The following is a 115,343-nucleotide window of genomic DNA, read 5'->3' on the forward strand; positions in this document are numbered from 1 at the left end:
GGTGTCACGATCACCGCGCCCTCCGGCGACTAGCTCCCCTCCACCGCCGCCGCCCACCGACGACCTCGGTGGGCGGCGGGTGGTGGCGCCCAAGGGTGAGAGTGATGACGTCCGATTCAATTGACGGCCGGTCCCGGATTGCCGTCGCGGGTGATCGGCGTGGGTCGGCCACCGTTGCGAGGTGACGTCATGATCCACCCCGTCCTGCCCGATTCCATGCAGTTCACCCTGGAGGCCGTGGCCGACGGCGACAGCACCATCCAGATCGCCCGTCGCGCGCACGTCTCTCCGAACACCGTCAAGGACCGCCTGCGGATCCTGTACTCCCAGCTCGGCGCCCGGGACCGGGCCAGCGCCGTGTCGATCGGTTACCAGCTCGGCGTCCTGGCCGGTGCGCTGCCGGCGCTGCCGTGCGTGCTGGCCGACGGCGTGCCGCTGGACACCCTGGTACAGGCCCGCGAGGACCTGGGCCTGTCCCAGCCGCAGATCTCCCAGCGGCTCGGCGTGTCACCCTTCTGGCTGGACCAGCGCGAACACGGCAACCGCCGGTTCCCGATCCTGGTGGTGCGCCGGTACGCCGAGATAGTCGGCGTCGACCTGGACAAGCAGGACTGACGGTATGCGGGCGGGGGTCGCGGCGGCGGCGCCCGCCCGTCTCGTCATGCGCACATCGTCGGATTCTCGACGCGTGGGACAATGCCACCGCACGAAATGCCGACCGGCGGAAGAGGTACCTACGGATGGTGGAACTGCCGGCGGAGCTGCGGGCCGGCCTGGTGACCGCGGTCGAGGGGGTGCCCGGGCAGCGGCTCGCACAGTCCGTGGGACGGCTCATCGAGGCGTACCGCTCCGGCCGTCCACCCACCGCGCCGATCATGGCGTCCGGACTGGACGTGGCGGCGTATGCCGCCTACCGGATGCCGGCCACCTTCGCCGCGGTCCGCTCCGCGCTCGGCCAGGTCGTCGAGTCGTTCCCCGGCTTCGACCCGCGGACCCACCTGGACGTCGGCGGCGGCACCGGCGCCGCCACCTGGGCGGCCGCCGAGACCTACCCGGGCCTGACCGGGGTCACCGTGCTCGACCAGGTGGCCGGTGCCCTGGACGTCGGTAGGAAGCTGGCTGGTCTGGCGCCATGGCCGGCGCTGCGGGCCGCCGCGTGGCAGCACTGGTCGGCCGATACGGAGGACGACCTGCCGGCCGCCGACCTGGTGACGGTGTCCTACGTGCTCGGCGAACTGGCCCCGGAGGCCCGCGACCGCCTGCTGGAGCGGGCCGCCCGCGCGGCCCGGCTGCTGGTGGTGGTCGAGCCCGGCACCCCGGCCGGACACGAGCGCGTCCTCGAGGCCCGGTCGGCGCTGATCAAGTACGACTTCACCGTCGTGGCGCCGTGCCCGCACCAGCACGACTGCCCGCTGGCCGGCACCCGCGACTGGTGCCACTTCGCCGCCCGGGTCAACCGGAGCGCGATCCACCGCCGGCTCAAGCAGGGCGAGCTGGGCCACGAGGACGAGAAGTTCTCGTTCGTGGCCGCCGCCACCGAGGCGACCGGCGACCGGCCCGGCGGGCGCGTGCTGCGGCATCCGGCGTTCCGCAAGGGCATGGTCACCCTCCAGCTCTGCCGGCCGGAGGAGGTGGCGCCGCGGATCGTGTCGAAGCGCGAGGGCCCGCTCTACCGGGCCGCCCGCGACGCCGCGTGGGGCGACGCCTGGCCGCCGGCCGGCACCTCAGCGTGAGGACGCCGGCGGCGCGGTGCTCGCCCGCACGGTGAGCGTGGTCGCCAGTTCGAGGCGCGGCTGGGTCGCCTTCTCGCCGCGGCCCAGCGCCAGCGCCAGTTCGGTGGCGGCCGACGCCATCTCGAGCAGCGGCTGGCGCACGGTGGTGAGCGGCGGGTCGACCAGGTCGGTGATCGGCAGGTCGTCGAAGCCCACCACGCTCAGGTCGTCGGGGATGCGCAGGCCGAGCGTGCGGGCGGCCTGATACACGCCGAACGCCTGCAGGTCGTTGCAGGCGAAGATCGCGGAGGGCCGGTGCGGGCGGCGCAGCAGGTCGAGCGCCGCCGCGTGCCCGCCCGCGCGGTGCAGGTCGGCGAGCACCACCAGGCCGGGGTCGACCGGCAGCCCGGCCGCCTCGATCGCCGAGCGGTAGCCGTCGCGCCGGGCCCGGCAGCACAGCACGCCGTCCGGGCCGCCGACCATCGCGATCCGGCGGTGCCCCAGCTCGATCAGGTGGCGGGTGGCCGACCGGCCGCCGGCCCAGTTGGTGGCGCCCACGAACGGCACGTCTTCGGGCAGCTCCCCGGTCGGGTCGAACACCACGAACGGGATGCCCCGGGCGCGCAGCCGGCCGCGCTGCTCGTCGGAGAGCTGGGCCACGGTCACCACGCAGGCCGGGCGGCGGTCGAGCGTGTCGTCGATCCAGTAGCGCAGGCCGCCGTGCTGCGGGCCGAACTCGGTGAGCAGCAGGCCCACCCGCTGCCGGCGGGCGACCCGCTCGACACCTCGGATGATCTCCAGACCCCACTGGTGCTCGAGGTCGTCGAAGACCAGCTCCATGGTGTTGCTGCGGCTCGGCGAGGTCTGCTTGCGGTAGCCGTACTGGCTGATCAGCGCCTCGACCCGGGACCGGGTGTCGGCGGCCACCCCGGACCGGCCGTTGATCACCTTGGACACGGTGGGTACCGACACGCCCGCGGACTCGGCGATGAAGGAGATCGTCACCGGCGTGTCCGGCGCGACGGTTTCGGCCACTGGCTCGGTCACGGCGACAGCTTAGCGGCGACCGGCTCGTAGTCGAGCCAGTCGAAGCGGACCGTGCCGAACGCCGCGTACATCCCGATGACCCGGCCGGTGAAACCGCCGGCCACCTCGGTGGACAGGTAGCGGCCGTCGAGCTCGGCGAGCACCTCGTAGACGCCGTCGGCATGCTCGACGCCGAGCCGTACGATGTCCGGCTCCTGGCACGGGTGCCAGTACTCGGCCGGCGCGGCCAGCACGTCGATGCCGAGCCGCACGCGGGTGGCGGACACCGGCCGGGTCGCCACCGCCCACCGCATCGAGCCGATCCGGGCGATCACCCGCACCTCGCCGCCGCCCGCTTCGATCTCGTAGTGGTGCCGTTCGTCGAGGCGGATCGCCAGCCCGCCGCGGCCGTCCCCGGTGTCGATCAGCGTGCGCACCCCGCAGGACGGGTCCTGCTGGCGGCGGCCGACGAAGGTGACCTCGGGCCGGTCCAGCGACTCGTCCCGGGCGTGCAGCGTGAGCCAGCCCGGCCGCTCGGTCAGCGACCAGTACTTGCGCGGCCGGGACCGCACCGAGACCCAGCGCGGGTGCAGCCGGTCGGCGTCGAAGTCGTCGCGGGGCGGCGGCGCGGCGACCGGCCGGGCCGGCCACGGCGGCGCCGTCATGACCGGGGCCAGTTCGCCCACCACCGGCCACCCGTCCACCCAGCTGACCGGGGCCAGGAACGTCTCCCGGCCGAGGACGTGCCAGCCCGGGGTGCCGCCGCCCGGCCGTACCCCGAGCAGCACCATCCACCACGAGCCGTCCGGTGCCTCGACCAGGTCGGCGTGCCCGGTGTTCTGGATCGGCTTGTGGGTGCCGCGGTGGGTCAGGACCGGGTTGGCCGGCGACGGCTCGAACGGCCCGTACGGCTCCGGGCCGCGGGCGATCGACACGGCGTGCCCGCGTTCGGTGCCGCCCTCGGCGATCAGCAGGTACCACCAGCCGCCGACCCGGTACAGGTGCGGCGCCTCCGGGGCCTGCGCACCGGGCGCGCCCGACCACAACCGCTGCGGCGGCCCGAACACCTGCCCGGTCCACGGGTCGATCCGCACCTGTTCGATGCCGGCGTACGTGCACCAGCACCGGCCGTCGGTGTCCCAGGCCAGGTCCGGGTCGATGCCGGTGACGCCGGGCACCGGCACCGGGTCGGACCACGGCCCGGCCGGGTTGGTGGCGGTGCAGATGATGGTGCCGCCGCCGGGGCCGACGTTCGTGACGATCAGCCAGAACCGCCCGTCGTGGTGCCGCAGCGTGGGCGCGTAGATGCCGCCGGACGACGCCGTGGCGGCCGGCATGCGCAGCTGGCTGGGCCGGTCGAGGGCGTTGCCGATCTGCTCCCAGTGCACCAGGTCGCGGCTGTGCAGGATCGGCACGCCGGGCCAGTATTCGAAGCTGGAGCAGGCCAGGTAGTAGTCCTCGCCCACCCGGCAGATGCTGGGGTCCGGATACATGCCGGCGACCACCGGGTTGGTGAAGGTCCCGTTCGGCCAGCCCGGGAGGGATCGGGTCATATCTGGAAACTTTCTGGTACAGATCGAGGACGTTTCCTCCGCAGGCTAGTGAAGGTCATCAATTTGGTCAACGGCCCGTGCTGATCATCTCGCCCTCGGTATGCGTCTCTATCAGCCTTGATTTATGAGCATCGATGGGATGAGGGCTTGCTGTTCGGTCCGGAAAGTTTCGCTGTTCAATAGAAAGTTTCTGATGTGCGGCTGCGGTCGGCGTTTCTACTGCCGATTGAGTAGTCCGTCGTGGAGCCCGGTCGAGACCATGGTGAGCCATTACGTGCACGCCCGGCACGGCTGGCTGATCCCGGTCGCGCTGCTGAGTCTCGCGGCCGGATCGGCGTTGCTGGTCCGGCCGCTGGCCAGCCGGCTGCTCGGCGTGTGGACGGCGGCGGTGCTGGTCTTCGCCGTTGGTGATGTGCAGGACGGTCCGTCGCTGATCGCCGGAAGCCTGATCGGGCTGATCGAGCGGCTGGCCCTGTGGAGCTACGTGGCGTGGCTGGCTCTCGCGGCCGTCACCCTGTCGACGCCGGCCGGCAGGACCTCCGAGATGGCCGGCCAGTCCGGGTCGGGCCGGTAGTCGCACCAGGTGCCGTCGAACGGGAACGCCCCCGCCTCGACCAGCTCGATGACTTCCCGGCCGGCCCGGCGCACCCGATCCTCGTCGTCCACCCAGTACGCGTCCGGGAACCGCAGGCGCGCGGTGAACAGCTCCTCGTCCTTCCACTCCCAGCTGCGGTCCGGCTGGACCACCACGTCCAGATCCCAGTCGGCGGTGTCGATGCCGGTGAACCCGGCGTCGCGCCAGACCACGGACGGGGCTTCGAGGTTGGCGTACCACCGGTAGAACGTGCCGTCGGCCCGGAAGAACCACCGGATCGAGTAGTCGGCGCCGCACGGGTGCCAGCTGAGCAGCCCGTGGTCGATCCGGTGGGTGGCCGGAACCCGTCGCGGCGTCCCGGACCATTCGGGCAGCGGGGTCGCGCTCATGTTCCGCCCGTCCGGCATGTCGAAGTGCCACCCCTGGGTGCCGGCCGGCGCCCACAGCAGAAACCCGTCGTTCCGGTTCTCGGCGACCTGCAGCGGAAACACCATGCCGAGCTGGTCGCGCTGAAGGTGGCGCAGGTAGACGGTTTCCCCGGGAATCATGCCGCGAGGTTAACCAGCCCACCCCGAAATCCCGGTGAACCCTCCCGCCCGAGGCGGGTAACGTGCGCCGGATGGGTGACGAACCGTATCTCCTGACCGTCCGCCCCTGCCGCGAATCGGACCTGCGGCTGCTGGAGCAGACGGTGCCGACCGGCTATCACGAGGCCCGGTTCGCCCGGCCGGGCAGCGCATATCTGGTCGCCGTCCGGGGCGGCGCACCGGTGGGTGCCGGCGAGCTGTGGTGGCACCCGAAGGAGCCGGCGGTCCGGGAACGCTTCCCGGACTGCCCCGAGATCAACGGGCTGACGGTCGGGGTCGCCCATCAGTCCCGTGGGGCCGGTACGGCCCTCGTTCAGGCTGCCGAACGCCTGGCCGCCGAACGGGGCCGGGTCCGGATCGGGCTGGGTGTGGACGATCAGAACGTGCGGGCGGCGGCTCTCTATGGCCGGCTCGGCTATGTGGACGTGGGCTGCGAGTATCTGGACCGTTACCACTACCTCGATGATTCGGGCGCTCGGCATGAGGTGGCGGACGCTTGTCGTTTCCTGGTCAAGGCTCTCGCCGGATAGGCCGTGGTCGTGCGGCCGCCCTCGCCGGTCGATTTGGCCGGATTCGGCTGAGGTCCGAGCCCACGTCCCGGGGGCGCCGAAATCGTGACCCGGACTCGTGTGGTTGGCCGTTCCACGATTCGGCATCGCGCGCTGCACAAATGCCGCCTTCCACCTTTTTGGGGCGTGCTTGTGGCTTGCGCAGCCGGACAATGTGGAGTTCGTGTTCGAGGGGGACGTTCGAGGGGGGCAGCAGTTCCACAAGATCGGCCGCGGGGCGAGGGCGGGGCGGGCGCCGATGGTGGAGACACGGGGCGGGGTGCGGAGGCACGGGGGTGTCAGACCGCGGCCACCGACTCCGGCGACCAAAAAACACCAGGCCGGGAACGGGTCCCGGCCTGGTGCATGCTGACACTGATCAGCTGACACTGATCATTTGTTGCTGGCTACCTCAGAGCGAGACCTTGCCGGCACCCGCGCCCGAGGACACGACCGACTTGATGCTGGACGCCGCCTCCAGGCTGTAGGAGTACGGGATGCTGGCGACGCTGCCACCCTGCTGGCCCGAGCCCGAGCCGGTGAAGTGGTTGTTGCGCGCGACCAGGGTGCCCGGGCCGGAGTCGCCCTCGCCCAGGTGGAACGGGTCGTCCACGTTCTCGAAGTAGTTGCCCTCGACCAGCACGCCGGCGCCCTCGGTCGACGCCACGCCGTATCCACCGTTGCTGCGGTAGAAGTTGTTGAAGACGTGGACCGGGTTGCCGAACCGAACCCGCGGGTGACGCTGGTTCGAGCCGTCGAAGTAGTTGTGGTGGTAGCTCACGCGCAGGTGACCACGGTCCTGGCTGGCGTTGTCATCGCTGTGGCCGAGCAGCATCGACTTGTCGTGGCCGAACACGTGGTTCCACGACACGGTGATGAAGTCCGAGCCCCGCTTGATGTCAACGGCACCGTCGTACCCGTTGGTGAAGCTGTTGTGGTCGATCCAGATGTTCGTCGCCGACTCCTGGACGTTGATCGCGTCGTCGCCCCAGCCACGGAAGGTCAGGTTGCGGATGATGACGTTGCGGTCACCGTTGATGTTGAAGCCGCAGCCCGAGATCGTGGCGCCGGAGTTGCCGATGATGGTCTTGTTCGACCGCACCCGCAGCATGCCGGAGCAGGAGATGGTGCCGGACACCCGGATGTTGGCCGCCGCGGTCGAGCTGAGCGCGGAGGTCAGCGCCGAGGCGCTGGTGACCGTGGTGGTGGCGGCGCTGCCGCCACCGGAGGTGCCGCCGTTCTGCGTACCCCAGCCCACGTGCACGGTGGATTGCAGGATGCTGGGTGCAGCGGCGGTGGCCTCGGCCTCGGCGCTCGCCAGGTTGGCGACGGTGAGGCCGGCGCCGACGACGGCAAGCGCGATGGTGCTTGCTCCGGCGCCGAGGACGAGACGGCGCACGTTCTTGCGCATGGTTTCTCCTTGGTCCTGTGGGGGGTGTAGACCGCGGCGCTCCGGGGAACGGATGGAGGGCGTCGCGGCACTTCCGGCACGCGACCGTGCACGGTCACGGACGACTTGCGTCACCGCGGACCGATGTGGCCCCTATGCCGGTGTTACCTAGGCAAGCGCTTTCCCGTTAACAGGGGAACACAGATAACCATCGATGTTAAGACTTTGGCGTTTGCAGGTTATTTGCAGTGGTTTCCGCAACCCCGGCGACGGTGGCGGGCAACCCGCGGCGACGGTGGCGGGCAACCCACCGCGGCGGCGGTAGGCAAGGTCGCGATCAACCCGCCGCCGCGGCCGGGTGAGTAACCACCAGAACCGGCCGGGCGGACTGCTTGATCAAATCCAGCGGAACGCTGCCGAGCAGGCGTTCCGTCATCTTGGCGTGGTGGCTCGACCCGACCACGATCAGGTCGGCCCGCTCCCGCTCGGCGAAGCCCAGAATCGCCGGCACCGCCCGCCCGGGCAGCAGCGTGGTGACCACCTCGATCCCGGCCTCGGCGATGCGCCGGGCGAGCGCCTCGGCGGACTCGCGGGCCTTGTCGGCGAACACCTCGCGCGGCGCGCCGGCGAAGCGTTCCAGCTCCACCTCGTCCGCGGCGACCACCGCGACAGTGGCTCCGGTCTGCTTGGCAAGGCCGATCACCGCGTCGGCGATCCACGGCTGATCGGCTCCGGGCTTGGCGGCAACGACGATGCGCATGTCTCGCAGTGTGTCTCGACTCGACAGATCAGGCAATCTGTACCACGCTCCGGATATGGCGGACGAGACGGCGGGCGCCGTGACGAGGGAAGAGACTGAGGGCGAGCCGGCCCTCAAGCGGGTCATGGGGCCCGGGCTGCTGCTGCTGTTCGTGGTCGGCGACATTCTCGGCACGGGCGTCTACGCGCTCACCGGCCGGGTGGCGAACGAGGTGGGCGGCGCCGTCTGGCTGCCGTTCCTCATCGCGTTCCTGGTCGCGCTGCTCACCGCGTTCAGCTACCTGGAACTGGTCACCAAATACCCGAGGGCTGCCGGCGCCGCGCTCTACACGCACAAGGCGTTCGGCATCCACTTCCTCACGTTCATCGTCACCTTCGCGGTGATGTGCTCCGGCCTGACCTCGGCGTCCAGCGCGTCCAAGGCGTTCGCCGAGAACTTCGGCGAGGCGTTCGACCTGACGCTCGGCGAGGGCATCGGGCTGACCGCGGTGGCGCTCGGGTTCATCACCCTGATCGGCCTGATCAACTTCCGCGGCGTCGGCGAGAGCGTGAAGCTGAACGTGCTGCTGACCGTCGTCGAGCTGTCCGGCCTGCTGATCGTCATCTGCATCGGCGCGTGGGCGCTCAGCGGCGGCGACGGCGACCTGTCCCGGCTCACCGACTTCAAGTCGGCCGAGGGGGAGAGCCCGTTCTTCTCGGTCACCGCGGCCACCGCCCTCGCGTTCTTCGCCATGGTGGGCTTCGAGGACTCGGTCAACATGGCCGAGGAGACCAAGGATCCGGTACGCATCTTCCCCAAGGTGATGCTGGCCGGGCTCTGCATCACCGGCCTGATCTACGTGCTGGTGTCGATCTCGTCGGTGGCGCTGGTCACACCTGAGGAGCTGGGTGAGGGCGATGCCCCGCTGCTCAAGGTCGTCGAAGCGGGCGCCGCCGCGTTCCCCCTCTGGATTTTTGCCTTCATCACGATGTTCGCGGTGGCCAACTCGGCGCTGATCAACATGCTGATGGCCAGCCGGTTGCTGTACGGCATGGCAAATGAGCGGGTGCTGCCCAAGGCGCTCGGCAAGGTGCACCGCACCCGGCGGACCCCGTGGGTGGGCATCGTGTTCACCACCGTGATCGCGTTCGGGCTGATCTGGTTCGCCGACCTGACCGCGCTCGGCGGCACCACCTCGTTGCTGCTGCTCTGCGTGTTCACCGTGGTCAACGTGGCGGTGCTGGTGCTGCGCCGCGATCCGGTGGAGCACAAGCACTTCAAGGCGCCCACGGCGATCCCGGTGATCGGCGCGATCGTCTGCGCGTACCTGGCCAGCCCGCTGTCCGGCCGGTCCGGCGACGACTACCGGGTGGCCGGCATCCTGCTGGTGATCGGCGTCGTGCTCTGGCTGGTCACCTGGCTCGCTAACCGGCAGCTGCAGCGCCAGACCTGACCCTCACGCGAGCCCGGACTCCTTGGCGAGGATGGCGGCCTGCACCCGGGAGGTGCAGCCGAGCTTGGCCAGCACCCGGGACACGTGCGTCTTGGCGGTCGCCTCGCTGATCGCGAAGGACGTGGCAAGTTCGGCGTTGGACAGACCTCGGCCGAGCGCAGCGAGCACGTCCCGCTCCCGGGCGGTCAGGCTTTCCAAAGCAGGGGTGGTACGCGCGGCGGCCGGCGCCGGACCGGCGGTGGCGAACGCCGCGAGCAGCCGCCGGGTCACCTCGGGCGCCACCACGCCGTCGCCACCCGCGACCCGGCGTACCGCAGCGACCAGGTCGCCCGGCTCCACCGACTTGAGCAGGAAGCCGGCCGCGCCCGCGCGCAGCGCGCCGAACAGGTATTCGTCCACGTCGAACGTGGTGAGCACCAGCACGTCGGCCAGCCCCGCCGAGGTGATCACCCGGGTGGCGCTGATGCCGTCGGTGCCGGGCATCCGGATGTCCATCAGCACCACGTCCGGGCGCAGCGCGGTGGCCTGCCGGATCGCCACCGCGCCGTCGGCAGCCTCGGCCACCACCTCGATGTCGCCGGCCTGCTCCAGCATCAGCCGCAGGCCGGCCCGGATCGCGGCGTGGTCGTCGGCCAGCAGGACCCGGATCATGACAGCTCCTCGGGATGCAACGGCAGGGTCGCGTGCACCCGCCACCGGTCGCCCTCGCGCCCCGCGGTCAGCTCGCCGCCGAGCAGCGCCGCCCGCTCGCGCATCGAGGTGAGGCCGGTTCCGGCGCTGAGCGCCTGGTGACCGAGGCCACCGGCGCGGGTCAGGGTGTTCGTCACGGTCACGCTCACCGTCGCCCCGGCCTCTTTCACATCCAGCCGTACGTGTGAAGCCGGCGCATGCTTGCGCGCGTTGGTCAGCGCCTCCCGCACGATCCGATATGTGGCCTGTCCGACCAGCACCGGCAGCTCCGGCACGTCTCTCGTGTGCACCTCGACCCGCAACCCGTCGGCGGTGGCCGCGTCCACCAGTTCGGGCAGCCGGTCCAGGCCGCCGGGCAGGGCCGGATCGGCCGCCGGCGCCGCGTCGGCGCGCAGCAGCATGATCATCGAGCGCATGTCCTCGAGGGCGGCCAGGCTGCTGGTGCGGACCGCCCGGAGCGCGGCACGGTCGCGTTCGGTGTCGGGCGGAGCCGCCAGGGCCGCGCCCGAATGGATGGCCGTGGTCGACAGGTGGGCCGCGATCACGTCGTGCAGGTCGCGGGCCATCGCGGCGCGCTCGGCGACCACGGCCTCGCGCGCGGTCCGCTCGGCGGCCAGCTGGCCGAGCCGGCGCTGCTGGCGGATGTTGGCCGCCCACCACAGCGGCACGAACAGCAGCGTCGTCAGCTGGAGCGCGATGAAGACCGCGATCCGGAACTCGCCGGCCGCCAGCCCGCCCACCACGCTCGCGGTGCCGATCAGCACGAACACCACGGTGGTGACCGCGTGCCGGGCCCGGGCCGTGGCGAACACCCCGACCGAGAAGATCAGGTCGAAGACGACCAGGACCATCGCGATGCTGCCGCCGACGGCCAGGTCGGCCGCAGCCACCACAGCGCCGGCCCCGAGGGCGCGCATCGGGTGCCGGCGCTTGCCGAGCATGGCGAGGCAGCCGGCGGCCAGCAGGACGGTGTGCGCCCAGCCGGGCCCGTCGAACCGGGGCGCGCCCCAGATGCCGGTGAGGCCGACCAGGTTGAACACGGCGCCGGCCGCGAACGTGCCGGCCGCGGCCGTGCGGTCCTGGAGCCGCTCGCTGCCGCGCCACCGCTCGACGAGCCCGGCGATTGTCACGGACCCATCCCATCACGCGCCGGACCAGGGCGGCGTCCGTCAAAGGTTGTACGCGACCGAGCCTCGGACATCCTTCGGCCGACGCGCCGGGCGGCCCGCGTACCGGATGGTTTGAATCATGGATCTTGCTCTCCTCGGCTCGCTCGTCGTGCTCGCGTTGATCGACTCGACCAGCTTCGGCACCCTGCTCATCCCGGCCTGGCTGCTGATCCACCCCGGCCGGGTGCGGGTCAGCCGGATGCTGGTCTTCCTCGGTACGGTGGCCGCGTTCTACTTCGTGGTCGGGGTCGCCGTCGCGCTCGGTGCCGACGCCTTCCTGCCGCAGATCACCCGGGTGCTGGAGACCGAGCCGGCCCGCTGGACGCAGCTCGTCCTCGGCGTGGGTCTGTTTTTCCTGAGCTTCCGGCTGGACCGGAAGAACAAGAAGACCCAGCCCGGCGGTGGCCGGGTGGCCCGCTGGCGGGAACGCACGATGGCCGAGGGCAGCGGGGTCACGGCGCTGGCCGGGCTGGCGCTGACCGCGGCGGCGCTCGAGGTGACGACGATGCTGCCCTACCTGGCCGCGATCGGGCTGATGACCACGTCGTCGCTGGCCCCGGCCGAGATCGCGCTGGTGATGGCCGGGTACTGCGTGGTGATGATCCTCCCGGCGCTGGTGCTGATGCTGGCCCGGATGGCGGCGGGGGACCGGGTGATCCCGGTGCTCACCCGGTTCAGCGACTGGATGGCGCGCAGCAACGCGGTGTCGTGGATCGTCGGGATCGTCGGCTTCCTGCTGGCGAGGGACGCGGCGGTGGCGCTGGGCTTCGTCGGCACCTAGTGGCCGCGGAAGGCCTCCGCCAACCACCAGGACGGGTGGCCGGCGGCCACTTTCAGGTCCAGCACCATCGGCACGCCGCGCGGGCCGTCCACCCACTCCTTGACCGGGCCGAGGTCGGCGGGTTTGCGGACGGTGAGCGCGGCGCAGCCGTGACCACGGGCGATCGCCGCCAGGTCGGTCTCCGGGAAGCGCACGGTGTCCAGCGGGTGCCCGCCCGGCCCGAAGTGGTGCACCTCGGCGCCGTACGCCTCATCGTTGTAGACCGCGATCAGCATGCCGAGGCCGAGCCGGCGCACGGTGTCCAGCTCGGCGATGCTCATCAGGAAACCGCCGTCGCCGCACGCCGCCACCGGCAGCCGGTCCGGCGCGGCCAGTGCGGCGCCGATCGCGCTGGCCAGGCCCAGCCCGATCGACTGGAACGCCTGGGTGAAGCAGAAACCGCGGTGGTCCGGCACCGACAGGAACATCGACGGGTAGCCCATGAAGTTGCCGGAGTCGACCGCGATCACCCGCTCGGCCGGCAGCAGGTCGTCGAGCGCGATGCTGGCCGTGCGCGGGTCGACGAGCCGGTCGTCGCCGTCGTCCCGGTAGGGCACGTCGCGCCACCGGGTCGCCCGCAGCGGCCCGGTGCGATAGCCGGCCGACTCCTGGGGGAGGGCGGCGCGGACCGCCACCGCGCTGGACCGGACGTCACCGGCAATCGCCAGGTCAACCCGGTGGTGCACGCCGAGCGCGGCCGGATCGAGGTCGACCTGCACGACCGTGGCGCCGCCGCCGAGCAGTGCGCCGTGCCGGGTGGTCCACATGTTCAGCGACGCGCCCCAGGCCACCACCACGTCGGCCTGCCCGATCAGCTCGGCGGCCAGCGGGGTGGCGAACCCGCCGGAGACGTCCAGGTCCCACGGGCTGCCGGCGAACAGGCCCTTGGCCGCGGCCGAGGTGGCCAGCAGGGCGCCGCACCCGTCGGCGAGCGCCTCGATCTCGGCGCGGGCGTCCCGGGCGCCGCGGCCCGCGATGAACACCGGCCGCCGGGCGTTCGTCAGCAGCCCGGCCAGGGTGGCGACCGCATTGTCGGAGGCGCGCGGCGGCTGCACCGCGAGCGCGACCGGCGGCGGCGCCAACTCGGCCGGCTGGGCCTGCACGTCGAGCGGCAGATTGAGCAGCACGGTCCGGCGGTCACCGGTGGCCAGGTGCCAGGCCCGCGCGGCGTCGGTCACCGCGGTCGAGGCGCCGCGTACCCGCAAACTCTCCGCACCGACCGCGCGGGCCAGCGCCTCCTGGTCGACCCGGAAGTTCGAGGCCGGCGCGGTCGCCTCGGCGGCCAGCACCACCATCGGGGTCCGGCTCTTGGCCGCCTCGGCGATGCCGGTCATCGCATTGGTCAGCCCGCAGCCCTGGTGCACGCTGACCAGGGCGGCCCGGCCGCTGACCCGGGCGTACGCGTCGGCCGCGGTGGCCGCACCGCTCTCGTGCCGGGTGGCGATGAAGCGCGCCCCGGCCGCCACGAGGGCGTTGGTGACGTGGAAGTTGCCGCTGCCGACCACGCCGAACACGTGGTCGGCGCCGAGCCCGGCCAGGGTCGCGCCGACCACCTCGGCGACGGTGCCGCTCATCGTTCCACGAGCGCCAGCACGCGGGTGGGGCTGCCCGAGCCGCCGACGATCGGCAGCGGCGCGGCGACCACGACCGCGCCGGTGGGCGGCAGGTGGCGCAGGTTCTGCAGCTGGGTGAGGCCGTACTTGCCGGCCCCGAGCAGGAACGAGTGGCACGGGAACGGCGGATCGAACGAGTGCGCCGCGCCCGCGTCGGTGCCCACCGTCTCCACCCCGATGCCGATCACCGGGGACTCCTCGGCCAGCCACTTCGCGGCCTCGACCGAGACGCCCGGGGTGTGCGGGCCGGTCTCGTTGGCGTTCAGGAACTCCTGCTGGTCGCCGGACCGGGCGTCCCAGCCGGTGCGCAGCAGCAGCCAGCCGCCGTCGGGCAGCGGGCCGTGCTGCGCCTCCCACTGCCGGATGTCGTCGACCTCGAGCAGGAAGTCGGGATCGGCGGCGACCCGCTCGGCCACGTCGATGACCGCGGCCGGCGCGATCAGCCGCTGCGGGCTGACCTGCGAGACGTCGTCCTGCTCCCGGCCGGTGACCCAGTGGATCGGCGCGTCGAAGTGGGTGCCGGTGTGCTCGCCGGTGTGGATGTTGTTCCAGTACCAGGCCGGCCCCCGGTCGTCGTACCTGCTGATCTCCTCGAGCCGGAACGGGATGGTGTTGGCGAACGGCTCGGGCAGCAGAAGGATCGGCGTGTCGCCGGAGAGTGGCGCGGTGAGGTCGAGGACCTCGACGCTGCCGCCACGGATTGCGGAAACCAGTGCCTGGAGGATGCTCACGGTGCCGATTCTGCCCTGCCCAGGACCGAAGTCCCAGTTCAGATCGCGTTTCCGGCCGGCGTGCCGCCTCACCCACGGTCATCGGTGGATCGTGGCTCGGTGGCCAGCCGGCAGAGAAGGCGCACGGTCGACCGGTGGTGGACCTTGTCATCGACCAGATTGATGCCCCGCAGCGCGGCGGTGTTCTTCGTGGCCACCCGGAACATCTCGGCCCGGATCAGCAGCTGCAGCCAGTCGTCGGCCGTCCCGAGGGCCAAGGCGTCGCCCGCGCTGACCCGGCCGGTGTCCAGTCCGTCGACGGCGACGACCGCCGGGGCCCAGGTCTCCGGGCGCCAGTACGGCGGCCAGTCGATGACGGCCGGTGGCAGGCCGGCGGCGAACAGCACGTTGCCGGCCAGGTCGGGGTGAATCAGCTGGCAGGGAGCGGTCAGGGGGGTACGGACCGCGGCCAGCCGGTGCAGCAGATCGGCGTACGGACCGTCGGTCGCAGGCGCCTCCTCACCCCAGGCGATGCGGTCGGCGTACCGCCACGGATCCTCGCAGCGGTCCAGCAGATCCGGCCGTGGCACCGCACGGAGCGCCTCGTGGAACGCCGCCCCGGCCGCCGCGATCTCATGGATGCGCCAGTCGGCGGCGGCACCCTCGACCCATCGCCATGCGGTCCACCCGTCGGCCACCCACCCGTCGGACTGGGCGACGGGACGGCTCACCCGGAAGCGGCCGTCCTCGACGAGCGCCGTGAGGGTCTCCGCGCACCATGCGGCCAGCGCGGGATCGTCCGTCGGCTTGAGAATCAGCTCGCCGGCCCGCCATGTCACGCCCTGTCCACCGGGGACGGCCACCGCCGGCGTTCTGGCGCCGAATGCGGCAAGCACCCGCCGGGACGGTCCCCGCCGGCCGGTGATCATGCAGGTCGGTCCTCGGCGCCGATACCCAGCGCTTCGTCGATGCGGGCGAGTTCCGCACCGCTCAGCGTGGAAGCGGCCGCGCTCGCGCTGTCGATGATGGACCCCGGGCGACTCGCGCCCGGGATCGGAATGGTGACCGGCGCGAGGGCCAGGTGCCACGCCAGGCAGACGCGCTGGGCTGACCAGCCACGCTCCGCGCCGATTGCGGCGAACACCGAGGTGCCGGCCGGCTCCGTGCCCCGCACGCGCAGACCACCGAGCGGAGCCCACGGCAGGAAGGCGATGCCCGCCGCGGCACAGTGCCGCAGCTCGGCGAGGCCGGCCAGCGATCCGGGCGACAGGCGGTTCTGCACGCTGACGACCGCAACGACCGTGCCGGCTTCGATGATCTGCGGGACGGTCACGTTGGAGAGGCCGACCATGCGCACTTTGCCTTCGCGCTGCAGCCCGGCCAGGGCGCCGACCGCGTCGAGGAACGGGACGGCCGGATCGACCGCGTGCAACTGGTAGAGGTCGATGTGGTCCCGGCCGGTCGCCCGCAACGACGCTTCGCACGCCAGCCGGAGATGCTCCGGACGGCCGTTCGCGTGGTAACCGCCGTCGGGTGTCCGATACTGGCCGCCCTTGGTGGCGACGACGACGCCGGACGCTTCGGCTCCGCGGGCCGCCAGCACCTCGCCGATCAGGCGCTCGTTGTGACCTACCTCGCCGGGACCGATGCCGTAACAGTCGGCCGTGTCGATGAGGGTCACGCCGCAGTCCAGGGCGGCGTGGATGGTGGCGACGGACTGCGCCCGGTCGGGGCGGCCCTCGACCGACATGGGTAGCGCGCCCAACCCGATCGCGCCGACGCCGACGTCACCAAGTTTCCTTTGTAGCACCCATTCCCCCCAGCCAGAATCCGGACGGCGCCTCACCATCTTCGCCAGAAACTTCAGACGCCGACGATCATCTCCGCGGATTACCCGGGCTGCGGGCGGATACCGAACGGAATTGCGTTTTCCGGCGTCCGGTCAGGATAGCCAAAACACGTTCACCTGGCCACCGCAGACCTATTTCCAGGTCAGGTCGACGACCGCAGGAGGGCCCGTCAAGTGGTGGTTCTGTGGTGCGGACCGGCCGCCGAGGAGCCCGCTTCCCATTTATCGGGAATTTGATCAGTCGAAACGCCGATGTCCCCGCACCGTTGGCGGGCGCTGGTGGCCGGCTGCTCGTCATGCGCATCCCCGCACGTGCGCCGACCCCACCGCGCCGGGCCGCGACCGGTTGCCGGACAACCCCGCCCACCTGCGTCTGCGACCGGAAGCCGGGCCTCGCGGCTCGGCGTGCGCCGGTCGGTGAGGCTTGACAATCAGACGGCTCGGGTGCTGCGATAAGAGCCAGATGGCAGTCAATGGGTGTGGCGCGGCAGAAGTAGTTTGGGACCGCTCCCATCAACGCGGCCATCAATGCTTACGATAACGGGGGTTCAAGTGAGCGAATGCCAGATTTGTCGAATAAGCGTCTGCCTGCGTGTGCTGGAAAGTCGCTGATCCCATTGACCGGGGCACTCCGGTGGAGAAGCTCGCCGGCGTCATACATTTCGCTGTACCGACCGGTCTCGCCGGCTGAGAAGCGGTCGGCCGCGGGTGCTGGTTGAATGAGCCGATCCACGGTTTCTGCGGAATGGGAAATTCGCGAGGGGACGGCCGCGCGGTCGATCTTCGATGCGGATTGGGATGCGCTGGCTCGCCAGAATCCGCATGCCACGGCATTCCAGTCGGCGGCATGGCATCTGGCCTGGACCGGATCCGTCGCCGCGGCGGAGGGCAAGACCCCGGTGGTCATCCGCTTCCTCGTCGACGGAAAGCCGGCGGCCGCCATCGCCCTGCAGTACGGGGACCGCGACGGCGTACCGGTGGTCTCCCCGCTGACCTCCCCATGGGCCGACTATCACGACGCGGTGGGAATGCTCGCCGCCGAGCCGGTGCGGCACCTCGTGCCCCAGGCGGTTGCGGCGGTGGCTCGCGCACACGGCGGACGGGTGGAGCTGACCGAGGTGATTCGCGGTGGACTGCTCGACCAGGTGCTGCCGGCGCAGCTCGTCCGGCACCGCGGCACGCCGGTGTTCGGCATCGATCTGACCTGCGCGGAGCACCTCCGGCGGGTAGCGGAGACGAAGGAGCATGTGGTCAAGGAGAGGCGGCTGGCGCGGATCGGGGAGGTCACCTGCCGTCACTTCACCGCGGCGGACGAGATCGAGTCCCGGTTCGACGGGCTGGTCGGACTGCACCGCCGGCAGTGGGAGGGGCGATCCAACGCCGTCGCACCGTTCGACAACGACGTCGAACGCGGATTCCGGGCCCTGATTCGGCACATGGCACCGGCCGGGCAGATCGTCCTCACCGAGTTCCGGGTCGGCGGATCGCTGCTGGCGAGCTATTTCGGCCTGCGGTGGAAGCATTGGTACGGTGCCTACCGAACGGCGTATGACGCTACCTTCCGGCGCTATTCTCCCGGGCATCTGATGCTGCGCGCGATGATTCGCGACTTCGCGGACACCGGAGTGACCATTTTGGACCTCACCCGAGGCTCCTACCCTTACAAGGAGGGGTATGCGAACCGGGCCGGGCACAACACCACATTTGAGTTTCATGTGCAGGACATCGTTTAGTGAGCTTCCACTCCGGATGAGGGAGGTGGCTGTGTAACAACTGATGGGCTCCTGTCGTCTCCCCGCGTGCCAGGAAGGCCCGGCGTCGGATCTGCACTCCAGATAAGCTCTACTTTCGCAGAGAGGCGAACCTCGAAGGCATGCGCTTTTTGATTACCGGAATCACTGGTTTTGTCGGCCCGCACCTGGCGGATCTATTGGTTCGCGAGGGGCACGAAGTACACGGTCTGGTGCGCTCCACGAACGGGCGTGAGGACGACATCCGCGACGTCATGCCGGATGAGACGTTCAGCGAGCTCCGGTTCGTACTCGGCGACCTGATCGACATGGAGTCCTGCGTCCGTGCCCTCCGGACGGCCGAGTTCGACGGGGTGTTCCATCTCGCGGCGCAGAGTCACCCGCCGACCAGCTTCGCCGACCCCCGCGGCACCTTCGTCACGAATGCGATCGGCACGGTCAACCTGGCCGATGCCATTCGGACGGTGTCTCCGTCATGCCGGATGCTGTTCTGTTCGACCTCCGAGGTGTACGGTGCGCCGGATCCGGCTCTCGGCCTCATCAGCGAGGCGTTTCCGATCGCTCCGGTGAATCCCTACGGCGTGAGCAAGGCGTCAGCCGACTGCTACGTCCGCGAGCGCGCGATTTCCGAAGGACTGCCGTTCTTCGTGACGCGGGCGTTCTCGCACACCGGTCCGCGGCGTGGTCGCTGCTTCTCGATCGCCTCGGATGCGTACCAGATCGTGCGGATCCTCAAGTCCTACCAGGAGCCGGTGATCCGGGTCGGCACGCTGTCGAGCGCCCGCGCGGTGGTCGACGTGCGGGACATCAGCCGCGCGTACTACCTGTTGATGCAGCATGCGGTTCCCGGCGCCGCATATAACGTCGGCGGGGAGGAGGTATTCACCATGGGCGAGTTGCTGGACCGGATGTTGGACATCGCCGGACTGGGTGATCAGGTCGAGAAGCGAGTCGATCCGGCTCTGGTGCGCCCCATCGACATTCCGGTTCAGACCTGTGACAGCAGCCGGTGCCGGGACCTGACCGGCTGGCAACCGTCGATCAAGATCGACCAGACGCTCAGCGATCTCATCGAGTACTACGGGCGGAAGATCAGTTAGTCATGTCCGGTACTCGCCGTGCGCTGATCGTGCTGAACTCCGGTATCGGCAACAACGTCATCGCCGCTCCGGTGCTGGAGGCCGTCGACGCGGTAGGGGTGTTCGACGAGTACCACGTCCTGTGCCATCAGCCGTTTCTGCCGGAGACGCTGTTGCGGCACGTCCGGGTGCCGGGCCTGCGCGTCGCGCAGTTGCCCGGGCTCACGCGGCGGTTCCGGCCTGAGGACTGGGACGGGATCTTCGCCTATCTGCGCGAGTCGGGTATCGGCGTGGTGCTCAACGCCCGGCTGGAAATCGCTTCGCTGGACACCAACTACCTGAGTTTCCGCGAGGTGGCGGCCAGCCGGTCGATCGAGTGCTGGGATCTGCACGAGGACGGCATGTGGGAGGCCGGCAGCATCGGCCAGCGCATCGTCGCCCTCCTGCGCCGCCACGGCGTCGCGTTGCCGGATCCCCGATGCGACTGGTTGACCCCGTTGCGCCGGGCGCCCGGGACGTCGATCGGATGCTTCGTAGGCGCGAGTCGCGGGGTGAAACGCTGGCCGGCGCAGGCGTGGATGGACACCGTCACACGCATCCGGCAGCGGGGCTGGCCGGTGGAGGTCGCCGCCGGACCGGACCGGGTCGAGCGGAAGCTTGCCGGCACGATCGTCGAAGCCCTCGGCGATCCGATGGTGAGCCTGCTGCCGGCAGTCGACCTCGAGGGGTTCGTCAACTGGCTGGCCGGGTTGCGCGGACTCGTTGCCGGAGACACCGCAGCGACACACCTCGCCGCTGCCGCCGTCACCCCGGTGGTGAGCCTGCACCTGGCCACCGCCTCGGCGGTCTGGCGTCCGCTGGGCGACCTCACCCGGCCGATGCAGAGTCCCCTGGCATTGCGCTGTCGGGCGATGAAGCGCGACGGCACGTGCACCCGTCTCTACCGGGGATGTCCGGCGCCGTGCCGAAAGGGAATCACGCCGGACGAAGTCGTGCAGGCCCTCGACGAATTGTGTCCCGTTCCCCTTGAACTACGACATCGCAAGGAGTGACGAATGGCTTCTCCGCAGACCGCCGATAGTTCATACGACGTAACGTCGATCCTACTTTCCGGCTGGACCATGACTCGTGAGCCGGACGAGGTCGCGGCGCGGATCCTCGGATCGTTCACGAGCCGGCCGGTTGCCGCCGCCGGCGATCGGAACTGGCATGCGGTACCCACCACACCCGGCCTGCCGATCGGCCCGCCGAGCGCATTGCTGGGCGTGAAAGGCCCGGTTCGCACGCCGGTGGAGTACGTTCCGGGATCGCAAGGGCTTCGGATGCCCCCGGACGGGCTTGACCACGTCGTCCGGCGACTGTCTCCGGAGCCGGGCTTCTGGGTGCTCATCGATGCCCGCTGCTGGACCCGGTTCTCGGCCGGCGATGTCTCCGAAGTCAGTTTCTGGCAACCCACCTTCGATCTGGAGATGGCCCGATGAACTCGATCGACGATCAGATCTACAGCCTGCAGACACTCGGCTTCGCGTACTTCCGTCAGGCCATTCCGCCGGACCTCCTGCGGCGCGTCAAGCAGACGATCGCCGATCTGATCGCGCAGGAGGAGCGGACGCTCGGCGTCGACCTGCTGGAGAGCATCGACCAGCGCGGCGCCATCCGGAATCTCTGCGACTGCGATCCGGTGTTCTCCGAGTTGGCCGACATGAACCCGGTGTACCCGGTGGTCGATCAGGTGGTCGGCGAGGTGTCGATCGCCGCGTTCGACGCCCTCGGACTCATGCCCGGTCGCAGCCGGTTTCCGTGGGACTTCCACACCGACCTCATTCCGTTCAACCGGACGGCCAATCCGCCGGAGAACTCGTTCGGCGCCACCTGTCTGTACTACCTCGACGACGCCGGCCCGGAAACCGGTGCCACCTGGATCGTGCCGGGCAGTCAGCGCTGCATGCTGCCCGATTTGCCGGTGGAGTTGATGGAGCAGCGCGCCGAACAGGTCGTGGTCCAGGCCGGTGACCTGGTGCTTTTCGATGCCAGGCTGTGGCATTGCACGAGCTTCAACGCCGGGACCAACACGCGATGGATCATCAAACAGATGATGATCTGGCCCTCGCTGCGGCCCATGATGGACTACACCCGGGCAGTCCGGCCCGAGGTCAAGGCCGGCCTGCCGGACCGGGTGCGCCAGCTCATCGGGACCGCGCCGCCCGCCTCCGTGGAAGAGTTGCGGGGACTCACCGAGGTCGGCGGGATGCACTGATCTAGATGGTCCGGGCCGGGTCATCCCCGCTACCCCCTCCACCCGCCGGCCGCTCCGTCCTTCCGGCTGCCGCCGCCGGCGGCACTACGATCGGCGGGCCAGCCAGCCGCGGCACGTCCGCATGGCGTGGCCGAACGCGGCGGTGCGGTGGTGCGGTGCGGCATGCGGTTCCAGCGTGATCGCGGTGACCCGGTCCACCAGCCCGGGGAACAGGCTGCTCCAGGGCACCACACCCTCGCCCAGTGGACAGGTGCTCCACCAGGCGGGGGCATCGGGGTACGCCGTCCATCCGTCGAGGGCCGCCTGCTGGCTGACGACGGGCACCACATCCTTGACGTGGGCGTAGCGCACGGCGTCGGCGAGCAGGTCCAGGGCTCCCGGTACGTCCTGGACGCCGGCGCACACCATGTTCGAAGCGTCGAAGTTGAGTCCGAACGCGGGGTGGTCGATCGTGTCGACGAGGCGTCGCAGGCTTTCCGGGCGCCGGCTCGGATCGCCGCGGTGCGGGTCGTGTCCGAAGGCGTCGAACTCGTTCTCCAGCACCACGGTCAGGCCCAGCTCGGACGCGAGATCCAGGCATCCCGCGACGTTGCGTGCGTACCGGTCGATGGACTTCCGGTCATCGCGCCAGCCCGGGCCGCCGAAGTACGTGTTCGTCACCGGCGCACCCAGCCGGTGGCCGACGTCGATGGCGGCTCGGAGCAGGGCGATGTCCCGGTCCACGTCGGCTTTGCCCAGTTCGCTGCCGCTCGAGACGCATGCCACCGGGACACCGGAGTTCCGCAGCATGCGGATGTCGGCGGGAACGTCGTCGCCGAAGTTCTCGGGGTACCACACCTCGATCGCGTCGGCACCGGTCACCTCGGCGTCAGCGAGCAGCCTGGTCAGCCCGTGCGGCTCCGTGACGTACTCGGTGCCGGAGATGCTCACCGGGGGGTGCGATCGAGGTGTGCCGGTTTCGCCGGTCAACGGACGCGGTGGTGGTCGTTGCCGGTCGGGGCGGAGGGCACCGGCGGTGGCCCGATCAGCTTGCGCAGCGCCGCGATGACCTCCGGAGTGGACGCCGGATCGTTGCCCATGACCCGTTCACACGTCGGCAGTTGGAGTTTTTCGGTGCGGAGCAGCGGCTGGTCGCCCGTCAGGACCAGGGGCCGGGAGGTGTCGAGTGCCAGCGCTATCTCGAACAGTGTCCCGAATCCGCCGTCGAACGCCACGATCGCGCAGCCGGCCCAGTTCAGTGGCACGCTCCGGGAGAGGTCCAGCGACGTCGGCAGGGCCCAGGTGACGTACGGCGAGCAGTTGTCGATGTGCGCCTCCTTGAGAAAGGCGAGGGTCACCCCGCCAGCCTCCACCGCTCCCTTGCAGGCGGCACCGCCCACACCGTCGTCGCCTCCGGTGGCCACCCCGTAGCCGAGGAGGGCAAGCTCACGTCCGACCGCTTCGGCGAACTCGAGGGTCCGGGAATCCCGGATATTGACGCGACGACCGCCAATCACCGCAACCATTTGTTGTGGAGTCACAGGTTGTCCGTACCTTCCTGGAAGATTTCGGTCAGAAAGCCTTTACAGGCGAGCGCTGTCAGCACGTTAACGGTGCCCGCTTGGTGCCGTCAACATCGATTAATCGTTGGTTATGGTGTGTCTGTGTAGTACAGTCGACAAGCACTGGGGAACGCACCAAGGGCGTGGAGTGCCGATTTTTCGCCCGGCTTTGATGAGGTGTTTCCAGGTCAGGTCCACACTCTTCCGCATCGCCAGGTGAGGGGAAATCCATGTCTGGTCCAGGTCGGGCTTTCTTTGACGAGCAGGAGATTCGTAACGTCCTCGCGGCAATGGAGGGCACACTCACTCGTTACCGGTACGACACTTCCCAGGACGAGTCGTTCGTATATCGCTTCGAACGCGAGGCGCAGCGAGTCTTCGGCAGCCGGCATTGTCTGGCTATGAACAGCTGTACGTCCGCGTTGCTCTCCGGCCTGGGTGCGTTGGGAATCGGTCCTGGTGACGAGGTTATCGTTCCGGGCTACACCTTCATCGCATCGATCGCCGCCATTGTCTATGCGGGTGCTACGCCGGTCCTGGCGGAGATCGACGACACCCTGAACCTCGATCCCGCCGACGTCGAGGCGAAGATCACGGATCGCACCAGGGCCATCATGGCCGTGCACATGCTGGGTGCCGGCGCCGACATGCAGCGGCTGGCCGACGTGGCGGGCCGGCACGACCTGCACCTGGTCGAGGACGTCGCCCAAGCGTGTGGCGGCAGCCAGCACGGCCGCCGGCTGGGCGCGATCGGAGCGTTCGGTGCCTTCTCGCTCAACTACTTCAAGGTGCTCACCTCCGGCGACGGTGGCTTCCTGCTGACCGGCGACGAGGAGCTCTACCGGCGCGCGTATGGCATCCATGACCACGGCTTCCGCCCGTTGCGCGACGGAGCCTCCGACGACACCGCCCTCTTCGGCCTGAACCTGAGGATGTCCGACGTGACCGGCGCCATAGCGCTGGCGCAGCTGGGCAAGATCGACACTGTGCTGAGCCGCACCCGCGAGGTGAAGGCCCGGCTGGTGGACGGCATCGGGGCACTGCCCGGGGTGCGTCGCCGGCGGCTGGTCGACGCGGACGGCGACTGTGCGCTCGTGCTCGCCTACATCTTCGACAGCGCGCAGGATGCCGCGCGCGTCGCCGGCGAGTTGGACACCGCACCACTCGTCCGGTCGCATCGCCATTACTACGGCAACATGGGCCAGCTGGGACGGCTCGGCAAGGACGGAACCAGCGGATCGGCACCCTTCCGGCGGCCCAGCGGCCACGAGCAGGCCTACGAGCCCGGAGCGCTGCCGGCGACCGATTCGCTGCTGTCGCGCACCATCGCGATTGCCACCGGCACGTCGGACTGGTACTCCGCCACCAGCTTCGGCGCGACGGTGCGGAGCAGCGACGGTGAGATCGACGCCATCGCGGAGCGTTTCCGGCAGGCCGTCGAAAGGGTGTGTGGGCGGTGAAGGTCCTCAGCCTGGCCGACGTGCCACGAGAACCGGCTACGCTGCCGGGCTGCCTGACGGCGACGGTCGGCTTCCTCGCCGGTGCGACCGGTGCGCAGGACCTGTCGGTCGACCTGATGTCGATCGCGGCGGGCGGCTTCGTGCCGTCCCACCCCGGACGCCGGGACCAGACCTGCACGGTCGTGTCCGGGTCAGGCTGGGCGAGTGGTGCGGACGGTGTCTGGATCCCGATCGGTCCGGGGGACACGCTGGTGTGGCCCGTCGGCGAGGACAGGGGCTGGCGCAGCGACGTGGGCCTGACGATGCTGTCGATCCGGGCTCACGGCCTGCTGAGCCAGCCGGAATCATGACGCCGTCTCCGTATGATCGCCCCGGGTCGGACGCGCATGACGTTCCGGCCGGCGCGGCGGTCGTGATCGTCGGTGGAGGATTCGCCGGGCTGGCACTCGCGGACGAGTTGGCCCGGCGCGGGAACGAGGACGTGCTCGTCGTCGAGGCCGGTTCCGACGCTGGACGGGAGCACTATCGCCAGGAGTTCGACGAGGCGACAGCCACCTCGATGTGGCTCGATCCGGACAGCGACAAGCACGCGTGGAGGCCGTACGAGTCGACCGGCCTCGCATTCGCCGGCGTCTCCGCGGTGCGCCGGCGGCTGGGTGGACGATCCCTCTACTGGCACGGCATGGTGCTCCCCATCGAACCGTGGGCCCTCACCAGCCCGGACTGGCCCGCCTCCGTGGTGAGCGACCTGACCGTGGAATGGGAGAACGGCCGGCCGCTGTACGAACGGACCGTCACCCGGCTGGCCGGCTGGGCCAACGGTTCGCCCGCCACGTCGTTGTCCAGCGGGCGAACCCTCGACCTGGCCGGCTACCGCTTCACGGAGGCACCCCGCGCGGTGCGCCGAAGCCCCGACGGCGGTCGCTGGCGTGCCTATTCGCCCTTCGAGCAGTGGAACGGCAGCACCGCGATCCTCTGCGAAAGCCGGGCGGTGGAGATCCTGATCGATGCCGGACGGGTCCGTGGAGTCCGCGTCGAGCGCGGCGGCCGGCGGCACGACATCGGTGCCCGCGTCGTCGTGCTGGCCTCGAGCACGGTGGAGAACAGCCGGCTGGCAATCCAGGCTCTGACCGGCCTGGGCCGGCTGCCCGACGCCCGCCTGACCGGTCTGGTCGACAAGGTGGCGCAAGGGTTCGTGGCCACGTTCGATGTGGACCACCTGCCCGACGGGCTGCGCGGCGCGGCGGACGACGGCGGGGTCTACGTCTCGCCCAACCCGGAACTGAGGTCGAACACGTTCCTCAGTCTGCGTGTCAACCAGCACGGGGTGGGCGTCGTCGACGCGTACCTCATGGGCGAACAGACCCGCGGCAGCCATGGTGCGATCTGGTGTGATCCCGCCGGCGACACACCGTGGCGTACCCATGTGCGGTGTTCGCTGGGTCCGGATGACGTGCGGCTCGTCGCGGCGCAGCGCACCGAGTTGCAGCGCCTGTACGACGCCGTCTGCTCGGCGATCGGCACCGGCTGCCCGTCCGCCACTCTGAGTTTCGCGAACGCGGACGAATTCGGGTCGGCGGACCTGCCGGACATCCTGCGGCGGGCCGACGCTCTCCGGCTCCCGCAGGCCCCGTACACCTATGCCTTCCCCCTCGGGTCCGAGCAACACGAGGCCGGCACGCTGGCGGTGGGCGAGTTGCTCGGCGACGACTTCCAGTTCCGGGCCGTACCGGGCCTCTACGCCTGCGGACCCAGCACGTTCCCGCGCACCGGTGCCGCCAACCCCGTCCAGACCATCCTCGCGCTCGCCGCCCGCACGGCGGCGGCACTCACCGGGCGGTCCGGACCGCAACGGGGCGGCCATGAGTAACGGATCCCCGCCGGTGCGACGGAGTTCCTGCGTCCTGCTCACCTGTGAGGACGGACTCGGCGACGCCGCGATCGCCTTCGCGGGCCAGCTCTTCGACCTGCGACTGGTGGCCAGGTACCCCGATCCCACCGCCAAGGGCGTGCCGGACGAGCTCGGGGAACTGGTACGCAGCGAGAAGATCGACTATATCTTCAGCTTTCTGTCCCCGGTCATCGTGCCGAAGTCGATTCTCGGGTGCGTCCGGCTGCCGATCAATTTTCATACGGCGCCACCGCGTTGGCCCGGCATCGGCGGGCCGTGCTTCGCACTCTATTACGGCGATACCCGTTATGGTGTGACCGCCCATGTGATGGAGCAGAGAGTCGACACCGGGGACATCCTTCGGGTCGATTCCTTCGACATCCTGGACACCGACACGCAGTCGAGCCTTCTGGAACGGACCCGGTACCGCGCGTTGTCGGTCTATTACGACGTTCTCGCGGAGTTGGCCAAGACCGGCACCATCTCGCCCAGCGGCCACCGCTGGGAACGTGAGCCGTTGTCCCGGAAAAGCGTTGACGAACTACTGACACTCTCCATTACCGACAGCGCCGAGAAGGTCGCCTTGAGCATCCGGGCCGGTCGAAATCCGCATTTCCCCGCTCCGGTGCTGTCCTGGCACGGTTATCGTTTCGCCTACCTGGACGCGGACGACTCATGACTCGACCATAAGATTGCCGAATGAACGATCGACGGACACGGCGCTGGCTGATTGCGGCCCCGCACGCGGCGGGCCCCGCGGACACCCGGACGGTCGTGCTCCACGCTGATGAGCCGCTGAGTCAGCATGACGTGCCGTTCCACGAGGCGATGTCCGCGGACCTGGAGCGGGCGGCCGAAATCGAGGTCTGGCTGCCGCCCTACCGGGGTAAGGCGCTGGTGCCGGTTCTGGCGTGGCTGGCGGCCGAGCGCCTCGCCGGCCCGGACGCCCAGGTCAGTTGGCACCTCGACCGTCAGCAGGGCCCGGACTCGATCGCTCGAATGCTGAGCGGCCGGGGTTGGACGCAGCTGGAGAAGAAGCGCAACGGCCGGAACGTCGTGCTCGGCAGCCGCCCTCCGGCGGAGGCGGATATTCCCCCACCCGAGGAGTTCGCCGCCCGCATCGGCGACCGGGACCTGACTTTCGAGGCCGATTACGGAGTCTTCTCCCCGAAGCGGATCGATGACGGCACCGCGCTTCTGGCCGAGGTCGCGATGCGCGAGCCGCCGGTCGACTCGGTCGCTGACATCGGGGTGGGCTACGGGCCGCTGGCCATCGCCGCGGTGGCCAACGGCCTGGCCGGCAGTGCGGTGGCCACCGACGTCGACGCTGTTGCACTATGGCTGGCGCAGCGCAATGCCGTGCGCAACGGAGTGACACTTTCCGCGGTGTGCAGTCCGGACCCGCTGGCGGTACCGATGACGGAACTGACCCTGTGCAACATTCCGACGCACATCGATGTGAAACAGACGGAGGCGCTGATGACCGCGCTGACCCGGCGCGCGAGCCACGGTCGTCTCCTGGTGGTCGTACACCGCAGCATCGAGCACCGCTACGTGCGACCCCTCGAGAAGGCGCGCTTGCAGGTGGAGCGACACCCCGGCCCGAATCACACCGTACTCCGGGCAACGGCCGGCTGATCGTCCAGCCGATGGAACCAGTTTTCGTACCGGGTCCGAAGACCGGCGAACCGTCGTTCGAAACGCCGTTCGGACTGCTGTGTGACCGCGATGGCACGATCATCGAGGACCGTCCCCGGTACGTCCGCTCCCCGGCGGACATCACTTTCCTCCCCGGTGCCGCCGGGGCGCTGAGCCGGGCCGTCCAGGTCGGATTCACCGTCGTGCTGATCACCAACCAGTCGGCCGTCGGACGGGGCCTCCTCGCGCTGGCCGAGGCGGTTCGGTTGAATGAGGTCTTCGTCGCGCAGCTGACCGCCGCGGGTGTTCCGGTGGCCGGCACCCTTCTCTGCCCGCACGCGCCGGATTCGGGCTGTCCTTGCCGCAAACCGGCTCCCGGCATGGTGCTGGCCGCACTGCGCCGATTCGAGCTCGATGAAAAGAACACCATTCTGGTAGGTGATGCGAAGCGCGATATAATGGCGGCCCACGGCGCCGGCGTGCGCGGGATTCTCGTTCGGACAGGCCACGGCCGACGCGCCGAGCACGACGTCGCAAACGACCCGGTGCTGGCCGGCACCGACGTGGTGGACAACCTTGACGAAGCGGTGCGACTGGCCGCGCGGCACCTCGGCCGGTCGAATTAGGGCCGCCCGCCGGACTCCGGTTCACGGAAGAGATCAAAATCACGCGGACCGACGTCGATCCGGCGGGTTGCGTCGTGCGTTGTTCCGCAGTCTGACCGGCCGCAACGACGCGGTGTTCGACTTCGCTGGGAGGTTCCTGGGAAAGGCTACCTTACTACCGTTGAATTGACGCTTGTCGCGCCCAGTCTTATCCTTCCCATGGATGTACAGGTCGTTGTTTTCGGTGTCCGAGTTCGAATTCGAGTTGGGTTCGGACCCGGCAAGTCACCACGGGGGACAGTGCTTTGGTTGCTCCACGGGTCCATTACAGTCTGTTGACTGGTGCGTTTGTTCAGGACTACGAACCGTTGCGGGTCTACATCTACAAATCCGGTTCACTTCCGCATGTGATGCTCAATCCGATTGCAAAGGCGCTGCTCCACGATGACCCGCGGTTCCAGGAGGGCCGCTGGCTCTACGAGCTGACCACGGACCCGGACGCGGCCGACATCCTCACGCCGCCGTACGACGTCGCCTACTTCGAAGACCGGATCGATGAACTGCAGTCGGCGCTGCCGCACTATTCGGGTGCTGCGGAACGCCACGTGTTCTTCGACTCCAGAGACGATCCCGCCATCCCGGACTTTCTCGCCGAGTCGGTTTTTCTCAAGGCGTCGCTGCACTCGGCTGCCGCCGGCCCGCGCCGCGTCTGCCTTCCGTACACCGAACGGATCGACAACTTCTTCCCCCGGTTCGCCGAAGAGCCGGAGCTGCGCTACGACGTCTCCTTCGTGGGGGAGGTCTCGCAGACGCGCGAGCCGATCATCGCCGCCGTGCGGGCGTCTGGCCTGCGCGCGCGCGTCGTCGATCGGCGACAGAACTACTACGGCCCGCCCCAGCTCCGCGGCGCTGACCGGCTGGAGACGGCGGGGACGCCGCAACGGACGAAATGGCGTAAGGAGTTCCTCGACATCACGATGCGGTCCCGGTTCGTTCTCGCGGTCCCGGGCTACGGCCTGAACTCGTTCCGCTTCTACGAAGCGCTGTCGCTCGGGGTGCCCCCGCTGCTCATTGACGAGAACGCGGCCCTTCCGTTTCCGCAGCACATAAACTACGACGAATTCTGCCTCCGGCTGTCGCTGAGCGACGACAACCTGAGCGAGTCCATCAAGGGAGCCGTGGAGGCGGTCGGCGACGAGCGCTGGCAGCAGATGCGGAAGCTGGCGCGGCACACCTTCGACACCTACCTGTCCACCTTCAATCTGCTGTTTCTCCTGTACCAGGCCATCCGGGAGTCGACCGCGGTGGGTCCGTTGAAGTGATCGGCGTAGCCGCATAGGTGCCGGGCTGACGGCGGCCCCGGGTCCCGGGGTCGCCGGCCGGTCCGCGCGATCACGAGTACAGGAAATCCGTCAGCGGTTCGACGGCGAGGTCGGTCTTCCCGCCGGTCACGGCCACGAGATCGGCCAGCTTCTCCGCGAAGACCTCGGGCGGGTAACAGAACCGCGGCCGCATTGCCGCCCGTACCTCGCGCACCGGGTCGGCTGCCGCCGCCGGATCAACGTCGTCGACGATCACGTCCCGCATGACGCGGGCCAGGACCGGCAACGACTCGGGGCTGATGCCCAGGTAGGTGGCCTCGTTGAGCCCCAGCCGGATTCCCGGCCCGCCGAGACTGGGCAGCGGGTTGAACGGGTTGACGACAAGACCCGCCTGGAACAGCTGGGAGCCGGCCGCGTGCGGCTCCCGATGGCTCGCGGTGTCGACCCACACCTGGTGGTTGCGGGTGAAGTCGGCGCCGTGACGCTGCACCCCCAGCCCTTCGGCCGCTAATGCCTCGGCGAGCAACCGGGCGTTCGTCACCACGGCGGCGGCGTACTCCGCCCCGCCGCACTCGAGAAACTCCACGAGCGAGATGGCCAGCGCGACCACGTCGCTCATGTGGTGGTGACTGACCATGTTGACGGCTGTCATCGTCAGGCGGTCGGACACCTCCGCGTCGTTGGTGAAGATGACCGCCTTGTGCGGACCCGGGAAGGTCTTGTGCGTCGAGCCGCCCCAGCTGTCGGCGCCGCAGGCGAGCGGGTTGGGCAGCTGACCGCCCCAGATCAGCCCGTTGACGTGGCTGGTGTCCACATGAATGTGGACCGGCCGGTCGGCCGCCTGCCGGACGCACTCGACGACCGCCGTGAGGTCCAGCGGTATCAGCGACGTCGCGTGATCGATGTAGATGAGGCTCGGCTTCTCCCGCGCCACCATGTCGGCCAACGCCTCGAGGTCGAGGGTGGCCCAGTGCCCGAACGGCAGGCCGAGCGGGCGAAAGCCGAACTTGCGGGCGACGTACGCCGTGTCGGGGTGGCCCCCGTTGGCCACCGGAACCGACAGCACCGCGTCGCCGGGCTCCCCGCCGAACGCGGCGAGCGCCGTCGTCATCGCCGTGAGGCCGCTGACGTTCCGCACGTCCACGTACCGGGCCTGGCCGACGCGTTGCAACAGCGGGATGAGGACCTCCTGCTGCACCCGGCCGACGATGCTGCCGCCCTGGAAGCTCCACCGGCCGAACACCTCGTGCTCGTCGAAGAAGTAGCGGCTGTATCCGTCGGACAGGTACGCCAGGCGGGCCAGCGGCGACAGCGTGTTCTCGCTCGGGATCAACGAGATCGAGTTCCGGAATTTGGTCTCGTGGTCCACGAGGTGCTGGAACAGCAGTTTCATCGACGTCACGGTGAGCCCTTCATCGCTCGGGTGCGGCAGCCGGGAGGCGCTGGAGGAAATCGGTCAAGTGGTCGACACACGCTTCGCGCAGGCGGGCCGTCTCGGCGTCGTCGGCGATGTCGTAGGCGCCGGCCACCACGCCGTCCGGTATCTGCCTGCGCGCGGTACGCGGGTTCAACGGGAACATCGGAAAGTCGGGATCCGCCGGCACCGGCTGACTGGCACCGGCCGGGATGGGAGCGACCCGGGTATCCGCCTGAACCTCGTACCAGGCGGCATGATCACAGACGCCCAGCCCGCGCTCCTCGGAGATGCGCCGGGATTCGTCACGCATGCCGTCCCAGCAGTTGTAGTAATAGACCGACAGCCCGTCCCGGTCGATCTGCGCCTCGGACAGGACGCCGGTGATCACCTCGTTTCCGCCGTGCCCGGTGGCGAACACCAGCCGGCGGAAACCCTGCCGGTACAGGCAGTCGATGATGTCCTCGACGATCGCGCACATCGTGGAGGTTCGCATCGACAGCGTACCCGGGAAGTTGATCGCAAACGCCGAGGGACCGAACGGCACCACCGGGGTTCGCAGCACACCCACGCGCGCACACGCCTGGCGCGTGACGTAGTCGGCGTAGATGCTGTCGCTGGCCAGGCTCAGATAGCCGTGCTCCTCGGTGGCACCCATCGGGATGAGCACCCGAGTGTCCGCCCGGACCCGCTCGGCCACCGCCAACCAGTTGAGCTCGGCGAAGTCGGTCGGCGCAGCATCCCGCTGCGGCGCCGTCACGCCGCGCCGCTTCGCCGGTCCGGCTGGAACAGGGTCGGCAGTTCGACCACCTGGTTCGAGCCCTTCGCGCACGCCTCGTAGATGTGCATGACGTGCCAGGCATCCTCGAGCCCGCCGATCTCGATGCTCTTGTCGTGCAGCAGCTGGGTGGCGAAGTAGATGATCTCCTGGGCGTAGCCCTGCACGAAGAGGTTCAGGTTGTAGGGCTGGCCGGAGTAGCAGTCCATCTCCCAGTGCAGCGGCGCATCCGCCAGCGGGCTGGTGAAGTCCGGGATCCGGCCGTACTCGTATTCGCCGACGCCCCGGTGGCCCGGCCGGTAGTAGGTGATCCGGGTGTTGTTCTCCACCACGACGTTGGCACCCTGGCCGACGACCTCCAGGCGCTCCATCGGACTGGTGCCCGACATTCCCCACGGCATGTGCAGGACGCCGGCCGCACCGTTGGCGAACTTCATGGTGAAGATCGGCTCGCCGTCCGGCCCCTCCTCGGTGTAGAGCCGGCGGACCGGCCCCATCAGACGCTGCAGCACGGACGCCGGGTGCACGATGTGGTCCAGGAACCAGTGCATCGCGTCCAGGTCCTGCCGCTGATCCTCGGGCGGCAGCTTCTCCGGGTCGCGCAGATACAGGGTCGTCGGGGCGCCGAACTCGGGCTGGGCGAGGATCTCGGCGACCTTGGTCACGCTGGTGCTGAACATCTTCATCAGCCCGATGCCCACCTGCTTGCCGGTCGCGGTGCTGATCCGGTGGAGCTCCTCGATCTCGGCCACGCTGGATGCCGGCGGCTTCTCGATCCACACGTGCCGCCCCGACTCCATGACGAGCCGGGCCTGCTCCGGGTACCGGGGCCGGCCGTCCTGGTCGTACCCGGTCGCCAGCAGGACCGCGTCGACGTCGGCGGAGCCGAGCAGCGCCTCCAGGCTGGTGTAGGTCTCCGCCGCCCCGAACTGGCGGGCGTACGCCTCGGCCCGCTCGGCGACGACATCCGCGACAGCGACCAGTTCGACGGGCGCGTACTGGAACGTCGGCAGGATGTTGCGGAACATCTGGCCGCCGCAGCCCACGACGGCGACCTTCAGCCGGCGGGAGTGCTCGAACGAGAATTTGATCTTGCTGCTGAACATCAATCGTCCCTTTCTCGGCCATCGACGGCCCGGATCGGTGCGGCCGGCCGACGGCCTGCGCGATGGTGTTGTTGCGGTGCTTCAGCGCCGGCTCGACGGGGCGCGGCGGGGCGTCACGACGACGCGCCGGCGGATGCGCCGGTCAGTACATCGAAGCGGTTGAACCAGGCCACCCCGTCGCGCCATCCGATCGACTCGGGATTGACCCACTCGACGCGCTCCTCGCCTTCGCCGGCCCGTTCGCGGTGGAAGTACAGGAATCCCTCGCGCTCGCGCTGCTGTTCCTTGAACCACTTGCTGAACGCGCACTTGCGGCAGAATGCCGAGTCGTCGTTGCGGTCCCGGAAATGCCGGGCGGTGGCGCTCTCCCAGATCTCGTCCAGGGTCTGGGTGCGAAGGTCACCCAGCACGACTTCACCGTTGTAGTCGTGGCAGCAGGGCACGATCCGGCCGTCCCAGAGCGCCACCAGGGCCGTCCAGGGCAGTGAGCACGGCGCCGTGTAACCCGGCGCGGTCACCTCGCCGATCTGTTCGATGTACGAGTCGTCGAAGTCCCACCGGCCCAGCCGGATGACGACGCCCCGGTCCACCCCGACTTCGGCGCAGTAGTCGATGAAACGGTTGGCCTCGTCGCGGTTCGCGTCCATATTGATCATTTGCAGGGTGATCGCCGTGTCGTAGCCGCCCTCGTTCCGCAGCCGTACCAGTTCACGGATGTGGGTGTCCGCCAGCGAGGCGCGGGCGACCCGTCCGCGGATGCTCTTGTACGTCTCCGGATCCAACGAGTCCTGCGACAGCAGAAGGCTCACGATGCCCGACCGCATGAGCTGTTCCGCGAGCTGCGGCCGCAGGCTCGGCGGGTTGCACGACAGGGCGGTGCGCACCCGCATGTCCCGGGCGAAAGCCACGGCGTCCGGCAAGCCCTTGTGCAGCAGGGACTCGCCGAAGTGGTGCAGCGCCAGATAGCGCTGACGCCCGGCGACCTGGGTGATGAGGGACGTGAAGACGTCCATCGACATGTCGCCGAGCTCGCGCGTCATGGAGATGGTGCGCGGGCACATACCACAGGTGTAGGGGCAGCGGTTCGTCATCTCGATCTGGTCGATGACCGGCAGTGCCTTCGCCTGGTAAGCCGACAGCGACGACAGGTGTGTGTCAGCCGCGTCCGCGGAGTCGAAAACCAGACGGTGGCGGGTGGCCAGGTCGCGGCTCATCCCTTCCGGAAGCGCGGCCCCGCTGTCGTAAACCGACTGCAGCGCGGGGACGAAATCCTCCGGAGCAATGAATTCCGCATTTTCCAGGTGGTTCTTCACGGCAAATCCGCCGACTATGGGGCGATAGCTCCAGAAAGGATGAACGTACATGACGTCTCCTACTCCGGACCACGTCTGCCCGGATCAGATTCCGAGGACGAAGTCCTATCCCGATGTGGTTGTCGACATGGTTCGGATACGCCGTAAAGCCGTACGCGCCACCCGGTGACGTCGAATTAAAATCGTGCCGGCGCCGGTGCTTTCCCGCATCGTCGCGTGGCACACCGGATCCGCCGGAAACGGCGCCTTCAGGTTCTGGTTGATCTCCATATCTTCTCCTCGGCCGGCTGCACACGGACACGCGAATTGTGGTCAGCCGTTCTCCGCGGTCAGGATGTGCCAAGAGTGCTCCACGTCCAGCGGGCCGGCAGGCGAGTCGGGATGGCCGCGACCGTACCGGTCGATGATCACCCGCTTGGCGGCGGCGGCCTGATCGTCGAGGCGGACCGCCCGGAGCTCCAGTGTGTACCGGCCGATGATTCGTTTCAGTGGCGCGACGAGACCCTCCACCTCGGCCGCGCCCAGTGCCGCGGGCGCGAAGAGGACGAGCCGGCTGCCCGCCGCCGTGGCCTCGGTGGCACACAGCTCTCGCACGGCCGCCTCGAACGGCGAGCCGCCGCTGCCGGCCGGCAGCCAAATCTCCGCGATGCCCTCGAAGATGGCCGCCAGCCGCTCGCGTAACCGCTGCTGGACGGGGCCGTCAATGGCATCGTGGCCCAGGGCCGGGCCGGCGGGGAGGCGAACGGACTGGACACCGAGTAGCCGCATCGCGGCCTCGTCCAGCTTGTTGCGAGCGACCCGGGCGTCGTCGCCGACCTCGGGCGCGATGCTGACCACTATGGAGCAGCCAAGATAGAGGCGCCCGGCCGCATACCGGGCCACGTCGCCGGGAGACGTCGACACCACGACCGCGGACGGTAGGACGCGTCCGACCGGGCTGATGCCGACGACCGTCGGTGTTGCCGTCATGGTCGCGGGGTGGTGGCGCCGACGCTGCGGATCGAGCAGACGAATCGTCGAACGACGTTCCAATGATCTGGCGCGCGTACGCTGCCCGGAATCTGCTCTGTGGTTGCACAGTGAATGTGCTGTTTTGTTGCAGCGTCAACCTGCAAAGCGGTTACACCAAGCAACTCAGCCCCCCGGTCCGATTGATGGCTACCGAGGCAGGTCACCCAGTTCATGACGACGCGACCCGGTAACTCTGCTAGGTGTCACCATCCCAACACCCAATCCTTCCGGGCGTCAAGGTGTTGCGCCGACCGTTTACATTGGGTTAAGTCGATGTGATTGCTGCGCAGTGGCGCGCCCGTGACACGTTGGCGCCCGTCGATTCGCAGGTCACCAGCAAAGCCATGCGCCGATGGGTGCGAGCATGTACGCTTTGAGGATCTTCAATTATTCGCATCGTCGCCAGGGCGACGTCCGGCAGAGTCGTTAGTGTTGACACGCCGTGAAAGGTCGGCTCTGTTGATCCGGTCCATGCGTGACACGGCTGCGCGGGCGGACAGGGTATCGATGCAGGTTAACCGGGGGAATCATCTATGGCTGCTGCACGTAACGGTGCATCGGATACCTCACGCTCCGCAGACGGGCCAGCACACGTCGAGAGACTGATCGCCGGACTGTCCGTGTTGGACATCGAGGTTCTGGACCGCTGGGGTACCCAGTTGTATGAAACGTTGTCCCGCGGCGCCCGCCTGCTCGCCGCGGGCAACGGGGGCTCCGCCGCCGAGGCGCAACACCTCACCGCTGAACTCGTGGGACGATTCGGACGCGACCGGCAGCCGTTCTCCGCGCTCGCGCTGCATGCGGACAGCTCCAGCGTCACCGCGATCGCCAACGACTACTCGTACGCGAAGGTGTTCGCCCGGCAGGTCGAGGCGCACGGCCGAGCCGGTGACGTCCTGATCCTGCTGTCCGCTTCCGGAAACAGCCCCAACGTCCTGGCTGCGGCCGAGGCAGCGCGCGCCCGGGCGATGACGGTCTGGGCGCTGACGGGTCCGCGGCCGAACCGGCTGGCTGACCTCTGTGACGAGGCCGTCGCGGCGACCGGCGACACCCCCGTGATCCAGGAGCTGCATCTCACGGCCGTGCATCTGATCTGCGAGAGCTTCGAACGCGCCTTGGCGGCCGTGGATGCCGCCGCCCAGCACCCAGCCGTGCCGGACAGTCCTCCTGCCGCGGCGGACGGCGCCGTCCCGACACCGGCGCCGGCCTCCGGCGTTCCCGTGGTGATACAGCGCAGGCCGCTGTCCCGCGGCCGCCCGCGGCCACCGAGGCGGCACGGCAGCGCCAGCCGCATCCTCGTGGTCGGCGACACGCTCCTGGACCGCGATGTCAGCGGGCGCACCGAGCGCCTCTCGCCCGAGGCCCCGGTGCCGGTCGTCGACTCCATGACCACCTCCACGCGCCCCGGCGGCGCCGGCCTGGCGGCGGTCTTCGCCGCGCGGCTCGGAAAGGAGGTCACGCTCATGACCGCGCTCGCCGATGACGCGGACGGCCACGACCTGCGACGCCTTCTGGAGGTCGCCGGGGTCCAGGTGATCGATCTGGGTCTCGCCGGAGCTACGCCGGTGAAGACCCGGATCCGGACCGGGAACCGGTCACTGCTCATGCTCGACGAGGCGCCGGTGCCGGGTGCCGTCCTGCGCCCGGTCCCGGCCGAGGCGAGGCTGCTGGCGGGCGAGACTGATGCCGTGGTGGTGGCCGACTACGGACGGAACATGACGGCCGCGGCATCGGTGCGGGACCTGCTGGGCGAGGCGGCGGCGCGGGTACCCGTGGTGTGGGATCCGCACCCTCGAGGCAGCGAGCCGGTTCCGGGCGTCCGGGTGGCCACGCCGAACACCCGGGAAGCAGCCCACGCCGTCCAGTCCATCTCGGGCAGCCGGCTCGGTGCCGACGTGGACCGCGCCCGGGAACTCCTGCGGCGCTGGCCGGTGGCCGGCATCGCGGTCACCCTCGGTCACCGGGGGGCGGCCCTCGTCGAGGATCCCGAGCTCCCTCCGCTGGTCATACCAGCGGCGTGGGACGGTTCCCCGGGCGAGGACACCTGCGGCGCCGGCGACTACTTCGCGGTCAAGGCCGCGGCCCTGCTCGCCGACGGTGCATTGCTCTCCGAGGCGGTGGCCGGGGCGGTCGCCGCAGCCACCGCCTATGTCGTTGCCGGGGGACCGCGCATTCTCGACACCGCATCGCACCCGGCCACCACCAGCCCGGTCGACGGACTGGACTTCGCGCGCCGGGTCCGCGCGGAGGGTGGCCTCGTGGTCGCCACCGGTGGCTGCTTCGACCTCCTGCACCCCGGGCACGTCGCCCTGCTGGAGCAGGCCCGGATGATCGGGGACTGCCTGATCGTGTGCTTGAACAGCGACGAGTCCGTGGCGCGGCTCAAGGGCCCCAGCCGGCCCGTCGTCTCGCTGCCGGACCGGGCCCTCGTGTTGCAGGCCCTGCAGTCCGTCGACGCCGTAGCCGTCTTCGACGAGGACACACCCCTGCGCCTGCTCGACGAACTGCGCCCGGACATCTTCGTGAAGGGCGGCGACTACTCCAACACCGCGATCCCGGAGGCCGCTCTGGTGCGCTCGTGGGGCGGCCAGGTGGTCACCGTGCCGTACCTCGACGGCCGTTCCACGACATCGTTGATCACCCGGGCCGTCAACGGACTCGCACTGTAGGAGTTGCGGTCCCGCCGGCCGGCGAACCGGTCGGCGGGACCACGCGCGCTAATGCTCGGGTTCGGCGGCCGTGGTCGAATGGGCCACCTGATGCAGCCGGAACATCTCCGCGTACGGCCCACCCGCCGCCATGAGTGTCTGGTGGTCTCCGGCTTCGAGAATGCGGCCGTTCGACATCATCAGGATCAGATCCGCCATGTCGATGGTGGACAACCGGTGGGACACGATCACCGTCACGGTCCCGGCCAGCTCACGCGACTTGCGCGCTATCGCGGTATAGCGCTCGAACATCGCGTGTTCGCTCGGCGCGTCGAGCGCGGCGGTCGGTTCGTCCATCACCACGAGCAGCGGTCCGCGGCGCATCGTGCCACGCGCCAGGGCAACCTTCTGCCATTGACCTTCGGAGAGCTCTGTCCCGCTGAACAGCGTCCCCAGCTGGGTGTCCATGCCGTCCGGGAGCGACCAGGACGCCGCGTCGGCGCCCGCCGCGCGCGCCACGTGCTCCACCCGTTCGTGGTCGGAGACCGCCGGCAGATCACCGATGCCGATCGATTCCCGGAGACGGAGCTGGTACCGGCCGAAGTCCTGGAACACCGCGCTGGTCGAGGCGCGCCACGATTGCAGGTCGACGTCGCGGAGGTCGATACCGTCAACCGTGATGCTGCCCCGGTCCGGTTGGTGCAGCCCCAGAAGCAGCTTCACGAGCGTGCTCTTGCCCGATCCGTACTCTCCGACCACGGCGACGGTAGAACCCGCCGGCAGATGGATCGAGACGTCGACGAGCGCGTCGTGTTTCGCCTCGGGATAACGGAACCAGACGCTCTCCAGCTCGATCCCGCTGCGAAGCCTGTCCAGGTCGAGCGCGCGGCCCCCGCTGTCGTCCCGGAGCCGCCGCGCGTGCTCGCGAAGCCAGAGGAAGGGTTCGATCACGGCCACCCCGGCGAGCGCCTCACGGGCCATCGCCAGAGTCCGCTCCACCTGTCCACGGAGCTGCGCCGCGAGCGTGACCGCCAGAACCAGGTCGCCCGGGGTGCGTTCGCCGCGGGCGACGAGCCACACCACAAACCCCAGGCCGGCTACGTAGGCCAGCATGAAGACGGCCCATCCGGCAACCGCGAGACCGGCCGCACGCATCTCGCCCGCCGTGCGGACCTTGTGGACGGCGTGCCAGGAATTCCGCCGGCGCTGCATGAGGTCGCCTCCCCGGCCGCTGACGCGCACCTCTTTACCCGGCTCCGGCTGGGTCAGCAGGTCGAACAGCTGACGCTCGAGGCGCGCGTCCTGAGCACTGGCCAGGCTCGCCTCCCGGATGAGCCGCTCACCGCGCCGGCTGAGGAGCAGGGGTATCGCCGCGAAGATCACCACCGGGGCGAACACCGGGTGAACCTGCGAGAGCAGAGCCGTACTCACCCCGATGCCGATGATGCTCGACACCGAGGCGAGCGGTGCCAGCGCGGCGTACACCAGACTCGAGCCGCGGCCCAGGACCAGCGAAAGCCGGTCGAGGTAGGCGGGCGACTCGACGTGCTCGATCGACGGCAGGCCGGTGGCGGTGCGGAGCACCTCTTCGTCCACCCGGAGCCCGACCCGTTCGCCGAGGTTGCCCATCAATCCGAACCGGGCACCGGTACCAGCGCTGATGACGAGGAAGGCGAGGGCGCCACCCACGGCCGCCACCAGAACGGTACGACGGTCGCCGCCGGACACCGCATCGGTGATCTCGCGCAGACACAGGCCGAGAACTCCGACGGCCGCGATGTCCGCGACCAACAGGACGAGCACGCCGACCGTCCGGACCGGTGAGGCGCGTAAGCACCAGACGATGACCTCGAACCACAGGCGCAACTTGGCCATCAGATCTCCTCCGCCGCGTCGTAGGAGTGTCCCGCGCCGCCGTTCGTGGCAGCGGTTGCCTGAACGGCCACGAGTTCGGCGTATCCGGCGGCTGCCTCCATGAGCTCCTCATGGGTGCCCGACTCCACGACGCGACCGCCCGAGAGCAACACCACGCGGTCGGCCTCCCGGATCGTCGACAGCCGGTGCGAAATGAGCACGACGGACGCTTCCGGAACCGCGCGGAGCAGCCGCCGGAAGACCTCCACCTCGGTCCGCACATCGAGGTGCGCGGTCGGCTCGTCCATCACCAGCACCTGAGCGCCGGCCCGGACCGCGTACAGCGCGCGAGCGAGGGCGACGTTCTGCCACTGACCGCCCGAGAGCTCCACACCACCGCGAAGGGTCGGCGACAGCGGGGTCTCCCAGCCGTTCGGCATCCGCTCGACGAGCCAGTCGATGCCCGCCTCACGCGCTACGTCCGCGAGTGTCCGTTCGCCGTCTCCGGCCGGGTCCCCGGCCTGCACGTTCTCGGCGGCGGACAGCGGATAGCGGACGAAATCCTGAAAGACGACGGCCAGGCGGTTACGCCACGACCGGGCGTCGAGATGCGCGATATCGGTCCCGTCCGCCGTGATCCGGCCCGAGGTGGGCTCGTACAGCCGGGTCAGCAGCTTGGTGATCGTGGTCTTGCCGGCACCGTTGAGCCCGACCAGGCCGATGACCTCGCCCGGCCGTATTTCGAGGTTCAGCCCGTTGAGCACGGCGCGCGACGCACCGGGATAGGTGAAGTGGATGTCTTCGAATCGGATCAGGGGAGGCCGGCCGGGCACCGCTCGGCCGGCCGCATCGGCGGGCCGGTGCGGCCGGTCCGCCTCGTCCGCACGGAGCCTGGATTCAAGGCGGCCGAGTGCCTCGTAGGAGGGCCGGCCACGAACCACCGCCACCGCCGCGAGGTCCAGGTTGCCGTAGGAGAGCAGGGCCAGGACGGCGGTCAGGCTGGCGGCCAGGCCGGCGAGCGGCAGGCTGCCGCCGAGAGTGGCGACACCCAGTACATACAGCCCGATGAAGGCGCCGCCGGACGCGATCATGAAGGTAAGCCATTGCCGCTTGACGATCGTGTTGCCCTTGTCCCACACCGGCACCAGATGCCGCAGTTCCCGTCCGCGCCAGTGCTCGAGGAGCCAGTCCCGGAGACCGAACAGGCGCACCTCCTTGGCCGGTCCGGGCTGGGCGACCGTGTCCGCCCAGTACTGGGCCCGCCGGGACTCCGACACGCCGGCCGCCCAGAGCTTCGACATCGAGATGTCATCACGCAGCAGGAGATGTCGAGTGATCATCACTGGAGTCACCAGAACGATCACCAGCCACCACGAGTACGCCGCGACGACCAGCCCGGCCAGCGCCACGGCCAGCAAACCGGAAAATGCCCACAGCTGACCGATGGCAGCCTCTCCCGGACTTTGTTCGGCCCAGCTCCGCCGATTGGCCGCCGCCAGGAGAATGTCGTCACGCACCGCGCTGTCTTCCAGGGGAGCGATCCCGAGCGGCTGCGCGGCGAGGCGGCAGACCATGTCGCGGTGTTCCCCGTCGATCAGGCGCCACACCGCGAACCGCAGCGGTGGCAGGAGCTGGTCGGCAACCTGTCCGGTGAGCAGCAGGGCGCCGAGGGCGACGAGGGGGGTCCACGGATCACCGCCGGCACCGGCGATCGCCCGGTCCACGAGCCGTCCGGTCGCCAGGGCGATTCCGGCCGGCAGGACCGCCTGGACCAGGAACACCGTGCCGAGCGCCAGGCTGGCGAGGCCGCCAGCCCGCAGGGATTGCGCCAGCCGGAGCCGGTATCGCAGGGTGGCGTTCATCGGGAGTCCCCTGACTCCCCGGCCGGATCCCCGGTGATGGCGAAGGCCGCCAGCCGTGCCGGACCGTCGAAGACCAGGTACAGGTCGTGCCGTCCGGAGACCGGGCGGGCCGAGGCGGTGACCGTGGTCCAGCCGCTCGGCCCGACCGCCTTGGGCACCTCCGCGCGCGCCACCACCGTTCCGGTCGCCGGATCGTCGAGGCGGGCCTCGATGGCGCTGGCGGTGCCGTCCACCGGCCCGACCCGAGCGACCAGCTGCCGTCCGGCCGCATCCAGGTCGACGCCGCGGAACAGGAGCCATCCGCCGGCCACCCGGCTCTCTATCGCGTCGCCCGCCACCCGGTTCTCCGCGACCAGAAAGACATCGTCATAGTCGTCGAAGTCCGCGGCCCGGACCAGACGGTCGCGGACGTTGCGCGACCGATCAGCTCGGCCGGCGACGTCGAAGCTGGCCGTGGTGGCGATGTCGCGACTCGAACGGCCGACCATGACGGTGTACTCGCCCGGTTCCACCTCGAACCGCCCTCGGCCGACGTCCCAGTACCCGAGTGACTCGACCGTCACGTCCATCGCCACGGTGGTCGAGCCGCCGGCCGGGAGTGAGATCCGGCGGAAACCCCGCAGCTCACGATCCGGCCGCGGTGGCCCGCCGCGAGGCGCACGCAGATAAACCTGGACGACCTCGTCGCTGTCGCGCTTGCCCGAGTTGAGCACGTCGACCAGGACCGAGATCCGGCCGCTCCGATCGGCGCGAGCCGGACTCACCCGCAGGTTGCGATATTCGAAGGTCGTATAGCTCAACCCGTGACCGAAGGGGTACAACGGCTCGCCGGCAAAATAGAGGTACGTCTTGCCGCTCTTGATGATGTCGTAGTCCAGAATGTCGCCGAGGTCCGCGACGCTCCGGTACCAGGTCTGCTGCAGCCGGCCGGCCGGCGAATATTCGCCGAACAAGGTGGCGACGATCGCCGCGCCCATTTCCTGGCCGCCGTGGGAGGACCACAGCAGGGCCGATGCCGACCGGTCGAGGTCGGTGACCGTCATGGGTGCGCTGCTCACCAGCACCACCGCGGTGCGCCGGTTGGCCGCCAGCGCCGACTGCACCACCCTCGTCTGGCCGGGTGCCAGGTCGAGTTCGCGCCGGTCGCGTGTCTCCCGGCCGTTGATCAACGGATGGTTACCCACGACGACGATGGCCACGTCGGCGGCGGACGCGGCGAGCCGGGCCTCCGCCGCCGCGTCGCTCAACACCTCGCGGACCAGCGGCGTGGCGTCCTCGGGCCGGTCGGCAGACAGGACAGCCGAGCCGTCCGCGCCGGTCACGGCAAGGTACCGGCCGCTTCGTACGCTGCGCAGCAGCCACGCGTCGCCGTGCGGTACCACCTCGAAGGTCTCGTTGACCACCCAGCCCCCGGGTGCGACGGCGTCGTTGACCAGTTCGCCGCCGTCCCGCTCGGCCAGGAAACGACGGTTGGCGACGACGCGCAGCGAGACGACCGCCTCGCCCCACTCGAACAGATCGAACGACTGCTCCTCGGACACGGGCCCCGGCGCCGGATGCCCGCGGAGCGCCGCACCCGCCGGCTCTCTCCCCGCTGTCAGGTACGAGCCGTCCGGCAGGCGCAGCGCTATGCGGTCGACTCCCTCGACGTGCCGCACGGCTTCGGGGGAAAAGCGTTCCCGGACGGCGTCGAGACAGGTCACCTCGTAGGGCGGCTCGCCCGAGTACCAGTCGAGGAAGAGTTTGTCGGCATGGGGACCGATCAGCGCCACCGACCCGACGTCGGCACGGTCGAACGGGAGGACCTCGGAATCGTTCTTGAGGAGCACCAGAGACTGCCGGCCGGCCTCGCGGGCGAGTGCCCGGTGGGCCGGTGAGTCGACGACGGTCCGCACCGGCTCCCGACTCGGGCCGCTCTGCGAGATCGGCGTCGGCGAGATCTCGGCCGAGCCGCCCGCATCAAATTCACCGAGCCGCATGCGCATCGTGAGCAGGCGGCGTGCCGCCGCGTCGATGTCCGACTCGGACAGCAGGCCGAGAAGAATGGCGCTCTCGAGGGCCTCGACAGTGTTCGTCGGATCCCCGTCCTCGCAGGTGAAGCTGTCCAGGCCGGCCTTCATCGCGGACGCGTACGCGTGCGGCCGGTCATCATAGAAATGTGAACCCTCAACCAGATTGATGGGAGCCCACGCATCGGACATCACGAGGATGTCCGGTTGCCACCGACGGAGGACGGAAAACAGTGGACTGAGGTGCCCGGGCCTTCCGTTGATCTCCTTGCAGGTAGGCATCACACCCGACACCACGCCGGCCTTTATGGTCCATTCGAATGGCCGTGCCTCGTACTCCCACAGGACTCTTGCCCGTAGCCCCGATCTCGGCTCGCCCTCCTCGTGGTTGTACCCGACGAAGCTCTTCAACGTGGGAGCCGTCTTGAGCACTGCCGGATTTTCGTCCGGCCGGTGCCCGCGCAGCCCCCGGCAGAATGCGGTGGCAAGCATCGCGGTGAGAAAAGGGTCTTCCGAGTAACCCTCCTCGTTCCGCCCCCATCGCGGGTCGCGGAGAAGGCTGACAGCCGGCCCCCAGACGTTCAGGCTGATCGACGGATCGTCGCGCCGGAGCTTGTGCAGCTCGTCCGCAATCGCTGCGCCGATCGCCTCGACCAGCTCGCCGTTCCAACTGGCTCCCAGGCCGATCGCCTGCGGGAAGACCGTGACCGGGCCGGTCCAGCCAATGCTGTGCAACACCTCCTGGCCGGTGCGGAAAGGGGCGACCCCGAGCCGCGGAATGGCTGGCTGGTGCTGGTGCAGAATGGATATCTTCTCGTCGAGAGTGAGCTGCGCCAACAGCGCGTCGACACGCGCCTCCAGTGGCCTGCCCGGATCCCGGAACGAATCAAATTCGGGTGAGGGCTCGGTCATCGGAGCCCTCTTCCGTTAGCAAACAAAATAGTTGCACCCCGTTGTTGAATAGTTGCATTGATATCCCTGGTTACATATTATATATATGCTAGTCGATTTAGAATGTCAAGTTAGATGTCAAGGCCGTTGCCTTATGGTGGCGGCTTGTGCGCCGGTCGGCGTGGTAAGCTCGCGTCGACTGTGGACGCTGACCTGGTAAACATTTACTCCGGTGTCGTGGCGGCCGTATCCGAGTGGTGTCCAGGTAACTGTGGATGGTCGGCCGGTTACCGCATGTTCCCTGATTGCGCGGAAGCCATACCGGTAGGCCACAAATTCCTGGCGGAGCCCGGAAGACGGTTCCGATCGCGAGTTTGCGGAAGCGGTGCGTAGCCGCGCGGACCGGCCGCGACGTCTGCCCAGTGGCACGATTGGCCACTTGTCCGCTGAGTGTCAGGGGTTATCGTATCCGTTAGCCGAAGGGGAAGAGGAGTATCGAGTGAAGGCCCTGCCACTCCGAAGCGCGCTGTCCGTCGCGGCGGTGATCGCGATGACCCTGGCCTGGGCCGGTGCGTCGTCGGCCGTCGGCAAACCCCGGGAGCACTGGGTGCCGCCGGCCCAGTTCAAGGGGGTGAACTGGGCGGATCCGCGGGACAACTACGCGGCCGACGAGGTGGTGCCGAGCGGGCTGAACGTCACCGACGACTACCGGACCGTGTACCGGACGACGTCGTCGATGGTCGACGGGTTCCGCTCCAAGCTGGGCGCGAACACGCTGCGGCTGCCGATCAACCCGGCCAGCGTGGGCACGACCTGGTGGAAGTCGTACCGGGCCACGGTCGACGCGGCCACCGCCAAGGGCTTCAAGGTCATCCTCAGCTACTGGGAGGCGAACACCGCGAAGGACGGCCGGGTGGACGACCCGGCGGCCTGGCAGCAGATGTGGCGGACCGTGGTGGACGCGTACGGGCGCAACGACCGGGTCTACTTCGAGCCGATGAACGAGCCGTTCGGCTACCCGGTCGAGGAGTGGATCCAGGTCTGCACCGACTTCCTCGCGGCCCACCCGAGCGTGCCCCGCGGCCGGATGGTGATCAGCGGGAGCGGCTACAACGACAACGTGACCGGGGTGGGCGCCGCTGACGCGCTGGACGGCACACTGCTGTCGCTGCACTTCTACGGCTTCTGGGACGACCACACCACCGAGGCCGAGTGGATCGCCAACCTGCTGCCCCGGATCGGCGCCGTCGCACACCGGACCATCGTCGACGAGGCCGGCGCGCCGATGACGATCGGGCTCAACTACGGCAACCACAACGGCAACGTGTCGACCGCCTACCTGGGCGCGATCACCACCATGGCCCGCGGCACCGGGATGGGCATCGTCTATTGGCCCGGGCTGCGGTTCAACGACTCGTATTCGCTGCTCAGCCTGGACGACAAGGGCAAGCTGCAGGTCAACAGCGCGTCCGGCCTGGCGCAGCTCCGCTGGGGCTGGGGCTTCGGCGAGGTGCCGCCGGTCAACGAGGAGCCGCCCGCGCCGCCCGGCACGCCGATCCGCGGCACCGAGTCCGGCAAGTGCGTCGACGTCCCCGGCTTCTCCACGACCAACGGCACGGCGCTCGACCTGTGGGACTGCAACGGCGGCGGCAACCAGTCCTGGAACGCGAGCGCCTCCGGCGAACTGCGCATCTACGGCACCAAGTGCATGCGCGCGGGCGCGGCGGGCGCCCCGGTGACGATCGACGAGTGCACCGGCGGCGAGGCGGAACGCTGGACGGTCAACCCGACCGGCACCATCACCGGCGCCACCGGCCTCTGCCTGACCGCGGAGGGCCCCGGCAACGGCGCGGCGGTCACCGCCCGCGAGTGCGCCGGCACCCCGAACCAGACCTGGTCGACGACCTGACCCGCCGCCCGGCCGCACCGGGGGCGGGGCGGCCGGGCGGCGGGCTGAGCCGGGCGCACGAACCGCGGCACCGGCCGGCTACCGGCCGGCTATGGCGTACGGTTTTCGGCTATGAGCGAGCAGCATCCAGCAACGGCGATCGATGGAATCGCGGCGGTCCGGGCGATGGTCCGGGCGCCGGAGTTTCCCGATCGGGACTTCCCGGTGACCGACTTCGGGGCGGCGGCGGACGGCACCACCGACGACGGCGCGGCGTTCCGGGCCGCCGTCGAGGCCTGCCACGCGGCCGGCGGCGGGCACGTGATCGTGCCGGAGGGTTCCTACCTGACCGGGCCGATCCGGCTGCTCAGCGGGGTCGACCTGCATCTGCGGGCGGGGGCCGTGGTGCGGTTCCGGCGGGAGCCCGAGGCCTACCTGCCGGCCGTGCCCACCCGGTGGCAGGGCGTCGAGCTGATGGGGTATTCGCCGTTCGTCTATGCCTACGACGCCCGGGACATTGCGATCACCGGGGCCGGCACGCTGGACGGGCAGGCCGACGACGCGCACTGGTGGGCCTGGAAGCCGCTGGAGAACGCCGACTTCGCGCTGCTCGAGCGGATGGCCGACGACGACGTGCCGGTGGCGGAGCGGGTGTTCGCCGAGGGTTACCACCTGCCGCCGTCGTTCGTGCAGCCGTACCGGTGCGAGAACGTGCTGATTCAGGGCGTGACCCTCATCAATTCGCCGTTCTGGCAGATCCACCCGGTGCTGTGCCGCAACGTGACGGTGGACGGCGTCACGGTGCGTTCGCACGGGCACAACAACGACGGGTGCAACCCCGAGTCGTGCGACGGCGTGGTGATCGAGAACTGCGACTTCGACACCGGCGACGACTGCATCGCGATCAAGGCGGGGCGCAACACGGACGGGCGCCGGCTCGCCGTGCCGTGTCAGCACATCGTGATCGAGAACTGCACGTTCGCCGACGGGCACGGCGGGGTGACCATCGGCAGCGAGATGAGCGGCGGCGTGCAGCACGTCTACGCGCGCAACCTGCGGATGGACAGCCCCAACCTGTGGTCCTGCGCGCGCTTCAAGACCAACTCGGTGCGCGGCGGCTTCATCCGTGACGTGCACATCGAGGACGTCACGGTCGGGCGGGTGGCAGATCAGGTGCTGGAGATCGATTTCGGGTACGAGGAAGGGGACGCCGGACCGCACCTGCCGGAGGTCGACGGCATTCATCTCCGTGACTGGCGAGTCGCCAGCACCGACGCTCCGTGGCGCCTGGCCGGTTACCCCCAGGATCCGATCGGCACGGTCACGCTCACCCGCTTCACCGTCGACGAGGCCCGCTCACCCGGCGTGGCCGAGCAGATCGCCGACCTCCAGCTGACAGACGTCCGGGTGAACGGCAAACCCATCGGCTAGCCCTCCGGCCAGCGCCCGCGGCCCCGACGCCGCCGCGGCACCGACCCGGGCCGCGGCGGCAACGACGGCGGTACTAGCCGACCGGCACCGCGACCGTCACGAAAGCGTGCGGCGGTAGCGGCACCCGCAACACCCCGTCCGCGACCGTCACGCCGGGCAACGGCCTCGGGCGTACGGCATCCGGGTTTTGGGGTGTGTTGTGGGCATTGAGCGCGTCGGCCGTCAGCACCGTCGCCACCGGCTCGCCGGGCGTGGCGCCCCGCAGGTCGAGTTCCACCTCGGCGGCTTCGTCGGCGTGCAGGTTGGTCAGGGAGATCAGCATGCGGTCGGCGGTGCGGCTCGCCGAGCCGGTTACCGTCGGCAGGTCGGTGGCCGCTACCCGGTGCACCGGAGCGGGCGTGGTGAAGCGCAGCGACAGTGACTCGGCGTCCTGGTGGTCGCGGTTCATCGCGAACACGTGGTAGGTCGGCGTGCGCACCAGTGCCTCACCGTCAGTGAGCAACATCGCCTGGAGCACGTTCACGGTCTGTGCCAGGTTGGCCATCACGAGGCGGTCGGCGTGCCGGTGGAACGCGTCGAAGTGCAGGCCGGCCACCAGGGCGTCGCGCAGGGTGTTCTGCTGGAACAGGAAGCCGGGGTTGGTGCCGGGCTCCACGTCGAACCAGGTGCCCCATTCGTCGAGCACCAGGCCGATCGTTTTGTCCGGGTCGTACACGTCCATGACCCGGGCGTGTCCGGCCAGGATGCGCTCCACGTCGACGGCCTTGGCCATGGTCCAGTAGTAGTTGTCGACGTCGAACTCGGTGGCGCTGCCCTTCTGTGACCACGACGAACCGGACAGCGTGTAGTGGTGGAACGAGATGGCCTGGAACGTGTTGTCGCCCTCGGCCGCGATGTCGCCGCCGAGCTTGCGGCCGAGCGCCTTCATCAAGACTTCGGTCCACCGGTAGTTGTCGTCATTGCCGCCGGCCGCGATTCGGTAGAGCTTGTTGCTACCGTGGTCCCGGCTGTACGTGCCGAACGTGCGCGCCTGCTCGGCGTACTGCTCCGGACGCATGCCGCCGCCGCAGCCCCACGGCTCGTTGCCCAGCCCCCAGAACCGCACCGACCAGGGTTTGTCCCGGCCGTTGGCCCGGCGCAGCGAGGCCATCGGGCTGTCGTCGTCGCGGGTCAGGTATTCGGCCCACTCGCTGGCCGCGCGCACGGTGCCGCTGCCGACGTTGACCGAGACGTACGGTTCGGTGCCGAGCATCTCGCACAGCTGCATGAACTCGTGCGTACCGAAACTGTTGTCTTCGACCACGTCGCCCCAGTGGCTGTTGACCATGCGGGGACGCTGCTCGCGCGGGCCGATGCCGTCGCGCCAGTGGTATTCGTCGGCGAAGCAGCCGCCCGGCCAGCGCAGATTCGGGATGGCGACGGCCCGCAGCGCCTCCACCACGTCGAGCCGGATGCCCTGCTCGTTCGGGATGGGCGAGTCCTCGCCGACGAAGAAGCCGTCGTAGATGCAGCGGCCCAGGTGCTCGGCGAAGTGGCCGTAGATGTGCCGGTTGATGCGCGGGCCGGGCAGGTCGACGTCGATGACGCCACGTACGGTAGTCAGGGTTCTCTCCTCGCGTGGTGGTGCAGGATGGCTTCCGCCGAGCGGTCGACGTCGTCCGCCGTGGTCATCCAATTGGACACGGAGATCCGCATCGCCGCTCGTCCGTCCCAGGTAGTGCCGCTCATCCAGCAGGTGCCGTCGCGCTGCAGCCGGTCGATCACCGCGCGGGTGTGCGCGTCGTCGTCGCCGAACCGGACCAGCACCTGGTTGAGCACCACCTCGCCGAGCACCTCGACGCCGTCCGCCGCCGACAGTTTCGCGGCGAACCGGGTGGCCAGCGCGCAGCAGCGGTCGACCAGGTCGGCGACGCCCTCGCGGCCCAGCGCGCGCAGCGCCGCGTACACGGCAAATCCGCGGGCCCGCCGGGAGTGTTCGGGGTTGTAGTCGAGCGCGTCCCGCTCGTCGGCGGCGCCGTGCATCAGATAGCCGGCCCGGGCACCCATGGTGGCGCGGTGTGCGGCCGGATGAGCACAAAAGATCAAGCCGGAGTCGTACGGGACATTGAGCCACTTGTGTGCGTCGGTGGCCCAGGAATCCGCCTTCTCCACCCCGGCGACCAGCGGCCGGAGCCGGGGACTGGCCGCCGCCCACAGGCCGAACGCGCCGTCCACGTGCACCCACGCGCCGTGCTCCCGGGCCAGGTCGCAGATCTCGCCGATCGGGTCGAGCGCGCCGCTGTTCACGTTGCCCAGCTGGGCGCACACGATGGCCGGCCCGCCGCCGCGCTCGAGTTCGGCGCGCAGCGCGTCCGGCCGCATCCGGCCCTCGGCGTCCGCGTCCACCTCGACGATCAGCCCGGTGCCGGCGCCGAGGAGGCGCAGCGCCCGGTCGACCGTGCCGTGCCGGGCGCGGCCGGCCAGCACCCGCACCCGCGGCGCGCCCCACAGCCCGTCCTTCGCGAGGTCCCAGCCGGCCTTCTCCAGTACGTGGTGCAGCCCGATGGCGAGGCCGCTCGCATTGGCCATCTGCGCGCCGGTCACGTAGCCGACCGAGACGTCCGGCGGCAGCGCGAGCAGGTCGGCCAGCCACCCGCCGGCCACCTCCTCGGCCACCATGGCGGCCGGGCCCAGCACGTAGAGGCCGGCGTTCTGGTCCCAGACCGAGGTGAGCCAGTCGGCGGCCAGCGCCGCCGGGGTGCCGCCGCCGATCACGAAGCCGAAGAACCGCCCGCTCGACGAGGGCAGCACGCCGGGTTCCGCGGCCGCGGTGAGCGCGGCGATCACCGCCGCGGGGTCCTGCGGTTGCTCGGGCAGCGGGCCGCCCAGCGAGTCGCGCAGCTGGGACAGGGTCGCGCTGGTGGTGACCGGTCGCTCCGGCAGGCCGTCCAGGTAGCGCACGGCGTACCGCGCGGTCTCGTCGAGAACTTCTTTGAACACCGACATATCCATGGTCTACGCCGGGAGCCGGGCACGCGTCGACCGACGGTCGCGGAGCCGTCCGAACGGTGACCACGTTAGAGCCGTTCGGAGGTCTTGGTCAATGTCTGCGGCGCAGGTCAGCGCCATTTATTTCATGGGTTGACGTAATCGGGCGCCCCGTCGTAATGTTCGCGAAACATTTACTTTCATGGATTGACTTAATTGCCCGCCCACCAGGAAGGACCGACGTGTCAGGCTTTCTGAACAGGACCGCGAGGCGCCTGCTGGCGACCGTGGTCGGGGTGTCCGCAACAGCCGCGGCGGTGGCCGTGACGATGATGCCGGCCGAGGCGGCCGTGGCCCCCGCGGGCGGCGGCACCTACGCGATCGCGGCCGGCAACGGCGGCCGCTGCATCGACGTGGCGGCCGGCTCCAAGGACAACGGCGGGCTGCTCCAGCAGTGGGGCTGCTCCGGCGCGACCTGGCAGCAGTTCACCGTGACGGCCCGGGCGAACAACCGGTTCAACCTGGTCAACGTGAACAGCACCCGGTGCGTGGACGTGCCGAACGGTGCCGCCACGGCCGGCGTCCAGATCCACCAGTGGGGCTGCGGCGACGGCACCAAGCCGGCCCAGCTGTTCACCTTCGCGGCCTCCGGCAGCGGATACCAGATCCGGAACGTGGCGAGCGGCATGTGCCTGTCGATCGCCACCGCCGGGAACGGCGCCGCGGTCACCCAGGAAGGCTGCGCTGCCAACGCCAACCAGCAGTGGCAGTTCACCTCGGTCTCCGGCGGCGGTGGCGGGTCCTGCCCGTGCACCGTTTCCAAGGACGGCACCGGCCAGTACTCGACCGTGCAGGCCGCGATCGACGCCGTGCCGGCCAACAACACCAGCCGCCGCACCATCACGATCGCGCCGGGCACCTACCGCGAGATCGTGACCATTCCGGCGAACAAGCCGTTCATCACGCTCCAGGGCGCCGGCACCGCGGCCAACCAGACACTGATCGTGAACAACCACAGCTCGGCCGGTGGCTGGGGCACCTCGGGCAGCGCCACGGTCTTCGTCAACGGCAAGGACTTCATCGCCGGCAACCTGACCATGTCGAACGACTACGGCGAGGGCAGCCAGGCGGTCGCGGTCAACGTGAACGGCGACCGGGCGATCTTCAACAACGTGCGCTTCCTCGGCGCCCAGGACACCCTGCTGCTCAACAACTACCGGTCGTACTACGTGAACTCGTACATCGAAGGCACCGTCGACTTCATCTTCGGCGGCGGCACCGGCGTCTTCAACGCCTCGCAGATCTACGAGAAGCGTTCCACCGGCGGCCCGATCACGGCCGCTCGCACGGACCCGGCGAACGCGTACGGCTTCCTGTTCTACAGGTGCACGATCACCGGTGCGACCAACAACACCACTCAGCTGGGCCGCCCGTGGGGCCCGAGCGCGCAGGTGCTCTACCGCGAGTCGAACCTGAGCGCGACCATCCGCACCGCCCAGCCGTGGACCGACATGTCCGGCAACACCTGGCAGAACGCCCGCTTCCTGGAATACAAGAACACCGGTTCCGGCGCGGGTACCAACGGCAACCGCCCGCAGCTCTCCGACTCGCAGGCGGCGAACTACACCCCCCAGCGTTACCTGGCCGGCACCGACGGCTGGAATCCCCTCTGAAAGGCAGAAAGATCCAGATGAGTACGAAGAGACGCGCAGCCCTCGCGGCCGTGCTCCTGGCTGCCCCGGTCGCCCTGGTGATCGCGGCGCTCCCGTCCGAGGCCGCCGTGCCACCCGCGGCGAACGGCACCTACACCATCGCGGCCGCGAACAGCAGCCGGTGCATCGACGTGGCCGCCGGTTCGAAGGACAACGGCGGGCTGCTCCAGCAGTGGGGCTGCTCGTCCGCGACCAACCAGCAGTTCACCGTCACGGCCCGTGGCAACAACCAGTTCAACCTGGTCAACGTCAACAGCACCCGGTGCGTGGACGTGCCGAACGGGGCCGCTACGGCCGGCGTCCAGATCCACCAGTGGGGTTGCGGCGACGGCACCAAGCCGCCGCAGCTGTTCACCTTCGCCGCGTCGGGTTCGGGCACGTACCAGATCCGGAATGTGGCGAGCGGGATGTGCCTGGCGGTCTCCGGCTCGTCGACGGCCAACGGCGCGGCGGTCACCCAGGAGAGCTGTGCCGCGAACGCGAACCAGCAGTGGGGGTTCAATCAGGTCGGCGGCGCGCCCGGCAGTTGGCCGAGCACGCCGGACGGCTTCGCCGGGGCGGCGGGCACGACCGGCGGCGCGGGCGGCCAGACCGTCACGGTCACCACCCAGGCGCAGCTCAACCAGTACGTGACGTCGAGCAGCCCGTACATCATCCGGGTGGCTAGCACGATCAACATCAGCCCCAAGGGCACCGAACTGCGGGTCGCCTCCAACAAGACGATCGTCGGCGTAGGCACCTCCGGCCACATCGTCGGCGGCGGCTTCTTCCTCGCGGCCGGGGTGCAGAACGTCATCATCCGCAACCTCACGATCCGCGACACCACCATGGCGGACGACGACCCGGGTGACGACGCCTACGACTACGACGCCATCCAGATGGACACCGCCAACCGGATCTGGATCGACCACAACCGGCTCTCCCGGATGAACGACGGCCTCATCGACAGCCGCAAGGACACCACCAACCTGACCGTGTCCTGGAACCACCTGGTGGACAACAACAAGACGTTCGGCATCGGCTGGACCGAGAACGTCACCGCCCGCATCACGATCCACCACAACTGGTTCCAGAACACCAAGACCCGCAACCCCAGCGCGGACAACATCGCCTACGCCCACCTCTACAACAACTACCTGCAGGGCTGCACCTCGTACGGCAACTACAGCCGCGGCGCCACCAAGATGGTGATCGAGAACAGCTACTTCGAGAACTGTCCCAACCCGTACTACCCGGACTCGACCGCGCAACTGCGCCAGACCGGCAGCATCCTGGTCAACAGCTCGGGCAAGGCACAGACACTCGGCTCGGCGTTCACCCCGAGCAGCTTCTACTCGTACACCCTCGACCCGGCGTCGAACGTGCCGGCCCTGCTGCGCTCCGCGACGGGCCCGCAGGCGAGCATCACCGGCTAGCAGCAATCCGCAAAGGCCGCCGCGCTCCTGCCAGAGCGCGGCGGCTGCGTTTCCTACCGGAACGCCCGCACCGCCGGCGATCGCGGTGTTGCCCGTGCTGGTTACGCTGGGTTGCCCAGGACCATCCACACGACAGGTGCGGAGGAGCTACGTGGCGGACGATCGCTCGGTATATCTGCAGATTCCCCAAGAGGTTGCCAGACCCCTGATCGATGCGGGTCTAGCCGTGCCTTACCTGCGAACCGAACGACTCGACCCGGTCCTCGTGCCGACGCTCGTCGTCGCCGCCGCGACGTCGCTGGTGACCGTCGTGACCACCTCGCTGGCGCAGGCCGCCGCCACGGCGATCGCGCGCCAGCTCAAGAAGGCGTTCGGCAACAAGGGTGACACCGTCGCCCGGTTGCAGGCCGCGCCGGGTACCGCGGCACAGGAGGTCGATCTGGTGACCATTCCGGTTGATCAGCTTGCCGCACTGTTACGTGCCGCCGCCGGAGAGCAGCCCCAGGCCGCGGACGGCGCTGAAAAGTAACCGGCGTGTCTGACCCCGACGAAATAGTCAATACGATTGCCGCCGGTAGCCGCACAGAACTCGAGAACCTGCAGGAGCGCTTGGCCGCCGCCATCGAACGGACACGCGATCCATCGACGCTCGCCCTACTGTGGAACACGTCCGGCATGGTCACCGCCCAGCTGGCCAGAAAGTTTCAAGCGGACACCGCCGGCCAGGCCGTCGCCGCGTTCCGCGCGGCTGCCGATCACCTCTTGTTCACCATCGCCTCGGCCGAGTCGCAGCAGTCGTTCACGGGTATTCTGCAGAATCTGATCCAGGCGTTGATGCTGCCCGGCGCGGACGTCGCCGGACTCGAATCCGTCACCCAGTTCATCAACCGGCACCGGAACGCTCCGCCCCTGTCCCGGCCCGAGGCCCTCGCCGAGGTCCAGGCCCGGCTCGGCAGTGCTTTTCTGCACCACGCACTCGTCCGCGAGGATCAGCGACCCGGTCTCGCCCGTCGAGGCCGGCAACTCATGGAAGCGGCCATGTCACACGAGTTGCCCGACGCGGGTCTGCTCTACGGTGGCGCGCTGTACTTCAACTACCTCACCGCACTGGTGATGACGGCGACCAGGCCCGATGATCTCCGGAATTTCGCCGACACCGCGATCGCTTTCGACCGCTCGCCCGGCGTAGCACTGCGCACCCCGCCCCTTCGTGAGCACGCTGTCCATCAGCTCGCTCAGGCCGGGGCCACCGGCGACCCGGCGCTGATCGCCCGCCAGGCCTGGCGCCTGTGGCAGGCGTGGGCTCCCGACTTCCTCGAGGCACTCGTGACCACCGCGGAGTCGGGCGTTCCGATGCTGCCGGAACTGCCGGAGTGGGGCCAGCTCCTGCTCGCCTGGGACGTCCAGCGGGCCGTTCTCGCGACACGGCAGGCCAAGCCCGATCTGATGCGCTCGTACACGGGATGGCTCACCGCCGTCATCGGTTATCCAGCGCCGTTCGCCGCCCTGATCGGCGCCTACGCCGAGCAGGAGGCGGCACCGCCGGACGACCGGGATCTGTCCCCGTCTCCGGCTCGGCCGACATCCGTCGAGGCGCTGGTGCTGGAGAGGGAGCTGCCGCAATGGCGCAGCGCGGACGCCACCGACCTCCTTGCAGCGCTGCACGGGCAGGCCTCCCGGCGGTTCGGGTGGGACGGCCCGGCCGACGACGCCGCTCCCGAACAGTTCTTCGTATCCGAGATCAATGATCTTCTCGTGCAGCTGACCGACCAGGACGAGACGCTGCGCGCCGCCGGAATCCTCCGCCGGATCGAGGCCGAGGAGATCATGACTTTCTCGCGTCTCCGGCTCGCCATCGCGATGTACCGGCGGCTGATCCGCTGGACGTACACGGCAGATGCGGCGGGGCTGGGGGAGACCGAGAGCTGGCTCCGGCGTGCCGGCGCCCTTGCCGCGGAGGTGATCTCGGGGGCGGGTTACGAGGAGATCGAACTCGAACTCGCCTACCGGGCCCGCGCCGAGGCTGCCACCCAGCTCCTTCACGTCGCCTCTCACGTTCTCGCGCTCGACGCGGCCGCACTGGACCGCATGGCGGAGGAGGCGATCGCCGCCTATCGTGACCGTTTCTCCGCGGCCGGGTCCGTCGTCACCTCCCTCAACGCCAACCTGGCCTATACCCGGGCCAGCAGTACCATCGCCGCTTTGAACCGGGGCGAGCAGCGGGAACAGCCGGACACCGAGGCGGCGTTCGCCGTCTTCCTGCAGGTATTCCTGACCGGGCGCCGCGAGTCCCCAGCGGACCCGGCGAAGGTCGGCATACAGGCCGGCAACGCCATTCTCCTCGCGGCCCACGTCGCCGAGAGCACGGCGATGGCTCACCGGCACGAGTTGCTCGACGCGAGCCATGCCGTGCTGACCCGTGCCGGCCTGGACCCGCCACCTGTCCTGGATCTGCACATCGACGCCGTGCTGGGGTTGATGGACGACCCACTGCGCCGGATCGTCGCGGTGGATCGCGCCCTGCTCGCCGACACCGCGGCCCGGCTTGCGACGGCGATCGACCCGACCCGCCCCGACACGGCGGCCCGGATGCGTCGTCGAGCCCGGCGCCTGGTCGACGAGGACAGCGCCGGTAACGTCGACCACGCTTTGGCGACCTGGCGCCGGATGACATCCAGCGGCGATCTGACCGACGCGGTCCGGGAGCTGCAGTTCTGGCTGCTGGAGATGCTGCAGGTTCCGTCCTATCAGTTCGGCCGGACAGTCGGCGTGCACATGGCCGGCCGGCAGGTCGGTTACCTCCTGCGTTATCTACCGGCACCCGACCGTATGACGCTGGTGCGCACGGCGTACCTCGTCGCCGATTCCGCCCGGTACGCCGGTCAGCTGGACCTGTCAGCGGCCTGGTATTCGGTGCTGCTGGCACCGCGACCGGACGATCCGGAACCCGTGCGCGCCCTGCTGGCGGTAGTGCGTCACGACCACATGCAAATGCTGGTCCAGCACGCTTGCTCGAAGCGCGACCAGCAAGCCGCCGTCCGCGCTCTGCGCGACATCGCCGGTATGCCGCACGACGGCGAGCACGACCCCCGGCGTCAGCTGCTCACGGCACTCGCCATTGTGGTCGCGGAGTTCGGCGCGACGCTCGACGGGGACGAGTTCATCGTGTCGGTCGACAGTCTCCTCGACGACGCCTGCGCGACCGCCGCCGACGCCGACTGGGCACAGCTGGCGTCGGTCCTTCGCGGGCATCTCGCACTGGCGGAGGTCTGGTCCCGGCCGAGCCAGCTCGACAAGCTCATCCTGCTCTGCTCGCGGGTCCTCGACCGGGGTGTGGACGCCGATCGGGAAGCCGAGCTGCTTCGCGCCCGGGCCTACTGCCACCGGTTACGCGGCGAGATCGCGCGCAACACGCGCGACCTGGAGCGCATCACCTTCCTCCAGGACGAGCTGCTCGCCCACGGTGATCCGCTGGACAAGATCCGCGGCCGGGACCTGGTGCGCGAGTCACTGGTGGCCTCCGCGTGCTCTGCGCTCGCGGAGGGCTCGCCGCAGGTCGCGGTCGACATCGCCGAACTGGGACGAGCCCGTGCCCTGAGCGTGATGGCGGAACGGGTACGGGCGCACAGCAGAGTGGGGTGGCACAACCCGCCCCGGCGGTGGGTGACCGATGGTGGGATGTCGCCTCTGCTGCGCTGGTTCACGGATGCGCTGGCCGGCCGGTTCACCGGCGAGGCTCTGACCGCGGAGCAGGCCGGGTGGCTCGATTTCGATTGGCTTCGCGGCTTCTTCCCGGAAGGTCACGGACCTGCCGTGGTGTCCTGGTCGCTGGCACACACGCGGGCCGGCTTCGCTGAGGCGGCGGCCTTGTCCGCCCGGGTCGGGATAGTGACCTATCAGATCGTCCGGCGGGAGACGCTGCACCTGGTCCATCTCGTCGGCCCGGGTGCTGTGGTGTACACGGGCGGCATCGACCTGGGTGCGGCGGACCACCTCACCCGGCTGTTCGAGAGCTGGCGTTCGGCCTTCGACGCTTGGAGCGACGCTCCGACACCGGAGCTGCAGCCGGTGGTGATCGACGTCGGCGGCCTGGCCGGACTGCCGGCCCGGCATCGCCGGGCGGTGGCAGCCCTGACCGGGAGTTACGCCTTGGCGAACCGTCCCGGCGGCGGCCTCCTGTCATACCTGCCCACGGTCCGGCTGGCAGTTACGGCAGACCGCGACAGAGCCGGCGGGCGACCCACCGGGCCGATCCGGATTCTGCACATCGGCGACGACACCTCGACCCTGATCGGCCCGTGGATGGAGGCTGCCGCCCTGGCGGCTCAGAACCACGTCGAGGTGATCTCACTTGTCGGCGCCGATGTCTCGATGGAAAAGTTCGCTGAGCACGCCGGCTGGGCAACGATCATCGTTGCCAGCTGTCACGGCAGCTTCGACCAGAGCGATCCGCTGGCGACGGTGCTGAGCATCGGCCTGTCCCTGGCCGACATCGCGACCGACGCGGCCCTCGCCGACGTCAGCTTCTTCCTCGTGGCGGCCTGCAATGCAGGCCGGCGTGGTGATACCGCGTACGAGCGTGAGGCCTTCTCGTTCGCCACAGCCGCACTGGCCGGTGGTTGCACCTGGGCGGCGGCCCCGATCGCCCCGGTCAACGACCTGGCCTCGGCGCTTTTGGTCACCGACTTCGTCACGGGCCTCCGCGATCAGGAGCCACCAAACGCGTTCGCCGATGCACTCGCGGGCCTGCAGTCGTGTCCGGAACAGGTGTTGCAGGAACGGGCGGCGGCCGCATGGAACAGGCTTCAAGCCGACGCCGGTCTGGTGTCCCGGATGCCCTGGCCGATCTGGGCGGTCTCCGGCACCGTCGAGGCCCGCATCCGCGAATTGCGACGCGGTGGCACCGGCGCCACCGAGAACTACGTCTTGTTCGGAGCCGGGACTCGCGAGCGTTCCGCTTCCGGGGCCCCGCAGCCCGGCCATCCCTCCTGAAACAGGCCTCAGGGCCGGACCACGACGGCGGTGGCGGTCAGGAACGTGCGGTCGTCGTAGCCACCGGTGATGAGAACCCGCCCGTCCGGGAGCGCGGCCGCCGCCGGGAACTGCCGCTCCGGACCGGGAACGGTGGTCAGCCGGCGCAGCGCGCCGCCGGCGTAGGTGTCCACGCCGGACCCACCCGCGATGACCACCCGTCCGTCGGTCAGGGTGACCACCGCGTCGGAGATCTTGTATCGCGGCTCGGACATCACCGGCCCCGCCCGGAACGCGCCGGTGCGCGGATCGAACCGCTCGGTCCGGGTGAGCCGTGCCTGCCGTTCGTCGGCGGTCTGGCCGCCCACCACCAGGGCGCCGCCGTCCGGCAGCCCGGCCAGCGCCAGCTTGTACTTCGGCGCGTCGAGCCGCCCGGCCTCAGCCCAGGAGTCGCTGGCCGGATCATAGATCGCCGCCGTGTCGAGCAGCGTGCCGCGCGCGGACTGGCCACCCGCGACGAGGACCCGGCCGTCCGCGAGCAGTGCCGCACCGTGCAACGACCGTGGCCCCGGCAGCGCCGCAGCCGCAGTGAACCGGCCGGACGCCGGGTCGTAGATCTCCGCCCCGGCGAGGACGTTGGTGCCGTCCGCCCCGCCGGCGATGAGCACCCGTCCGTCCTGCAGGCGGGTGGCGGTGTGTTCCGCGCGGCGGGCCGACACCGCACCGGCATCGGCGAACCGTCCGGTCGCCGGGTCGTACACCTCGGCGCTGGCCAGCGGCGGCAGCCGCTCACCCGAGAACCCGCCGACCACCAGGACGCCGCCGCCGGCGAGGGCAGTCGCGGTGTGCCCGGCCCGCGGCACGGCGAGCGGCGGGCCGGGCGCGAACCGCCCGGTCGCGGGGTCGTACAGCTCACTGTCCGCACCGGCGGTGCCGTCGCAGTGGTCCACGACGCAGCCACCGACGACCAGCACGCGACCGTCGCGGAGGGGGGTCGCGGTGTGCGACGCGCGGGCGACGGCCATCGACAGGCCGGGCGGTGCCGGTGGTGGTGGCTCACCGGCGGAGCAGCCGGCGGAGAGCACGCCGGCCGTCAGGATCAGACACATCGCGAGTGGGCGGCGCATGGTTGCGGGCCTGCCGATCATCTCGGCGGGCCTTCGGCCTGACTGACAGGTCCATTCTTGAATTGCTCCTCGACGAACAGGACCCATTCCCTCTCGTCCTTTGATAGCCCGGAAGGATTGCGTAACGCTGCCTGAGCCGTTCCCTGGCCTCGATTGGCGTGGGAAAATAGAACTCCTCTTCGGTGGGCCCTCGCTGCGATCACTTTCCGCGATATATCGGATAGTTTCTCGATGGCGGAATCGGTGAACAGCAGCACGACTGGCATGGCGAGGTCGTTGTCGTCCTCCGCCGCCAGGCTGCGTGCCTTCCGATCCTTCCCCACGAGGTTCCTCATGAGTTTCCACGCCGCGTCCAGATGCGCCGGTAAGTTGGGATAAATTGTGAGGTTACTCTTTTCTGCGCGCGCGGCGTCTGCGGCCAGTAGTGCTCGGTCGAGCAAGCTGGGGTCGTTGGAACGCTTGAAGTCGAAGATGAACCCAGCCGCCTCGGTCAGGCGGGACTGGACCCTTTCCGCCGCACCCAACGCAAGGTCGAATTGTTGCTGCTTTTCTATATTTTCCTGATCTATCCTGTGCTGGCTACGCCACGACCAGTAAGTAAACCACACCGTCGCGGCAACGCCCGCAATGCTGATAAAGGCGCCCAGGAGCGCCGTGGCTAGATCGAACCTTTGTCCGCTGTCCATTGATTTCTCCTTTCAAGCGGTCGGTCCCCCTTTCGTATCCGGGCCCGGTCGCTTGAGCAGCCAGATCAGGACAAGGTGCGGTGAGTGCCCGCCCGACCGTCGGCGACGCCGTGGTGGTCATCTCCCGCACCACCCAGGACGCCACGTGGTCAACGTGCCCGATCTGCACTGGGTCGACCCGGCAAATCCCGCCTGACACTGCGTTCGCCGCCCGGCGGTACCTGCCGGGTACGCAGCCACCACCACGTCAGGTTGAACACGGTGATCGTTCCGGTGACGGATGCGGCGATCACGGTGCTGGGGTCGGGCACCGCTGTCGCCCAGGACAGCCAGACACCCTGGTTCAGTACCGCCAGGGCCAGGAACAGTCCGGACACGCCGACGATGTGCGGGGCACGGAGGAACTGGAGGCTCTGTCCCGCGTTGGCGACAACGGCGGGGACGATCGCGGCCGACCCGAAGGCGGCCGGCCCGAGGAACTGGTCGACACCGATCAAGGCGCAAGCACCGCCGATGCTAGGCAGCATCACCAGGAGCAGGTGGCGTTCGCGCTTGCGGGCGAGCAGATGCAGGATCGGCAGGGTGGCGCACAAACTCAGGGCACTGGTCAGAACCTGTGGCGCTTGTCCGATCCGCAGGCCATGAGCGGTCCAGATTAGGTTGATCACCAGCATGGCCTGCCACGCCGTCATTGACAGGCCGTCGACTCGGCCGGTTCGCAGCAGCCGGACCGCTTGGGGCAGGCCCAGGATGGTTCCGGTGACGGTGCCGGTCCAGCCCAGCAACTCCACTGCGGTCACAGGGTGAATTCGCTGTGTCCGGCGGGTGCGGACACTTCGTTGCCGGTCGGGGCGATGAAGTGCACCGGGACGGGGCTGTCCACGCGGACCTTGCCGTCGTCGACCTCGACCCGTACGAGTCCGTGCGGGGTCGGGACGGCCCCGGAGAGGCGTTGGAGGGCGCCGGGGCGGGGAGCGATCCGGACCGTGGTGTATCCGGGGGTGCCGGGGGTGACGCCGAGGACGTACCAGATCAGGTCTTTGGTGGGTGTGGAACTCCAGGCGTGCACCGGTGTGCCCCAGCCCCAGCATTCGCCGAAGGTGTCGAAGCCGTCGTGCAGGAACTGGCTCCATCGCCGCAGGAGATCGGGGAGGCGGTGGGCCTTTCCGGCGGCGGCGACCGCGTCGTGCACGACGTAGCTGAAGAACGGTTCGGCGAGCACGATCTCCCGGTCGGGGTCCCAGCCGATGCGGTAGATGCCTTGGGAATGCTCGACGATTTTGGTCATGTCGTAGCCGCCGTCCGCGCCGCCGATCCAGGACCGGACGACCAGGCGGGACGGGTCGGTGATCACGTCGATGATCCCGGCGTGCCGGTCGGCCGGGGCGAGCCCGGACACGATCGCCACGGCGCCGGCGGCCTGGGACAGGGCGGGCATCCGCTTGCCGTCGAGGATGTGGTCGACGTAGCTGCCGCGGTCGGGGTCCCAGAAGTCGGCGTAGCCGGTGCGGGCCTGTTCCCACCGTTCGCGGGCCCAGCCGGCCGATGCGGTGTTGCCCAGCCAGCCGGCCATCTCGGCGTACTCGGCCAGCCCGCGTGCCCACAGGCCGGTGATCAGCGAGGAGCGGCCGTTGGAGAACACGCTCGACCAGTCGATCAGGTTCCATTCCGGCACGTCGGTGAGTGTGCCGTTTTCGTCGATGTAGGGCTCGTACCAGCGCAGCACCCGCTCGACTATCGGTAGCAACGCGAGGGTCGCGGCTTTGTCGCCGTCGTGGCGGTACTGGTTCCAGACTGCGTGGATCCAGTGCAGCGCCCAGTCCGGGATGGTGTAGCCGCCACGGTACTCGATCTCGCCGGCCACGCTCATCGGGAGCATGCCGTCCGGGCGTGGGGAGGCGCCAAGGGTGACGTAGTTGCGGGCGAGCCGCCAGTCCTCGTTGGTGGTCAGGTGCACCATCTGGTGCACGACCCCGTCGCCGACCCAGGCCCGCTGTTCCCGGGTCGGGCAGTCGGTGAAGGAGTCGAACGAGTTCAGCTCGGTGGTGCGGATTCCGGCCCGGTAGAGCCGGTCCAGCTCGGGGTCGCTGGACTCGAACGTCGCGCCGCCGGTGAACGGGTAGTGGTGTTCGCGGACGGCGACCTGGCGGACGGTGACCGTGCCGGAGCCCGCGGGGATCAGCAGGAAGAGCTGCCGCAGGCCGTTGAGGTCGATGGCCTGGTAGTGGTCGGCCGAACCGCGGGTGATGTAGCTGGCGCTGCTGCGGGGTGCGGAGTCGACCGGGCCGGTGACCGCGTCGTAGTGCGCGGATTCCTGGTAGAACAGGTCGAGCCGGACGCCGGGCGGGGCGTCGACCTCGAGCTCGACGTGACCCGCGACGATCCGGCCGAAGTCGACCGTGACCAGCGTTGTCTCGTCCGTCCCGCGGTCGACGGTCAGGGGCAGCTGAGCTGTCCGGGCTGGTCCGGCTTCGCGGAGCTGGCGGACCAGCCGTTCCGCCGGGTGGTCGGGCAGGTCCGCGACGACCGGTGCCTTCCGTACGGTCAGTGCCGGCGCCGCGATGCGTGGTCCGCCGAGCGTTCCGATGCCGCGGGGCAGCATCGCGCCGTAGGGGTCGAGCGGTGGCCGGGATTCGCCGAGCGCCCCGTCGTGGCTGGCCTTGAGCACGGTCGCGGTGGGCCACGAGGAGTCGTCGAAGCCGGGCGCCGTCCAGTCCGGGTCGAGCTCGCGCGCGTCGAGCAGCTCGATCGGAACGCCGTCCAGCGCTGTGCCGGCGTCGAGGGTCCGCCATGCCCGCGACCGCAGTGTCCGCCACCGGTCGTCGGTGACCAGCCAGTGGTCGCCGAGGTCGGCTTCGAGAACGAGTTGCACGTCGCGGCCCATCAGCCCGCTGGATGCTGCCGGTTGCCAGAAGGAATTCGGGTGGCCGTAGTAGGTCACCAGAGCCGCCACGGCGTTGGGCCCGGGTTGCAGGTGCGCGGCGATGTCGTACTCGTCGTAGCGCAGCCGTCGCGGCTGTGACCGGATCGGCCCGCGCCCCACCTCGACATCGTTGACCCACAGCACGTACCGCGAGTCCGCGGACACCCGCAGCGGCACCCGCGGCGGCACCTCCGTCAGATCGACCACCCGGCGGAAATGCGCTCGCGAGAAGCCGGCCGGCGCCAGGTCCGAGCCGACACTCGCCGGGTCGATCGAGAACTGCGGGACGTCCGGCGCCACCCAGTGACCGCGCCACCGCACGCCCGGGAAATTCGTAGCCGACATGGCGAAGCCCCCTGTCTTTCGCTCCAGAACACCCGCCCGGCCGGGCCTGTGGAAGTCACCAGCGATGGGTGTACCACCAGTACCTCCCGGTGCCGGGCTGAGTCCGATGCCCGACCGTGTCCGGTCGCATCCCGCGCGGGTCGATAACCTTCGATCCGGGGGTGGGATGAGCCGGATTCAGGTGCGGTTGCTCGGGCCGGTGGATCTGGTCGTGGGCGGTGTGACCCGCCGGGTGTCCGGGCTGCGCCGCAAGGCGCTGCTGGCGGTGCTCGCGCTGGATGCCGGCAGCGTGGTGAGCACCGACCGGCTGATCGACATCGTCTGGGACGGCGCGCCGCCGCCGACCGCCCTGAACACGCTGCAACGGCACGTGTCGCGGCTGCGTGCCGACTTCGGCGCGCCGGGCGTGATCGCCGGGCAGTCCCACGGCTACGCCCTGGAGCTGCCCGACGACGCCACCGACCTCGCCGTGGCCGAGCGGCTTATCAGCGAGGGCCGGCGGGCGCCGGATCCCGCCGGCCGAGCGGCCCGGCTCCGCGGCGCCCTCGATCTGTGGCGGGGCCGGCCGCTCGCCGACGTCACCGGCCTTCGCCGGCTGGCCGAGCAGGCCGAGCATCTCGAACAGGTGGAGCTGGCGGCCCGGGAGGCGTTCGCCGACGCCCGGCTGGCCCTGGGCGAGCACGCGGCGCTGGTGCCGGAGCTGGAACGCCTGGCGGCCCGGCATCCGTACCGCGAGCAGATTCACGGCCAGCTCATCGTGGCTCTCTACCGCAGCGGACGGCAGGCCGACGCGCTCGGCGCCTACCGCCGGCTGCGGCTCAGCCTGGCGGACGACCTGGGCGTCGTGCCGAGCCCGGCGCTGCGGAAGCTGGAAGCGGCCGTCCTGCGCCAGGACGCCGTCCTCGACCTGCCGGCGGCGCCGGTCACGGTACGCGCGGCCGGTGCCGTCCCGGCACAGCTGCCGGTGGCGGTGCCGGGGTTCACCGGTCGCGGCCAGCCGATCAAGCAGCTCGACGCGCTTCTCGCCACCGACCGGGCGATGGTGGTCGCCGCGTTGTGCGGCTCGCCGGGGGTGGGCAAGTCGGCCCTCGCCGTGCACTGGGCGCACCAGGTGGCGGGGTCGTTCCCGGACGGGCAGCTGTACGTCAACCTCCGCGGCTTCGAGGCCGAGGGCAGCGCGGTGGAGCCGGCCGCCGCGGTCCGCGGTTTCCTGGACGCGTTCGCCGTGCCCGCGCAGCGGATTCCCGCCGACCTGGAGGCGCAGGCCGCGCTCTACCGCAGCGTGCTGGCCGGCAAACGGGTCCTCGTGCTGCTCGACAACGCCCGGGACGCCGCCCAGGTCCGGCCGTTGCTGCCGGCCGCGCCCGGCTGCCTGGTGCTGATCACCAGCCGCGATCAACTCACCCCGCTGGTCGCGACCGAAGGGGCGCGCCCGGTGCCGCTCGGCGTGCTCACCGTGGCGGAGGCCCGGGATCTGCTGACCGTCCGCCTCGGCGCGGAACTGGTCGGCGCCGAACCGGCGGCGGCCGGCGACATCATCGAGCGGTGCGCGCGCCTGCCGCTGGCCCTGGCCGTGGTGGCCGCGCGGGCCGCCGTCCGCCCGGACCTGCCGCTCGGGGTGGTCGCCGCGGAACTGCACGAGTTCGCGGACAGCCTGGAGCCGTTCGACGGCGGCGACCCGGCCACCGACGTGCGTACGGTCTTCTCCTGGTCCTACCGCACCTTGAGCGTCCCGGCGGCCCGGCTGTTCCGGCTGCTCGGCCTGCATCCGGGTCCGGACATCTCGCGGGCCGCGGTGGCGAGCCTCGGCGGCTGCACCGCTGCGGCCGCGCGCCCGTTGCTGGCGGAGCTGACCGGGGCGCATCTGCTGACCGAACACCGGCCCGGCCGCTACACGTTCCACGACCTGCTGCGCGCGTACGCGAGATCTTTGGTTGATGCGGTTGAGGGGCACGAGGGCCGGCGCCGGATGTTCGACCACTACCTGCACAGTGCCGACGGGGCCGCGCGGCAGGTGGACGGGCACCGGCAGTCGGTCGTGGCGGACACCGCCGGGCCCGGTGTCGTCCCGGAGCCGCCAGCCGACTACGAGCAGGCGCTCGACTGGTACACGGCGGAGCGGGCGGTGCTGCTGGCGGTGGCCGACGCGGCGGCCCGCACCGGATTCGACGGGCACAGCTGGCGGATCGCCTGGACGATGATGGACTTCCTGGACATCCACAGCTACTGGCACGACCTGATCGCGGTTCACACTGTCGCGCTCGGCGCCGCTCGCCGGCTGGGCGACAACGCCGGTCAGGCACACGCGCACTGGGGTCTCGCCCGCGCGTACGCGAAACTGGACCGGCCGGACGACGCGACCGAGAACTTCGGGCACACCCTGTGCCGGTTCGAACAGGCCGGGGACCGCACCGGGCAGGCGCAGACGCTGCTCAACCTCGGCTGGGTGCTGGACCGGCAGGGCCGCTACCCGGAGGCGCTGGCATACGCGCGCCGGGCGATGACGCTGTACGAGGCCACCGGCGACCTGGCCGGGCAGGCCGACGGGCACAACACGATCGGCTGGTACCTGACCCACCTCGGCGAGCATCAGCAGGCGCTCGACCACTGCCGCCGCGCCGTCGCCCTGCACGGGGAGACCGGCGACCGGCACGGCGAGGCGCAGGCCTGGGACAGTCTGGGGCGGGTGCACGCCAACCTCGGCGAGCCGGGCCGGGCGGTCGACTGCTACCTGCGGTCCCTCGACCTGATCCGCGGCCTGCGCATCCGGTACGCCGAGACGATCGTGCTGTCCCACCTGGCCGACGCCCGGCAGGCGGCCGGCGACCGGGCCGGTTCCCGGGCGGCCTGGCGGCGCGCGCCGGCCGTCGCGGCCTCACGGATCGTCCGGCTGGATCAGAACGGCCTGGGCCGGTACCTGGACGCCCACGAGTTCGCGGGCAAGGACTTCAACGTGGTCACCCGCACCCGCCAGAGCGACAACACCCAGCGGTGGGTGCTGACCGACTGGGGCAACAACGAGTACACCCTGCAGCAGGTGAGCAGCGGCCGCTACCTGGACGCCCACGAGATCCCGGAACTGGACTACCGGGTGGTGACCCGCCCCGAGCAGAACAACACCACCCAGCGCTGGCGACTGTGGCAGCACACCAGCGGCTACTACTGGCTGGAGTCGGTCAGCAGCCCCGCCCGCTACGTGGACGCCTACGACTACAGCGGGGCGGACTACCAGGTGGTGACCCGGCCGTTCAACAACATGAGCCACCAGCTCTGGCGGATCACCGCCGGCTGACCCTCACCCGGGACCGGCGCCGCCGACCGGCGGCGCCGGCCGCGGCCCGATCCACCGGTACATCAGCCCCGCCGCCACCAGCCCCGCTCCGGCCACCGCCAGCGCCGCGGCGGTCAGCGACGCCACCGCGGTGACCGCCCCGATCAGCACCGGCCCGCCGCCCATTCCCACGTGGTTGCAGATCTGCCAGGCACCCAGGAACTCGGCCCGCCCGGCCGCCGGCGACACGTCCGCGCCGATCGTCATCACCAGGCCGGCGCTGAGCCCGTTGCCCAGGCCCATCAGCAGCGCCACCACGGTGAGGCCGATGGCGCCGTTCGCCAGCGGCAGCAGCGCGTGCGCCAGGCCCAGCAGCGACATCGCCGGCACCGCGGCCCACCGGCGGCCGTGCCGGTCCATCAGCCGGCCGGCCGGATAGAACAGCAGCATGTCGATGGCGCCCGAGACGCCGTAGATCAGCCCGATGGTCGCCGGGTCGAGGCCGAGACCAACTCCCCACAGCGGCAGGATCGTCTGCCGCGACGAGCGCAGCGCCCCGATCAGCAGCGCGCCGATGCCGAGCGTGCGCAGCGTGCGCGCGTTGTCCCGGAGCACCTGGCGCAGCCGGGGACGGTCGGCCGCGGCCACCGGCGGGCTGTCGTGCGGGACCGTGGGCAGCAGCAAGACCAGCAGGCCGGCCAGGCTCACCCCGATCAGGGCGACCAGGTACGCCCCGCGCAGCCCCCAGCCGGCCACCGCGGCCGCACCCAGGAACGGGCCGAGGAACGTACCGATCCGGCCCACCCCGCCGAGCGTCGACATCGCCCGGGCGCGCAGGTCCGGGCGTACCGCCTCGGTGAGGTAGGTGTGCCGGGCCACGCCCCACGCCGACCACGTCATGCCGAGCAGCAGCACCGCGGCGCCGAGCAGCAGCACGTGCCCGGCCAGCAGGCAGGCCCCGATCGCGGGCACCGCCAGCGCGGTGGACAGCAGCATGGCGCGGCGCTCACCGGCCCGCGCGATCAGCATGCCGGCCGGCAGCGACCCGGTGATCTGCCCGATCCCCTGCATGCCGGCCACCAGCGCGGCCACGGCCGGCGAGGCGCCCAGCTCGACGGCGGTCAGCACGATCACCGGCGCGACCGCACCCAGCCCGGTCGAGTAGACCGCGGACGGCAGGTAGATGGTCGGCCCGAGCTGGCGCAGGGTCAGCCCGTCGGCGGTCGCGGTCACCTGGCAACCCTATCGATCTACTTCCTCCGTTCGGACGGTAGCGCCGCCGTCACCCATCGACGCGCGCCTCCGCTCCGAAGACCGGGTGCCGACCGATGTCGAGGAGGACCAGATGACGAAGGGCACGATCCTGCGGATCGCGCTGGCCACGGTCGCGGTGGCTGCGTTCGGGGCAACAGCATTCATTGCCGTACGCCCGGACAAGCTCCCGTGGCGCTCGACCACCCCGGAACCGGTGGCCGCCGTGAACCCCTCGGGCGGCGACGGCTACGGCGAACGGGGCGACCTGTTCGTCGTCACTGAGGACAACCGGCTGATGCGCCTGGGCGAGCGCGGCCTGGACGTGCCCGTCACCGGCCTGTCCGGCGGCGAGCGCATCGTCGGCATCGACACCCGCCCCGCTAACGGCCAGCTGTACGCGGTGGGCAGCAGCAGCCGCCTGTACGCCCTCGATCCGGCCACCGGCGCGGCCGGCGCGATCGGCCCGGTCTTCGCCACGGCGCTGTCCGGCACCCGCTTCGGCGTCGACTTCAACCCCGCCGCCGACAAGCTGCGCATCGTCAGCGACACCGGCCAGAACCTGCGGATCGACCCGACCACGGGCGCCGTGGCCGGCGTCGACCAGGCGCTGAGCAGCCCCGGCATCACCGCGGCCGGCTACGCGGGCAACGCCACCCTGTACGACCTGGACAGCACCGCCGACCGCCTGGTGGTGCAGGATCCGCCCAACTCCGGCCGCCTGACCCCGGTGGGCCCGCTGGGCATGGACGTCACCGGCATGGACGGCTTCGACATCATGGGCAACGCCGCGGTGGCCGCCGTCCGGGTGAAGGGCGCCCCCGAAAGCCGCCTGGTCCGGATCAACCTGCGCACCGGCAAGGCCACCATGCGGGGCACGCTGCCCGTCGGCGTCACCGGCATCGCCGCCTCCGCCGGCCAACCCAGGACCGTGTACGCCGTGACCGCCCGCAACGACTTCGTGGTCTTCGACCGGGCCACGTTGCGCATCCGCAGCCAGAACCCGATCACCGGCCTGTCCCCGGGCGAGCAGGTGACCGGGCTGGACGTCCGCCCCGCCAACGGCGTCCCCTACCTGCTGACCAGCGCCAACCAGATCTACACCCTAGATCCGCGTACTAGTACGGTGACGCGGATCGGCTTGCCGTTCAGCGCCGCGGCGTACGGCAGAGGCATTGGTTTTGACGTGAATCCGGCAGCCGACCGCCTGCGAGTCCTCACCGCGAACGGCGACAACCTGCGCCTGGTCCCGGAAACCGCAGCCGTGGCCGGCACCGACAAGCCGCTGCGCTACGCCCCCGGCGACCCGAACGCCCAGGCGGCTCCGCGGGTGGTACACGCCGCCTACGCGAACAACCGGGCCGGCACCACGACGACCACCCTGTACGACCTGGACATCACCGCGGACGCCCTGCTGGTGCAGAGCCCGCCCAACGACGGCGCCCTGCGAACCACCGGCCCGCTCAACCTGAACGCGACGACGGCCGGCGGCTTCGACATAGCCCCCGACGGCGTGGCGATAGCGGCCCTGTCCCGGGGCCAGGGCACCCGCCTCTACACCATCGACCTGACCACCGGCCGGGCGGACTCGCTGGGCAGGCTGGGCCGGGGGAGCACCTTGACCGCCCTGACCGCGGCCCCCCGAGGCGTCTGACCGCGTCACCGCGGCGGCCTCGTCACCGCGGCGGCCTCGTCACGGCGGCGGCCTCGTCACGGCGGCGGCCTCGTCACGGCGGCGGCCGCGCTGCCGTCGCCGGGCCTGTCCCGTCCCGGCGGCGCGGCGCTCGCTCAGGCTGGCTCGACGCGAAGTCTGGCTGGCGTTCTCTCGCGATGTTGTCGATCTGCCGTTCGCGGGCGACAGTTCGCGGGCGACAGTTCGCGGGCGACAGTTCGCGGGCGACAGCAGATCAATAGGATCTGGTCCAGCAGACCCGCTGACCGCCCGCTTAGGCATTACATATCGGATATGTTCTTGCGCGGAGCACCCCGGTCTCCCTGCTCCGCCGGTCCGACCGGACCTTGGCTATCCACCACCGCTTTGGCCACCTCTGCAGCCCTGTCGGCGAGTGATGCGGCGGCCCACCCGGAAGATGTCCGATAAATACTCGTTTAACGGACGTCGAGGAACCGCCAGGTTCAGATATTGGCGATCTACGCTCATCCCCCGGAACAGCAGATCGACAACATCGCGTCGCGGACAAGCGTCAGCGCGGGGACGTTTGCGGGCAAAGGCCCGGGCGCGCGCTGCACTGCCGGCCGGGTCGCCCAGCACCCGGCGGCACCCGGCGGCACCCGGCGGCACCCGGCGGCACCCGGCGGGACGGTCGGCGTGCACGACCGCTCGCCGCACCGGCCCCTCCCCGACTGCGGTCCGGGCGGGTCGCCTGGTTGCCGGCGCGAGGGTTTGTGGATCAGTCCTGGAGGGTGATGGGGTTGATCAGGTCGGCGGTGATGGTCAGCAGGGTGAAGGCGGCGCCCACCAGGATCAGCACATACGTGACCGGCACCAGCTTGTAGTAGTCGACGCGGCCGGGGTCGGGGCGGTGGCGCCTGGTGGCCAGCCAGGAGCGCGCTCGCTCGAACCACCAGATTGACATGTGGCCGCCGTCCAGTGGCAGCAACGGCAGCAGGTTGAAGAAGGCCATGAAGACGTTCAGGCCTATGAAGATCATCAGGACGGTGGACCACAGGCCCAGTGACGCCGCCTCGCCGCCGATCAGGCTTACGCCTACGACGCTGATCGGGGTTTCCGGGTCTCGGGCGTCGCCGGTGATGGAGTTCCACAGGGCCGGCACCTTGCCGGGGATGCGCTGGAACGCGGCCACCGTCTGGCCGCCCAGCCACGCCGCGTAGTCGGCCGTCGCGGGGATCGCGCCCACCGGGCCGAAGGTCACCTCGGCGGGGGCCGTGATGCGCAGGTCGACGCCCAGGGCGGCCACCGTCGCGACCGGTCCGCCCGGATTGTCCAGCGGGGCACGCTGCACGGCCCGCAGGTCGACCGTCACCGTGCCGGGGTGGCCGTCGCGGGAGTATGCCACCTGCGCCGGACCGGGCCGCGCCTGCCGGACCGCGGCCACCATCTCCGCATAGTTCGCCACCGGGACGCCGCCGACGGCCGTCAGCACGTCGCCGTCGCGCAGGCCGGCCGCCATCGCCGGCGACACCGGGTCGGCGGCGGTGCAGGCCCGGGCCGCATCCGGCGTCACGCACGAGGCCACGCGTACCGCCGCGGGCTGCGCGCCTATCTCGGCGCTGGTCTGCGGGTAGTTCAGGTTGGGCACGCCCACGTACGCCGCCGCGAACCACAGGCCCACCAGCGCCAGCCCCAGCTGGGTGAACGCCCCGGAGGCCATCACCACGGTGCGTTGCCAGAGCGGGAAGCGCCACATCGCCCGGTGTTCGTCCGCGGGCGCCACCGGATCGTCCGGGACCATCCCCACGATTTTGCAGAAACCGCCGAACGGCAGCCATTTCAGGCCGTACTCGGTCTCGCCCCGGCGGAACGAGAACGCGGTGGGGCCGTAGCCGACGAAGTAGCGGCTCACCTTCATGCCGAAGCGTTTCGCGGTGAGCATGTGACCCAGCTCGTGCAGGCACACCGAAACCAGGATGGCCAGCGCGAACGCAGCCGTGAACAGCACCCTCGACATGGCGTGAAAGCTACCGTGCGAAGGCAACCGATCGCCGGTACCGCCGCGTCCGAGAGACCATGCGACGAATTCTGCTTCTCGCGGCGGCGACCGGCCTGCTCGCGGCGTGCGGCGGCCCGGACGCCGCCACCCCACTGGTCTATGTGTCGACGCCCGCCGCTGACTGCGGCACCTTCAAGCTGGGGCAGGGCGAGCACCTGCCGGTCACGGCCGGGGAGTGTTTCGTGGATGCCGTACGCGGCGGAAAGCTCGCCCGCCTGGCGGTGACCAGACCGACGACCGAGGGCGATCCGATCCCGTACACCTACACGTCCCGCCTCGACGGCAGCGTCGAGGTGATCACCGACCGCCGGCAGGACGCCTTCGGCACCAGGACCGTCACCCGCGATGTCTGCACCGGCGTGACATTCGGCGAACACCTGGAGTTCGCGAGCTGCACGCCCCAGAAAGAGTGACGACGAGGCGGCGCTGGGGTGCGGCTGGGCCCGCTTTCCCGCAGCGCCGCCAAGGCGCCCGCCGGCGGCCGAGGGGGATGAGGCGGTCAGGCCGCCGCCACGTGAGGAGGCGGCCCACGCCGGCGCTCCGGAACCGGAGGCTGGCGTGGGCCGCGCGAGGGTGTTCAACCTCGGTCCACGATGCACGGCGCGTATGGCGGAGCGTGCGCGTTCATATGACGGTTCCATGTCACCCCGCCTCGATCGTCACGGAACTGTCGTATCGCCGGGGTGGGGGCGCCACATGGCTGCGCCAGCCTGGAACAGTCGCGAGGGCTACGGAAGCGGAGGATGGTCATGCCTGGAGGTGCGGTCCCGGAGACGGTGGTCGTGATCACCGGCCCGTTCGAGGGCGCCAGCGTCGAGCGCTGGGGCAACCTGATCGCGGAGGCCGTCGCCATCGGCCCGGAGCGGCTGATAATCGACCTGGCCGGCAGCCCGACCATGGACGCCGGCGCGATCGTCGTGCTGCTCGGCGCGCACCGCACCATGATGCGGATCGGCGGCCACCTGACCCTGCGCAATCCGAACGGCCGGGTGCGCCGGGTGCTGAAGCTGGCCCGGGTCGACCAGGTCTTCGACATCGCCGTGGGGCAGCCGGCCAGCGCCTAGCAGGTCAGGGCTCGATCAGGTTGGAGTAGTCGGCCACCGTCAGCGGACCCGTGTAGAGCGAACCGTCGCCCCGCGGCACGCCCAGCGGTCGCCCCTCGCTGACGAACGACACCGTCCCCACCTCGGCGCCCTGGCTGGTCAGCGTGCAGACGATCTGGCCGTACGCGAGCATCTCGTCGTTCCTCGTCCCGTCGGCCGACCGCTCGCCGACCACCACGGTCGCCCGCCGCTGCACCACGGTCATGCCCTCGATCCGCATCGTGCTCAGCGCCGTCGCGAGCCCGTCCTCCTGCTCCGAACGGGTGGGGCCGCGCAGCAGGTCGTCGAGCATCTGGAGCGGGGTGGGCGGCACCGACACCCGGCGGATCACCCGGACCAGGGCGCCGTCGCGCACCATGTAGAGCCGCTCGACCGCGGTGCCGAAGCCGTCCGGCGCCGGCCGGCTGGAGCCGGACGGCGGGCGCGGCCCGCCCAGGTCGCGGGGCTCCTCGTCGACCGGCACGCCGCAGCCACCGGCGAGCGCCACCGCCAGCAGGAGCGGAAGCAGGCGCCTCACGTCGCACATCCGGGCAGGTCGACCCGGAACCGGGCGCCGCCGCCCGGCCGGTCGTGCACGCTGGTCGTCCCGCCGTGTGCCGCCGCGTGCTGGGCGACCAGCGCGAGCCCCAGGCCGGTGCCGTCGCTGCCGCCGCGGGTGCCGGCCGCCCGGCCCCGGACGAAGCGGTCGAAGATCACCGGCTGGTCCTCGGGGCTGACGCCGGGGCCCTCGTCGTCGACCTCGATGCGGCCGTCCGCGCCGTCCAGCGTGAGCCGGACCGCGGTGGCGCCGCCGCCGTACGCGGCCGCGTTGTCCAGCAGGTTGCCGAGCAACTGGCCGATCCGCCGCCGGTCCACGCACCAGACGGTGTTCCCGGTGGTTTCCAGCGCCGCGGCCGGCACCCCGCGCTCGGCGCACATCGAGCGGGCCAGGTCGGCCACGTCGACCGGGGAGCGTTCGGCCGGCTGGTCGCTGCGGGCCAGCATGATCAGGTCGTCGACCAGGCGCTGGAACCGGTAAACCTCGTCGGCGACCAGGCCGGCCGCGGTGGCGGTGCGGTCGTCCAGCTGCTCGCGGCGACGTTCCAGCACGCTGGCGGCCGCGGCCAGGGTCTGCAGCGGGGACCGCAGCTCGTGGCTCACGTCGGCGGCGAACCGCCGGTCGCGTTCCAGCCGGGCCGAGAGCTGGTCGACCATGTCGTTGAACGAGGTGGTCAGCCGGGCCAGGTCGGGCTCCTGGGCCGGGTCGAGCCGGGCGTCCGAGGCGCCGCTGGCGATGTCCTGCGCGGCCTGCGCCACCCGCACCAGCGGCCGCATCACGTACCGGGTCGCGTACGCACCCAGCGCGGCACCCGCCAGCGCCGTGCAGATCGCCACCCCGGTGAGCACCGCGGTCAGCACCCGGAGCGTGTTGTCCAGCTCGGTCAGCGAGTCGACCTCGTAGTAGACGGTGTCGGCGGCGATCGGCAGGGCAACAACCAGAGTCGGTACGCCGTCGGCCACCACCCGCTGCACCGCCGGGATCCCGGCGTTCGCCCGGGCCTGCAACTCCGCCGGCACCGCGCTGGTGATGCCGGCGTCCGCGTTCCGGGAGTACCAGCGGCCGTCGATGTTCACCAGCGCGTGCCGGCTCTCGCCGGTGTCCAGCGAGCGCAGCACGGCCGCCACGTCCGGGCGGACCGCCGCGGTGATGCCGGCCCGCACCACGGTGGCGTCGTAGAGCGCCGCCTGTACGGCGGTCTCCTCCCGCTCGGCGAGCAGGGACTGACGGATGATCTGGTACGAGGCGAAGGCCATCGCGGCGGAGACGGCGAGCGCGCCGGCCGCGAACCCGGTCACCACCCGTGCGCGCAGGCCGGCCCGGATCATCGCTGAAACCGGATCATCGCTGCAGCTTATAACCGAGGCCGCGGACCGTGACCAGGTGCCGGGGCGACGTGGAGTCCGTCTCGATCTTGTGGCGGAGGCGGCCGACGTGCACGTCGACCAGGCGTTCGTCGCCGCCGTCGTAGCCCCACACCCGCTGCAGCAGCTGCTGCCGGGACAGCACCCGGCCGGGGTGGTCGGCCAGCTCGCAGAGCAGCTGGAACTCGGTGCGGGTGACCGCGACCGGCTCGCCGTGCAGGCGCACCTCGCCGGCGTCCGGCACGATCTCCAGGTCGCCGAAGCGCAGCACCGGGATGGCGTCCGGACCGGCCACCCGGGCCCGCCGGCGCAGGGCCCGCAGCCGGGCCGCCAGCTCCGGGATGGCGACCGGTTTGACCAGGTAGTCGTCGGCGCCGGCCTCGAGCGCCGCGACGATGTCGTGGATGCCCTCGCGGGCGCTGATCACCACGATCGGCACGTCGTCGGTGCGGCGCAGCTGCCGGATGCACTCGAAGCCGTCGATGCCCGGCAGCATCAGGTCGACCAGCACCGTCTCGGCCGGCTGGGCGCGCTGCTGGGCGATGCCCTCCTCCGCGGTGCCGGCGCCGGTGACCGTGTAGCCCTCGTCCTCGAGCGCGAGGACCAGCGAGAGCCGGATGCGGTCGTCGTCTTCGATCACCAGCACTGCGGACACGGTTCACATCATGACCGGCGGTAACCGGGTCGGCGAGCGGATGGGAGGGTTTCCGGGGGAGTGTCACGGAAATGTCATGTGCCGCCGGCCCCAGGGGATGGGCCGGCGGCACATGTGTCCAGGTCAGGCGACTGACATCGCCACGTCGTCGAACCAGACCGTTCCGGTGTTGCCACCGGACTTCAGGTGCACCTGGACGCTCGCGGTGCCGGCCGGTGCGGTGGCCGCCGCGGTCAGCCTGGTCCAGGCGGTGGTGCCGTTCGCCAGCGCCGCCGAGGAGGCGCCGCCGAGCCACTTGCCGTTCGCGTCGAACCAGCTCAGCGCGATCTGGGTGGCGCCGGTGGCGGCGTTCCCGCGGGCCCACACCTCGGCGGTCCAGCGCTGGCCGGCGACGACCGGCACGATCGGGGCGACGCAGTACGACGGCGACCCGGCCGCGGTCTTGCCGGTGTTGGTCAGGGCCACCGACCATTTACCGGTACGGGCGACCGCCTGCGTCTTGCTGGCCACGCCCAGTTCCGGCAGGTACGCGCGCCACGGCGTCTGCCCGGCCGCGTTCTCGAAGCCCAGGTCCAGCAGGTTCGCCGGATAGGCGGTGCCGGTCCAGGCGGCCTTGACCACGGCCGCGGCCGGTTTGGCCGAGCCGTCGAGCCGGAACAGGCCGAACCGGTACTGCGCGGGGACCTGCGCCACGCCGGAGTCCGGGATCGCGCCCGCGGCGAAGTCGGTAAGCGTCCACGGCGCCACCGAGTCGAGGCCGGCCCGGTCCGCGGCCTGGAACACCCGGGCCAGGTATGCGGCCTGCTCGCCCTCGGTGCTGGTGAGCGAGCTGACACCGGTCTCGCCGATCACCAGCGGCGCCGGCGCCACCGCGGCCTGTGCCTGCTGGATCGTGGCCAGGGCCTGCTCGGAGCTGCTGTAGAAGTGGAAGTCGTAGTAGTCCAGCGGGGTGCCGGCCAGCTGCGACTTGAGCCTGGCCAGCCCGGCCGCACCGGCCTGGCCGTTCACCGAGATGGTCAGCGGGATCGCCGGCGCGGCGCCGCGTACCGCTGGAATGATCTTGCGGGCCCAGGCGATGGCGGCCGCGTTGTTCGGGTCCATCTCGTTCTGCACGCCGATCGAGATGATCCGCCGGTCGTAGCGGTACGGCGCGACGATCGCGGTGGCCCAGGCGCTGCTCCCGGCGACGTCGGCGTAGGTGCCCCACCAGTCGAACAGCGTGATCTTCACGGTCAGGTTGTGCGCGGCGGCCAGCGACACGAACTGGGCCAGCTTGGTGGTGTACTCGGGCTTCGGCGCCGGATAACCGAAGACCGAGGGAAAGACGATGGCCCGTACGCTGTCCGCGCCGAGCGACCGCGCCTTGGCGAAGTCCGCGTCGATCTGGGTGGCGTCGAAGTTCGTCCACATGCGGGTCCAGCCGCTGGTCGCCGGGTAGTAGTTCATCTGCTTGGCGGTGGTGACCGCGGCGAGACGGCCGGCCAGCGTGGTCAGCGGGTCGGGAGCGGCCGTGGCCGGGGTGGCGACGGACGGCAGCAGGGCCAGCAGAACCGCGCTGACGATGATCCCGAGGGACGTGGTCGTACGCACTTTGGTGGTTAGCCCTTCATCCATGCCGACCGGGGGAGGCGGTAACACTTGTCGGCTCGGGGCGGGGCGGGAAAAGAAGGTCCGATTGCGGTTATGGGTGCAGGTCTGGGGCGCTTCGGTTGAGCGGCCACCCGGCCCCTCATATCGAGGGCTCATGGCCCTGCCGGGGCGGCCGTGCTGGCGTCGTCGCTGCACTACAGCGGCCGTGGCGGTTCCGGATCAGCGACGGTGCGATCGAGGTGCTTCAGGCGGCGGCCGGTCAGCGAGGTCCTGGCCTGACCCGGCCGGTGTCGTACGCCCACATCGCGATCTCCACCCGGTTGCGCGCGCCGAGCTTGGCCATCAGGCTCGCGACGTGGGTCTTCACCGTGCTGAGGCTGATGTGGAACGCCGCTCCGATCTCGGTGTTGGTGTGGCCGCGGGCCACCGCGAGCAGCACATCCTCCTCACGCTCGGTGAGCGGGTCGACCGGTTGCGCGGCGGTGGCCGGTTCGGCGTCGGCGAACGCCTGCAGCAACCGGGTGGTGACCGCCGGGGCGATCAGCGCGTCCCCGGCGGCCGCGGCGTGCACGGCCTGGGCGAGCAGGGCGGTGCCGGAGTCCTTGAGCAGGAAACCGCGGGCGCCCGCGCGTAACGCGGCGTACACGTACTCGTCCAGGTCGAAGGTGGTGATCACGACCACCGCGAGCGGGTCGGCGACGCCCGGCCCGGCCAGCCGGCGGGTGGCTTCGATGCCGTCCATCCGGGGCATCCGGATGTCGAACAGGCACACGTCCGGCCGCAGCCGCCGGGCCGTCTCGACCGCGGCGGCACCGTCCGCGGCCTCGCCGACCACCTCGACGCCAGGCAGCGTGTTCAGGATCAGCGTGAGGCCGGTGCGCACGATCTCCTGGTCGTCGGCCACGACCACCCGGGTCGTCACGTGGCCTGCCGGGGGAGCGCCGCCGTCACGGTCCACCCGCGCCCGGGCCCCGGGCCGGCCTCGCACGTGCCGCCCAGCAGGCCGGCCCGCTCGGCCATCCCGGCCAGCCCGAAGCCGCCCGGCCGCGGCGTGCCCGGGTCGCCGTCGTCGCTGACCCGCAACCGGACCGCGCCGGCGTCGGCGGCCACCCGTACCTCGATCCGGGTGGCGTGCCGGGCGTGCCGCCGGGCGTTGGTCACCGACTCCTGCGCGAGCCGGTAGATCGCCGCGCCCAGCGGTGGCGGGATGTCGTCGAGGTCGCCGGTCAGTTCCACCTCGACCACCGGCCCGGCGGCCTCCTGCGCCAGCCGCCGGATGTCCGGGATGCCGGGGCTGGGCGCCAACTCGGCCGGCTCGCTCTCGCGCAGCGTGCGCACCATCGAGCGCATCTCGGCGAGCGCCCGGGTCGCCTCGGACTCGATCACGTGCAGCGCGTCCACCGCGCCCTCCGGCCGGGTCTGCGCCACCGCGATGCCGGCCTGAGCCCGGATCGCCATCGCCGACACATGGTGCGCCACGGTGTCGTGCAGATCGCGGGCCAGCCGCTCGCGCTCCAGCAGGCGGACCCGTTCCAGCTCGCGGGACCGCAGGGTGACCCGGTAGCGCACGGCGGTGGCCAGCGCGAACACCGCGAACATCACCACGAATCCGGCCACCGCGTCGGCCACCGGAGTGAGCCCGAACCCGGCCGACAGGCCGATCTTGACGAGGATGACCGCGGCGCCGAGGATCCGGTCGCGGCCGGAGCCCCAGCGGAACAGCGCCCATGGCAGGAACAGCACGACCGCGCCGGACACCAGGTCGATCTCGTGGCCCAGCGCGAAGGCGGCTGCCCCGGCGCCGGCGAACGCGACGGCGACCATCGGCAGCGGCCGGGTGCGGCGCCACAGCAGCGCCGGCAGCAGCGCGAGCGTCACCAGCGTGGCGGCCACCGGGGACTGCAGGTCGGTGCGCAGCAGCCCCTCGGCCAGCACGGCCACCGCGGCGGCCGCCACCAGCACGCAGTCCCGCCGGTTGCGGCGCGGCACGTCCGGGGGCCGGGGCTCGGCCCAGACCGAGCGGAGAAGCTCGCGCACGCCCCGATCGTACGCATCGGCGCCGGTCACCGGATTGGCCGAAAGTACGGCCGCCGTCCCGTACCGGAGAACGGGAAAGCTCCGGCCCGCGTGCCGATGAATCAGGGCCGCTCGCTCGCGACGATGGCGGCATGTCGAAAAACTGGCTCATCCCGGCCGGCCTGGTCGGCCTCAGCCTCATCCCGGTGGTGGCCGGCAGCCTGCGCCTGGCCGAGTTCGCCGGCGGCGCCGCGGTGCTGCCGGACGGCGACCGGATCGGCACCCAGGCGTTGCCGATCGTGGTGCACATCGTCAGCGTCACCGTGTTCAGCCTGCTCGGCGCGTTCCAGTTCGCACCCGGCTTCCGCCGGCGCAACCGTGGCTGGCACCGGATCGCCGGCCGGACCCTGGTGCCGTCCGGCGTGGTCGCCGCGCTCAGCGGCCTGTGGTTGACCTTCGCGCTGCCGCCCGGCGCGTTCGACAGTCAGATCCTGACCGGCGTCCGGGTCGCGGTCGCGACCTTCATGACGGGCTCGCTGCTCATGGGCTTCGTCGCGGTCCGGCGCCGCGACTTTCCCGCGCATCGGGCGTGGATGATCCGGGGGTACGCGATCGGCGTGGCCGCCGGTACGCAGGCGTTCACCAGCGCGGCCTGGCTGGTCGCGATCGGTCCGGTCACGACGACCGGCCGGACCGTCACCATGACGGGCGCCTGGCTGCTCAACGCCGCGGTCGCCGAGTGGGTCATCCGACGCGGGCGGCCGGGCGGCGCAGTTCGTCGTCGTGCGCGGCCATCGCCTCCTGCCGTCCCGGTTCCTCGCGCAGTGCCGCACAGTTGAGCCACTCGTCGCTGATCCCGAACGCGTCGACCAGCGTGGGCAGCTGCGGCCGCAACTGCCGGAGCAGTTCGTTGACCATCCCGGTGACCGCCTTGGACCGGGCCGGGGTGAGCCGCTGGTGCTCGAGGAACCAGCCCCGGTGCGCCTCGATGGTGGACAGCGCGTACAGGTCACAGACCTTGGACAGCAGCGCCTTGACCTCGGGATCGCCGGCCCGGTCGACGCCGGCCACGAACGCCTCCAGCACCACCCGGTCGACGTGCGCCGAGGCGGTGGCGAGCACGTGGTCCTGCACGTCGTTGAAGATGTCGAACGGCCGGTCCTTCTGGCGCGCGGCGCCGTTGCGCAGCCGCCGGATCGCGCCGTCCAGCAGGTGGCGTTCCCGGTCCTCGAACAAGGCCAGGTGCCAGCCGCGGTCAGTGAGCGCGACTTCCTCGTCGCGTCCCGGCACCGCGTCGACCAGGCGCTGGATCAGGCCCCGGGCCGCGGTGCGCTCCAGCACCATCTCGCGGACCTGCTCGGCCACGAAGGTGGCCCGGCCCCAGCCGTCCAGCGACCCGAACGCGTCGCGGTACCCGGTGAGCAGCCCCTTCGCCACCAGTTGCAGCAGGACGGTGTTGTCGCCCTCGAACGTGGTGAAGACGTCGGTGTCGGCCTTCAGGCCCGGCAGCCTGTTCTCGGCCAGGTAACCGGCCCCGCCCAGCGCCTCCCGGCAGGCCTGGATCGTGCGGGTGGCGTGCCAGGTCTGCGCCGCCTTGAGCCCGGCGGCCCGCGACTCCAGCTCGCGCTGCCGGTGCTCGTCGGCCGGCCCGGTCGAGGTCTGGATGTCGTGCAGGGCGCTGACCAGTTCCTCCTGGGCGAAGTGCAGGGCGTACGTGGTGGCCAGCGCGGTGCCCAGGATGCGCTGGTGGGCCAGGTAGTCGTTGAGGGCGATCTCGCGCGGCTCACCCGGCGCCGCGAACTGGCGGCGCACCTCGCCGTACCGGATCGCGATGGTCAGCGCGCTCTTGGTAGCCGCGGAGGCCGAACCGCCGACCACCACCCGGCCGCGCACCAGGGTGCCGAGCATGGTGAAGAAGCGCCGGACGTCGTTCTCGATCGGGCTCGAGTACGTGCCGTCCGGAGCGACCTGGCCGTAGCGGTCGAGCAGCATGTCGCGCGGCACCCGCACGTGGTCGAACGAGAGCCGTCCGTTGTCGACCCCGAGCAGTCCGGCCTTGGGCCCGTCGTCGCCGATCGTCACCCCGGGCAGCGGCCGCCCGCGCTCGTCGCGGATCGGCACCAGCCAGGCGTGCACCCCGTACCGCCGGCCGCCGGTGACCAGCTGCGCGAACACCACCGCCATCCGGCCGTCGCGGGCCGCGTTGCCGATGTAGTCCTTGCGGGCCGCCTCGTGCGGGGTGTGCAGGTCGAAGGTCTGTGTCTCCGGGTCGTACGTGCAGGTGGTGCGCAGCTGCTGCACATCGGAGCCGTGCCCGGTCTCGGTCATCGCGAAGCAGCCCATGAGCTCTGCCGAGATGATGTCCCGCAGGTACGCGTCGTGGTGCCGCTCGGTCCCCAGCGCCACCACGGCCCCGCCGAACAGCCCCCACTGCACGCCCGCCTTGACCATCAGCGACAGGTCGAGGTGGGCCAGCATCTCGGCCGCCACCACCGAGGCGCCCGGGTCGGAGCGACCGCCGTACCGGCTCGGGAATCCGGAGGCGATCCCCGGGTCGGTGGGCAGCTCCCGGAGCAGCCGGGACACCCGCTCGCGCGCCTGCGCCATGGTCTCGCCGGGCACCGCCACGAAGTGCGTCCCGCCGAGCTGTTCCCGCGCCGCCCGCCGGACCGCCGCCCACCGGCCGTCGAGCACTTCCTGCAGACCGATCATGGGTACAGACTGTACCCGCGATTAGAGTGATCCCATGCGCGAGCCGGCGGTGAGACGGGACACGATCGCCGCACGCCGCGTCGCGGGTACGGCCGGCGAACGCCGCCGGCGCATCGTCGAGGCGGCCGTGCGCGCGATCGAGGCGCACGGGGCCGGCGCGGGCCTGGCTGCCGTGGCCGATCAGGCCGGCCTGCCGCGCCCGCACGTCTACCGCCACTTCACCGGCAAGGACGATCTGGACCAGGCGGTGGCCCGGCACGCCGCGGCCCTGCTGAGCGACTGGATCCGCCCGACCCTGACCGCCCGCGGCACCGCCATCGAGATCATCCGGGGCATCATCGACCGGGTCCTGACCTGGGCGGTCGACCATCCCGACCTCTACCGCTTCCGGGCCCGGCACGGCTTGCCCACCGCGGTGGCCGAGTTCGCCGACGCCCTGGCGGCCTACCTGCGCGCCGCGGGCCACGAGGCGCGCCCCCCGGCGCACCTGGTGGCCGGCCTGATCGGCCTGGTGGACGGCGGCATCATCTGGTGGCTGGACCACCGCGAGGAGTCCGCCGTGGACGACCTGTCCGAGTGGCTGTCCACCCAGGTCTGGCGCGTCCTGGCCGACCTGCTGGAGCGCTTCGGCCGCCCCCTCGACCCGGACACCGAACTGGCCCCGGCCGGTTGACCTACTGTGTGCCTGCCGCCGGGGTCGCTACTGTCGGCCACAAGACGTGTCGATGGGGTGGATGATGCCGCTGCCGTTCGCCGGGCTTCCCGATCCCGCGGAGGCCGTCAGCCTGGATGACGTGGCCGCGCGGCTGCGCATGTTGAAGGTGTGGGCCGGGGACCCGTCGTACGACACGATCAAGGACCGGGTCAACGCGGCCTGGACCGCGGCCGGGCGGCCGGCCGGGGAGCTGACGCGCAAGTCCACGGTGGCGGACTGCTTCCGGAGCGGGCGGCGGCGGCTCAACACCGACCTCGTGGTGGCCGTGGTGCAGGCGTTGCATCCGGACGCCGGCTATGTGGCGCAGTGGCGGCAGGCCCTCCGGACGATCGGCGGCGAGATCGAGGCCGTCTCCCAGGTCCGGGTCCAGGACCGGCTGCCGCAGGATCTGGCCGGCTTCACCGGCCGCACCGGTGAGCTGGACCGGCTGCACCTGGCGCTGCGCGCGGCCCGGCAGGCCGGTGGGGCGGTGGTGATCTCGGCGATCGCCGGGATGGCCGGGGTCGGCAAGACCCAGCTCGCCGTCCACGCCGGGCATCTGCTGGTCCGGGAGGGATTGTTCGACCGGGTGCTGTTCGTCAATCTGCGGGGATTCCACGCCGACCCCGCGCAGCCGCCGGCCGACCCGGGGGCGGTACTCGACGGGTTCCTGCGCGTGCTCGGGGTGTCCGGCCATCAGATCCCGCACGACCTGGCCGCCCGCGCCGCCACCTACCGCGGCCGGCTGGCCGGGACCCGGGCGCTGGTGGTGCTGGACAACGCGGCCACGGCCGAGCAGGTCCGGCCGCTGCTGCCGGACACGCCGGGATGCCTGGCGCTGGTCACCAGCCGGCGCAGCCTCGCCGGCCTGCCGTCCGCGATCGGGCTCGACGTCGACGTGTTCAGCCCGGAGGAGGCCGTGACCTTCCTGCGCGGCACGGTCGGCGGATCGGAACCGGCGGCGCTCGCCCGCATCGCCGCGCGCTGCGGCTACCTGCCGCTGGCGTTGAGCCTGGTCGCCGGGCACATCCGCAACTTCGGTGACTGGACGTTGTCGGACCACGCCGACCGGCTCGACGAACGGCACCGGGACCGGCGCCTGGACTCCGGTGTCGCGCTGGCGCTCGGCCTGTCCTACCAGGACCTGCCGGCCGACCGGCAACGGATGCTGCGGCTGGTCGCGCTGCACCCGGGCCAGGACTTCGACGCGTACGCGGCGGGCGCCCTGACCGGCACCGACCCGGCCGTCGCGGCGGCCTGGCTCGAGCACCTCGCCGACGATCACCTGCTGCAGCCGGCCGCACCGGGGCGGTACACCTTCCACGACCTGGTGCGCGCCTATGCCGCCGGCCGGGCGGACGACCACGACCCGCCGGCCGCCCGCCGCGCCGCCCTGACCCGCCTGGTCGACTACTATCTCGCCACCGCCGGGCGGGCCATGAACACGCTGCACCCGGCCGAGGCTCACCAGCGGCCGCCGCTGTCACCGGAGGCCATCCCCGGTCCGGACCTGACCGATTCCCGGGCCGCCCTCGGATGGCTGGACACCGAGCGGCCCACCCTGGTCGCGGTCGTGGTAAACGCCGCCACCAACGGCTCCCCGCAGCAGGCCGTCCGGCTGGCCCGCACGCTGTCGCGATACCTCAAGGGCGGTTACCACGCCGACGCCCTGACCGTGCACGGCCATGCCCACCGGGCCGCCCGCGACCTCGGTGACCTGGCCGGCCAGGCGTACGCCCTCAATGATCTTGGGGTTGCCCACCGCCGGCTGGGGCTGCCCGGCCAGGCCTCCGACGACCTGCAGCAGGCCTTGGAGCTGTTCCGGCGCACCGGCGACACGATCGGGCAGGCCACCGCGCTGTTCGACCTCGGCACCGTGGTGCAGTGGCTGGGCCGCTATCCGGACGCCATCGACTACAAGCAGCAGGCCCTCGACCTGTACCGGCAGGCCGGCGACCGCAACGGCGAGGCCAACATGCTCAGCGGCATCGCCCTGGTCCTGGAACGTGCCGGCCGTTTCCCGGAGGCGATCGACTACTGCGAGCGGGCGCTGGCGCTGGACCGCGAGATCGGCAACCGGCACGGGGAGGCCCAGGCGCTGAACTGCCTGGGCGACGTCGAGACCCGGGCCGGCCGGCTCGACTCCGCGGCCGGCCACCTGCAGCAGGCGCTCGCGCTGTTCCGCCAGCTCGGCAACCGCAACCACGAGGCCGGCGCGCTGGACAGCCTCGGCATGCTGCACAACCGCCTGGGCCGCCCGGATGAGGCGATCGGCTACTTCGTGCCGGCGCTGACCATCTTCCGCGAGCTCGGCAACCGGGGCGGCGAGACCGGGGCGCTGAACGGCCTGGGTGAGGCCTCCGCCGCCGCGGGCAGGCACGCCGACGCGGTCACCTACCACGCCGAGGCCCTCGCGCTGGCCGTCGACATCGGACAGACCGACGAGCAGGCCTGCGCCGAGGCGGGTCTCGGCCGCGCCCATCGCATGCTCGGCAACCATGCTCTCGCCGACGAGCACTACCGGCAGGCCCTGACCCTGTACACCGCTCTCGGCCTGCCCGAAGCCGACGAGATCCGCGCCGATCTCGCGGTCCGGCCGCCAGGAGATCGGTAAATGGTTCAGGCGTTCTCGACGGCGGGCTCGTCATCGTCGAAGGTCCGGTCCGGGTCGCGGGTCAGGTTTTCGCCGGTCGCGGCGTCGAACACGTGCATCCGCACCGGGTCGAACCAGAGCTGGGCCTTGGTGCCGGAGCGGATCCGGCTCGTCACGTCCAGGGCCACGACGAGCTGGGTGCGCATCTGTTCGCTGTCCAGCTCCCGCTGGAGCTCGTCCAGGCGGTCGGTCACCTCGGCCGGCGCCTCGTACGGCACGTACGCGTAAAGCTGGTTGCCGAGCCACTCGGTGACGTCCACCTCGGCGGTGAACGACCGCCCGCCGGGGCGCTTGTCCGCGGCCACCAGCGAGATGTCCGCGAAGTACTCGGGCCGCAGGCCCACGATGACCAGGTCGCGCTCGCCGATCCGCTGGAAGCGCTCGCCGGTGATCGGCACCGCGCCGAACGGCGTCTCGATCTCGCCCTGCTGGACCCGGCCGGGCACGAAGTTCATCGGCGGCGAGCCGATGAAGCCGGCCACGAACAGGTTGACCGGCTCCTCGTACAGCTGGTGGGCGCTGCCGACCTGCTGCAGGACACCCTTGCGGAGCACCGCGATCCGGTCGCCGAGGGTCATCGCCTCGGTCTGGTCGTGCGTGACGTAGACCGTGGTGGTGCCGAGCCGCTGCTGCATCCGGGAGATCTCGGTCCGCATCTGCCCGCGCAGCTTGGCGTCGAGGTTGGACAGCGGCTCGTCGAAGAGGAACGCGTCGGCCTTGCGGACGATCGCCCGGCCCATCGCCACCCGCTGGCGCTGGCCGCCGGAGAGGTTGGCCGGCTTGCGGTCCAGGTGCTCGGTGAGCTGCAGCAGCTCGGCCGCCTCCATGACCTGCGCCTTGACCTCGGCGTCCGGGGTGTGCTTGAGCCGCAACGGGAAGGCGATGTTCTCGAAGACGGATAGGTGCGGGTAGAGCGCGTAGTTCTGGAACACCATGGCCAGGTTGCGGTCCCGGGGCGCCTTCTTGTTGACCCGCTCGCCGCCGATCAGCATGTCACCGGAGGTGATGTCCTCCAGGCCGACGATCATCCGCAGCAGGGTCGACTTCCCGCAGCCGGAGGGGCCGACGAGGATGACGAACTCGCCGTCGGCGATGTCCAGGCTGATGTCGTCCACCGCCTGATAGCCGTCGCTGTAGCGCTTGACGATGTTCCGCATGCTGATAGCGGCCATGAGGGCGTCCTCCCCAGATCAGCCTTTGACGGCACCGGCGGTGAGACCCGCCATGATCCGGCGCTGGAAGATCAGCACCAGGATCACCACGGGAATGGTCACGACCACCGAGGCGGCCATGATGTAGGTGATCGGCGACTCGAACTGCGACGCCCCGGTGAAGAACGAGAGGGCCGCCGGCACCGTCCGGGCCCGGTCGGTCGAGGTCAGCGAGATGGCGAGCAGGAACTCGTTCCAGCAGAAGAAGAACGTCAGGATCGCGGTGGTGAACACGCCCGGTGCGGCCAGCGGGACGATCACCTTGCGGAACGCCTGCCAGGCGGTGGCGCCGTCAACCTGCGCGGCCTGTTCCATCTCCCACGGGATCTGCCGGAAGAACGCCGACATCGTCCAGATCGACAGCGGCAGCGCGAACGTCAGGTACGGGATGATCAGCCCGATCCAGGTGTCGTAGATGCCCAGGTTGCGCCACATGTTGAAGAGCGGGCCGACGAGCGCCGCCTGCGGGAACATCGCGATGGCCAGGGCCATCGAGAGCAGGAACTTCTTGCCGGGGAAATCCATCCGGGCGATGGCGTACGCGGCGAACATGGCGATCACGACCGCGAGCGCCGTGGCGATCAGCGCGATGAAGACGGAGTTGCGCAGCGCGCTGGTGAACAGCGAGTCGGTGAAGACGGTCTTGTAGTTGTCCCACACCCAGATCTCCGGGAAGAAGGTGGGTACCTCGCTGCGGAACGTGTCCGGGTCCTTGAAGGAGAGCGACACCATCCACAGCAGCGGGAAGAGCGCCCAGACCATGATCAGGATGCCCCAAACCGTCCACCAGTTGCTGACCCGACGGTCCGACGCCATTACCGATCACCCCGAACTTGGGAGAGGTCCGTGCGGAAGCCCTTGACGAAGATGAAGGCGATGACCACGACGGTGAGGAACAGCAGGACCGAGACGGCCGAGCCGGCGCCCAGGTTGACCAGGGTGACGTTCTGCCGGTAGGCGAGGAACGAGAGAGTCTCGGTGTCGTTCGCGCCGCGGGTCATGATGAACGGGTTGTCGAAGATCCGCCACGCGTCCAGGGTGCGGAACAGCAGCGCCACCATGATGGCGGCCTTCATGTTCGGCAGCGTGACCCGCCAGAGTCGCTGCCAGGCCGTGGCGCCGTCCACCCGGGCGGCCTCCTGGAACTCCTCCGGCACCTGGACCAGGCCGGCCAGCAGCAGCAGCGAGATGAACGGCGTGGTCTTCCAGATCTCGGACAGCACGATGATGAACAGCGCCGACCAGCGTTGCCCGAAGAAGTTGAAGGTGCCCAGGTTGAGCCACTGGTTCACGAAGCCGGAGTCGAGCTGAAAAGCAAACTGCCAGATGTACGCCGAGACGACGGTGACGATGCCGTAGGGGATCAGGATGCCGGTGCGGACCAGCGACCGGCCGCGGATGATCCGGTACATCACGAAGGCGAACGCGAAGCCCAGCACCAGTTCCACCGCCACGCTGGACACGGTGATGATCAGCGTGGTGCTGAAGTCGCTCCACCACACCGGGTCGGTCAGCACCGTGGCGTAGTTGCCCAGCCCCACGAACTCGCGGCCGGCCGGGTCGGTCAGTCGGTAGTCGTACAGCGACAGCACCACCGCGTAGATCAGCGGATAGGCGGTCACGAACACCATGACCAGGAACGCCGGCGCGGACAGGGCCAGGCCCAGCCGCCGCTCGTGGCGGGCGCGGTCGGTGACTTCCTCGGGCTCGGGCGCCGGCGGGGCGACCCGGACGTCGGTCATTGTCATTCGGCTGCCCTCTCAGCTCACAGAAGCCGCTCACCGTGCAGGACGTCGGACATGAAGGTCGCGGACTCCTCGGGCGTCGCCGGCGAGGTCACGCCGGTGGCCGGGTGCCAGGTGATCTGCACCGAGGTCGAGACGTCGTTGTAGTAGGGCGTGATCGGCCGCGGTCCGGCCTCGTCGATCGACTCGCGGATCACCGACGCCATCGGGTACGCCTCGCGCACCTTCGCGTCGTCGTACGCCGCCCCGCGTGCCGCCGGGTTGCCCGAGTCGAGCATGTAGACGATGTTGTTGGGCAGCGAGGTCGCGCACCGGACCAGGTCGAGCGCCTGCTCGGGGTACTTCGTGTAGGCGCCGACGGTCAGGTTGATGCCGCCCAGCGGTGGCTTGCTCGGCGTGCCGGCGTCGACCCGGGGGAACCGCGCCCAGGCGATGTCGTCGAACACCTGCTGGGTGATGGCGCCGTCGGCCACCGACTCCTTGGCCGCGCTGTACACGTACGGCCAGTTGACCATGAAGCCGCCGGACTGGCCCTGGAAGGCCGAGCGCGCCTCCTCCTCGCCCGCGGTGGACATGGCCGGCGGTGCGGCCGGCGATCGCGCGAGGCCGCCGATGATGCGGGCCGCCTCGTTGCCGGCGGGCGAGTTGATCGCGGGCTTGGCGTTCTTCCCCGCCTCCACGTCGGTGATGATCTCGCCGCCCGCGGACACCACCAGCGCGTTGATCCAGACCATGTAGCCCTCGTAGCGGTTGGCCTGCACGCCGATCACCTTGCGCTGCGCCTCCGCCGCCTTGATCATTTCGTCCCAGGTGAAGGTGCCGGCGGCCGGGTCTACGCCGGCCGCCTGGGCGACGGACTTGCGGTACCACAGCAGCTGGGTGTTGGCCCAGAACGGCGCCGCGACGAGCTGGTCTTTCCAGTACGCGGTCTTCAGCGGCCCGTCCAGCACGCCCTGGGTCAGGGCCGTCGCGTCGGCGGCGTCGAACGGGCGCAGGAATCCGGCGTTGGCGAACTCCGCCACGAACGGCGGGTCGAGGCTCATCACGTCGATGGAGCTGTCCTGCGCCGCGAGCCGCCGGACCAGCTGCTCGCGCTGCTGGGACGCGTCGTTGGGCAGCACCTGGACGTCGACCTGATAGCTGCCGGCCGCGGCCGCCGCGCACTGCTGCGCCAGCCGCGCCTGGCCGCCGTTGTCGGGATTGATGTACCAGGTGATCGTCGGCGGCCCGGAGTCGTCACCGCAGGCCGACAGCAGCGCGGCGGACAGGGCGAGGACCGTTGCGGCGGCAGCCCGCCGGGGCCGGTAGGTGGTGACATCCATGCTGGTCGTACCTCCTCGGCCCGGTGGGAGCCTCGAGTCCAGCTTCAACGGCGTTGCCCGGCCCCGGCATCACCCCGCAGGCATGAATCCGGACGGTCCGCGAATCCTCCTCATATCCGAAAGTTTCGGATGTTGCAGCACACGTCTTTGCAGGTGGTCATGCATATCGATCCCTGCTGCACCGCTGGCCTTATCGGAAGACATTGACACTCTTCGAAGGGTGCCCTTAACCTTCCAGACAAGTTGCGGTCACTTTCCGGAAGTTTTGGTGGGAGGTCGGGCATGTCCGAGTACGTCTTGCTCGGGGCCGAGGTGGTTGCCGTCACCGTTCTGGTGATGGGGCTTTACTTCCCCCGGCACCGGCGCCGGGATCTGGTAGTGGCTTATTTCGCCGTCAACATCGGGGTGCTGGCGGTGGCCAGTGCGCTCGCTACCAGCAACACCGGCACCGGGCTCGGACTGGGGCTGGCGCTGTTCGGCGTTCTGTCGATCATCCGGTTGCGCTCGACCGAGCTGGACCAGCACGAGGTCGCGTACTTCTTCTCCGCTCTTGCCCTGGGTCTGCTCGGTGCACTGCAGACCGCCTCGATCTGGCGCAACCTCGGGCTGATGGCGCTGATCCTGGTGGTCATGACGATCGTGGACCACGGCCGGCTGCTGGGGCGGTTCCAGCAGCAGATCGTGGTGCTGGACGCGGCGGTCAGCGACCGGGCCGAACTCGTCGCGCGGCTGGAACAGCTGATGGGCGGGCGGGTGCACTCGGCGCGGCTGCTGCGGATCGACCTGATCAACGAGTCCACCGTGGTGGACGTGCGCTGGACCGAGACACCGCGGCGCCGCACCGCCGCGGTCCGGCAGCCCGAGTTCGCCATGCCGCGCTCATGACGTTCCCGATCCTGGCGCACCTGCCCGCCGTCGGACTTGCCGAACTCGAGGAACGGGCCGCACTGCAGAGCCGCGTCGACCGCAAGTACGTGCTGCCGGTCGAGGATGCCGGTGAGCTGCTGGCGACGTTGGCACCGACGAGCCGGGTGCTCGACATCGAGGGGTGCCGCCATTTCACGTACGAGTCCATCTATTTCGACACGCCCGAGCTGATCAGCTACCGGCGGACCGCACACCGGCACCGCCGCAGATTCAAGATCAGGACAAGGACGTACGTGGACTCGGGTCTTTGTGTTCTGGAGGTCAAGGTGCCCGGCCCGCGGGGGAGCACGGTCAAATACCGGGTGCCGTACGAGCACGGCGAGCGGGACAGCGTCGACGGCGGCACCGCGTTCGTCGACGAGATCCTCACCCGGCACGGGCTCGGTCGCCGTCCGCCGCTGCGGCCGACGCTGACCACGGCGTACCTGCGCTGCACTCTGCTCCTGCCACAGTCGGACAGCCGGGTCACCGTCGACACCGACCTGTCCTGGACGGCCCTTTCCTCGCCGGCCCTTTCCTCGCCGGCCCTTTCCTCGCCGGCCCCTTCCTCGCCGACCGGTGCCGCGCATCTGCGGATTCCCGGCACCGCCGTCGTCGAGACCAAGACCGGCTCGGCCGCCTCGGTGGCCGACCGCCTGCTGTGGAGCCGCGGGCACCGGCCGGTCGCCATTTCCAAGTACGCCACCGGACTCGCCGCGCTGCGCGGCGACTTGCCGGCCGCACCCTGGCGGCGGCTGCTCCGGCGGCACTTCACCGCGTAGAGGAGCTTGTTCATGGGTTTTAGAAGATGGGCCGGCGTTTTGCTCGCCGTGTGCCTGCTCGCCGCTCCAGCGCCGGCCGCGGCCGCCGAACCGGGCGACATCGTGTTCTCGGTGCCGAGCGGGACGTTCCAGGGCTCCGTCGCGGTGTCGCTGTCCACCGCGATCGCCGGCGCGCAGATCCGCTACACCACCAACGGCACCGCACCCACGGCCAGCTCGACGCTCTACTCCGGGGCGGCCCTGTCGCTCACCGCAACAACCCAGATCAGGGCGCAGGCGTACGTGAACGGCACGGCAACCGGTGTGGGCGGGACCGGTCTGTACGTGGCCCGGAACTTCGACGCGCAACACGACCTGCCGCTGCTGCTGCTCGACGACTACGGGAAGGGCAAACCCGGTCGCGAGTACGTGGACACGGCCGCCATGCTGTTCGACACGGCCGGCGGGCGTACCTCTCTCTCCTCGGCACCCACCGTGGCGACCAGGGCCGGGATCCACCTGCGCGGCCAGTCCTCGGCGATGTTCGAGAAGGCGCCCTACCGCCTGGAACTGCGCGACCACACCGACGACGACGCCGACCACGAGATGCTCGGCATGCCGGCCGACTCGGACTGGGTGCTGCGCGGCCCGTTCAGCGACAAGTCCCTGATCCGCGAGGCGCTCGTCTACGACCTGGGCCGCGAGATGGGCATGGTGGCGCCCCGGTACCGGTTCGTCGAGCTGTACCTGAACGTCGACAGCGGCCCGGTAGCCGCCAACGACTACCAGGGCGTCTACATGCTGGTCGAGACCATCAAGAACTCGAAGAACCGCCTCGACCTCAAGCAGCTGGAGGAGGAGGACACCACCCTCCCCAAGATCACCGGCGGGTACATCTTCAAGTTCGAATGGCTGGCCGCCGAAGAACCCACGTTGACGTGTACGGGCGCAGCCGCGACCTGCTGGAACTTCCTCGAGGTGGCCGACCCCGACCCGCTGAACGCGCAGCAGAAGGCCTGGCTGACCCAGTACCTCCAGCAGTTCCACGACCTCCTGCACACGCCGGGCTTCAACAACCCGACGACCGGCTACCGCAGCTGGATCAACGTCCGCTCCTGGGTGGACCTGATCATCCTGAACGAGCTGAGCCGCGAAATGGACTCCTACCTGCGCAGCACGTACTTCTACAAGGACCGCGAGGGCCCGATCACCGCGGGCCCGCTGTGGGATTACGACCTGACCTTCGGCACCGGCGGCTTCTTCGGCAACGACCAGACCTCCGGCTGGCAACACCAGCAGACCCGCAACCCGCAGGCCAACGACTGGTTCCAGATCCTGCTGACGGATCAGGCATTCCAGCAGGACCTGAAGGCCCGCTGGCAGGAGCTGCGCCGGGGCGTGCTGGCCACGACGTCCCTGAACGCCCGCATCGACGCCCTGTCGGCCCCGCTGACCGCCGCGGCCCAGCGCAACTTCCAGCGCTGGCCCAACCTGTCCACCCGCAATATCGGCCCGTTCGTGACGAACACGAGCCCGACGTGGGCCGGCCAGCTCCAGGTGATGCGAACCTGGATGACCAACCGGGCCACCTGGCTGGACTCAACGGCCGCCTGGGGTGGCACGGTGGCCACCCCTACCACTCCCACCAACCCTCCTCCCACCACCTCCCCGGCAGGTTGCACGGCCGCGTACTCGCAGACGGGCCAGTGGGCGGGCGGCTTCCAGGCCGAGGTCCGAGTGACGGCCGGCGCGTCCCGCATCAACGGCTGGGCGGTCTCCTTGACCTTCGCCAACGGCCAGCAGGTAACCCAGTCCTGGAACGCCGCGGTGTCCACGTCCGGCCCGACGGTGACCGCCCGCAGTGAGTCGTACAACGGCTCGCTGGCTCCGGGGGCGAGCGCAACGTTCGGCTTCGTGGGCACCCAGACCGGCACGAACGCAACGCCGACGGTGACCTGCACCGCGACGTGACGGGGGTCTGCGCCGCCGCCATCAGGTCCCGCGGTGGCGGCGGCGCTGTACTTTCCTGGGAGCGACCCCCAGACCCCACGGTGCGGTGGGTGCGCTGGGCGGTCCGCCCACGCTGCGTTCTCGGCGATCCGCCCGCCACCGCAACGAGCCACCGCGAGACCGGTCACGGCAGTCGGGCTGGTGGCGTCAGGCGGTTGTTTCCCTGCGGCGACCACGTCCGCGTAGGCGGTGGCAGCGGCGAGGTCGAAAGGCAGGACCTGCGCCTTGGACCCTGGGGGTGGCGATCGGTCCCATGGGCGAGCTGAGGGCGCGCCAACACCGCGGGTGCGTGCGGCGGAAAACGTGTCCCGCGCGCACGACGTGATTGCGGAGATTTCCCGTGCCGGTCGAGCTGGTGCGGGTGCCCGGGAAGTCGCCGATGGACGTCAGTCGGCTGATCTCGGCGGGGAGCTTCTCCATGGCGGTCATTCCACTCGGCCGAGAAGCATTCTCGACGTCGAGCGTCAGGAACGATGGGCTGGAGCTGCGTACGACGACATTCGGGCAAACCTGGACGCGGAGTTGATCGCTGCTTCTTTGCGTCGGGCGGATCGCCCCGACGGCTCGGCCGGTTTCTCCGTGGACGAGATCAACCGGGTCCGAAAACATATCTTCTTTGATGAGCATCCGCTTTCCGATTATGAAGGCGGGATTGTCCATCGGAGATACGATCCCAGCTCCGAGATGGCGGAGGCGTGGCTGCGGCTGCGGGGCGGGCGGCCCTTGCCGGAGGACATCGTCCTGGTGGAGCACGAGTTCGCCGAGGCTCGGGATGATGGTGACCGGTCGCAAGGTGGCGGAGACTCCGACCACGGTGCGCTACGAGTTCGGCTTCGACGAGGAATTCGATCGCGTACTGACCATCGACAAGGAGACCTGGGACGTCAAGCCGGAGGACGGGCGTGTCGATGCCGCCGTCGGTGCCATCGTCTCGAAGATCAAGGGTGCCTGGCGAGAGCGCGGCGAGTTTCCGCCTGGTGCCATATTCGCGAGCTGAAGGCGGAACGTTCGGATCGCTAGTACCCGCTGAGCAGCAGCATCATTCGACCGGCCGCGAGATGTAGCAGGGGTGTCCGTGCGGATGTCGGCTGTGTAGCCGGTTCACAACAACGCGTCGAGGACCTTGATCGCTCGTTTCTCGTGGTCCGCGTAAGCGTCCGGCACTGCCGACCGTTGCACGGCCTGTGCCGCGGCGCCAAGGCTCTTGGACTCCCAATCGGAAACCTTGAGGAGCCGCTTGTAGAAGGCATCCGCGGCAAAGCGCACGCTCATCAGCTCCGCCGCGGTGCCCCAACCTTGACTCGGCCGCTGTTGGAAGACGCCGATCGAGTCGAAGTCGTCGCCGCTGCCCTCGTTCGGCAGGTCGAGTGAAGCCGGAACTGACGGGTTGGCCAGGTTACGCAGACTGGACTCCTGTAGTCCCGTCATCATGGCCACCAGCATCGCCCGGCGGGGAAGACCACGTTGCTGAGCGACCTGCACGATCACCGCGGCATTGTTCATTTGTGCCTGGTTGAGGCCCGCCAACGGCCTGGGTGACCGGGGAATGGGCGACGCCTCCGCCGGCGGGCTGTCCGACTCGGAAGGCACGGCCGGTGTCCGGGATCTGCGTACCTCCCCTCGCTTGGCGGCGCTCGTTTCCCGCTGAAGCGCGGCATCGACCGCGACCGACACCGTAGCCGGATCTTCGGCAGCACTGACGGCGACGACTCCGCCCACGGCGGCCAAGACCGCGCTCATCGCTATCAGGGTGGATTTCGTGCGTCCTCGCCGCCGTCCTCGCCGGTGTCGAAGAGTCGACCAATCTGTCTCGTACATGTCCGGGCGAGAACCAGACCATGGGTCCGGGCCGTCACCCGGCGCTGCGGCCGCCAACCGCGGTTCGTCGTCATGCGGCTGGATGTACGCGACGCGTTGACGCGGAACCGCCGGCCGAGCCGGTGGAAGCCTTCGATACTGCGCGGCGGAGGCTGGCGGGTGATCCGGGAACGCCGACGACACGTACGCGACCACCCTTCCGTAAACACCGGCATCTATGCCTGGCTTTACGTGGCCCCGGGCCATCCGGATCAATGCCGGGCTCTCCCTTATCAGGTGCGGGTGATGGTCTCGGTCGCATCGTTCCAGCGCCAGGGCAGGTGGTCCCCGCGCAGGTGCACCCCACCGATCCACCGGTCGATGCCGTTGAGCGCTACCTGGTCCGCCGCGCCGGCAAGCACCCGTGCTCCCATGCCGGTCAGGTGCAGGCTGGTTTCGCGGTCAACCGGACGGTCCGCCGGCTCGGCGTGCAGGAGCGGGATCCGAGCGTGCGCCATCCGGTCCATCATGGCAAAGGACCAGGTATCGCCCAGGTATGGGCGGGTTTCCCGCGCGGCGGCACGGACGAACGCCGGGCCCGCCGCACCTGCGCCGTCGGCGACCGCGGCCAGTATCCGCCGCTCGGTCAGCGACAACCCGTCGCGGGTCGACGGGTACTCCCGGCTGAGCCGGTCGAACGCCTCGCCCAGGAACCGCAGGTCACGTGAGCGACTGCGGGCGATGGCGGGCAGGCCGTCTGGCGTCGGCGCCCGGAAAGCGGCCCAGGCATCGGTGGCGAGGTGGAGCGCCTCGGGGGTCAGCCGAGCGCACGCGTTCGTGGCGGGCAGTTCGCGCAGTTGCCCGGCCGTCAGTTCGCCGAGACCGCCGAAGCGGGCGATGCCGGGATGTTCACCGATGCAGATCAGGGTGATGCGCCGGGCCGGAACGCCGAGGTCGGCGAGGCGGGCGAGGATCTGGATGATTTGGAGCTGGTCGTACAGATCCGCCTCAAACCACAGCACGTACTCGCCGTCGCGGTTGGCCGCCAAAGTCCGGTCCCGCTCGGCGAACATGCCGGAACCCTCCGCCCGGTCGTCCACCTGCGCCCCGAGCAGAAAGGCGGCTCTGATCCGGCGGAGCTCCTCCGGATCCACCGCCGGCACCGGCCCCTCGTGCAGCGAGTCACGCCAGTACAACACCCTGGACGCGAGCCCGGTCCCGGGCAGGTCCGTGCTGTCGCCGTTGCTCACGTGCAGAGCCGCCAGCATCGCGTGGTCGGCGGGGACCGGCGGGCCCGGCTGCTCAGCGAGGAGATGACTGCGGGCGGTTGCGTAGGACTCGCCCGTCTTGGCCATCCGGGCGCGCACGCGCCGTTTGAAGTCGGCCTTACTGGTCATCGTTCGTCTCCCGCGGCCCACGGCAGGTCCCCCAGCGACCGGTGCAGCGGACGCACGATCGACAACGTAACCCCGTCCGAGAGGTGGACCTCCCTTTGCCTCCTGCAGGGACCCGGGCTGGGGCGGATCGCCGGAGGTTGGGCGCGAACGGACGCCGTCGGTCACGATACCCGTTCCGCCGGCAGACGCCCGCACCGAGCTCACCAAGCATCACCAGGACTCCGCCCGCGGTGCTAGGAATCGTTGTCGCGGTGCGGAGCAGGAAGCAGGGTCCGGGTCAGGCGAAGTGACCATGACGGTTGCGCAATCCAGACGCGTGTGTCGCCGGAGCCGGAGCCGGCGTAGGCGGGATAACCGTGCTGGATGAGTTCGAGCAGGCCGGGCGTTCCGAGTTCTGCTGCCGACCACTCGTAGAGGAGATGGAGGCGGGGGAGTATCACGCCGTAGTCGAGTAGCCGCCCGAATCCGAGTTCGTTGCCGGTGTAGTACGCGACGTCCTCAGTCAACGGGTATGTCGCGGGGAGTATGCGAGACAGTTGCAGGAAGATGCCGGTCATGCCCAGCCTCGGATCGCCCAGGAGCGGGGCGAGCGGCCGGAGCCAGCTCAGCGACAGCCGCGGTGCGGCGTTCAGCGTGTGCGCGTAGAGGACACGCAGAAGGATGACGTTCATGAAGAACCGCTCGGCCGCAGTCTCGTTCAGGGCGAGTTCACGGTGTCGCAGGTAACCGGCGACGATGCTCGCGTTGTGCGCGCGGTACCAGGTGACCGCGGTGGGCCGCTCGGCGAAGTCGAGCCAGTGGCGGACCGCCGGAGTCGACGGGCGGCCGGTGTGCCCGGCGAGCAGCGCGATCGCCTCGCATCCGTCGCGAAGCAGTCCCTTGTTGACCGCACGCCACCACGGGCTGCCGGGACGTGAGCTGTCGGTGGGTTCGAGCAAGCCTCTGCGTAGCTGCCAGCGGATGAAAGATCGCGCCGCCCGGCGGTAGGGCAGATGCCGGGGGGCTACGCCGGTCGGGCCGTTGTAGGTTCGGTCGTGGAGCGCGAGGCGAGCGTGCGGGCTGTCGCGTACGGCGGCGACCTCGGCGTCCGCCCACGAGGCAGCAGTCGTCGTCATTGCCGCAGTCTAGGTGCACGACATGCGGGGACAGCGAAGCTCAATCGGAGCGGCCGGGTTCAGAGGGCTGGCGGCCCGCTCCATTCGATGACGGATTTGGCGCCCTTCCAGTCCCGGTATTCGAAGACCAGATTTACCGCCATGATGACGGTTGCGGTCTGCACCGCACTGGACAGCCGGTCGAGATAGCCGCGGACGTACTCCCAGTCACCGCCGTCGAAACGCAGGTAGAGCACAAACGCGGCAATCGTCGACAGGATGCAGAGGCAGACCAGGGCGAGCAGGACGACGCGTTCGCGCCGTCGAACGTTCCAGACGTACGTGCTGAACCGGACGTGGCCGGTGCTGCTGATGACACCACGGGCGACCAGGGCGTTGCCGTCGAAACGCCGCACCTCGACGTGCGGGTCGAATTCGCATCGTTGTCCGGCCACGACCCGCTCGAAGGTCCGCGGGAAGGAGGCCGCCGCGTGCGCAGACTGCTGTTTGAGGGCCTCCAGGTCATCGCCGAAGAGGCACAACAGCAGTGCTCCGCGGCGATCGAAGGAGGCGAGTCCCCACACGTTGGGGAACGTGGTGATGAGCAGCGGGTTGTGCGTCATGAGTTCGGCACGCACCGAGTCGGGCAGTCTGGCCACGATTTCGGCCCGCCGGTCCTGCAGGTACGGCGAATCCTCGGGGTGGTCCGGACACCAGCCCATTGCGGCGAGTGCCTTTTCGACCGTCGCCCGGTCGGCGGAGCCGGTGCGGCACGACATCATCACTCTCACGGCCTTGGACCGTACCGGGCACGGTGTTCCGTTCCGTCGCCTTTGCGCGAATCAATGCCCTGGCGGTCAAAACCCGGCGCAGCGGTGACCGCGCCGCCAGGATTGACGCTGACCGCACCATAAGACCGGGAAAGGACACGTTCGGTGAGATGGTTCGCGCTCAACGTGGCGGAATGGCTCAGCATACTTATTTTCCTCGTCGGACTGCCGGCCCTCATGCTGATTCTGCAGATGCTGGTGCGGCGGATGTTCCCGAATTGGGAGCGTGGCGAGCACAATGATGCGGCCGGTGTGATGCTTTCGGCCGCGGTGGTCGTTTATTCGGTGGCGATCGGGCTGTGCGTGGTCACCTTGTGGGGCAAGCTCGACGACGCGGAACGAGCCACCCAGGCCGAGGCGGCCAACCTGGTGGCGGTCGCCGAGGGCAGCCGGGTGTGCGAAGCGGCGGTTCAGGAACGGATCCGGTCCGAGGTCATCGCGTACAACCGTGACGTCGTGGACCGCTGGTCACTCCGGATCCGCGGCGAGTCCCAGCTGCTGGTGGGCCGCGATCTCGACGGGCTGGTCGCGACCGTCGCGCAACTCGAGCCACAGACGCAGGCGCAGCGCGCCTTCGTCGATGACGCCCTGGCCCGGTTGGCGCGGGCGAGCGAGTTGCGGATCGCCTCCGTCCGGCTGGCCCACGACCAGCAACTTCCGGGCGTCCTCTGGGTCGCCGTCTTCGGCGGGTCGGTGGTGGTGCTGGCACTGTGCCTCACCTGTGGCGTACGCGACGGCGCGCTGCGCCGGATCCTGTTGACCGGGGTGACGGCCACCGTCGGCATCAACCTGTTCCTGGTGACCGAATTGAACTACCCGTTCTACGGAGACATCCGGGTCGGCCCGGACAGCTACCTGAACGCCGTGTCGATGCTGTTGCGGTGACAGTCATCGATTGCCGCTCGGTCAAATCGCCGAACCGCAGCGGCGTGGGCGATCACTCACCTACGCTGGCCAAGTCGATGCGAGGCCCGGACCCACGAGGTCCTGACGCAATTTCTGCTGTTGCGAATTGAAGCCCGGCCGCGCCCTTCCGCGGGCCATCACGTACAGCCTCAGGATGTGTTCATGAAGGCTCAGGCTCTCACCCTGCCGAAGTCGAAGAAGTCCACGAAAAGCCCGAATTCGTATGTCGTCGAGCGCGGTCGTCACCATCCGCTGGGGGCGCATCCGGACGCCGGCGGCATCAGTTTCGCGTTCTTTTCCGAATACGCCACCGGAATCGAACTGCTGCTGTTCGACACGCACGACGCGACCGAGCCGTTCCAGACAATCACCTTGGACCCGGAGGAAAACCGGAGTTTCGCCATTTGGCACGCATACGTGCGGGGTCTGCAGGCGCCGGTGTTCTACGCGGTGCGGGTGTTCGGGCCGGAAGGCGACCAGGCCCGCCACGAGGGTCACCGGTTCGACCCGCGGAAGGTGCTGATCGACCCGTACGCGCGCGGCCTGGACCGGACGTTGTGGGACCGGGGATCGGCATGCGTGCCCGGCGACAACGTGGCCACCTCCCTGCGGTCCGCCGTCGTCGACCTCGCGGACTACGACTGGGAGAACGACCAGCCGCTCAACCGCCCGATGGAGGATCTCGTCATCTACGAGATGCACGTCGGCGGGTTCACCCGGTCGCCGAGTGCGCGGGTGAAGAATCCGGGCACCTTCGCCGCGGTCGTCGAGAAGATCCCGTACCTCAAGGAACTCGGCATCACCGCGGTGGAACTGCTGCCCGTCTTCGACTTCGACGACAGCGAGGTGCGCACCGTCGGCGACCGCACCCTGACGAATTTCTGGGGTTACAGCACCGCCGCCTTCTTCGCCCCGCACGCGGGCTTCTGCACCACTCCCGAGCTGGGCCAGCACGTCCGCGAGTTCCGGGACATGGTGAAGGCGCTGCACCGAGCCGGCATCGAGGTGATCCTCGACGTGGTGTTCAACCACACCGACGAGGGCAACCACCTCGGTCCGCTGTTCTCCTTCGCCGGCCTGGACAACCGCAACTACTACTACCTCGACCCGGCCGACCCGCAGTACTACTACGACTACTCGGGCTGCGGCAACACCCTGATGGCCAACCACCCGATCGTCACGAAGTTGGTCGTCGACTGCCTGGAGTACTGGGTACGGGAGATGCACGTCGACGGGTTCCGGTTCGACGAGGCGGCGGTGCTGAGCCGGGGCGCGGGCGGCGCGATTCTCGATGAACCGCCCGCCATCTGGCAGATCGAGTTGTCCGACGCGCTGGCCGACACCAAGATCATCGCGGAGGCCTGGGACGCGGCCGGCGCCTACGAGGTCGGCCGGTATCCGGGTTACCGGTGGGCCGAGTGGAACGGCCTGTACCGCGACACGATGCGCCGCTTCGTGAAGGGCGAGCCCGGGGTGGCCGGCGCGGTGGCGACCCGGCTGGCCGGCAGCGCCGACCTGTACCAGGCCCGCGGTCACCGGCCGATCAACAGCATCAACTTCGTCACCTGCCACGACGGATTCACGCTGGCCGACCTGGTGTCCTACAACGACAAGCACAACTGGGCCAACGGCGAGAACAACCGCGACGGCAACGACGACAACATGAGCTGGAACTGCGGGCAGGAGGGGCCGACCGAGGACGCCGGCATCCGGTCGCTCCGGGAGCGCCAGATCCGCAACTTCGCCACCCTGCTGATGATGTCGCGGGGGGTGCCGATGCTGGTCGCCGGCGATGAGATCGGCCGGACCCAGCAGGGCAACAACAACGCCTACTGCCAGGACAACGAGATCAGCTGGTTCGACTGGAAGCTGGTCGACGCCAATCCGGCGCTGCTGCGCTTCTGGCAGCGGCTGCTGGCGTTCCGCGCGGCCAACCGGGTGCTGCGCCGGCGGGAGTTCTACAACGGACTGTCCAACAGCCGCGGCGTTCCGGACCTGACCTGGCACGGCACCAAGCTCGGCGCCCCCGACTGGGACGATCCGAACACCCGGGCGCTGTCCTGCACGCTCGGCGGGGAAGGTGCCGAGCCCGACCTGCACCTGATGATGAACATGTACTGGGAGCCGCTCGATTTCGAGCTGATGGGAATCCCCGGCCACCGGTGGGCCACCGCCATCAACACCGCCCTGCCGTCGCCCGCCGACATCGTCGAGCCCGGCGCCGAGCAGCCCGTCGACGGATCGACCTGCTCGGTTCCCGGTCGCAGCGTCGTGGTGCTCGTTTCCCAGCCCTACTGACCAACCTCTCGCGCCAGGCCTTTGGAGGCACTGTGTCCAACGCGTTGGACTTCACGTTCTCGGATCTCATCGCCGGCTACCTCACCGGGTACGACCCGGACACCGACATCGCGGAGCTGCATACCTCCGACGGCCGGCCCTACTCGGTCAAGATCACCTCGAACACCGTCGGCGAGATGATCCGCAACCTGGGCGAGGCGTACATCGACGCCACCGCGCAGCTGCGCGGGCTCATGCAGCCGGGCCGGTTCATTCACGCGTACGGCGTCTTCTATCCGGCCGAGGCGGGCGGGACGGCCTTCGAGGCGAAACACATCACGCTGTTCGGCAAGGAAGCCGACGAGTACCGGTTCGAGACCCAGGACTGGTGGCAGCGCCAGATCGTCAAGATCGCCGACTTCTACCTCGACTCCGAGTTCGGTGCGGGCGCCACCACGTTCGACTACCGCAACTACCGCACCGACCTGACGATGCTGGGCACCGCCACCGCGTCGACCAGGCAGGAGACCGACACCATCTCCCGCCTGGTCTACGGACTGGCCACGGCATACCTGCTCTCCGGTAAGCAGCGGTATCTCGACGCGGCGTCCGCCGGGGCGCGCTACCTGATCGAGCACCTGTGCTGTGTGGACCGGACGGCGGAGGTCGCGTACTGGTATCACGCCCTGGTTATCGAGCCCGACGGCACCGAGCGCAAGATCCTCGCGTCCGAGTTCGGCGACGACTACAACGCCATCCCGTGCTACGAGCAGATCTACGCGCTGGCCGGCCTCACCCAGGTCTACCGGATCACCGGCGACCCGAAGCTCCGCGAGATCATCGACCTGACGGTCAACCTGTTCGACAAGTACTTCAAGGACAAGACCAACTTCTCGGACGGTACGCCGCGGCGCGGCTACTACTCGCACATCGACCCGGTGACGTTCGACCCGCTGAGCCCGGCGCTCGACGACGGCCCGCGCACCAACCGCGACCGGAAGAACTGGAACTCGGTCGGCGACCACATCCCGGCGTACCTGATCAATCTGTTCCTGGCTACCGGCGAACAACGGTACGCCGACATGCTGGAAGATCAGTGCGACACCATCACCAAGCACTTCCCGGACTACGCGAACAGCCCGTTCGTCCAGGAGAAGTTCTTCGGCGACTGGAGCAAGGACCAGCACTACGGCTCACAGCAGAACCGGGCGATCGTCGGGCACAACCTGAAGATCGCGTGGAACCTGATGCGGGTCAACAGCGCCCGGCCCAAGGCCGAGTACGTAGAGTTCGCCGAGAAGATCGCCGACCTGATGCCCGGCGTCGGCAGCGACCGGCAGCGCGGCGGCTGGTACGACATGGTCGAGCGGGTGACCGCACCGGGCGAGAAGTTCCACCGTCTCGTGTGGCACGACCGTAAAGCCTGGTGGCAGCAGGAACAGGGCATTCTCGCGTACCTGATCCTGAATGGGGTTTTCGGTAAGCCGGAGTATGCCAAGCAGGCCCGGGAGAGCGCGGCGTTCTACAACGCCTGGATGCTCGACACCGGCGCTGGCGGCGTCTACTTCAACGTCCTGGCCAACGGCATGCCGTTCGCCCTCGGCGGCGAGCGCAGCAAGGGCTCGCACTCGATGGCCATGTACCACAGCGCGGAACTGGCCTTCCTCGCCGCCGTCTACGGCAACCTGCTGTCCAACAGCAATCCGATGGACTTCTACTTCCACCCGCAGCCGGGCGCGTTCAACGGGGTGTTGCGGGTGTCGCCCGACCTGCTCCCGCCGAAGAGCGTGAAGATCGCCCAGGTGTGGGTCAACGGTCACGAGCACCGTGACTTCGATGCCGACACGCTGACCGTGCGGCTGCCGAAAAGCCAGGAGCAGCAGGTGGTACGGGTGCGGATCCTCCCGGTCTCGGTCGACTTCAGCGCCGACACGCTGGACACCACCGGCGGCCGCGCGCAGATCTCGCTGCTCGGCACGCTCACCTCGGCCGATCTGTCCGTGCTGTTCGAGCAGGTGGAGGCCGCGCTCGCCGCGGGCTGCGGCACGATCAGCATCGACATGACCGACCTGGTCTATCTCGACCCGCAGGCGGTCCGCTATCTCGCGCTGACCAAGCAGCACCGGGAGTTCGCGCTCGACATCACCGGCGCCAAGGGTCAGGTGGCGCAGCAACTTCAGGACAGCGAGCTCTATCAGGAACTGGCCACGGCCGGCGCACGCCCGGCCCGCGGACGCAAAGGCGGTCGGTCATGACCAAGGTGCTCATTGCGGTCTCCGAGTGGGGCTACTGGGGCGAGGAGCTGATCGGCCCGCTGGAGGCCTGCGACAAGGCCGGTTACGAGGTGGAGTTCCTCACCCCCACCGGCGCCCGGCCCACCCCGCTCGCGGTCAGCATGGCCGTCGATTTCGTCGACCCGCCGCAGGGCAAGTCGGTGGTGGCCAAGGACATGGCGAAGAAGACCCGCGACCTCGATGCGTCGCACCGGCTGGACAAGCCGCGCAATCTCGCCGACTGGGTACCCGCCCGGCCGTACCCGAGCTCGGCGACCTATCTGCGCGACATGGAGGCGTACTGGAACGCCGTGCAGCGGATCGTCACCCAGGATCTGCTCGCCTACGACGCGCTGGTCATCGTCGGCGGCAGCGGCGCCATGGTCGACCTGGCCAACAACCAGCGGCTGCACGAGCTGGTCCAGGGCTTCGTCCGGCTCGACCGGCCGGTCGCGGCGGTCTGTTACGGCGTCGCCACTCTCGCCTTCGCCCGGGACCCGCTGCGCAAGCTGAGCCTGATCCGCGGCAAGCGGGTCACCGGTCACCCGATCGACTACGACTTCCACGACGGCACCGGTTACGAGGGGCCGCACGCGATCGACGGCTCGAACAAGGGCTTCGGTGACGGCTACATCAACTTCGGGCCGCCGGCCTATCCGCTCGAGTTCATCCTGCGCGACGCGGTCGGGCCGGACGGCGAGTTCATCGGCAACGTCGGGCACAACGAGTCGGTCATCGTGGACTACCCGTTCATCACCGCCCGGTCGACCGAGTCCTCGGTCGGCTGCGGGCGGGCGCTGGTCGACGTCCTCGACAACAACGTGCGCCGATACGGCTGGTGACCCGGATGCGGCTGGCCGGCAAGAAGATCGGGATCCTGCTCGAGAGCGACTTCTACGAGCACGAGATCTGGTACTACAACTACCGGTTCCCCGAAGAGGGCGCCGAGGTCCATTTCCTCACCCGCCTGTGGGGACAGCCGTCGCTGACCTTCACCGGGCACGAGTACAAGGCGCCGTTCGTCTGCACCGAGAGCTTCGAGAACATGGACGACGAGACGCTGCGCTCCTACTCGGCGCTGATCATCCCGTCGGCGATGGTCTCCGACCGGCTGCGGTACAGCGAGAACCTGGCCGAGCTGCCGCCGGCGACCGACCTGATGCGCCGCGCGTTCGCCGAGCCGGGCATCGTGAAGGGGATCATCTGCCACGGGCTGTGGCTGATGTCCCGGACCCCCGAGCTGATCCGCGGGCGCCGGCTGGTCTGCCACCCCAACCTGTACGGCGACGCCCTCAACATGGGCGCCCGCTACGAGGACGCCGACGTGGTGGTCGACGACGATCTGGTGACCGGCCGGACCGGGGCGCAGGCGGGGGCGTTCGCCCGCACTCTGATCGAACGTCTCTCCGGGGATCGGGAGCCGGTCGGCGCGGGGAGGCGGTCATGACCCAGGTCACCGGCCACCGGCGGCTGCTCGAACAATTACGCGCCGACGGCGTTCGCCATCTGTTCGGCAATCCCGGCTCGAGCGAGGAGGGACTGCTCGCCGAGATCACCCGGTTCCCCGACATCCAGTACGTCATGGGACTGCAGGAAGCGGCCCTGGTCTGCACCGCCGACGGCTACGCCCAGGCCACCGGCAAGCCCAGCGTGGTGCTCCTGCACAGCGGCGTGGGACTGGGCAACGCGGTCGGCAGCCTCTACCACGCGCTGCACCGCCAGACGCCGATGGTGGTGATGGCCGGCGAGGCCGGAGTCGCCTACGACGCGCTGGAGGCGCACATGGCGGCGGACCTCGTCGACATCGCCCGCCCGGTGACCAAGTACGCGACCCGGGCCATCCACCCGGCGAGCCTGGTCCGGCTGCTGCGTCGCTGCTACAAGGTCGCGTCGACACCACCGTGCGGGCCGGTCTTCCTGGCCGTCCCGCAGGACGTCCTCGATCAGCTGAACGCCGAGCCGGTGCTGCCGACCGTCGTGCCGGACACCCGGGTCGCCCCCGAGCCCGGTGCGGTCGAGGCGGCCGCGCGGCTGCTCGCCGGGGCGAAGAAGCCGGTGATTCTCGCCGGTGACGGCGTCGCCGTCAGCGGGGCGGTCGACGAACTGGTCCGCTTCGCGGAAACCTGGGGCGCCCCGGTGTGGGGCGCGATGGCGTCGCAGCTGATCATGCCGTGGACCCACCCGCTCTACGCCGGCCTCACCGGCCACATGTTCGGCACGGACAGCGCCGCGATCGTCGCCGGGGCCGACGCCGTGGTGGTGTGCGGGACGTACGTCTTCCCCGATGTGTTCGGGGCGACCGCGAACCCGTTCCGGCCGGACGCGACGGTCGTGCACATCGACCTCGACGCCGCCGCCATCGCCAAGAACCACCCGGTCACGATCGGCATGGTCAGCGACCCGCGGCTGACGCTCGAGGCGCTGACCGCCTCGCTCGACAAGGCCATGACCGCCGCGCAGCGCACCGCCGCGACGAAACGGGCCGACCAGCACGGCCGCGACAGCGCGACGACCCGCAGCCGGGCGCGCGAGGCCGACGAGGCCCGGCGCGAGGAGACGCCGATGCGGATGTCGGTGGTCGCGGCCCGCCTGGCCGAGCAGCTGCCGTCCGACGCGATCGTCTTCGACGAGGCGCTGACCAACTCGCCCGAGCTGACCCGGTGGGTGACGCCCGAACGGCCCGGTCACTTCTTCCAGACCCCGGGCGGAACCCTCGGGGTCGGCCTGCCCGGGGCGGTGGGCCTGAAGCTCGCCCACCCGGGCCGGACCGTGGTCGGGTTCAGCGGTGACGGCGGCTCGATGTACACATACCAGGCGTTGTGGAGCGCGGCGCACCACAAGATCGGCGCGAAGTTCGTGGTCTGCCACAACTCCAGCTACCGGCTGCTCAAGGAAAATCTGGTGCGCTACTGGCAGGACGGCGACACCGCGGCCGGCGATCGCGAGTTCCCGCCCTTCTTCGACGTGCACGAGCCGACCATCGACTTCGTCGCGCTGGCCGGTGCTCTCGGCGTACCCGGCATGCAGGTCAGCAAGCCCGGGGAGGTTGACCAGGCGGTCCGCGCCATGCTCGGCCACGACGGCCCGTACCTGCTCGAAGTCGTTCTCGACCGCGAAGTGCCCGGATAGGAGACCGCGATGGCATTGACCGATGAGGGCATCCGCGCGCTGGTCACCGAGTGGTACCGCGCGCTGGACCGGCACGACGAACTCGCCAAGGTGCTGCCGTACCTGCTCGACGACGGCCTGGAGATGCGGTTCCCGGAGGCGACCGCCCACGGGCACGCCGGCTTCTCCGACTGGTACAAGACCGTCACCAACCGCTTTTTCGACGAGAAGCACACCGTCACCTCGGTGGACATCACCGCGCTCGACGAGCGCGGCGCGACCGTCTCGGTCGTCGTCAACTGGCAGGCCCGGATCTGGAATCCGCCGGCCGCCAAGAGCGAATGGCTGGGCTTCGACGCCTATCAGAGCTGGCAACTGGTTGCCGCGCCCGGCGACAAGATCAAGCTCAAGACGTACGTCGTCGACCGGCTGGAGCCGATGCCGGGCTCAGCGACCCTCTAACCGCCCGAAGGAAGGCACCGTGGATACCAAAGCTGTTGTCACGCGGTACTACGAACTGGCCAACGCCGGAAGCTGGGACGCCTGGTGCGACCTGTTCGCCGCGGACCAGGTGATGGACGAACAACTCGCCGGGCACGTGGAGGGCCGCGAGAAGCTGCGCGCGATGATGGCGGGCTTCCCCGGCATGTACGCGTCGTTCCGCAACCAGCCCAAGGAACTGATCGTGGAGAACGACCGGGCCGCGGTGGTCTCGCACATCTCCGCGGTCACGCCCGGGGGCGGCCGGATCGAGGCCGACGTCATGAACTACTTCCGGGTCGTGGACGGTGCCATCACCTACATGGCCAACTTCCACGACACGCAGCCGTTCCGCGCGGCGTTGCAGACGACCGCCTAGGGGGAACACACCGTGACGAGCGACGAGGAATACGACTATGTGATCGTCGGGGGTGGCACCGCGGGTTCGGTACTGGCCCACCGGCTCACCGAGAACCCCGACGTCCAGGTCCTGGTGCTGGAGGCCGGCAGCGATTTCGTGCCCGCCAACGTGGATGCCGCCCCACTGTGGTACACCCTGCTCGGAAGCACTGTGGACTGGGGATATCAGACCGTGCCGCAGCCCGGCCTGGGCGGCCGGCAGGTCTACGAGCCGCGCGGCAAGCTGCCCGGCGGCAGCAGCAATCTCTACATCATGATGCACGTACGCGGGCATCCTTCGGACTTCGACAACTGGGCGTACCAGGGTGCGGCGGGCTGGTCGCACGCGGACCTCGAGCCGTACTTCGCGCGGCTGGAAGGCCCGCAGGTCGTGACGAACGCCGGCCGGCATCAACCGAACCCGATGTCGCAGGTATTCATCGACGCCTGCCGGGAGCTGGGCTACCGCGAGGTCCCGGACTTCAACGGGCCGGAGATGATCGGTGCGGGCTGGCACCACATCGATGTCAAGGACGGCGAACGGCGCGGGGCGCTGAAGTCCTACCTCGAACCGGTGCTGGACCGGCCCAACCTGACGCTGCGCACCGACGCGTACGCCATGAATTTGATCTTTGAGGGCACCCGTTGCGTCGGGACCCGCTACCTGCAGCAGGCGCCGGCCGCCCCGACGGCGGAGGGCCGGCGGCTGAGCGGCGCCTCACCCGCGGAGCCCGGCGTCCGGCAGGTGCGGTCCCGTGCCGAGACGATCGTCTGTCTCGGCACGATCGAGTCGCCGAAACTGCTCCTGCTGTCCGGCCTCGGCCCCGCGGAGCAGCTGCGCCGATTCCGCATCCCGGTGGTGGCCGACCTGCCCGGGGTAGGGGAGAACTTCCACAATCACGTGCTCACCGGCATCATCGCGGAGACGGCCGAACCGGTGCAGCCCGGCCGGCAGAACCTGTCGGAGTCCGCGTTGTTCGCGCTGTCCCAGCCGGGCATGATCGCGCCGGATCTGCAACTCGCCTTCGTGCACGTCCCGTTCGACATCATCGTCGGACAGCAGCACCCGAACGCCGTTTCGATCCTGCCCGGCGTGGTGCGCCCGCAGTCGCGGGGCACCATCCGGCTGGCCTCGCTCGACCCCTTGGCGGCGCCGCTGATCGACCCGAACTACCTCGGCGATCAGGCGGACGTGCGGCGCATGGTCGAGGCCGTGAAGCTGTCCCGCGACATCTTCGCATCGACGGCGTTCAAGGGTCACCTCACCGGCGAACTGCTGCCCGGGACGCAGATCCGCACCGACGCCGAGATCGAACAGTTCGTCCGCGAGCGCGCCGACTGCTACCACCACCAGGCCGGCTCGTGCCGGATGGGCATCGACAACCTCGCCGTCGTCGACCCTGAGCTGCGCGCCCGCGGTGTGCAGGGGGTCCGGGTGGTGGACGCCAGCGTCATGCCGGCGGTGCCGTCGGGCAACTGCCACACCGCCGTCGTCGCGATCGCCGAGCGTGCCGCCGACCTGATCAAGGAGGCACGTCATGGCTGACGGAAACGTCATCCGCTGGTCGCACGTCGCGCTGAACTGCCGGGACCAGGCCGCCACCGAAGCCTTCTACCAACGGCTGTTCGGATTCCGCCGGGCCCGGGTCGTGCCGCTGGACAGCGGTGAGATCGTCTTCCTGCGGCAGGGCGACGTCTATCTGGAACTGTTCCCGTCCACCGCGCCGTCGCGGGTGCAGGGCTCGGCGGACGGCCCGCAGGATCCGGGCGTGACCCGGCACCTGGCGTTCCAGACCGACGACCTGGACGGCTTCCTGGCGGCCGCCGCCGGCGTCCCGGTCTCGCTCGGGCCGCTGAGCTTCGACGAGGTCATCCGAGGCTGGCGCAGTGTCTGGCTGACCGACCCGGACGGCCTGGTCGTCGAGGTGAGCGAGGGTTACCACGACGACGAACATCTGGACCGGCACGCCGCGGCGCACGCCGCAGCCTGACAGGCGGCGGGGGCCGGGACCGGCCCCCGCCGCCTCCGCCATCGGTCAGGACCGCTCGACGAACGTCGCGGTCTGCCGCTTCACCAGCCCGTTCTCGAAATAGAGGGTACCGACGGCCCAGTACTGCTTGCCGTTGAGCCGCTCGGGGGCCTGGTACAGGATGAGGTCTTCGGTGATCTTCACACCGGCCAGGTCACCAACCTCGGGGTTCTCGGTCAGGTAGCCGTCGAACATCTTCTTGATCTCGGCGCGGCCCCGGGCCTCGAAGTCGAACCGGATGAAGACGGCGTCCTCGGCGTAGCGTTCGGCGAGTGCGCTGGTGTCGCCGGCTTGCAGCAACCGGACCTGCGTGTCAAGAAAGTCGTTGGCGATGGTGGTGGTAGCCATTGCGGTCTCCTTGTCGTTCTCGACCGTTGGTATTTGCGGCAAGTATCCTTTTTGCCCTGCCAGTCGAGAATACTCGGGACGCGGTCCCGGGCAGGCGGTATCGAAGGTGCCGCCCCACGCCGCCCGGGTCCAGGTAGGACCGCTCGCCGTTACAGCACCTTCAGGTGGAAACCGCCGTCCACGTCGATGACCTGGCCCGTGCTGAACGGCAGGAGATCCGTCGCGACGGCCACCACGGCGCGCCCGATGTCGTCCGGCTGGCCCCACCGCCGGATCGGGGTGATGCCGTCCTCGAAGATCAGCTTGTCGTACTTGGCGGTCACGCCCTCGGTCATGTCGGTGGCGATGATGCCGGGGCGGATCTCGTACACGTTGATGCCGTGTTCGGCGAGGCGGGCCGCGTACAGCTGGGTGGTCATCGCCAGCCCGGCCTTGGCCACGCAGTAGTCGCCGCGGTTGAGGCTCGCCGTGTACGCGCTGATCGACGAGATGATGACGATCTTCGGCGGCGAGTCGCCCGGCTCCTGCGCGATCATCCGGTTGGCGGCCTGCTGGATCAGGAAGTACGGGCCCTTGAGGTTGATCTCGATGAGCCGGTCGAACGACTCCTCGCCGGCTTCCAGCAGGTCAGCACGGACGTTGGGGGCCACGCCGGCGTTGCTGACCAGCAGGTCCAAACGGCCGAAGGCACCGTACGTCTCCTCGATCAGCCGGGCGCGGTCGCCGGCCTTGCTGACGTCGGCCTGCACCAGCAGCGCGCGCCGGCCGAGCGCTTCCACCTCGGCGCCGACGGTCTTCGCCGCGTCGGCGTTGCTGGCGTAGTTGACCACCACGTCGTACCCGGCCCGGGCCAGCGACAGCACGATGCCGCGGCCGATCCCGCGCGAGCCGCCGGTGACGATCGCGGTGCTCACGCGGTCGGTCCGAAGAACGTGTAGTACGGCTCGTCCCGCGCCACCCGCTGCAGGTACAGCGCGAGCTCACGGGCGTGGTAGTCGCCCCACATGCTCGACTCGCCGTTCGGCACCCGCTGCCCGGCCGGCACGTGGTCCCAGCCGTTCGGCCGGTGGTAGACCGAGTGCAGGATCAGGCCCTGGTGCGCCGGGTCGGTGGACAGGTACGGCTCGTCGAACAGGGTCGCGGCCACGGTGAGTCCGGCCTGCCAGTACCGGCGGCCGTCGTCGGCCCGCCCGCCCTCGGTCAGGTAGCGGCCGAGCCGGAGCAGGCCCTGCGCACCGATCGCGGCGGCCGACGAGTCGACCGGCTCGTGCGCGTTGTACGGGTCGGCCGCGCGGCCCAGGTAGTCGCCGAGGTGGGCGAGGCCCGGCGCACCCGTGTCCCAGTACGGAATGCCGTCGGAGGGCGTGTGCTCCAGGTAGAAGTCGGCGGTAGCGGTGGCCGCCTTCAGCATCATGTCGGTCACGGCCGCGCGCCCGCCGTACGGCTCAAGCTCCTCATCGGCGACGGTGGCCAGGAACTCGAGCTGCTCCGGGTATCCGACCATCGCCCACGCGAGGCCGCGGGTCCACGTGCTGAACGGCGAGTAGCCCTGCTGGGTGCTGGGGCAGCGGAAGGCACCGTCGTTCACGTTGAAGATCGACTCGTGGGCGGTCCGGCCGCGGAGGTCGTACGAGTCGCGGCCCTCGCCGTAGAAGACGTTCCACTTCGCGGTGTTCGCGGCGTGCTCGATGATCCGCCCGAGCAGCGAGATCCGGGCGTCCTGCTCGCCCATCAGCACGTGACCGAGCAGGTGCGAGACGGCCAGCGCCCGGCACGACCGGATCGTGTCGACGAACAGCGACTGCGGCCCGTTGAACGAGTAGATGTAACCGGTCCCGTCCGCCGTCGTCCGCCACCGGGAGGCCTGCACCGCACCGGTGATCTTCAGGGCGAGCTCGTAGAAGTTCCGGTCGGCGTCCGGGATTCGCCCCTCGTTGATCAAACGCCAGAGATTCCCGTACGTACTGACGTTGTTGAACCCGTGGTCGTGCACCCCGATGTGGCTGACATGTCCGGCCATCACCCGCACGGTGGCGTCCCGGCCGACCTCCAGGAAGCGCTCGTCACCGGTGGCGTCGAACTGGAGCAGCGCCGACCCGTACTGGAAGCCCTGCGTCCACTCGGTCCAGCCACGCGCCGTGTACTGCCCCGCAACGGTGAAGACCGGCGATGGCGACCCGGGCGGACAGGTCCGCTCAATCGAGTCGATCTTCGCGGCCGACGCCTCCCAAAGTCGTTCGATCTTCGGTGAGAGGTCCGCCGGGACAAGCCCGTCGTCGATCTTCATGTCCGTGACTCCCCAATGCCGGTGCCGATGTCGCACCAGCATAGGAAAGCGCTTGCCTGAAGAAAAGAGCAGGTCCGAACTTGGCCCACCACGCACCCCAGCCCCCGCATCCGACCCGGCCGCAGGGCGCCGCGGCGGGCCAGGCGCCGCCTGACGAGCTATCGGAACGCAGCGGCCCCGGGCCCGGCCCCACCGCGCGGCGGGCGCGCTGAGTGGTGGTTCGCTCACGGGCGGTCGCCGGCCGCGCCTCGACTGAGGCAGCAAAATGCCGCCTCGTTGCGATGACGCGCAGCTCCGTCGATGAGGCGCTGCATCGGGGGAAAGTACATCCACGTGTAAACGTCGGGGAGCGGCGATTTCGTCGGCGGCATTGCCCTCACCGCCCCTGTTGTGACCACCAGTTCTCCGGCCTCGGCCGCCAGCTCGATCGAAGTGCCGCTGGCCAGCTGGGCCTGTCTGGACTCGCAGAACCCGCGTGCGACGGTCGTCGACGCGGCGGTGACGCCCAGCGGCCGCACACCTACGCTCCCACTTCACCTATGACCTGACCAAGTTGAAGGGTGCTGTGGTTCACAGCTCCTACCTGTCGACGACCGAGAAGACCGTCACCGACTGCTCCGTCCCGGTGACCATCGAGGTGTGGCGGACCCGTCCGGTCACGGTCGGGCGTGTCTTTCTCCTGGTGGATCGACGACGGCCCGGCGACGGACGCCGCGGCCGACAGCACCGGGAAGGCGTCGATGACCTACACGCCGCCGGCGAACTTCGAGACGCACACCCTGCATGTGACCGGCCGCAAGGCGGACGGCACGACCACCGACACCACTACCTACTCCATCTACGTGGCCGGCGGCGCCTGATCCCGTCGTGACCGGCCACGGCCGGGATGGCTGAATGTCAAATCAAAGCGCCTGCATTGACCCCGCCAGCGCCCCGGCGTATCAAAGGGTTTTTGCGGCGACCGTGCTCACCGTGAATACGATCTCTCGGCGGGGCGGCGCCCGGAGGGGGCATTCATGTATTCCACTTTGCGAAGATGGGCAGTGACATTATCGACGGCTCTTCTCGTGGTTACCGCAGGCGGCGCTGCCGGGGCTGATCCGTCGGCGAAATCCTCAGACGGATCAGCCGTTATCGCATGGAACGACACGGCCGCGACGGCCGCGCTCGGCGCCTGCCTGGCGCCGACGAATAATCCGCTCCATGAATCACGTATGTACGCGATGACGCATATCGCGATGCACGACGCATTGAATGCAATCGACCGCCGTTCCCGGCCCTATGCCTACCGCGGCAATGCGCGCGGCGCGTCGCCGGACGCCGCGGTCGCCGCGGCGGCGCGCGACGTGCTCGTGCCTCTTCTGAGAGAGTTGCCGCCACCGTTCGCGGACTGCGTGACCAGCGGGAACGTGGTCGCCGGTGTCGAAGCGCGCTATGCGGCCGCCCTCAGCCGCATCCCCGACGGTTCCGCCAAGACGCGGGGGCTCGCGACGGGCCACGCCGCCGCGGCCGCGATTCTCGCGGCCCGGGCCGGCGACGGGTCGGGCACGCCGCTGTTCGACACGGCGTACCCGCAGGGCACGGGGCCAGGCGAATACCGGTTCACCCCGGGCTTCGACTTCGCGTTCGCACCAGGTTGGGCCGACGTGACTCCGTTCGCGCTGCGCAGCGCCGTGCAGTTCCGGCCGGGTCCGCCGTACGCGGTGACCTCCCAGCGCTACGCCCGGGATCTGGCCGAGGTCAAACGCCTGGGCGGGGACGGCGTCACCACGCCGAGCGCACGCACCGCCGACCAGACGGAGATGGCCCGCTTCTGGGTGGAGAGCTCACCACTGCTGTGGAACCGGGTGGCCCGGGCCGCCGCGACCGGCAAGCACCTGGATCCATGGCAGAGCTCGCGACTGTTCGGCCTGCTGAACATGGCACTCGCGGACGGTTACGTGGCCACATTCGACACTAAATATCGGGCGTACAACTTCTGGCGTCCGGTAACCGCCATCCGCAACGCGGCCGGCGACGGCAATCCGGGAACCGTGGCCGACCCCACCTGGACGCCGTTGGTGCCGACGCCGCCGATTCCCGACTACGACTCCGGCCACAGTGTGGAGGGCGGCGCCGCGGCGCAGGTGCTGAAGCGCTTCTTCGGCACCGACCGGATCCGCTTCGAGACGTGCAGCTACACGCTGCCCGCCGGGCAGACCTGCACCGACGCGGCACCCGTAGTGCGGCGCTACCACTCGTTCAGCCAGGCGTCGGCCGAGAACGGCCTGTCGC

At 69.9% G+C, this 115,343-nt stretch carries 97 protein-coding genes (1 of these 97 running past the window's edge); 48 read left to right on the forward strand and 49 right to left on the reverse strand.

Translation table 11 applies throughout. From position 1 onward, the window contains the following. Nucleotides 1-189: 189 nt before the first annotated feature. Complete coding sequence (locus tag Ari01nite_RS13240; RefSeq protein ID WP_203781503.1) at nt 190-615, forward strand: helix-turn-helix domain-containing protein; 426 nt, start codon at nt 190-192, stop codon at nt 613-615. A 125-nt stretch (nt 616-740) separates the two neighbouring features. Beyond that, on the forward strand, nt 741-1,733 hold the full coding sequence (locus Ari01nite_RS13245) for a small ribosomal subunit Rsm22 family protein (RefSeq protein WP_203781504.1): 993 nt from the start codon (nt 741-743) through the stop codon (nt 1,731-1,733). Here Ari01nite_RS13245 and Ari01nite_RS13250 read toward each other — a convergent pair. Together Ari01nite_RS13250 and Ari01nite_RS13255 are read right to left on the reverse strand one after the other, a co-directional pair. Beyond that, the gene (locus tag Ari01nite_RS13250) at nt 1,725-2,759 is read right to left on the reverse strand and encodes a LacI family DNA-binding transcriptional regulator (RefSeq protein WP_239162720.1); all 1,035 of its coding nucleotides are present in this window, start codon (nt 2,757-2,759) and stop codon (nt 1,725-1,727) included. The two genes, Ari01nite_RS13245 and Ari01nite_RS13250, sit on opposite strands and share 9 nt — an antisense overlap. Next, complete coding sequence (locus Ari01nite_RS13255; RefSeq protein ID WP_203781505.1) at nt 2,756-4,291, reverse strand: glycoside hydrolase family 43 protein; 1,536 nt, start codon at nt 4,289-4,291, stop codon at nt 2,756-2,758. The genes Ari01nite_RS13250 and Ari01nite_RS13255 overlap by 4 nt, the downstream gene beginning before the upstream one ends. A gap of 262 nt (nt 4,292-4,553) precedes the next feature. On the opposite strand from Ari01nite_RS13255, the gene Ari01nite_RS13260 reads away from it, so the two are divergent. Continuing rightward, entirely contained in the window at nt 4,554-4,865 is a 312-nt protein-coding gene (locus tag Ari01nite_RS13260; RefSeq protein ID WP_203781506.1) for a hypothetical protein, read from the forward strand. On the opposite strand, the gene Ari01nite_RS13265 is transcribed toward Ari01nite_RS13260, so the two are convergent. Next, a complete protein-coding gene (locus Ari01nite_RS13265; RefSeq protein WP_203781507.1) occupies nt 4,772-5,434 on the reverse strand; it encodes a ribonuclease FAU-1 family protein in 663 nt (220 codons plus the stop codon). The genes Ari01nite_RS13260 and Ari01nite_RS13265 overlap by 94 nt on opposite strands. 71 nt (nt 5,435-5,505) lie before the next feature. On the opposite strand from Ari01nite_RS13265, the gene Ari01nite_RS13270 reads away from it, so the two are divergent. After that, the gene (locus tag Ari01nite_RS13270) at nt 5,506-6,003 is read left to right on the forward strand and encodes a GNAT family N-acetyltransferase (RefSeq protein ID WP_239162721.1); all 498 of its coding nucleotides are present in this window, start codon (nt 5,506-5,508) and stop codon (nt 6,001-6,003) included. Nucleotides 6,004-6,433: 430 nt separating this feature from the next. On the opposite strand, the gene Ari01nite_RS13275 is transcribed toward Ari01nite_RS13270, so the two are convergent. Together Ari01nite_RS13275 and Ari01nite_RS13280 are read right to left on the reverse strand one after the other, a co-directional pair. Continuing rightward, nucleotides 6,434-7,432, reverse strand: a complete 999-nt coding sequence (locus Ari01nite_RS13275) for a pectate lyase family protein (protein WP_203781508.1) — start codon at nt 7,430-7,432, stop codon at nt 6,434-6,436. Nucleotides 7,433-7,748: 316 nt separating this feature from the next. Then, entirely contained in the window at nt 7,749-8,171 is a 423-nt protein-coding gene (locus tag Ari01nite_RS13280) for a universal stress protein (protein WP_203781509.1), read from the reverse strand. A 55-nt stretch (nt 8,172-8,226) separates the two neighbouring features. On the opposite strand from Ari01nite_RS13280, the gene Ari01nite_RS13285 reads away from it, so the two are divergent. After that, complete coding sequence (locus Ari01nite_RS13285) at nt 8,227-9,603, forward strand: APC family permease (RefSeq protein WP_203781510.1); 1,377 nt, start codon at nt 8,227-8,229, stop codon at nt 9,601-9,603. A 3-nt stretch (nt 9,604-9,606) separates the two neighbouring features. On the opposite strand, the gene Ari01nite_RS13290 is transcribed toward Ari01nite_RS13285, so the two are convergent. Next, on the reverse strand, nt 9,607-10,254 hold the full coding sequence (locus Ari01nite_RS13290) for a response regulator (RefSeq protein ID WP_203781511.1): 648 nt from the start codon (nt 10,252-10,254) through the stop codon (nt 9,607-9,609). Beyond that, the gene (locus Ari01nite_RS13295) at nt 10,251-11,423 is read right to left on the reverse strand and encodes a sensor histidine kinase (RefSeq protein ID WP_203781512.1); all 1,173 of its coding nucleotides are present in this window, start codon (nt 11,421-11,423) and stop codon (nt 10,251-10,253) included. Before Ari01nite_RS13295 ends, Ari01nite_RS13290 begins: the two co-directional genes overlap by 4 nt. 118 nt (nt 11,424-11,541) lie before the next feature. On the opposite strand from Ari01nite_RS13295, the gene Ari01nite_RS13300 reads away from it, so the two are divergent. Further along, nucleotides 11,542-12,243, forward strand: coding sequence for a GAP family protein (locus Ari01nite_RS13300; protein ID WP_203781513.1), 702 nt, complete (start codon nt 11,542-11,544; stop codon nt 12,241-12,243). On the opposite strand, the gene Ari01nite_RS13305 is transcribed toward Ari01nite_RS13300, so the two are convergent. The 4 genes from Ari01nite_RS13305 to Ari01nite_RS13320 all read right to left on the reverse strand — a co-directional run bounded on the left by Ari01nite_RS13305 (nt 12,240) and on the right by Ari01nite_RS13320 (nt 16,454). Further along, nucleotides 12,240-13,856 (reverse strand): thiamine pyrophosphate-binding protein, encoded by a 1,617-nt coding sequence (locus Ari01nite_RS13305; protein WP_203781514.1) that lies wholly within the window; start codon nt 13,854-13,856, stop codon nt 12,240-12,242. The two genes, Ari01nite_RS13300 and Ari01nite_RS13305, sit on opposite strands and share 4 nt — an antisense overlap. After that, on the reverse strand, nt 13,853-14,626 hold the full coding sequence (locus Ari01nite_RS13310) for a cyclase family protein (RefSeq protein WP_203781515.1): 774 nt from the start codon (nt 14,624-14,626) through the stop codon (nt 13,853-13,855). The genes Ari01nite_RS13305 and Ari01nite_RS13310 overlap by 4 nt, the downstream gene beginning before the upstream one ends. A gap of 68 nt (nt 14,627-14,694) precedes the next feature. Next, nucleotides 14,695-15,534 (reverse strand): TIGR02569 family protein, encoded by an 840-nt coding sequence (locus Ari01nite_RS13315; RefSeq protein ID WP_203781516.1) that lies wholly within the window; start codon nt 15,532-15,534, stop codon nt 14,695-14,697. Then, nucleotides 15,531-16,454 (reverse strand): aldo/keto reductase, encoded by a 924-nt coding sequence (locus Ari01nite_RS13320; protein ID WP_275410847.1) that lies wholly within the window; start codon nt 16,452-16,454, stop codon nt 15,531-15,533. Before Ari01nite_RS13320 ends, Ari01nite_RS13315 begins: the two co-directional genes overlap by 4 nt. 719 nt (nt 16,455-17,173) lie before the next feature. On the opposite strand from Ari01nite_RS13320, the gene Ari01nite_RS13325 reads away from it, so the two are divergent. From Ari01nite_RS13325 to Ari01nite_RS13345, 5 genes are all read left to right on the forward strand, one after another. Beyond that, complete coding sequence (locus tag Ari01nite_RS13325) at nt 17,174-18,187, forward strand: GNAT family N-acetyltransferase (RefSeq protein ID WP_203781518.1); 1,014 nt, start codon at nt 17,174-17,176, stop codon at nt 18,185-18,187. 140 nt (nt 18,188-18,327) lie between these two features. Next, complete coding sequence (locus Ari01nite_RS13330; RefSeq protein WP_203781519.1) at nt 18,328-19,305, forward strand: GDP-mannose 4,6-dehydratase; 978 nt, start codon at nt 18,328-18,330, stop codon at nt 19,303-19,305. A gap of 71 nt (nt 19,306-19,376) precedes the next feature. Beyond that, a complete protein-coding gene (locus tag Ari01nite_RS13335; protein ID WP_203781520.1) occupies nt 19,377-20,336 on the forward strand; it encodes a glycosyltransferase family 9 protein in 960 nt (319 codons plus the stop codon). Between the two features lie 3 nt (nt 20,337-20,339). Further along, nucleotides 20,340-20,765, forward strand: a complete 426-nt coding sequence (locus Ari01nite_RS13340) for a hypothetical protein (RefSeq protein WP_203781521.1) — start codon at nt 20,340-20,342, stop codon at nt 20,763-20,765. Then, complete coding sequence (locus Ari01nite_RS13345; protein ID WP_203781522.1) at nt 20,762-21,541, forward strand: phytanoyl-CoA dioxygenase family protein; 780 nt, start codon at nt 20,762-20,764, stop codon at nt 21,539-21,541. Before Ari01nite_RS13340 ends, Ari01nite_RS13345 begins: the two co-directional genes overlap by 4 nt. 84 nt (nt 21,542-21,625) lie before the next feature. On the opposite strand, the gene Ari01nite_RS13350 is transcribed toward Ari01nite_RS13345, so the two are convergent. Together Ari01nite_RS13350 and Ari01nite_RS13355 are read right to left on the reverse strand one after the other, a co-directional pair. After that, on the reverse strand, nt 21,626-22,471 hold the full coding sequence (locus Ari01nite_RS13350; RefSeq protein ID WP_203781523.1) for a sugar phosphate isomerase/epimerase family protein: 846 nt from the start codon (nt 22,469-22,471) through the stop codon (nt 21,626-21,628). Nucleotides 22,472-22,506: 35 nt separating this feature from the next. Continuing rightward, a complete protein-coding gene (locus tag Ari01nite_RS13355) occupies nt 22,507-23,046 on the reverse strand; it encodes an SLOG cluster 4 domain-containing protein (protein ID WP_203781524.1) in 540 nt (179 codons plus the stop codon). A gap of 326 nt (nt 23,047-23,372) precedes the next feature. Here Ari01nite_RS13355 and Ari01nite_RS13360 point away from each other — a divergent pair, with 326 nt between their 5' ends. The 7 genes from Ari01nite_RS13360 (at nt 23,373) to Ari01nite_RS13390 (ending at nt 29,998) form a co-directional block, all read left to right on the forward strand. Continuing rightward, a complete protein-coding gene (locus Ari01nite_RS13360; protein ID WP_203781525.1) occupies nt 23,373-24,542 on the forward strand; it encodes a DegT/DnrJ/EryC1/StrS family aminotransferase in 1,170 nt (389 codons plus the stop codon). After that, on the forward strand, nt 24,539-24,892 hold the full coding sequence (locus tag Ari01nite_RS13365) for a cupin domain-containing protein (RefSeq protein WP_203781526.1): 354 nt from the start codon (nt 24,539-24,541) through the stop codon (nt 24,890-24,892). Before Ari01nite_RS13360 ends, Ari01nite_RS13365 begins: the two co-directional genes overlap by 4 nt. Next, the gene (locus Ari01nite_RS13370; RefSeq protein ID WP_203781527.1) at nt 24,889-26,412 is read left to right on the forward strand and encodes an FAD-dependent oxidoreductase; all 1,524 of its coding nucleotides are present in this window, start codon (nt 24,889-24,891) and stop codon (nt 26,410-26,412) included. Before Ari01nite_RS13365 ends, Ari01nite_RS13370 begins: the two co-directional genes overlap by 4 nt. Further along, nucleotides 26,405-27,112, forward strand: a complete 708-nt coding sequence (locus tag Ari01nite_RS13375; protein WP_203781528.1) for a formyltransferase family protein — start codon at nt 26,405-26,407, stop codon at nt 27,110-27,112. The genes Ari01nite_RS13370 and Ari01nite_RS13375 overlap by 8 nt, the downstream gene beginning before the upstream one ends. Before the next feature lie 20 nt (nt 27,113-27,132). Beyond that, complete coding sequence (locus Ari01nite_RS13380; protein ID WP_203781529.1) at nt 27,133-28,071, forward strand: methyltransferase; 939 nt, start codon at nt 27,133-27,135, stop codon at nt 28,069-28,071. An 11-nt stretch (nt 28,072-28,082) separates the two neighbouring features. Then, nucleotides 28,083-28,697, forward strand: coding sequence for a D-glycero-alpha-D-manno-heptose-1,7-bisphosphate 7-phosphatase (locus tag Ari01nite_RS13385; RefSeq protein ID WP_203781530.1), 615 nt, complete (start codon nt 28,083-28,085; stop codon nt 28,695-28,697). Between the two features lie 347 nt (nt 28,698-29,044). After that, a complete protein-coding gene (locus Ari01nite_RS13390; protein WP_203781531.1) occupies nt 29,045-29,998 on the forward strand; it encodes an exostosin domain-containing protein in 954 nt (317 codons plus the stop codon). Between the two features lie 70 nt (nt 29,999-30,068). Here Ari01nite_RS13390 and Ari01nite_RS13395 read toward each other — a convergent pair whose 3' ends face one another. From Ari01nite_RS13395 to Ari01nite_RS13420, 6 genes are all read right to left on the reverse strand, one after another. Then, nucleotides 30,069-31,391, reverse strand: coding sequence for a PLP-dependent aminotransferase family protein (locus Ari01nite_RS13395; protein ID WP_203781532.1), 1,323 nt, complete (start codon nt 31,389-31,391; stop codon nt 30,069-30,071). Nucleotides 31,392-31,410: 19 nt separating this feature from the next. Continuing rightward, nucleotides 31,411-32,172 (reverse strand): creatininase family protein, encoded by a 762-nt coding sequence (locus Ari01nite_RS13400; protein ID WP_203781533.1) that lies wholly within the window; start codon nt 32,170-32,172, stop codon nt 31,411-31,413. Beyond that, entirely contained in the window at nt 32,169-33,296 is a 1,128-nt protein-coding gene (locus Ari01nite_RS13405; RefSeq protein WP_203781534.1) for a Gfo/Idh/MocA family protein, read from the reverse strand. Before Ari01nite_RS13405 ends, Ari01nite_RS13400 begins: the two co-directional genes overlap by 4 nt. 113 nt (nt 33,297-33,409) lie before the next feature. Then, entirely contained in the window at nt 33,410-34,660 is a 1,251-nt protein-coding gene (locus Ari01nite_RS13410) for a radical SAM/SPASM domain-containing protein (RefSeq protein ID WP_203781535.1), read from the reverse strand. A 54-nt stretch (nt 34,661-34,714) separates the two neighbouring features. Further along, nucleotides 34,715-34,879: a hypothetical protein gene (locus tag Ari01nite_RS13415; RefSeq protein ID WP_203781536.1), complete on the reverse strand. Its 165-nt coding sequence runs from the start codon at nt 34,877-34,879 to the stop codon at nt 34,715-34,717. Nucleotides 34,880-34,921: 42 nt separating this feature from the next. Beyond that, complete coding sequence (locus tag Ari01nite_RS13420) at nt 34,922-35,578, reverse strand: hypothetical protein (RefSeq protein ID WP_203781537.1); 657 nt, start codon at nt 35,576-35,578, stop codon at nt 34,922-34,924. A gap of 575 nt (nt 35,579-36,153) precedes the next feature. Here Ari01nite_RS13420 and rfaE2 point away from each other — a divergent pair. Continuing rightward, a complete protein-coding gene (gene rfaE2, locus Ari01nite_RS13430; RefSeq protein WP_438872168.1) occupies nt 36,154-38,289 on the forward strand; it encodes a D-glycero-beta-D-manno-heptose 1-phosphate adenylyltransferase in 2,136 nt (711 codons plus the stop codon). A gap of 48 nt (nt 38,290-38,337) precedes the next feature. Here rfaE2 and Ari01nite_RS13435 read toward each other — a convergent pair whose 3' ends face one another. From Ari01nite_RS13435 to Ari01nite_RS13445, 3 genes are read right to left on the reverse strand one after another with little or no spacing between them, the layout of a single operon-like run. Further along, the gene (locus Ari01nite_RS13435; protein ID WP_203781538.1) at nt 38,338-40,134 is read right to left on the reverse strand and encodes an ABC transporter ATP-binding protein; all 1,797 of its coding nucleotides are present in this window, start codon (nt 40,132-40,134) and stop codon (nt 38,338-38,340) included. 8 nt (nt 40,135-40,142) lie between these two features. Further along, on the reverse strand, nt 40,143-41,984 hold the full coding sequence (locus Ari01nite_RS13440; RefSeq protein WP_203781539.1) for an ABC transporter ATP-binding protein: 1,842 nt from the start codon (nt 41,982-41,984) through the stop codon (nt 40,143-40,145). Then, entirely contained in the window at nt 41,981-44,905 is a 2,925-nt protein-coding gene (locus tag Ari01nite_RS13445; protein WP_203781540.1) for a glycoside hydrolase family 3 protein, read from the reverse strand. The genes Ari01nite_RS13440 and Ari01nite_RS13445 overlap by 4 nt, the downstream gene beginning before the upstream one ends. Before the next feature lie 478 nt (nt 44,906-45,383). Here Ari01nite_RS13445 and Ari01nite_RS13450 point away from each other — a divergent pair, with 478 nt between their 5' ends. Together Ari01nite_RS13450 and Ari01nite_RS13455 are read left to right on the forward strand one after the other, a co-directional pair. After that, nucleotides 45,384-46,793 (forward strand): ricin-type beta-trefoil lectin domain protein, encoded by a 1,410-nt coding sequence (locus Ari01nite_RS13450; RefSeq protein WP_239162724.1) that lies wholly within the window; start codon nt 45,384-45,386, stop codon nt 46,791-46,793. Between the two features lie 111 nt (nt 46,794-46,904). Then, nucleotides 46,905-48,203, forward strand: coding sequence for a glycoside hydrolase family 28 protein (locus Ari01nite_RS13455; protein ID WP_203781541.1), 1,299 nt, complete (start codon nt 46,905-46,907; stop codon nt 48,201-48,203). 73 nt (nt 48,204-48,276) lie between these two features. Here Ari01nite_RS13455 and Ari01nite_RS13460 read toward each other — a convergent pair whose 3' ends face one another. After that, nucleotides 48,277-49,878, reverse strand: coding sequence for an alpha-N-arabinofuranosidase (locus tag Ari01nite_RS13460; protein WP_239162725.1), 1,602 nt, complete (start codon nt 49,876-49,878; stop codon nt 48,277-48,279). Continuing rightward, nucleotides 49,803-51,188 carry a pyridoxal phosphate-dependent decarboxylase family protein gene (locus Ari01nite_RS13465; protein WP_203781542.1) on the reverse strand — a complete coding sequence of 462 codons (1,386 nt, stop codon included), beginning with the start codon at nt 51,186-51,188 and terminating at the stop codon, nt 49,803-49,805. Before Ari01nite_RS13465 ends, Ari01nite_RS13460 begins: the two co-directional genes overlap by 76 nt. Before the next feature lie 224 nt (nt 51,189-51,412). Between Ari01nite_RS13465 and Ari01nite_RS13470 the strand changes: the two genes are divergently transcribed. The 4 genes from Ari01nite_RS13470 (at nt 51,413) to Ari01nite_RS13485 (ending at nt 59,289) form a co-directional block, all read left to right on the forward strand. Beyond that, on the forward strand, nt 51,413-52,843 hold the full coding sequence (locus Ari01nite_RS13470; RefSeq protein WP_239162726.1) for a pectinesterase family protein: 1,431 nt from the start codon (nt 51,413-51,415) through the stop codon (nt 52,841-52,843). A 17-nt stretch (nt 52,844-52,860) separates the two neighbouring features. Further along, the gene (locus Ari01nite_RS13475; protein ID WP_203781543.1) at nt 52,861-54,297 is read left to right on the forward strand and encodes an RICIN domain-containing protein; all 1,437 of its coding nucleotides are present in this window, start codon (nt 52,861-52,863) and stop codon (nt 54,295-54,297) included. 151 nt (nt 54,298-54,448) lie between these two features. Further along, nucleotides 54,449-54,826 (forward strand): hypothetical protein, encoded by a 378-nt coding sequence (locus Ari01nite_RS13480; protein ID WP_203781544.1) that lies wholly within the window; start codon nt 54,449-54,451, stop codon nt 54,824-54,826. A gap of 5 nt (nt 54,827-54,831) precedes the next feature. Then, nucleotides 54,832-59,289 carry a CHAT domain-containing protein gene (locus Ari01nite_RS13485; protein WP_203781545.1) on the forward strand — a complete coding sequence of 1,486 codons (4,458 nt, stop codon included), beginning with the start codon at nt 54,832-54,834 and terminating at the stop codon, nt 59,287-59,289. An 8-nt stretch (nt 59,290-59,297) separates the two neighbouring features. Here the strand turns inward: Ari01nite_RS13485 and Ari01nite_RS13490 are convergent, their stop codons facing one another. The 4 genes from Ari01nite_RS13490 to Ari01nite_RS13505 all read right to left on the reverse strand — a co-directional run bounded on the left by Ari01nite_RS13490 (nt 59,298) and on the right by Ari01nite_RS13505 (nt 64,349). Next, nucleotides 59,298-60,395 carry a Kelch repeat-containing protein gene (locus Ari01nite_RS13490; protein WP_203781546.1) on the reverse strand — a complete coding sequence of 366 codons (1,098 nt, stop codon included), beginning with the start codon at nt 60,393-60,395 and terminating at the stop codon, nt 59,298-59,300. Between the two features lie 17 nt (nt 60,396-60,412). Further along, complete coding sequence (locus Ari01nite_RS13495; protein ID WP_203781547.1) at nt 60,413-61,081, reverse strand: hypothetical protein; 669 nt, start codon at nt 61,079-61,081, stop codon at nt 60,413-60,415. A gap of 149 nt (nt 61,082-61,230) precedes the next feature. After that, nucleotides 61,231-61,881 carry a SemiSWEET family sugar transporter gene (locus Ari01nite_RS13500; protein ID WP_203781548.1) on the reverse strand — a complete coding sequence of 217 codons (651 nt, stop codon included), beginning with the start codon at nt 61,879-61,881 and terminating at the stop codon, nt 61,231-61,233. Then, nucleotides 61,878-64,349: an alpha-L-rhamnosidase-related protein gene (locus Ari01nite_RS13505; RefSeq protein ID WP_203781549.1), complete on the reverse strand. Its 2,472-nt coding sequence runs from the start codon at nt 64,347-64,349 to the stop codon at nt 61,878-61,880. The genes Ari01nite_RS13500 and Ari01nite_RS13505 overlap by 4 nt, the downstream gene beginning before the upstream one ends. A 166-nt stretch (nt 64,350-64,515) precedes the next feature. Here Ari01nite_RS13505 and Ari01nite_RS13510 point away from each other — a divergent pair, with 166 nt between their 5' ends. Beyond that, the gene (locus Ari01nite_RS13510; protein ID WP_203781550.1) at nt 64,516-67,641 is read left to right on the forward strand and encodes a BTAD domain-containing putative transcriptional regulator; all 3,126 of its coding nucleotides are present in this window, start codon (nt 64,516-64,518) and stop codon (nt 67,639-67,641) included. A 3-nt stretch (nt 67,642-67,644) separates the two neighbouring features. Here the strand turns inward: Ari01nite_RS13510 and Ari01nite_RS13515 are convergent, their stop codons facing one another. Continuing rightward, complete coding sequence (locus Ari01nite_RS13515; RefSeq protein ID WP_203781551.1) at nt 67,645-68,853, reverse strand: MFS transporter; 1,209 nt, start codon at nt 68,851-68,853, stop codon at nt 67,645-67,647. A 112-nt stretch (nt 68,854-68,965) separates the two neighbouring features. Here Ari01nite_RS13515 and Ari01nite_RS13520 point away from each other — a divergent pair, with 112 nt between their 5' ends. Further along, nucleotides 68,966-70,525, forward strand: a complete 1,560-nt coding sequence (locus tag Ari01nite_RS13520; protein WP_203781552.1) for a DUF4394 domain-containing protein — start codon at nt 68,966-68,968, stop codon at nt 70,523-70,525. Between the two features lie 757 nt (nt 70,526-71,282). Here Ari01nite_RS13520 and Ari01nite_RS13525 read toward each other — a convergent pair. Next, a complete protein-coding gene (locus Ari01nite_RS13525; protein ID WP_203781553.1) occupies nt 71,283-72,521 on the reverse strand; it encodes a M50 family metallopeptidase in 1,239 nt (412 codons plus the stop codon). Nucleotides 72,522-72,580: 59 nt separating this feature from the next. Here Ari01nite_RS13525 and Ari01nite_RS13530 point away from each other — a divergent pair, with 59 nt between their 5' ends. Both Ari01nite_RS13530 and Ari01nite_RS13535 read left to right on the forward strand, forming a co-directional pair. Further along, on the forward strand, nt 72,581-72,976 hold the full coding sequence (locus Ari01nite_RS13530) for a DUF4362 domain-containing protein (RefSeq protein WP_203781554.1): 396 nt from the start codon (nt 72,581-72,583) through the stop codon (nt 72,974-72,976). A gap of 336 nt (nt 72,977-73,312) precedes the next feature. After that, nucleotides 73,313-73,627 (forward strand): STAS domain-containing protein, encoded by a 315-nt coding sequence (locus Ari01nite_RS13535; protein WP_203781555.1) that lies wholly within the window; start codon nt 73,313-73,315, stop codon nt 73,625-73,627. 4 nt (nt 73,628-73,631) lie between these two features. Here Ari01nite_RS13535 and Ari01nite_RS13540 read toward each other — a convergent pair whose 3' ends face one another. The 6 genes from Ari01nite_RS13540 to Ari01nite_RS13565 all read right to left on the reverse strand — a co-directional run bounded on the left by Ari01nite_RS13540 (nt 73,632) and on the right by Ari01nite_RS13565 (nt 79,850). After that, nucleotides 73,632-74,183 carry a GerMN domain-containing protein gene (locus Ari01nite_RS13540; RefSeq protein WP_203781556.1) on the reverse strand — a complete coding sequence of 184 codons (552 nt, stop codon included), beginning with the start codon at nt 74,181-74,183 and terminating at the stop codon, nt 73,632-73,634. After that, nucleotides 74,180-75,532: a sensor histidine kinase gene (locus Ari01nite_RS13545; protein ID WP_203781557.1), complete on the reverse strand. Its 1,353-nt coding sequence runs from the start codon at nt 75,530-75,532 to the stop codon at nt 74,180-74,182. Before Ari01nite_RS13545 ends, Ari01nite_RS13540 begins: the two co-directional genes overlap by 4 nt. A gap of 13 nt (nt 75,533-75,545) precedes the next feature. Then, nucleotides 75,546-76,223, reverse strand: a complete 678-nt coding sequence (locus tag Ari01nite_RS13550; protein ID WP_203781558.1) for a response regulator transcription factor — start codon at nt 76,221-76,223, stop codon at nt 75,546-75,548. Between the two features lie 123 nt (nt 76,224-76,346). Continuing rightward, the gene (locus Ari01nite_RS13555; protein WP_239162727.1) at nt 76,347-77,813 is read right to left on the reverse strand and encodes a glycoside hydrolase family protein; all 1,467 of its coding nucleotides are present in this window, start codon (nt 77,811-77,813) and stop codon (nt 76,347-76,349) included. Nucleotides 77,814-78,072: 259 nt separating this feature from the next. Next, nucleotides 78,073-78,735 carry a response regulator transcription factor gene (locus Ari01nite_RS13560; RefSeq protein ID WP_203781560.1) on the reverse strand — a complete coding sequence of 221 codons (663 nt, stop codon included), beginning with the start codon at nt 78,733-78,735 and terminating at the stop codon, nt 78,073-78,075. Beyond that, the gene (locus Ari01nite_RS13565) at nt 78,732-79,850 is read right to left on the reverse strand and encodes a sensor histidine kinase (protein WP_203781561.1); all 1,119 of its coding nucleotides are present in this window, start codon (nt 79,848-79,850) and stop codon (nt 78,732-78,734) included. The genes Ari01nite_RS13560 and Ari01nite_RS13565 overlap by 4 nt, the downstream gene beginning before the upstream one ends. A gap of 131 nt (nt 79,851-79,981) precedes the next feature. Between Ari01nite_RS13565 and Ari01nite_RS13570 the strand changes: the two genes are divergently transcribed. Continuing rightward, the gene (locus tag Ari01nite_RS13570; protein ID WP_203781562.1) at nt 79,982-80,668 is read left to right on the forward strand and encodes a DUF2306 domain-containing protein; all 687 of its coding nucleotides are present in this window, start codon (nt 79,982-79,984) and stop codon (nt 80,666-80,668) included. Here Ari01nite_RS13570 and Ari01nite_RS13575 read toward each other — a convergent pair. After that, entirely contained in the window at nt 80,574-82,541 is a 1,968-nt protein-coding gene (locus Ari01nite_RS13575) for an acyl-CoA dehydrogenase family protein (RefSeq protein ID WP_203781563.1), read from the reverse strand. The two genes, Ari01nite_RS13570 and Ari01nite_RS13575, sit on opposite strands and share 95 nt — an antisense overlap. 34 nt (nt 82,542-82,575) lie before the next feature. On the opposite strand from Ari01nite_RS13575, the gene Ari01nite_RS13580 reads away from it, so the two are divergent. After that, nucleotides 82,576-83,214: a TetR/AcrR family transcriptional regulator gene (locus Ari01nite_RS13580; protein ID WP_203781564.1), complete on the forward strand. Its 639-nt coding sequence runs from the start codon at nt 82,576-82,578 to the stop codon at nt 83,212-83,214. 64 nt (nt 83,215-83,278) lie between these two features. Further along, complete coding sequence (locus Ari01nite_RS13585) at nt 83,279-85,849, forward strand: ATP-binding protein (protein WP_239162728.1); 2,571 nt, start codon at nt 83,279-83,281, stop codon at nt 85,847-85,849. 5 nt (nt 85,850-85,854) lie between these two features. Here Ari01nite_RS13585 and Ari01nite_RS13590 read toward each other — a convergent pair whose 3' ends face one another. From Ari01nite_RS13590 to Ari01nite_RS13605, 4 genes are read right to left on the reverse strand one after another with little or no spacing between them, the layout of a single operon-like run. Further along, complete coding sequence (locus Ari01nite_RS13590) at nt 85,855-87,060, reverse strand: ABC transporter ATP-binding protein (RefSeq protein ID WP_203781566.1); 1,206 nt, start codon at nt 87,058-87,060, stop codon at nt 85,855-85,857. 18 nt (nt 87,061-87,078) lie between these two features. Beyond that, nucleotides 87,079-87,915, reverse strand: coding sequence for a carbohydrate ABC transporter permease (locus tag Ari01nite_RS13595; RefSeq protein WP_203781567.1), 837 nt, complete (start codon nt 87,913-87,915; stop codon nt 87,079-87,081). Next, nucleotides 87,915-88,847, reverse strand: a complete 933-nt coding sequence (locus Ari01nite_RS13600; protein ID WP_203781568.1) for a carbohydrate ABC transporter permease — start codon at nt 88,845-88,847, stop codon at nt 87,915-87,917. Before Ari01nite_RS13600 ends, Ari01nite_RS13595 begins: the two co-directional genes overlap by 1 nt. 17 nt (nt 88,848-88,864) lie before the next feature. Beyond that, the gene (locus tag Ari01nite_RS13605) at nt 88,865-90,166 is read right to left on the reverse strand and encodes an extracellular solute-binding protein (protein ID WP_203781569.1); all 1,302 of its coding nucleotides are present in this window, start codon (nt 90,164-90,166) and stop codon (nt 88,865-88,867) included. A gap of 282 nt (nt 90,167-90,448) precedes the next feature. On the opposite strand from Ari01nite_RS13605, the gene Ari01nite_RS13610 reads away from it, so the two are divergent. The 4 genes from Ari01nite_RS13610 (at nt 90,449) to Ari01nite_RS13625 (ending at nt 94,840) form a co-directional block, all read left to right on the forward strand. Further along, nucleotides 90,449-91,051, forward strand: coding sequence for a DUF4956 domain-containing protein (locus tag Ari01nite_RS13610; RefSeq protein ID WP_203781570.1), 603 nt, complete (start codon nt 90,449-90,451; stop codon nt 91,049-91,051). Then, a complete protein-coding gene (locus Ari01nite_RS13615; protein ID WP_203781571.1) occupies nt 91,048-91,854 on the forward strand; it encodes a polyphosphate polymerase domain-containing protein in 807 nt (268 codons plus the stop codon). The genes Ari01nite_RS13610 and Ari01nite_RS13615 overlap by 4 nt, the downstream gene beginning before the upstream one ends. Before the next feature lie 12 nt (nt 91,855-91,866). Then, nucleotides 91,867-93,804, forward strand: a complete 1,938-nt coding sequence (locus Ari01nite_RS13620; RefSeq protein WP_203781572.1) for a CotH kinase family protein — start codon at nt 91,867-91,869, stop codon at nt 93,802-93,804. Nucleotides 93,805-94,618: 814 nt separating this feature from the next. Further along, on the forward strand, nt 94,619-94,840 hold the full coding sequence (locus Ari01nite_RS13625; RefSeq protein WP_239162729.1) for a hypothetical protein: 222 nt from the start codon (nt 94,619-94,621) through the stop codon (nt 94,838-94,840). A gap of 104 nt (nt 94,841-94,944) precedes the next feature. On the opposite strand, the gene Ari01nite_RS13630 is transcribed toward Ari01nite_RS13625, so the two are convergent. The 4 genes from Ari01nite_RS13630 to Ari01nite_RS13645 all read right to left on the reverse strand — a co-directional run bounded on the left by Ari01nite_RS13630 (nt 94,945) and on the right by Ari01nite_RS13645 (nt 98,922). Continuing rightward, on the reverse strand, nt 94,945-95,583 hold the full coding sequence (locus Ari01nite_RS13630) for a hypothetical protein (RefSeq protein ID WP_203781574.1): 639 nt from the start codon (nt 95,581-95,583) through the stop codon (nt 94,945-94,947). A gap of 350 nt (nt 95,584-95,933) precedes the next feature. Beyond that, nucleotides 95,934-97,037: a DUF1835 domain-containing protein gene (locus tag Ari01nite_RS13635; protein ID WP_239162730.1), complete on the reverse strand. Its 1,104-nt coding sequence runs from the start codon at nt 97,035-97,037 to the stop codon at nt 95,934-95,936. A 233-nt stretch (nt 97,038-97,270) separates the two neighbouring features. Then, nucleotides 97,271-98,152 carry a hypothetical protein gene (locus tag Ari01nite_RS13640; protein WP_203781575.1) on the reverse strand — a complete coding sequence of 294 codons (882 nt, stop codon included), beginning with the start codon at nt 98,150-98,152 and terminating at the stop codon, nt 97,271-97,273. Nucleotides 98,153-98,211: 59 nt separating this feature from the next. Then, the gene (locus tag Ari01nite_RS13645) at nt 98,212-98,922 is read right to left on the reverse strand and encodes a hypothetical protein (RefSeq protein WP_203781576.1); all 711 of its coding nucleotides are present in this window, start codon (nt 98,920-98,922) and stop codon (nt 98,212-98,214) included. A 144-nt stretch (nt 98,923-99,066) separates the two neighbouring features. On the opposite strand from Ari01nite_RS13645, the gene Ari01nite_RS13650 reads away from it, so the two are divergent. The 10 genes from Ari01nite_RS13650 (at nt 99,067) to Ari01nite_RS13695 (ending at nt 110,395) form a co-directional block, all read left to right on the forward strand. Further along, nucleotides 99,067-99,846: a bestrophin-like domain gene (locus Ari01nite_RS13650; protein ID WP_203781577.1), complete on the forward strand. Its 780-nt coding sequence runs from the start codon at nt 99,067-99,069 to the stop codon at nt 99,844-99,846. 183 nt (nt 99,847-100,029) lie between these two features. Continuing rightward, the gene (glgX, locus tag Ari01nite_RS13655) at nt 100,030-102,165 is read left to right on the forward strand and encodes a glycogen debranching protein GlgX (RefSeq protein WP_203781578.1); all 2,136 of its coding nucleotides are present in this window, start codon (nt 100,030-100,032) and stop codon (nt 102,163-102,165) included. A gap of 32 nt (nt 102,166-102,197) precedes the next feature. After that, complete coding sequence (locus tag Ari01nite_RS13660) at nt 102,198-104,399, forward strand: AGE family epimerase/isomerase (RefSeq protein WP_203781579.1); 2,202 nt, start codon at nt 102,198-102,200, stop codon at nt 104,397-104,399. Beyond that, a complete protein-coding gene (locus Ari01nite_RS13665; RefSeq protein ID WP_203781580.1) occupies nt 104,396-105,259 on the forward strand; it encodes a type 1 glutamine amidotransferase domain-containing protein in 864 nt (287 codons plus the stop codon). Before Ari01nite_RS13660 ends, Ari01nite_RS13665 begins: the two co-directional genes overlap by 4 nt. Before the next feature lie 5 nt (nt 105,260-105,264). Next, the gene (locus Ari01nite_RS13670; RefSeq protein ID WP_239162737.1) at nt 105,265-105,864 is read left to right on the forward strand and encodes a DJ-1/PfpI family protein; all 600 of its coding nucleotides are present in this window, start codon (nt 105,265-105,267) and stop codon (nt 105,862-105,864) included. Continuing rightward, entirely contained in the window at nt 105,861-107,546 is a 1,686-nt protein-coding gene (locus tag Ari01nite_RS13675) for a thiamine pyrophosphate-binding protein (protein WP_203781582.1), read from the forward strand. The genes Ari01nite_RS13670 and Ari01nite_RS13675 overlap by 4 nt, the downstream gene beginning before the upstream one ends. A gap of 9 nt (nt 107,547-107,555) precedes the next feature. Then, nucleotides 107,556-107,987 (forward strand): nuclear transport factor 2 family protein, encoded by a 432-nt coding sequence (locus Ari01nite_RS13680; RefSeq protein ID WP_203781583.1) that lies wholly within the window; start codon nt 107,556-107,558, stop codon nt 107,985-107,987. Nucleotides 107,988-108,006: 19 nt separating this feature from the next. After that, a complete protein-coding gene (locus tag Ari01nite_RS13685) occupies nt 108,007-108,384 on the forward strand; it encodes a nuclear transport factor 2 family protein (protein WP_203781584.1) in 378 nt (125 codons plus the stop codon). Nucleotides 108,385-108,396: 12 nt separating this feature from the next. Continuing rightward, nucleotides 108,397-109,950 (forward strand): GMC family oxidoreductase, encoded by a 1,554-nt coding sequence (locus Ari01nite_RS13690; RefSeq protein ID WP_203781585.1) that lies wholly within the window; start codon nt 108,397-108,399, stop codon nt 109,948-109,950. After that, nucleotides 109,943-110,395, forward strand: a complete 453-nt coding sequence (locus tag Ari01nite_RS13695; protein ID WP_203781586.1) for a VOC family protein — start codon at nt 109,943-109,945, stop codon at nt 110,393-110,395. Before Ari01nite_RS13690 ends, Ari01nite_RS13695 begins: the two co-directional genes overlap by 8 nt. Before the next feature lie 45 nt (nt 110,396-110,440). Here the strand turns inward: Ari01nite_RS13695 and Ari01nite_RS13700 are convergent, their stop codons facing one another. From Ari01nite_RS13700 to Ari01nite_RS13715, 4 genes are all read right to left on the reverse strand, one after another. Further along, nucleotides 110,441-110,782, reverse strand: a complete 342-nt coding sequence (locus Ari01nite_RS13700) for a nuclear transport factor 2 family protein (RefSeq protein ID WP_203781587.1) — start codon at nt 110,780-110,782, stop codon at nt 110,441-110,443. A gap of 149 nt (nt 110,783-110,931) precedes the next feature. Then, nucleotides 110,932-111,696: a 3-ketoacyl-ACP reductase gene (locus tag Ari01nite_RS13705; protein WP_203781588.1), complete on the reverse strand. Its 765-nt coding sequence runs from the start codon at nt 111,694-111,696 to the stop codon at nt 110,932-110,934. Continuing rightward, nucleotides 111,693-113,069: a glycoside hydrolase family 88 protein gene (locus Ari01nite_RS13710; RefSeq protein WP_203781589.1), complete on the reverse strand. Its 1,377-nt coding sequence runs from the start codon at nt 113,067-113,069 to the stop codon at nt 111,693-111,695. Before Ari01nite_RS13710 ends, Ari01nite_RS13705 begins: the two co-directional genes overlap by 4 nt. 224 nt (nt 113,070-113,293) lie before the next feature. Next, a complete protein-coding gene (locus Ari01nite_RS13715; RefSeq protein WP_203781590.1) occupies nt 113,294-113,587 on the reverse strand; it encodes a hypothetical protein in 294 nt (97 codons plus the stop codon). A 150-nt stretch (nt 113,588-113,737) separates the two neighbouring features. Between Ari01nite_RS13715 and Ari01nite_RS13720 the strand changes: the two genes are divergently transcribed. After that, nucleotides 113,738-113,929 (forward strand): hypothetical protein, encoded by a 192-nt coding sequence (locus Ari01nite_RS13720; protein WP_203781591.1) that lies wholly within the window; start codon nt 113,738-113,740, stop codon nt 113,927-113,929. A 378-nt stretch (nt 113,930-114,307) separates the two neighbouring features. Beyond that, nucleotides 114,308-115,343, forward strand: partial view of a vanadium-dependent haloperoxidase gene (locus Ari01nite_RS13725; RefSeq protein ID WP_203781592.1) — the 5' portion only. It continues 107 nt past the right edge of the window; only the first 1,036 of its 1,143 coding nucleotides appear in the window; it begins with the start codon at nt 114,308-114,310; the stop codon falls past the right edge of the window.

Origin of the sequence: Paractinoplanes rishiriensis (assembly GCF_016862375.1) — a bacterium.
Taxonomy (GTDB): domain Bacteria; phylum Actinomycetota; class Actinomycetes; order Mycobacteriales; family Micromonosporaceae; genus Actinoplanes; species Actinoplanes rishiriensis.

Coding starts and splice junctions, on each gene's coding strand:
- Ari01nite_RS13240 (WP_203781503.1), top strand. CDS start 190: ATGATCCACCCCGTCCTGCCCGATTCCATGCAGTTCACCCTGGAGGCC.
- Ari01nite_RS13245 (WP_203781504.1), top strand. CDS start 741: ATGGTGGAACTGCCGGCGGAGCTGCGGGCCGGCCTGGTGACCGCGGTC.
- Ari01nite_RS13255 (WP_203781505.1), bottom strand. CDS start 4,291: ATGACCCGATCCCTCCCGGGCTGGCCGAACGGGACCTTCACCAACCCG.
- Ari01nite_RS13265 (WP_203781507.1), bottom strand. CDS start 5,434: ATGATTCCCGGGGAAACCGTCTACCTGCGCCACCTTCAGCGCGACCAG.
- Ari01nite_RS13270 (WP_239162721.1), top strand. CDS start 5,506: ATGGGTGACGAACCGTATCTCCTGACCGTCCGCCCCTGCCGCGAATCG.
- Ari01nite_RS13275 (WP_203781508.1), bottom strand. CDS start 7,432: ATGCGCAAGAACGTGCGCCGTCTCGTCCTCGGCGCCGGAGCAAGCACC.
- Ari01nite_RS13280 (WP_203781509.1), bottom strand. CDS start 8,171: ATGCGCATCGTCGTTGCCGCCAAGCCCGGAGCCGATCAGCCGTGGATC.
- Ari01nite_RS13285 (WP_203781510.1), top strand. CDS start 8,227: ATGGCGGACGAGACGGCGGGCGCCGTGACGAGGGAAGAGACTGAGGGC.
- Ari01nite_RS13290 (WP_203781511.1), bottom strand. CDS start 10,254: ATGATCCGGGTCCTGCTGGCCGACGACCACGCCGCGATCCGGGCCGGC.
- Ari01nite_RS13300 (WP_203781513.1), top strand. CDS start 11,542: ATGGATCTTGCTCTCCTCGGCTCGCTCGTCGTGCTCGCGTTGATCGAC.
- Ari01nite_RS13305 (WP_203781514.1), bottom strand. CDS start 13,856: ATGAGCGGCACCGTCGCCGAGGTGGTCGGCGCGACCCTGGCCGGGCTC.
- Ari01nite_RS13315 (WP_203781516.1), bottom strand. CDS start 15,534: ATGATCACCGGCCGGCGGGGACCGTCCCGGCGGGTGCTTGCCGCATTC.
- Ari01nite_RS13320 (WP_275410847.1), bottom strand. CDS start 16,454: ATGGTGAGGCGCCGTCCGGATTCTGGCTGGGGGGAATGGGTGCTACAA.
- Ari01nite_RS13325 (WP_203781518.1), top strand. CDS start 17,174: ATGAGCCGATCCACGGTTTCTGCGGAATGGGAAATTCGCGAGGGGACG.
- Ari01nite_RS13330 (WP_203781519.1), top strand. CDS start 18,328: ATGCGCTTTTTGATTACCGGAATCACTGGTTTTGTCGGCCCGCACCTG.
- Ari01nite_RS13340 (WP_203781521.1), top strand. CDS start 20,340: ATGGCTTCTCCGCAGACCGCCGATAGTTCATACGACGTAACGTCGATC.
- Ari01nite_RS13345 (WP_203781522.1), top strand. CDS start 20,762: ATGAACTCGATCGACGATCAGATCTACAGCCTGCAGACACTCGGCTTC.
- Ari01nite_RS13355 (WP_203781524.1), bottom strand. CDS start 23,046: ATGGTTGCGGTGATTGGCGGTCGTCGCGTCAATATCCGGGATTCCCGG.
- Ari01nite_RS13360 (WP_203781525.1), top strand. CDS start 23,373: ATGGAGGGCACACTCACTCGTTACCGGTACGACACTTCCCAGGACGAG.
- Ari01nite_RS13370 (WP_203781527.1), top strand. CDS start 24,889: ATGACGCCGTCTCCGTATGATCGCCCCGGGTCGGACGCGCATGACGTT.
- Ari01nite_RS13375 (WP_203781528.1), top strand. CDS start 26,405: ATGAGTAACGGATCCCCGCCGGTGCGACGGAGTTCCTGCGTCCTGCTC.
- Ari01nite_RS13380 (WP_203781529.1), top strand. CDS start 27,133: ATGAACGATCGACGGACACGGCGCTGGCTGATTGCGGCCCCGCACGCG.
- Ari01nite_RS13385 (WP_203781530.1), top strand. CDS start 28,083: ATGGAACCAGTTTTCGTACCGGGTCCGAAGACCGGCGAACCGTCGTTC.
- Ari01nite_RS13395 (WP_203781532.1), bottom strand. CDS start 31,391: ATGAAACTGCTGTTCCAGCACCTCGTGGACCACGAGACCAAATTCCGG.
- Ari01nite_RS13405 (WP_203781534.1), bottom strand. CDS start 33,296: ATGTTCAGCAGCAAGATCAAATTCTCGTTCGAGCACTCCCGCCGGCTG.
- Ari01nite_RS13410 (WP_203781535.1), bottom strand. CDS start 34,660: ATGTACGTTCATCCTTTCTGGAGCTATCGCCCCATAGTCGGCGGATTT.
- Ari01nite_RS13415 (WP_203781536.1), bottom strand. CDS start 34,879: ATGGAGATCAACCAGAACCTGAAGGCGCCGTTTCCGGCGGATCCGGTG.
- Ari01nite_RS13420 (WP_203781537.1), bottom strand. CDS start 35,578: ATGACGGCAACACCGACGGTCGTCGGCATCAGCCCGGTCGGACGCGTC.
- rfaE2 (WP_438872168.1), top strand. CDS start 36,154: ATGGCTGCTGCACGTAACGGTGCATCGGATACCTCACGCTCCGCAGAC.
- Ari01nite_RS13440 (WP_203781539.1), bottom strand. CDS start 41,984: ATGAACGCCACCCTGCGATACCGGCTCCGGCTGGCGCAATCCCTGCGG.
- Ari01nite_RS13445 (WP_203781540.1), bottom strand. CDS start 44,905: ATGACCGAGCCCTCACCCGAATTTGATTCGTTCCGGGATCCGGGCAGG.
- Ari01nite_RS13455 (WP_203781541.1), top strand. CDS start 46,905: ATGAGCGAGCAGCATCCAGCAACGGCGATCGATGGAATCGCGGCGGTC.
- Ari01nite_RS13465 (WP_203781542.1), bottom strand. CDS start 51,188: ATGTCGGTGTTCAAAGAAGTTCTCGACGAGACCGCGCGGTACGCCGTG.
- Ari01nite_RS13475 (WP_203781543.1), top strand. CDS start 52,861: ATGAGTACGAAGAGACGCGCAGCCCTCGCGGCCGTGCTCCTGGCTGCC.
- Ari01nite_RS13490 (WP_203781546.1), bottom strand. CDS start 60,395: ATGCGCCGCCCACTCGCGATGTGTCTGATCCTGACGGCCGGCGTGCTC.
- Ari01nite_RS13495 (WP_203781547.1), bottom strand. CDS start 61,081: ATGGACAGCGGACAAAGGTTCGATCTAGCCACGGCGCTCCTGGGCGCC.
- Ari01nite_RS13505 (WP_203781549.1), bottom strand. CDS start 64,349: ATGTCGGCTACGAATTTCCCGGGCGTGCGGTGGCGCGGTCACTGGGTG.
- Ari01nite_RS13510 (WP_203781550.1), top strand. CDS start 64,516: ATGAGCCGGATTCAGGTGCGGTTGCTCGGGCCGGTGGATCTGGTCGTG.
- Ari01nite_RS13520 (WP_203781552.1), top strand. CDS start 68,966: ATGACGAAGGGCACGATCCTGCGGATCGCGCTGGCCACGGTCGCGGTG.
- Ari01nite_RS13525 (WP_203781553.1), bottom strand. CDS start 72,521: ATGTCGAGGGTGCTGTTCACGGCTGCGTTCGCGCTGGCCATCCTGGTT.
- Ari01nite_RS13530 (WP_203781554.1), top strand. CDS start 72,581: ATGCGACGAATTCTGCTTCTCGCGGCGGCGACCGGCCTGCTCGCGGCG.
- Ari01nite_RS13535 (WP_203781555.1), top strand. CDS start 73,313: ATGCCTGGAGGTGCGGTCCCGGAGACGGTGGTCGTGATCACCGGCCCG.
- Ari01nite_RS13545 (WP_203781557.1), bottom strand. CDS start 75,532: ATGATCCGGGCCGGCCTGCGCGCACGGGTGGTGACCGGGTTCGCGGCC.
- Ari01nite_RS13570 (WP_203781562.1), top strand. CDS start 79,982: ATGTCGAAAAACTGGCTCATCCCGGCCGGCCTGGTCGGCCTCAGCCTC.
- Ari01nite_RS13575 (WP_203781563.1), bottom strand. CDS start 82,541: ATGATCGGTCTGCAGGAAGTGCTCGACGGCCGGTGGGCGGCGGTCCGG.
- Ari01nite_RS13580 (WP_203781564.1), top strand. CDS start 82,576: ATGCGCGAGCCGGCGGTGAGACGGGACACGATCGCCGCACGCCGCGTC.
- Ari01nite_RS13585 (WP_239162728.1), top strand. CDS start 83,279: ATGCCGCTGCCGTTCGCCGGGCTTCCCGATCCCGCGGAGGCCGTCAGC.
- Ari01nite_RS13590 (WP_203781566.1), bottom strand. CDS start 87,060: ATGGCCGCTATCAGCATGCGGAACATCGTCAAGCGCTACAGCGACGGC.
- Ari01nite_RS13595 (WP_203781567.1), bottom strand. CDS start 87,915: ATGGCGTCGGACCGTCGGGTCAGCAACTGGTGGACGGTTTGGGGCATC.
- Ari01nite_RS13600 (WP_203781568.1), bottom strand. CDS start 88,847: ATGACAATGACCGACGTCCGGGTCGCCCCGCCGGCGCCCGAGCCCGAG.
- Ari01nite_RS13605 (WP_203781569.1), bottom strand. CDS start 90,166: ATGGATGTCACCACCTACCGGCCCCGGCGGGCTGCCGCCGCAACGGTC.
- Ari01nite_RS13610 (WP_203781570.1), top strand. CDS start 90,449: ATGTCCGAGTACGTCTTGCTCGGGGCCGAGGTGGTTGCCGTCACCGTT.
- Ari01nite_RS13615 (WP_203781571.1), top strand. CDS start 91,048: ATGACGTTCCCGATCCTGGCGCACCTGCCCGCCGTCGGACTTGCCGAA.
- Ari01nite_RS13620 (WP_203781572.1), top strand. CDS start 91,867: ATGGGTTTTAGAAGATGGGCCGGCGTTTTGCTCGCCGTGTGCCTGCTC.
- Ari01nite_RS13625 (WP_239162729.1), top strand. CDS start 94,619: ATGGTGACCGGTCGCAAGGTGGCGGAGACTCCGACCACGGTGCGCTAC.
- Ari01nite_RS13630 (WP_203781574.1), bottom strand. CDS start 95,583: ATGAGCGCGGTCTTGGCCGCCGTGGGCGGAGTCGTCGCCGTCAGTGCT.
- Ari01nite_RS13635 (WP_239162730.1), bottom strand. CDS start 97,037: ATGACCAGTAAGGCCGACTTCAAACGGCGCGTGCGCGCCCGGATGGCC.
- Ari01nite_RS13640 (WP_203781575.1), bottom strand. CDS start 98,152: ATGACGACGACTGCTGCCTCGTGGGCGGACGCCGAGGTCGCCGCCGTA.
- glgX (WP_203781578.1), top strand. CDS start 100,030: ATGAAGGCTCAGGCTCTCACCCTGCCGAAGTCGAAGAAGTCCACGAAA.
- Ari01nite_RS13665 (WP_203781580.1), top strand. CDS start 104,396: ATGACCAAGGTGCTCATTGCGGTCTCCGAGTGGGGCTACTGGGGCGAG.
- Ari01nite_RS13670 (WP_239162737.1), top strand. CDS start 105,265: ATGCGGCTGGCCGGCAAGAAGATCGGGATCCTGCTCGAGAGCGACTTC.
- Ari01nite_RS13675 (WP_203781582.1), top strand. CDS start 105,861: ATGACCCAGGTCACCGGCCACCGGCGGCTGCTCGAACAATTACGCGCC.
- Ari01nite_RS13680 (WP_203781583.1), top strand. CDS start 107,556: ATGGCATTGACCGATGAGGGCATCCGCGCGCTGGTCACCGAGTGGTAC.
- Ari01nite_RS13695 (WP_203781586.1), top strand. CDS start 109,943: ATGGCTGACGGAAACGTCATCCGCTGGTCGCACGTCGCGCTGAACTGC.
- Ari01nite_RS13700 (WP_203781587.1), bottom strand. CDS start 110,782: ATGGCTACCACCACCATCGCCAACGACTTTCTTGACACGCAGGTCCGG.
- Ari01nite_RS13710 (WP_203781589.1), bottom strand. CDS start 113,069: ATGAAGATCGACGACGGGCTTGTCCCGGCGGACCTCTCACCGAAGATC.